This window comes from Stenotrophomonas sp. SORGH_AS_0282, from assembly GCF_030818125.1.
In the GTDB taxonomy this organism is placed as follows: domain Bacteria; phylum Pseudomonadota; class Gammaproteobacteria; order Xanthomonadales; family Xanthomonadaceae; genus Stenotrophomonas; species Stenotrophomonas rhizophila_A.
On the sequence record NZ_JAUTAB010000001.1, the window covers coordinates 3,660,139 to 3,773,281 of the forward strand.

General features: G+C 66.1%; 100 protein-coding genes, 2 tRNA genes and 4 rRNA genes (1 of these 106 cut by a window edge). 54 read left to right on the forward strand and 52 right to left on the reverse strand.

What is annotated here, in order from left to right:
- Positions 1 to 273: the 3' portion of a bile acid:sodium symporter family protein gene (locus tag QE395_RS16555; protein WP_095364464.1), read on the forward strand. Its footprint begins 720 nt before the window's first position; only the last 273 of its 993 coding nucleotides appear in the window; the start codon falls outside the window, past its left edge; it ends in the stop codon at positions 271 to 273.
- Between the two features lie 227 nt (positions 274 to 500).
- Here QE395_RS16555 and QE395_RS16560 read toward each other — a convergent pair whose 3' ends face one another.
- The 5 genes from QE395_RS16560 to QE395_RS16580 form a co-directional block, all read right to left on the reverse strand.
- Entirely contained in the window at positions 501 to 1,325 is an 825-nt protein-coding gene (locus QE395_RS16560) for a calcium-binding protein (protein ID WP_306989967.1), read from the reverse strand.
- Positions 1,326 to 1,397: 72 nt separating this feature from the next.
- Positions 1,398 to 2,285 carry a heme o synthase gene (cyoE, locus tag QE395_RS16565; protein WP_068848761.1) on the reverse strand — a complete coding sequence of 296 codons (888 nt, stop codon included), beginning with the start codon at positions 2,283 to 2,285 and terminating at the stop codon, positions 1,398 to 1,400.
- On the reverse strand, positions 2,282 to 3,478 hold the full coding sequence (locus QE395_RS16570) for a COX15/CtaA family protein (RefSeq protein ID WP_068848759.1): 1,197 nt from the start codon (positions 3,476 to 3,478) through the stop codon (positions 2,282 to 2,284). Before QE395_RS16570 ends, cyoE begins: the two co-directional genes overlap by 4 nt.
- A 10-nt stretch (positions 3,479 to 3,488) precedes the next feature.
- A complete protein-coding gene (locus tag QE395_RS16575; protein ID WP_184124378.1) occupies positions 3,489 to 4,064 on the reverse strand; it encodes a hypothetical protein in 576 nt (191 codons plus the stop codon).
- A gap of 13 nt (positions 4,065 to 4,077) precedes the next feature.
- On the reverse strand, positions 4,078 to 4,809 hold the full coding sequence (locus tag QE395_RS16580; protein ID WP_306989968.1) for an SURF1 family protein: 732 nt from the start codon (positions 4,807 to 4,809) through the stop codon (positions 4,078 to 4,080).
- Between the two features lie 57 nt (positions 4,810 to 4,866).
- On the opposite strand from QE395_RS16580, the gene QE395_RS16585 reads away from it, so the two are divergent.
- Complete coding sequence (locus tag QE395_RS16585) at positions 4,867 to 5,085, forward strand: twin transmembrane helix small protein (RefSeq protein WP_068848753.1); 219 nt, start codon at positions 4,867 to 4,869, stop codon at positions 5,083 to 5,085.
- Positions 5,086 to 5,097: 12 nt separating this feature from the next.
- On the opposite strand, the gene QE395_RS16590 is transcribed toward QE395_RS16585, so the two are convergent.
- The 5 genes from QE395_RS16590 to coxB are packed head-to-tail and all read right to left on the reverse strand — an operon-like array spanning position 5,098 to position 9,323.
- The gene (locus QE395_RS16590; RefSeq protein ID WP_068848751.1) at positions 5,098 to 5,976 is read right to left on the reverse strand and encodes a cytochrome c oxidase subunit 3; all 879 of its coding nucleotides are present in this window, start codon (positions 5,974 to 5,976) and stop codon (positions 5,098 to 5,100) included.
- 20 nt (positions 5,977 to 5,996) lie between these two features.
- Positions 5,997 to 6,578 carry a cytochrome c oxidase assembly protein gene (locus QE395_RS16595; protein ID WP_068848749.1) on the reverse strand — a complete coding sequence of 194 codons (582 nt, stop codon included), beginning with the start codon at positions 6,576 to 6,578 and terminating at the stop codon, positions 5,997 to 5,999.
- Positions 6,575 to 6,703, reverse strand: coding sequence for a hypothetical protein (locus QE395_RS16600; RefSeq protein WP_256947664.1), 129 nt, complete (start codon positions 6,701 to 6,703; stop codon positions 6,575 to 6,577). The genes QE395_RS16595 and QE395_RS16600 overlap by 4 nt, the downstream gene beginning before the upstream one ends.
- 8 nt (positions 6,704 to 6,711) lie before the next feature.
- The gene (ctaD, locus tag QE395_RS16605; protein WP_068848748.1) at positions 6,712 to 8,322 is read right to left on the reverse strand and encodes a cytochrome c oxidase subunit I; all 1,611 of its coding nucleotides are present in this window, start codon (positions 8,320 to 8,322) and stop codon (positions 6,712 to 6,714) included.
- A 59-nt stretch (positions 8,323 to 8,381) separates the two neighbouring features.
- Positions 8,382 to 9,323, reverse strand: a complete 942-nt coding sequence (coxB, locus tag QE395_RS16610) for a cytochrome c oxidase subunit II (protein WP_217538214.1) — start codon at positions 9,321 to 9,323, stop codon at positions 8,382 to 8,384.
- A gap of 442 nt (positions 9,324 to 9,765) precedes the next feature.
- Between coxB and putA the strand changes: the two genes are divergently transcribed.
- Complete coding sequence (gene putA / locus QE395_RS16615) at positions 9,766 to 12,990, forward strand: bifunctional proline dehydrogenase/L-glutamate gamma-semialdehyde dehydrogenase PutA (protein ID WP_306989969.1); 3,225 nt, start codon at positions 9,766 to 9,768, stop codon at positions 12,988 to 12,990.
- 69 nt (positions 12,991 to 13,059) lie between these two features.
- On the opposite strand, the gene QE395_RS16620 is transcribed toward putA, so the two are convergent.
- Positions 13,060 to 13,707 (reverse strand): hypothetical protein, encoded by a 648-nt coding sequence (locus tag QE395_RS16620; RefSeq protein ID WP_306989970.1) that lies wholly within the window; start codon positions 13,705 to 13,707, stop codon positions 13,060 to 13,062.
- A gap of 104 nt (positions 13,708 to 13,811) precedes the next feature.
- On the opposite strand from QE395_RS16620, the gene QE395_RS16625 reads away from it, so the two are divergent.
- Positions 13,812 to 14,543 carry a ThuA domain-containing protein gene (locus QE395_RS16625; protein WP_306989971.1) on the forward strand — a complete coding sequence of 244 codons (732 nt, stop codon included), beginning with the start codon at positions 13,812 to 13,814 and terminating at the stop codon, positions 14,541 to 14,543.
- 218 nt (positions 14,544 to 14,761) lie between these two features.
- Here QE395_RS16625 and QE395_RS16630 read toward each other — a convergent pair whose 3' ends face one another.
- Positions 14,762 to 16,105 (reverse strand): outer membrane protein transport protein, encoded by a 1,344-nt coding sequence (locus QE395_RS16630; RefSeq protein WP_306989972.1) that lies wholly within the window; start codon positions 16,103 to 16,105, stop codon positions 14,762 to 14,764.
- Between the two features lie 230 nt (positions 16,106 to 16,335).
- Between QE395_RS16630 and QE395_RS16635 the strand changes: the two genes are divergently transcribed.
- Positions 16,336 to 17,028, forward strand: a complete 693-nt coding sequence (locus tag QE395_RS16635) for a rhomboid family intramembrane serine protease (protein WP_068848738.1) — start codon at positions 16,336 to 16,338, stop codon at positions 17,026 to 17,028.
- 179 nt (positions 17,029 to 17,207) lie between these two features.
- On the opposite strand, the gene QE395_RS16640 is transcribed toward QE395_RS16635, so the two are convergent.
- Positions 17,208 to 18,614 (reverse strand): S41 family peptidase, encoded by a 1,407-nt coding sequence (locus QE395_RS16640; protein ID WP_306989973.1) that lies wholly within the window; start codon positions 18,612 to 18,614, stop codon positions 17,208 to 17,210.
- 96 nt (positions 18,615 to 18,710) lie between these two features.
- Positions 18,711 to 19,928 (reverse strand): peptidoglycan DD-metalloendopeptidase family protein, encoded by a 1,218-nt coding sequence (locus QE395_RS16645; RefSeq protein ID WP_237334340.1) that lies wholly within the window; start codon positions 19,926 to 19,928, stop codon positions 18,711 to 18,713.
- A gap of 205 nt (positions 19,929 to 20,133) precedes the next feature.
- Here QE395_RS16645 and QE395_RS16650 point away from each other — a divergent pair, with 205 nt between their 5' ends.
- Together QE395_RS16650 and QE395_RS16655 are read left to right on the forward strand one after the other, a co-directional pair.
- Positions 20,134 to 20,796: a hypothetical protein gene (locus QE395_RS16650; protein ID WP_217538208.1), complete on the forward strand. Its 663-nt coding sequence runs from the start codon at positions 20,134 to 20,136 to the stop codon at positions 20,794 to 20,796.
- A 52-nt stretch (positions 20,797 to 20,848) separates the two neighbouring features.
- A complete protein-coding gene (locus QE395_RS16655; RefSeq protein ID WP_306989974.1) occupies positions 20,849 to 22,579 on the forward strand; it encodes a M28 family metallopeptidase in 1,731 nt (576 codons plus the stop codon).
- Between the two features lie 62 nt (positions 22,580 to 22,641).
- On the opposite strand, the gene QE395_RS16660 is transcribed toward QE395_RS16655, so the two are convergent.
- The 8 genes from QE395_RS16660 to tyrS all read right to left on the reverse strand — a co-directional run bounded on the left by QE395_RS16660 (position 22,642) and on the right by tyrS (position 30,734).
- On the reverse strand, positions 22,642 to 23,124 hold the full coding sequence (locus QE395_RS16660) for a transposase (protein WP_306989975.1): 483 nt from the start codon (positions 23,122 to 23,124) through the stop codon (positions 22,642 to 22,644).
- A gap of 336 nt (positions 23,125 to 23,460) precedes the next feature.
- Positions 23,461 to 23,575: ribosomal RNA gene (gene rrf, locus QE395_RS16665) — 5S ribosomal RNA — on the reverse strand.
- Positions 23,576 to 23,734: 159 nt separating this feature from the next.
- Positions 23,735 to 23,849: ribosomal RNA gene (gene rrf, locus QE395_RS16670) — 5S ribosomal RNA — on the reverse strand.
- Positions 23,850 to 23,995: 146 nt separating this feature from the next.
- Positions 23,996 to 26,874: ribosomal RNA gene (locus tag QE395_RS16675) — 23S ribosomal RNA — on the reverse strand.
- A 229-nt stretch (positions 26,875 to 27,103) separates the two neighbouring features.
- Positions 27,104 to 27,180 (reverse strand) — tRNA-Ile (locus QE395_RS16680).
- 48 nt (positions 27,181 to 27,228) lie between these two features.
- Positions 27,229 to 27,304 (reverse strand) — tRNA-Ala (locus QE395_RS16685).
- Between the two features lie 95 nt (positions 27,305 to 27,399).
- Positions 27,400 to 28,946 (reverse strand): 16S ribosomal RNA (locus QE395_RS16690).
- Together the 16S, 23S and 5S rRNA genes with 2 tRNA genes alongside form the textbook arrangement of a ribosomal RNA operon.
- Before the next feature lie 576 nt (positions 28,947 to 29,522).
- The gene (gene tyrS, locus QE395_RS16695) at positions 29,523 to 30,734 is read right to left on the reverse strand and encodes a tyrosine--tRNA ligase (RefSeq protein WP_095362653.1); all 1,212 of its coding nucleotides are present in this window, start codon (positions 30,732 to 30,734) and stop codon (positions 29,523 to 29,525) included.
- Between the two features lie 167 nt (positions 30,735 to 30,901).
- Here tyrS and QE395_RS16700 point away from each other — a divergent pair, with 167 nt between their 5' ends.
- The gene (locus QE395_RS16700; RefSeq protein ID WP_095362624.1) at positions 30,902 to 32,365 is read left to right on the forward strand and encodes a peptidoglycan DD-metalloendopeptidase family protein; all 1,464 of its coding nucleotides are present in this window, start codon (positions 30,902 to 30,904) and stop codon (positions 32,363 to 32,365) included.
- Between the two features lie 66 nt (positions 32,366 to 32,431).
- On the forward strand, positions 32,432 to 33,556 hold the full coding sequence (locus QE395_RS16705) for an anhydro-N-acetylmuramic acid kinase (RefSeq protein ID WP_068848726.1): 1,125 nt from the start codon (positions 32,432 to 32,434) through the stop codon (positions 33,554 to 33,556).
- 10 nt (positions 33,557 to 33,566) lie between these two features.
- Here QE395_RS16705 and QE395_RS16710 read toward each other — a convergent pair whose 3' ends face one another.
- From QE395_RS16710 to QE395_RS16720, 3 genes are all read right to left on the reverse strand, one after another.
- A complete protein-coding gene (locus tag QE395_RS16710) occupies positions 33,567 to 33,794 on the reverse strand; it encodes a hypothetical protein (RefSeq protein ID WP_095362623.1) in 228 nt (75 codons plus the stop codon).
- 85 nt (positions 33,795 to 33,879) lie between these two features.
- The gene (locus QE395_RS16715; RefSeq protein ID WP_068848722.1) at positions 33,880 to 35,253 is read right to left on the reverse strand and encodes an MFS transporter; all 1,374 of its coding nucleotides are present in this window, start codon (positions 35,251 to 35,253) and stop codon (positions 33,880 to 33,882) included.
- Positions 35,250 to 36,050, reverse strand: coding sequence for an exodeoxyribonuclease III (locus QE395_RS16720; RefSeq protein WP_306989976.1), 801 nt, complete (start codon positions 36,048 to 36,050; stop codon positions 35,250 to 35,252). Before QE395_RS16720 ends, QE395_RS16715 begins: the two co-directional genes overlap by 4 nt.
- A 163-nt stretch (positions 36,051 to 36,213) precedes the next feature.
- On the opposite strand from QE395_RS16720, the gene pyrE reads away from it, so the two are divergent.
- From pyrE to QE395_RS16760, 8 genes are all read left to right on the forward strand, one after another.
- Positions 36,214 to 36,873 (forward strand): orotate phosphoribosyltransferase, encoded by a 660-nt coding sequence (gene pyrE / locus QE395_RS16725; RefSeq protein ID WP_068848718.1) that lies wholly within the window; start codon positions 36,214 to 36,216, stop codon positions 36,871 to 36,873.
- Between the two features lie 15 nt (positions 36,874 to 36,888).
- Positions 36,889 to 37,557, forward strand: coding sequence for a hypothetical protein (locus QE395_RS16730; RefSeq protein ID WP_306989977.1), 669 nt, complete (start codon positions 36,889 to 36,891; stop codon positions 37,555 to 37,557).
- Between the two features lie 144 nt (positions 37,558 to 37,701).
- Positions 37,702 to 37,794 carry a potassium-transporting ATPase subunit F gene (locus QE395_RS16735; RefSeq protein ID WP_068848713.1) on the forward strand — a complete coding sequence of 31 codons (93 nt, stop codon included), beginning with the start codon at positions 37,702 to 37,704 and terminating at the stop codon, positions 37,792 to 37,794.
- A 12-nt stretch (positions 37,795 to 37,806) separates the two neighbouring features.
- A complete protein-coding gene (gene kdpA / locus QE395_RS16740; RefSeq protein ID WP_210133099.1) occupies positions 37,807 to 39,519 on the forward strand; it encodes a potassium-transporting ATPase subunit KdpA in 1,713 nt (570 codons plus the stop codon).
- Positions 39,520 to 39,530: 11 nt separating this feature from the next.
- Positions 39,531 to 41,582 carry a potassium-transporting ATPase subunit KdpB gene (kdpB, locus tag QE395_RS16745; RefSeq protein ID WP_068848709.1) on the forward strand — a complete coding sequence of 684 codons (2,052 nt, stop codon included), beginning with the start codon at positions 39,531 to 39,533 and terminating at the stop codon, positions 41,580 to 41,582.
- Positions 41,579 to 42,256: a potassium-transporting ATPase subunit KdpC gene (gene kdpC, locus QE395_RS16750; RefSeq protein WP_249833616.1), complete on the forward strand. Its 678-nt coding sequence runs from the start codon at positions 41,579 to 41,581 to the stop codon at positions 42,254 to 42,256. The genes kdpB and kdpC overlap by 4 nt, the downstream gene beginning before the upstream one ends.
- A gap of 37 nt (positions 42,257 to 42,293) precedes the next feature.
- Complete coding sequence (locus QE395_RS16755) at positions 42,294 to 44,954, forward strand: sensor histidine kinase KdpD (protein ID WP_306989978.1); 2,661 nt, start codon at positions 42,294 to 42,296, stop codon at positions 44,952 to 44,954.
- A complete protein-coding gene (locus QE395_RS16760; protein WP_249833615.1) occupies positions 44,935 to 45,654 on the forward strand; it encodes a response regulator transcription factor in 720 nt (239 codons plus the stop codon). Before QE395_RS16755 ends, QE395_RS16760 begins: the two co-directional genes overlap by 20 nt.
- 58 nt (positions 45,655 to 45,712) lie before the next feature.
- Here QE395_RS16760 and QE395_RS16765 read toward each other — a convergent pair whose 3' ends face one another.
- Genes QE395_RS16765 through coaBC form a run of 3 tightly spaced genes read right to left on the reverse strand, consistent with a single transcriptional unit; the run spans position 45,713 to position 49,796 of the window.
- The gene (locus tag QE395_RS16765) at positions 45,713 to 48,055 is read right to left on the reverse strand and encodes a phosphomannomutase/phosphoglucomutase (RefSeq protein ID WP_306989979.1); all 2,343 of its coding nucleotides are present in this window, start codon (positions 48,053 to 48,055) and stop codon (positions 45,713 to 45,715) included.
- Positions 48,056 to 48,069: 14 nt separating this feature from the next.
- Complete coding sequence (gene dut / locus QE395_RS16770; RefSeq protein WP_093532951.1) at positions 48,070 to 48,543, reverse strand: dUTP diphosphatase; 474 nt, start codon at positions 48,541 to 48,543, stop codon at positions 48,070 to 48,072.
- Entirely contained in the window at positions 48,540 to 49,796 is a 1,257-nt protein-coding gene (coaBC, locus tag QE395_RS16775) for a bifunctional phosphopantothenoylcysteine decarboxylase/phosphopantothenate--cysteine ligase CoaBC (RefSeq protein ID WP_068848698.1), read from the reverse strand. Before coaBC ends, dut begins: the two co-directional genes overlap by 4 nt.
- Positions 49,797 to 50,022: 226 nt before the next feature.
- On the opposite strand from coaBC, the gene QE395_RS16780 reads away from it, so the two are divergent.
- The 9 genes from QE395_RS16780 (at position 50,023) to QE395_RS16820 (ending at position 58,192) form a co-directional block, all read left to right on the forward strand.
- Positions 50,023 to 50,256 (forward strand): hypothetical protein, encoded by a 234-nt coding sequence (locus QE395_RS16780; protein WP_217538841.1) that lies wholly within the window; start codon positions 50,023 to 50,025, stop codon positions 50,254 to 50,256.
- Between the two features lie 89 nt (positions 50,257 to 50,345).
- Positions 50,346 to 51,770, forward strand: coding sequence for a hypothetical protein (locus tag QE395_RS16785; RefSeq protein ID WP_306989980.1), 1,425 nt, complete (start codon positions 50,346 to 50,348; stop codon positions 51,768 to 51,770).
- Positions 51,771 to 51,999: 229 nt separating this feature from the next.
- A complete protein-coding gene (locus QE395_RS16790) occupies positions 52,000 to 52,410 on the forward strand; it encodes a hypothetical protein (protein ID WP_095362610.1) in 411 nt (136 codons plus the stop codon).
- 221 nt (positions 52,411 to 52,631) lie between these two features.
- Entirely contained in the window at positions 52,632 to 53,330 is a 699-nt protein-coding gene (radC, locus tag QE395_RS16795) for a DNA repair protein RadC (protein WP_095362609.1), read from the forward strand.
- A 154-nt stretch (positions 53,331 to 53,484) separates the two neighbouring features.
- Positions 53,485 to 55,173: an arginine--tRNA ligase gene (argS, locus tag QE395_RS16800; protein ID WP_068848682.1), complete on the forward strand. Its 1,689-nt coding sequence runs from the start codon at positions 53,485 to 53,487 to the stop codon at positions 55,171 to 55,173.
- 18 nt (positions 55,174 to 55,191) lie between these two features.
- Positions 55,192 to 56,040: an SPOR domain-containing protein gene (locus QE395_RS16805; protein WP_306989981.1), complete on the forward strand. Its 849-nt coding sequence runs from the start codon at positions 55,192 to 55,194 to the stop codon at positions 56,038 to 56,040.
- Between the two features lie 171 nt (positions 56,041 to 56,211).
- Positions 56,212 to 57,105, forward strand: a complete 894-nt coding sequence (locus tag QE395_RS16810; RefSeq protein ID WP_306989982.1) for a hypothetical protein — start codon at positions 56,212 to 56,214, stop codon at positions 57,103 to 57,105.
- A 20-nt stretch (positions 57,106 to 57,125) separates the two neighbouring features.
- Positions 57,126 to 57,800 (forward strand): RES domain-containing protein, encoded by a 675-nt coding sequence (locus QE395_RS16815; protein ID WP_306989983.1) that lies wholly within the window; start codon positions 57,126 to 57,128, stop codon positions 57,798 to 57,800.
- 35 nt (positions 57,801 to 57,835) lie between these two features.
- On the forward strand, positions 57,836 to 58,192 hold the full coding sequence (locus tag QE395_RS16820) for a VOC family protein (RefSeq protein ID WP_210133085.1): 357 nt from the start codon (positions 57,836 to 57,838) through the stop codon (positions 58,190 to 58,192).
- Here the strand turns inward: QE395_RS16820 and QE395_RS16825 are convergent, their stop codons facing one another.
- Both QE395_RS16825 and QE395_RS16830 read right to left on the reverse strand, forming a co-directional pair.
- Complete coding sequence (locus QE395_RS16825; RefSeq protein WP_093534970.1) at positions 58,193 to 58,942, reverse strand: SDR family NAD(P)-dependent oxidoreductase; 750 nt, start codon at positions 58,940 to 58,942, stop codon at positions 58,193 to 58,195.
- A 71-nt stretch (positions 58,943 to 59,013) separates the two neighbouring features.
- On the reverse strand, positions 59,014 to 59,508 hold the full coding sequence (locus QE395_RS16830) for a hypothetical protein (protein ID WP_095362606.1): 495 nt from the start codon (positions 59,506 to 59,508) through the stop codon (positions 59,014 to 59,016).
- Between the two features lie 157 nt (positions 59,509 to 59,665).
- On the opposite strand from QE395_RS16830, the gene QE395_RS16835 reads away from it, so the two are divergent.
- Positions 59,666 to 60,136, forward strand: a complete 471-nt coding sequence (locus QE395_RS16835) for a DUF1456 family protein (protein WP_210133083.1) — start codon at positions 59,666 to 59,668, stop codon at positions 60,134 to 60,136.
- Positions 60,137 to 60,388: 252 nt separating this feature from the next.
- Here the strand turns inward: QE395_RS16835 and QE395_RS16840 are convergent, their stop codons facing one another.
- Positions 60,389 to 61,054 (reverse strand): TorF family putative porin, encoded by a 666-nt coding sequence (locus QE395_RS16840; RefSeq protein WP_095362651.1) that lies wholly within the window; start codon positions 61,052 to 61,054, stop codon positions 60,389 to 60,391.
- Positions 61,055 to 61,270: 216 nt separating this feature from the next.
- Here QE395_RS16840 and QE395_RS16845 point away from each other — a divergent pair, with 216 nt between their 5' ends.
- Positions 61,271 to 61,660, forward strand: coding sequence for a DUF6165 family protein (locus QE395_RS16845; RefSeq protein ID WP_306989984.1), 390 nt, complete (start codon positions 61,271 to 61,273; stop codon positions 61,658 to 61,660).
- Positions 61,661 to 61,667: 7 nt separating this feature from the next.
- Here the strand turns inward: QE395_RS16845 and QE395_RS16850 are convergent, their stop codons facing one another.
- Positions 61,668 to 62,411: a FadR/GntR family transcriptional regulator gene (locus QE395_RS16850; protein ID WP_068854509.1), complete on the reverse strand. Its 744-nt coding sequence runs from the start codon at positions 62,409 to 62,411 to the stop codon at positions 61,668 to 61,670.
- 43 nt (positions 62,412 to 62,454) lie between these two features.
- Positions 62,455 to 65,343: a TonB-dependent receptor gene (locus tag QE395_RS16855; protein ID WP_306989985.1), complete on the reverse strand. Its 2,889-nt coding sequence runs from the start codon at positions 65,341 to 65,343 to the stop codon at positions 62,455 to 62,457.
- A 349-nt stretch (positions 65,344 to 65,692) separates the two neighbouring features.
- Between QE395_RS16855 and QE395_RS16860 the strand changes: the two genes are divergently transcribed.
- From QE395_RS16860 to QE395_RS16885, 6 genes are read left to right on the forward strand one after another with little or no spacing between them, the layout of a single operon-like run.
- Positions 65,693 to 67,903: a polysaccharide lyase 6 family protein gene (locus QE395_RS16860; RefSeq protein ID WP_306989986.1), complete on the forward strand. Its 2,211-nt coding sequence runs from the start codon at positions 65,693 to 65,695 to the stop codon at positions 67,901 to 67,903.
- Entirely contained in the window at positions 67,900 to 70,137 is a 2,238-nt protein-coding gene (locus QE395_RS16865) for an oligoalginate lyase (protein WP_306989987.1), read from the forward strand. Before QE395_RS16860 ends, QE395_RS16865 begins: the two co-directional genes overlap by 4 nt.
- Positions 70,134 to 71,423 carry an MFS transporter gene (locus QE395_RS16870; protein ID WP_306989988.1) on the forward strand — a complete coding sequence of 430 codons (1,290 nt, stop codon included), beginning with the start codon at positions 70,134 to 70,136 and terminating at the stop codon, positions 71,421 to 71,423. Before QE395_RS16865 ends, QE395_RS16870 begins: the two co-directional genes overlap by 4 nt.
- Before the next feature lie 37 nt (positions 71,424 to 71,460).
- Complete coding sequence (locus tag QE395_RS16875) at positions 71,461 to 72,216, forward strand: glucose 1-dehydrogenase (protein WP_093534980.1); 756 nt, start codon at positions 71,461 to 71,463, stop codon at positions 72,214 to 72,216.
- A 29-nt stretch (positions 72,217 to 72,245) separates the two neighbouring features.
- A complete protein-coding gene (locus QE395_RS16880) occupies positions 72,246 to 73,427 on the forward strand; it encodes a GDSL-type esterase/lipase family protein (protein WP_306989989.1) in 1,182 nt (393 codons plus the stop codon).
- Positions 73,424 to 74,527, forward strand: a complete 1,104-nt coding sequence (locus QE395_RS16885) for a sugar kinase (RefSeq protein WP_306989990.1) — start codon at positions 73,424 to 73,426, stop codon at positions 74,525 to 74,527. Before QE395_RS16880 ends, QE395_RS16885 begins: the two co-directional genes overlap by 4 nt.
- Positions 74,528 to 74,535: 8 nt before the next feature.
- Here QE395_RS16885 and QE395_RS16890 read toward each other — a convergent pair whose 3' ends face one another.
- Together QE395_RS16890 and QE395_RS16895 are read right to left on the reverse strand one after the other, a co-directional pair.
- Positions 74,536 to 74,961, reverse strand: coding sequence for an NUDIX domain-containing protein (locus QE395_RS16890; protein ID WP_217537625.1), 426 nt, complete (start codon positions 74,959 to 74,961; stop codon positions 74,536 to 74,538).
- Positions 74,962 to 75,235: 274 nt separating this feature from the next.
- Complete coding sequence (locus QE395_RS16895; RefSeq protein WP_093534988.1) at positions 75,236 to 75,808, reverse strand: Ax21 family protein; 573 nt, start codon at positions 75,806 to 75,808, stop codon at positions 75,236 to 75,238.
- Between the two features lie 709 nt (positions 75,809 to 76,517).
- Between QE395_RS16895 and QE395_RS16900 the strand changes: the two genes are divergently transcribed.
- Positions 76,518 to 76,877, forward strand: a complete 360-nt coding sequence (locus QE395_RS16900; protein WP_210133076.1) for a DUF1428 domain-containing protein — start codon at positions 76,518 to 76,520, stop codon at positions 76,875 to 76,877.
- Positions 76,878 to 76,925: 48 nt separating this feature from the next.
- Here QE395_RS16900 and QE395_RS16905 read toward each other — a convergent pair whose 3' ends face one another.
- The 4 genes from QE395_RS16905 to QE395_RS16920 form a co-directional block, all read right to left on the reverse strand.
- Positions 76,926 to 77,606, reverse strand: coding sequence for a hypothetical protein (locus QE395_RS16905; protein WP_306989991.1), 681 nt, complete (start codon positions 77,604 to 77,606; stop codon positions 76,926 to 76,928).
- 10 nt (positions 77,607 to 77,616) lie between these two features.
- Positions 77,617 to 78,324 (reverse strand): NrdJb, encoded by a 708-nt coding sequence (locus tag QE395_RS16910; protein ID WP_306989992.1) that lies wholly within the window; start codon positions 78,322 to 78,324, stop codon positions 77,617 to 77,619.
- Between the two features lie 59 nt (positions 78,325 to 78,383).
- Entirely contained in the window at positions 78,384 to 79,316 is a 933-nt protein-coding gene (locus QE395_RS16915; RefSeq protein ID WP_306989993.1) for a histone, read from the reverse strand.
- 181 nt (positions 79,317 to 79,497) lie between these two features.
- A complete protein-coding gene (locus tag QE395_RS16920) occupies positions 79,498 to 82,779 on the reverse strand; it encodes an LAGLIDADG family homing endonuclease (RefSeq protein ID WP_306989994.1) in 3,282 nt (1,093 codons plus the stop codon).
- A gap of 256 nt (positions 82,780 to 83,035) precedes the next feature.
- On the opposite strand from QE395_RS16920, the gene QE395_RS16925 reads away from it, so the two are divergent.
- The 9 genes from QE395_RS16925 to QE395_RS16965 all read left to right on the forward strand — a co-directional run bounded on the left by QE395_RS16925 (position 83,036) and on the right by QE395_RS16965 (position 91,020).
- The gene (locus tag QE395_RS16925) at positions 83,036 to 84,463 is read left to right on the forward strand and encodes a Do family serine endopeptidase (protein ID WP_306989995.1); all 1,428 of its coding nucleotides are present in this window, start codon (positions 83,036 to 83,038) and stop codon (positions 84,461 to 84,463) included.
- Positions 84,464 to 84,598: 135 nt separating this feature from the next.
- Positions 84,599 to 84,961, forward strand: coding sequence for a hypothetical protein (locus QE395_RS16930; RefSeq protein WP_068848632.1), 363 nt, complete (start codon positions 84,599 to 84,601; stop codon positions 84,959 to 84,961).
- A gap of 6 nt (positions 84,962 to 84,967) precedes the next feature.
- Positions 84,968 to 85,474 carry a hypothetical protein gene (locus QE395_RS16935; protein ID WP_093535002.1) on the forward strand — a complete coding sequence of 169 codons (507 nt, stop codon included), beginning with the start codon at positions 84,968 to 84,970 and terminating at the stop codon, positions 85,472 to 85,474.
- Entirely contained in the window at positions 85,471 to 85,941 is a 471-nt protein-coding gene (locus QE395_RS16940) for a protein sip-5 (RefSeq protein WP_306989996.1), read from the forward strand. Before QE395_RS16935 ends, QE395_RS16940 begins: the two co-directional genes overlap by 4 nt.
- Positions 85,942 to 86,037: 96 nt before the next feature.
- Positions 86,038 to 87,138 (forward strand): AI-2E family transporter, encoded by a 1,101-nt coding sequence (locus QE395_RS16945; RefSeq protein WP_068848627.1) that lies wholly within the window; start codon positions 86,038 to 86,040, stop codon positions 87,136 to 87,138.
- 9 nt (positions 87,139 to 87,147) lie between these two features.
- Complete coding sequence (locus QE395_RS16950; RefSeq protein ID WP_095362592.1) at positions 87,148 to 87,858, forward strand: HAD family hydrolase; 711 nt, start codon at positions 87,148 to 87,150, stop codon at positions 87,856 to 87,858.
- Positions 87,859 to 87,881: 23 nt separating this feature from the next.
- Positions 87,882 to 89,249 carry a leucyl aminopeptidase family protein gene (locus tag QE395_RS16955; protein ID WP_249833595.1) on the forward strand — a complete coding sequence of 456 codons (1,368 nt, stop codon included), beginning with the start codon at positions 87,882 to 87,884 and terminating at the stop codon, positions 89,247 to 89,249.
- Positions 89,250 to 89,386: 137 nt separating this feature from the next.
- Complete coding sequence (locus QE395_RS16960) at positions 89,387 to 90,481, forward strand: catalase family peroxidase (RefSeq protein ID WP_095362590.1); 1,095 nt, start codon at positions 89,387 to 89,389, stop codon at positions 90,479 to 90,481.
- Positions 90,478 to 91,020, forward strand: coding sequence for a cytochrome b/b6 domain-containing protein (locus QE395_RS16965; RefSeq protein WP_093535012.1), 543 nt, complete (start codon positions 90,478 to 90,480; stop codon positions 91,018 to 91,020). Before QE395_RS16960 ends, QE395_RS16965 begins: the two co-directional genes overlap by 4 nt.
- Positions 91,021 to 91,077: 57 nt before the next feature.
- Here the strand turns inward: QE395_RS16965 and QE395_RS16970 are convergent, their stop codons facing one another.
- The gene (locus QE395_RS16970) at positions 91,078 to 91,680 is read right to left on the reverse strand and encodes a response regulator transcription factor (protein WP_068848617.1); all 603 of its coding nucleotides are present in this window, start codon (positions 91,678 to 91,680) and stop codon (positions 91,078 to 91,080) included.
- A complete protein-coding gene (locus QE395_RS16975) occupies positions 91,677 to 92,867 on the reverse strand; it encodes a sensor histidine kinase (RefSeq protein ID WP_068848615.1) in 1,191 nt (396 codons plus the stop codon). The genes QE395_RS16970 and QE395_RS16975 overlap by 4 nt, the downstream gene beginning before the upstream one ends.
- A gap of 243 nt (positions 92,868 to 93,110) precedes the next feature.
- On the opposite strand from QE395_RS16975, the gene QE395_RS16980 reads away from it, so the two are divergent.
- The 4 genes from QE395_RS16980 (at position 93,111) to QE395_RS16995 (ending at position 97,659) form a co-directional block, all read left to right on the forward strand.
- Positions 93,111 to 94,355: an efflux RND transporter periplasmic adaptor subunit gene (locus tag QE395_RS16980; protein WP_306989997.1), complete on the forward strand. Its 1,245-nt coding sequence runs from the start codon at positions 93,111 to 93,113 to the stop codon at positions 94,353 to 94,355.
- A 120-nt stretch (positions 94,356 to 94,475) separates the two neighbouring features.
- Positions 94,476 to 95,165 carry an ABC transporter ATP-binding protein gene (locus QE395_RS16985; protein ID WP_068848611.1) on the forward strand — a complete coding sequence of 230 codons (690 nt, stop codon included), beginning with the start codon at positions 94,476 to 94,478 and terminating at the stop codon, positions 95,163 to 95,165.
- Between the two features lie 14 nt (positions 95,166 to 95,179).
- The gene (locus tag QE395_RS16990; RefSeq protein ID WP_068848609.1) at positions 95,180 to 96,337 is read left to right on the forward strand and encodes an FtsX-like permease family protein; all 1,158 of its coding nucleotides are present in this window, start codon (positions 95,180 to 95,182) and stop codon (positions 96,335 to 96,337) included.
- Between the two features lie 11 nt (positions 96,338 to 96,348).
- The gene (locus QE395_RS16995) at positions 96,349 to 97,659 is read left to right on the forward strand and encodes an ABC transporter permease (RefSeq protein WP_068848607.1); all 1,311 of its coding nucleotides are present in this window, start codon (positions 96,349 to 96,351) and stop codon (positions 97,657 to 97,659) included.
- A 57-nt stretch (positions 97,660 to 97,716) separates the two neighbouring features.
- On the opposite strand, the gene QE395_RS17000 is transcribed toward QE395_RS16995, so the two are convergent.
- From QE395_RS17000 to yedA, 3 genes are all read right to left on the reverse strand, one after another.
- Complete coding sequence (locus QE395_RS17000; RefSeq protein ID WP_143584489.1) at positions 97,717 to 98,583, reverse strand: hypothetical protein; 867 nt, start codon at positions 98,581 to 98,583, stop codon at positions 97,717 to 97,719.
- A gap of 210 nt (positions 98,584 to 98,793) precedes the next feature.
- The gene (rarD, locus tag QE395_RS17005) at positions 98,794 to 99,708 is read right to left on the reverse strand and encodes an EamA family transporter RarD (RefSeq protein ID WP_093535022.1); all 915 of its coding nucleotides are present in this window, start codon (positions 99,706 to 99,708) and stop codon (positions 98,794 to 98,796) included.
- Positions 99,705 to 100,607, reverse strand: a complete 903-nt coding sequence (gene yedA / locus QE395_RS17010) for a drug/metabolite exporter YedA (RefSeq protein WP_095362585.1) — start codon at positions 100,605 to 100,607, stop codon at positions 99,705 to 99,707. Before yedA ends, rarD begins: the two co-directional genes overlap by 4 nt.
- Before the next feature lie 178 nt (positions 100,608 to 100,785).
- Here yedA and QE395_RS17015 point away from each other — a divergent pair, with 178 nt between their 5' ends.
- Positions 100,786 to 102,120: an MFS transporter gene (locus QE395_RS17015; protein ID WP_068848597.1), complete on the forward strand. Its 1,335-nt coding sequence runs from the start codon at positions 100,786 to 100,788 to the stop codon at positions 102,118 to 102,120.
- Positions 102,121 to 102,279: 159 nt separating this feature from the next.
- On the opposite strand, the gene QE395_RS17020 is transcribed toward QE395_RS17015, so the two are convergent.
- From QE395_RS17020 to QE395_RS17035, 4 genes are all read right to left on the reverse strand, one after another.
- Positions 102,280 to 103,932 (reverse strand): M28 family metallopeptidase, encoded by a 1,653-nt coding sequence (locus tag QE395_RS17020; RefSeq protein ID WP_306990553.1) that lies wholly within the window; start codon positions 103,930 to 103,932, stop codon positions 102,280 to 102,282.
- Between the two features lie 85 nt (positions 103,933 to 104,017).
- A complete protein-coding gene (locus tag QE395_RS17025; protein WP_306989998.1) occupies positions 104,018 to 104,950 on the reverse strand; it encodes an MBL fold metallo-hydrolase in 933 nt (310 codons plus the stop codon).
- Between the two features lie 37 nt (positions 104,951 to 104,987).
- Positions 104,988 to 105,326 carry a hypothetical protein gene (locus QE395_RS17030; protein ID WP_306989999.1) on the reverse strand — a complete coding sequence of 113 codons (339 nt, stop codon included), beginning with the start codon at positions 105,324 to 105,326 and terminating at the stop codon, positions 104,988 to 104,990.
- Positions 105,327 to 105,370: 44 nt separating this feature from the next.
- Positions 105,371 to 106,660 (reverse strand): tryptophan--tRNA ligase, encoded by a 1,290-nt coding sequence (locus QE395_RS17035; RefSeq protein ID WP_217537607.1) that lies wholly within the window; start codon positions 106,658 to 106,660, stop codon positions 105,371 to 105,373.
- Between the two features lie 108 nt (positions 106,661 to 106,768).
- Here QE395_RS17035 and QE395_RS17040 point away from each other — a divergent pair, with 108 nt between their 5' ends.
- A complete protein-coding gene (locus QE395_RS17040; protein WP_306990000.1) occupies positions 106,769 to 107,584 on the forward strand; it encodes a hypothetical protein in 816 nt (271 codons plus the stop codon).
- Positions 107,585 to 107,664: 80 nt separating this feature from the next.
- Here the strand turns inward: QE395_RS17040 and QE395_RS17045 are convergent, their stop codons facing one another.
- The 3 genes from QE395_RS17045 to rocF all read right to left on the reverse strand — a co-directional run bounded on the left by QE395_RS17045 (position 107,665) and on the right by rocF (position 109,345).
- Entirely contained in the window at positions 107,665 to 107,886 is a 222-nt protein-coding gene (locus QE395_RS17045) for a CsbD family protein (RefSeq protein ID WP_095362579.1), read from the reverse strand.
- Positions 107,887 to 108,094: 208 nt separating this feature from the next.
- Positions 108,095 to 108,232, reverse strand: coding sequence for an entericidin A/B family lipoprotein (locus QE395_RS17050; protein ID WP_095362578.1), 138 nt, complete (start codon positions 108,230 to 108,232; stop codon positions 108,095 to 108,097).
- 189 nt (positions 108,233 to 108,421) lie between these two features.
- A complete protein-coding gene (gene rocF, locus QE395_RS17055; protein WP_095362577.1) occupies positions 108,422 to 109,345 on the reverse strand; it encodes an arginase in 924 nt (307 codons plus the stop codon).
- Between the two features lie 310 nt (positions 109,346 to 109,655).
- Between rocF and QE395_RS17060 the strand changes: the two genes are divergently transcribed.
- The 4 genes from QE395_RS17060 (at position 109,656) to QE395_RS17075 (ending at position 112,108) form a co-directional block, all read left to right on the forward strand.
- The gene (locus QE395_RS17060; protein ID WP_068848579.1) at positions 109,656 to 110,108 is read left to right on the forward strand and encodes a hypothetical protein; all 453 of its coding nucleotides are present in this window, start codon (positions 109,656 to 109,658) and stop codon (positions 110,106 to 110,108) included.
- 77 nt (positions 110,109 to 110,185) lie between these two features.
- Positions 110,186 to 110,545, forward strand: coding sequence for a hypothetical protein (locus QE395_RS17065; RefSeq protein WP_068848577.1), 360 nt, complete (start codon positions 110,186 to 110,188; stop codon positions 110,543 to 110,545).
- A gap of 76 nt (positions 110,546 to 110,621) precedes the next feature.
- Positions 110,622 to 111,572 (forward strand): hypothetical protein, encoded by a 951-nt coding sequence (locus QE395_RS17070; RefSeq protein WP_249833590.1) that lies wholly within the window; start codon positions 110,622 to 110,624, stop codon positions 111,570 to 111,572.
- Entirely contained in the window at positions 111,569 to 112,108 is a 540-nt protein-coding gene (locus tag QE395_RS17075) for an ATP/GTP-binding protein (RefSeq protein WP_068848575.1), read from the forward strand. The genes QE395_RS17070 and QE395_RS17075 overlap by 4 nt, the downstream gene beginning before the upstream one ends.
- Before the next feature lie 150 nt (positions 112,109 to 112,258).
- Here QE395_RS17075 and QE395_RS17080 read toward each other — a convergent pair whose 3' ends face one another.
- A complete protein-coding gene (locus QE395_RS17080; RefSeq protein WP_095362576.1) occupies positions 112,259 to 113,017 on the reverse strand; it encodes a DUF3800 domain-containing protein in 759 nt (252 codons plus the stop codon).
- Positions 113,018 to 113,143 lie beyond the last annotated feature (126 nt).

Genomic DNA, 113,143 nt, shown 5'->3' on the forward strand with positions numbered 1-113,143 from the left:
GCGGTGCTGCTGGGTATCGCCATGCCGACGATTGCCTTCCTGTCACGGCGACTGGGCTTCAACCGCGAAGACCGCATTACCATCCTGTTCTGCGGCTCGAAGAAGAGCCTGGCCACCGGCGTGCCGATGGCCAAGATCCTGTTCGCCGGGGGCAGCCTGGGCGCGATCGTGCTGCCGATCATGATCTACCACCAGATCCAGCTGATCGTCTGCGCGATGATCGCGCAGCGCTACGCACGCGACCCGGTGGTGAACCCCGCGCCATTGGACTGACGGCGCAGCACGCGGTACGCGGCGATGTTGGTAGGGTCGCTTCCCAAACGACCGCCGATAACGGTGATCAGCCGATGGTGGGCATGACAATCATCGGAACTGCGCTTTGCGACGTGGCGTCGGCCAGGGTCATGCCGCCATCGCGCTGATCATTGCTACCGGCGGTCGTTTGGGAAGCGACCCTACCAAAGCCGTTCCCAGCCCGCCGGGTTCCGCGCCGCCTAGCGTCAGCGGTCGGTCAATGTGCCTACGCTCAGCTCTGGCAGGTACACCCATACGTCATACGAGCGATCCGGGTCCGTTTCGGCAACCGGATCGCGTGCCGGCCGCTCGAGCAGCGGCATCGCGCGGCAGGGGCTCATGCAATGCCAGGTGTGGCCACGCAGTGCCTCCACGCGCACGCTGTACAGCGGCAGGTCCAGAAGGAACGCCGCCATGGTGCGATGCTGCATTTCCGGGGGCGCATCTTCGAACGGGTGGCGCATCGCATGCACGTTGCCTGTCAGTACCAGCATCCGCGCCGCGCTGGGCAGCGCGTTGAACTGCTGCCGCACATGGGTGGCCATCTCCGCGTCGCGATCCACGTCGCTGTCGTACGCGCTGATCTCAATATCGTAGCCCGCTACAGCGATATCTCGACCCTGCGCCCGCAGCACGCGCAGGGCTTCGATCAGCGCCAGCATGTCGCGGCTGCGCCGTCCGTCGTGCTGGCCATCTTTCACCCGCCAGAACGGCGAGGTACGCAGTGCTTCGCGCGCATCCGCATCGCCGTTGGAACGCAGGTACCGTGCCAGTGCCGCGTTCTCGCTCATCGGCAGCTCCAACCCCAGCCGCACGGACGCGTTGTCGCGGCTGTAGCGTTCCATCAGGTCGGCCACCAGCAGCGGCGTTTCGGCGGTTCCGTGGTATTCGCCGAGCACCACCAGCCGGTGGTCACCCGCCAAGGTCACGATCTGTGTTGCGGTGTCACCGACACCGCCTGCCGGCACGGAGGCGGCTGTGCCGCACACCATCGAAGCCACCATCACAGCCATCCAGAGCCATCGCTTCATGCCGTCACGTCCTGTTGGGGTCATGAAAGCAATGGCGACGCGATGTCCGGTTTCAAGGCTGGCGCAGGAACCTCACAGGAACGGCAGCATCCAGTGGTCCACCATCAGGAACGCGAACAGCGCCATGAGGTAGACGATGGAGTAGCCGAACATCTTCATCGAGAACAGCTCGTCCGGCGGGTTGAGCATGCGCCAGGCGTACCAGAGGAACACGGCGTTGAGCACCACCGCGCCGCCCAGGTAGAACAGCCCGCTCATGCCCACCACCGTGGGCAGGATGCTGACGATGGCCAGCACGATGGAATACGCCATGATCGACTTGCGGGTGTACGCCACGCCATGGGTGACCGGCAGCATCGGGATCTTGGCCTTGGCGTAATCTTCGCGGCGGAAGATTGCCAGCGCCCAGAAATGCGGCGGGGTCCAGATGAAGATGATCAGCACCAGCAACGATGCATACGCCCAGTCCCACGGGCCCTGCATGCCGGTGATGGCCGCCCAGCCCAGCAGCGGCGGCGTGGCACCGGCGAGACCGCCGATGACGATGTTCTGCGAGGTGGCGCGCTTGAGGTACACGGTGTAGATCACCGCGTAGCCGATCAGCGAGGCGAAGGTCAGCACGGCGGTGATGACGTTCACCCACAGCACCAGGATGGTCATCGACAGCACGATCAGCGCGCCGGCAAATACCAGCACCTGCCACGGCTTGACCTTGCCCACTACCAGCGGCCGCCACGAGGTGCGCGCCATCTGCGCGTCGATCTGCGCGTCCAGCAGCTGGTTGATGGCCGCTGCGGCCGAGGCCGCCAGCCAGATGCCGAGGAAGCCCAGCGCGCCGCGCACGGCCTGCTCGGCCGTCGGCAACGCGGGGATGGCCAGGAACATGCCCACCAGCGCGGTGAACACGATCAACGCCACGACCTTCGGCTTGGTCAGATCCCAATACTGCCTGACGCTCATGGTGTCGCCCCAGCGGCTTCATCCACCACGTCGGAAGGCGCGCGCAGGCGCGCCATCAGCGTGACCAGCACGAACAGCAGGGCGACCGCGCCGCCGCTGTGCGCCACTGCCACTTCGAGCGGCACCGCCAGCTTCACGTTGAGAATGCCCAGGGTGATCTGCGCCACCACCAGCAGCCCCAACGCACTGGCCCAGCCACGCATGCTCGGCAGCCGGTACAGGCGCACCGCCAGCCACAGCAGGTACACCGCCACCACGACCGCGAACATGCGGTGCGCCATCTGGATTGCGATGCGCGAAGCGCCATCGAGCACGCCCCCTTCGTAATCCACGCCGATGCCACGCCACAGCGTGAAGCCTTCCTTGAAGTCGTGCTGCGGCCACCACTGGCTGACGCAGCGCGGGAAGTTATCCAGCGAGGCACTGCCGCCGCCGCAGGCCAGCGCGGCATAGTTGGCGCTCACCCAGCCACCCAATGCGATCTGCATGACCAGCACGGCCACGCCGATGCGCAGCAGCCACTTCAGCTTCGGCGCCTGCACCAGGGTGATCGGCATGTGCGTGGCGCGCCAGGCCATCCACACCAGCAGCCCGAACATCAGCATGCCGCCGAGCAGGTGGCCCATCACCACGATGGGCTTGAGCAGCAGGGTCACCGTCCACATGCCCAGCAGCGCCTGGAAGATCACCACCGCCAGCGTCAGCAAGGCCGCGCGTGAGAGGTCGATGTTGTTCCAGCGCAACGCGGCGATCAGCAGGATCACTTCGCCGGTGATGGCCAGGATGCTGGCCAGGACATGCATGCCCATCATGTACAGCGGTATGCCGGTGGCCACCAGCACGCACGCGGTAACCACGGCGGTGGTGCCCCAGCGTCGGCGGCGCGTGGCCAGCAGGGCCAGGGTGAGGATTTCGATGCCCAGCGCGCCGGCCAGGAAGCGGTGCACCTGCTCGCGCCACGCCTTGTGGGTTTCCAGCGGGCGGATCTTGGCCGCTTCATGGCCGATCACTTCCTGCGCATGCTGCGGCCAGGTCACGCGGCCATAGCAGGTCGGCCAGTCCGGGCAGCTCAGGCCGGCATCGGACAGGCGCACGAACGAACCAAACATGATCGTGCTGGCCGTCATGATCAGGGCGAACCACGCCAGACGGTGGAAATTGCGATGCAGCGCCGGGCGCGCGGTGGGGTTCATCAAACGGAACTCACTTCAGTTTCAACAGCGTGGCCATGTCCTTGCGCAGACCGGCCAATTCGAATCCCGGCGCATACCGCATGATCACGAACCCATTCGGGTCGATGACATACACAGGCGTGCCGGCGGCGTCATCCACGGCGGGCAACACGGCACGCAGGTTCGGCTGGGGGGCCAGCACGCGCAGGGCGGGAAAGCCCTGGACCTCGGCCGGCGGCGTACCCAGCCACAGGATCTCGACATTATCGGCCCTATGGCCGAACAGCTGCCACACCTTGTCCAATCCCTGCGACAAAGTGACGCACTCGGCCGCGCAGCCCGGGGCCGGCGCCACCAGGATGCGCCAGACATGGGCATCGGGGTTCCACGGGTACGGTTGGCCGTTGGCCAGGGTGGGCGGCAGCGCGCGCGCGTCCACCGCCGGGGTGAACACTTCGCCGGTGTTGCGATGGGCGGCCGGCTGCCAGCCCGCGAAGCGCAGCACGCCAGCCAGCGCCATGACCCCGAAGAACAGGCCGAACAGGGCTACCAGGGTCCAGCGGCCACGGTTGCGGGCCTTGAGCTGTTCCGGGGTGATGGCATTCATGCGTGGGATTTTCTCATGGAAGGAGGGGGCGTGCCGGGCGCCGACGGCGCCATTCCAGCACGAGGGCGACGATCAGCACGGTCAGGGCCAGGCCGAACCACTGCACGGCGTAGCCGAGGTGGCGGCTGGGCGGCAGGGTGTTGGGCAGCAGCTCCAGGTCGCGGGCGTAGCCGCCGGGCAGCGCGGGATCCAGGCGCAGTACCGGGCCCTTCAGGCTGCCCGCGGGCAGTGCCAGCGTGGAGGCGACGTCATCGGGCGGCATGCGGTTGGCCAGCCACACACCCGGTTGCGGGGTCGCGGTGAATGCCGGGCCCAGCACGAGCCCGCTGGCCGGCGGCGGCGCCAGCAGGCCGGCCACGTGGGCGGGGCCGTCGCGCGGCACGATGGCCGGCAGGGTGCGATCGCCCGGCATCGGCAGCCAGCCCAGGTCCACCAGCACCACCGCGCCGCCATCGCTGCGGAACGGCTGGTACACCTTGATGCCGGCGCGGCCTTCGCGGGTCTGGTTGTCCAGCAGCACGGTGCCGGGCAGGAAGTGGCCGTGGTCCTCCACCCAGCGCAGCTGCACCGGTGCAGCCTGCGCCTGGGCCAGGCTGAGGGTCTGCGCGCGGGCCGGCAGCTGCTGGTCCAGCAGCGCCTGTTTTTCATGCATCCGCTGCAGCTGCCAGCGGCCCAGCTGGCAGAACGCGAGGATCACCAGCACGGCGACGACCCAGCCGATCAGGCGCGTGTGCTGGCGCATCATGACAACGCCGGCAAAACGCGGTCAGATAGGCATACCCGCCCTGCCCTCGAGCTGCGCATGAATGATTCGTTGAAGACCCTGCTGGTAATCGCGTTTCTGATCGTCATCGTCTGGAATCTGGGCGCGGGGCTGTATTACCTGCTGGTCGACCGTGGCCAGACCAAACGCACGGTCAATGCGCTCACCCGCCGCATCGCGGTGTCGGTGGCGCTGATCGTGCTGGTGGCCATCGGCATCTACAGCGGCTGGATCAAACCCCACGGCGTGGGCGGTTGATACCGCCCGACGCTACAGCACGTAGACGAACAGGAACAGCATCAGCCACACCACGTCGACGAAGTGCCAGTACCACGCGGCGGCTTCGAAACCGAAATGGTTGTCGCGGGTGAAGTGGCCCTTGGCCGAGCGCAGCCACATCACGATCAGCATGATCGTGCCCAGCAGCACGTGCGCGCCGTGGAAGCCGGTGAGCATGAAGAACGTGGAGCCGTAGATGCCCGAGCCCAGGGTGAGGTTGAGCTCCTTGTAGGCGTGGATGTATTCCTCGGCCTGCAGGGTGAGGAAGAACGCGCCCAGCAGCACGGTGATGCCCAGCCACACCAGCAGCTGGCGGCGGTGGCCGGCCTTGAGCGCATGGTGGGCGATGGTGAGGGTGACGCCTGAGGTAAGCAGGATCAGCGTGTTGATCAGCGGCAGGCCCCAGGCCGGGATGGTCTGGAAGTGGCCGCCGATGGCACCCGGGCCGTTGGTCGGCCAGGCGGCCGAATAGCCATCCCAGAGCAGTTCGTTGGTCATCACCCCGTCGCCCTCGCCGCCCAGCCACGGCAGGCCCAGGTTGCGGGTGTAGAACAGCGCGCCAAAGAAGGCACCGAAGAACATCACTTCGGAGAAGATGAACCACACCATGCCCATCCGGAACGAGCCGTCGACCTGGTGGTTGTAGTTGCCGGCCTGCGATTCGCGCACGACGTCGCTGAACCACCAGAACAGGGTCAGCACCAGCATGGCGATGCCGGCGTAGAAGGTCCACTTGCCCCAGCCGGCATCATTGAGCCAGCTGGCCACGCCTACCATGGTGACCATCATCGCGATGGAGCCGATGAAGGGCCACTTGCTGTGGGTGGGCACGAAGTACACGTTGGCGTCTGGGCTGTGCTGGGTGGCCATGATCGGTATCCGGGTACGTATCAGGGTGCCGAGCGCGCGGTGGCCGGCGGGGTCGCCGTGGCCAGCTGCGCCGACAGCGCGTCGTTCTTGTAGAACGTGTAGGACAGGGTGATGGTCTTGATGTTGGCTGGCAGGTCCGGGTCGACAATGAAACGCACCGGCATGTCGCGTTTCTCGCCGGCCACCAGGGTCTGCGCGGTGAAGCAGAAGCATTCGGTCTTGCTGAAGTAGCCCGAGGCCTTGGCCGGGGCCACCGACGGCACCGCGCTGCCCACCAGCGCGTGGTCGCTGTCATTGCGCGCGTAGTACAGCGCTTCGTTGAGCTCGCCGGGCACCACGTCCATGGTCAGCTGTTCGGGGTGGAAGGCCCACGGCAGCTTGGAGTTCACGCCGCCATCGAACTGGACGCGCACGGTGCGCTTGGCTGCGCCGGGCGCACCCACCGCCGCCGCACCGGGGCCACGCTCCAGCCGCACCCCGAATACCTTTTCGCAGGCGATGCGATACAGCGGCACCAGCGAAAAGGTGAGCACGAACACCGCCACCGCCACCGCGATCAGGCGCGGCAGCCCGGCATGCGGTGCGGGGCGGGTCTCGCTCATCGGCCCAGCACCCCGCTCAGGATGAAGCCGACATAGACCAGGATCGCGACCGCACCGACCCACAGCGCGGTGCGCCGTGCGCGTTGGCGGCGGGCAGCCAGATCCTGTTGATGGACATCATGCATGGCGGACCTCAATGGGTGATGTCGTCGTGGGCCAGATCGCCCGGGCGGATGGTCGGCGGTACGGTGAAGGTATGCGCCGGTGCCGGTGACGGAACCGTCCATTCCAGCCCGCGTGCACCTTCCCAGGCGCGGTCAGCGGCCTTTTCGCCGTTGCGCAGCGAGGCGATCAGGATCGCAGCCATCATGAACGGGGTCACGAACATGCCGAACGCGCCGATGGAGCTGATCAGGTTCCAGTCGGCAAACGCCACGCTGTAATCGGGAATGCGGCGCGGCATGCCGGCCAGGCCCAGGAAGTGCTGCGGGAAGAACAGCAGGTTCACGAAAATGATGGACCACCAGAAGTGCACCTTGGCCCAGAACTCGCTGTACATGCGCCCGGTCCACTTCGGCCACCAGTAGTACACCGCGCCGATCAGCGCGAACACCGCGCCGGTGACCAGCACGTAGTGGAAGTGCGCCACCACGAAGTAGGTGTCGTGGTACTGGAAGTCGGCCACCACGATGGCCAGCATCAGGCCGGAGAAGCCGCCGATGGTGAACAGGATCACGAAGGCGACCGCCCACAGCATGGGCGCTTCGAAGGTGAGCGAACCGCGCCACATGGTGCTCACCCAGTTGAACACCTTCACCCCGGTCGGGATGGAGATCAGCATGGTGGCGAACATGAAGTAGATTTCGCCGCCCAGCGGCATGCCCACGGTGAACATGTGGTGGGCCCAGACGATGAACGACAGGAAGGCGATCGCGGCGATCGCGTAGACCATGGCCTGGTAACCGAACAGCGGCTTGCGGCTGAAGGTGGGGATGATTTCACTGACCACGCCGAACGCCGGCAGGATCATGATGTACACCTCCGGGTGGCCGAAGAACCAGAAGATGTGCTGGAACATCACCGGGTCGCCGCCGCCGGCCGCGTTGAAGAAGCTGGTACCGAAGAACTTGTCGGTGAGCAGCATGGTCACCGCACCGGCCAGCACCGGCATCACCGCGATCAGCAGGAAGGCGGTGATCAGCCAGGACCAGCAGAAGATCGGCATCTTCAGCAGGTCGATGCCCGGCGCGCGCATGTTGAGCACGGTGGCAATGATGTTGATCGCGCCCATGATCGAACTGATGCCGGCCACGTGGATGGCGAACACGGTGAACGCCACGTTGTAGCCGCCCTGCAGCGACAGCGGCGGGTACAGGGTCCAGCCGCCGGCCGGCGCGCCGCCGGGCAGCAGGAAGGTGAGCAGCAACAGGCTGAAGGCCACCGGCAGCAGCCAGAACGACCAGTTGTTCATGCGCGGCAGCGCCATGTCCGGCGCGCCCACCTGCAGCGGGATCATCCAGTTGGCCAGGCCGACGAAGGCGGGCATGACGCCGCCGAAGATCATCACCAGCGCATGCACGGTGGTGAGCTGGTTGAAGGTTTCCGGCTTCACGAACTGCAGGCCAGGCTGCATCAGCTCGGCGCGGATGATCACGCTCATCGCCGCGCCGATGATGAACATGATGAAGCTGAAAAGCAGGTAGAGCGTGCCGATGTCCTTGTGGTTGGTCGAGAAGAACCAACGTTCGAAGAACGACTGCTGATGCCCGTGATGCCCGTCGTGATCAACTGCGGAATGCGCCATCGCCACACCACCTCGTTGGTTCGGTATCAGCGCGCGCCATGCGGCGCGCGCGGTTCGTATCAGGCGTTTTCAGGCGCCGGTGCAGCTGCGGGTGCAGCCTCGGGTGCGGGCGCCGCCGGGTCTGCGGGCGCAGGGGCGGCTTCCGGTGCGGCCGGTGCCGGCGCCGGATCGGGCGCCTTGGGCCGCTTTCCGGCCAGCCACTTCTGGAAATCTTCCTTGGACACCGCTTCCACCACGATGGGCATGAAGCCATGGTCCTTGCCGCACAGTTCGGCACACTGGCCGCGGTACACGCCGACCTTCTCGATATTGGTCCAGGCTTCGTTGACGAAACCGGGAATGGCGTCCTGCTTCCAGCCCAGCGCGGGCACCCACCACGCGTGGATCACGTCATCGGAAGTGATGACGAAACGCACCTTGGTGTCGACCGGCAGCACCAGGCGGTTGTCCACGTCGAGCAGGTAATGCGGGTGGCTTTCGCGGTCGGGTACCTTGCCGCTCTGCCGGACCCGGTCGGATTCGCGGTCCAGGCGGCTGGTGAAGGTGACGTCTTCACCCAGGTATTCGTACTTCCACATCCACTGGTAGCCAGTGACCTTGACGGTCATTTCAGCATCGCGGGTGTCGTAGAACTTGATCAGGTTGGCCGTGGCCGGCCACGCCATCACCACCAGGATGATCACTGGAATGACCGTCCAGACGATCTCGGCCCTGGTGTTGTGGCTGAAGGTGGCGGCGACCGCCCCCTTGGATTTGCGGAACTTGAAGATGGCATAGAACATCGCGCCGAATACCAGCACGCCGATGACCGTACACACCCACAGGGAGAACATGTTGGATTCCCAGGCCAGCCGCGAGCTCTGGGTGACCCCCTTGCCCATGTTCAGCTGCCACGGAACCGGGTCGGCCGATTGGGCCCACGCCAGTGCCGGCGCCATCAGCGCTGCCCCACACCCCACTGCCTTTGCGAACTGCGTGCCCCACTTTCTGCGTTGCTTCATTGCCTAGACCCTTAGCGTCGTCGGTTGCAGCCATCGCTGGCCACTAGCAAGCCTTCTGGTTCTCTTCCCGCCGACGATCAGCCCCCACCCCATGGGGGTATGCACTGAACACCGGCGATCGACCGGGTGCGGATTCATCTCCGCAAACACCGTTCATTCGAGCGCCCGTGGGGGACGCGTGTTCCTGCCGCAGGAAACGTCTCGATGGTAGCCCTGATCTCGCGCGACCGGCAAGGGTCCATTCACAGTTTTGACAATGGTGCAATACAGCATAAGCATCGGCAGCTGTTTTGACGAAATCGGCACAGTTTTTAACGACACCGCTGGATCCGCCGAATCCCCCTGTATGAAAGGCTATGACCGTAATCGTCGGCGCATCTCCGATTGCTTTCACGGATGAAAAAGCGATTAAAATGGTCAAGTTTTCCACGAGCCAACCGGCATGACCGCACCTTCCGCGCTTCCCCCTGCCCCGGCCCCGTCCGGCGCCTCCCGCCCGCCGCTGCTGTCCCCCGAGCTGCCGGTTGTTCCCAATGCGTTCCGCCAGGCGATCACCGATGCCTGGATGAAGGACGAGGCCAGCCACGTGCGCGAGCTGCTGGCGCAGGCGCGGCTGCCCGCCGACGAGCAGGCGAAGGTGCAGGCCACCGCCGCCGACCTGGTCAAGCGCGTACGCGTGCGTGCCAAGGACCAGGGCGCGATCGAAGCCTTCATGCGCCAGTACGACCTGGGCAGCGAGGAAGGCGTGCTGCTGATGTGCGTGGCCGAAGCGCTGCTGCGCATTCCGGACCAGGACACCGCCGACAAGCTGATCCGCGACAAGCTCGGCGAAGCGGACTGGAAGAAGCACCTGGGCGGCAGCGATTCGGTGCTGGTCAACGCCTCCACCTGGGGCCTGATGCTCACCGGCCACATCGTCCAGATCAACGACTCCACCCGCGCCGACGTGCCGGGCGCATTCGCGCGCCTGATGGGCCGCGTGGGTGAGCCGGTGATCCGCCTGGCCGTGCGCCAGGCGATGAAGATCATGGGCCACCAGTTCGTCATGGGCCGCACCATCGACGAAGCGCTGTCGCGCTCGCACAAGGGCGACAACGCCAGCTACCGCTATTCGTTCGACATGCTTGGCGAAGGCGCGCTGACCATGAAGGACGCCAAGCGTTACCTGGAAGACTACCGCCGCGCGATCCACTCCATCGGTGGCGACCACAAGGCCCGTGGCGGCCGCCCGGATGGCGACGTCAATTCGGCCCCGGGCATTTCCATCAAGCTGTCGGCGCTGTACCCGCGCTACGAGCACGCCAAGCGCGCGCGCGTGATGGCCGACCTGGTCCCGGGCGTGCTGGAACTGGCACGACTGGCCAAGTCGTACGGCATCGGCTGCACGGTGGATGCCGAGGAAACCGACCGCCTGGAACTGTCGCTGGACATCATCGAAGCGGTGGTGAGCGATGCCTCGCTGGCCGGGTGGGAAGGCTTCGGCGTGGTGGTGCAGGCGTATCAGAAGCGCACCCCGTACACGATCGATTACCTGGCCGACCTGGCCCGCCGCATCGGCCGTCGCCTGCAGGTGCGCCTGGTCAAGGGCGCGTACTGGGACGCGGAGATCAAGCGCGCCCAGATCGACGGCCTGCCGGCCTACCCGGTGTTCACCCGCAAGCAGAACACCGACGTGTCCTACCTGGCCTGTGCCAAGCGTCTGTTCACCCATGCCGATGCGATCTACCCGATGTTCGCCACGCACAACGCGCACACCATCGCGGCGGTGCAGGCGATCGCACAGGGTGGCCAGTACGAACACCAGAAGCTGCACGGCATGGGTGATGACCTGTACGCCGAAGTGGTGCCGGCCAACCGCCTGAACGTGCCGTGCCGCGTGTACGCCCCGGTGGGTTCGCACGAAGACCTGCTGCCGTACCTGGTGCGCCGCCTGCTCGAGAACGGCGCCAACTCCAGCTTCGTCAACCGCATCACCGACGACGCGGTGGCCATCGACGACCTGATCCGCGATCCGGTCGAAGCCGTGGCCTCGTTCGATTCCATTCCGCACCCGAAAATCCCGCTGCCGGTTGACCTGCTGCGCAGCCAGAACCACGACAGGAAGAACTCCATGGGCGTCAATCTCGCCAACGACAACGATCTGCGCGCCCTGGCCGAGCAGCTCAACGCTGCGGTGAAGCCGTGGCAGGCCGCTCCGCTGGTCCCGGGTGCACAGCCCACCGGCGCGCTGTTGAACGTGGTCAACCCGGCCGATACGCGCCAGGTGGTGGGCCAGTGGCAGCCGGCCGACAGCGCCACCGTGGAAAAGGCCCTGGCCAACGCCGTGGCCGCCCAGCCGCAGTGGAACCGCACCCCGGCCGCCAGCCGCGCCGCGATCCTCGAGCACGCTGCCGACCAGCTGGAAGCCCGCCTGCCGGAATTCATGGCGCTGTGCGTCAAGGAAGCCGGCAAGAGCCTGCCCGACGGCATCGCCGAAGTGCGCGAAGCGGTGGACTTCCTGCGTTACTACGCCAAGCAGGCGCGCGAGCAGTTCGGCCATGCCGAGAAGCTGCCCAGCCCGACCGGTGAATCCAACGAACTGCAGCTGCATGGCCGCGGCGTGTTCGTGTGCATCAGCCCGTGGAACTTCCCGCTGGCGATCTTCCTGGGCCAGGTCAGCGCCGCGCTGGCCGCCGGCAACAGCGTGATCGCCAAGCCGGCCGAACAGACCAACCTGATCGGCTACTACGCGGTGAAGCTGCTGCTGGACGCCGGCGTGCCCGAAGGCGTGGTGCAGTTCCTGCCGGGCGACGGCGCCACCGTGGGTGCCGCGCTCACCGCCGACCCGCGCGTGGCCGGCGTGGCCTTCACCGGTTCGACCGATACCGCGCGTGCGATCAACCGTGCGATGGCTGCACGCGATGCCGCCATTGGCGTGCTGATCGCCGAAACCGGCGGCCAGAACGCCTTCATCGCCGACTCCTCCGCGCTGCCGGAACAGCTGGTCAAGGATGCGATCGGTTCGGCGTTCACCTCGGCCGGCCAGCGCTGCTCGGCCGCGCGCGTGCTGTTCGTGCAGGACGACATCGCCGACAAGGTGATGACCATGCTGGCCGGTGCGATGGCCGAGCTGAAGATCGGCGACCCGGGCCTGCTGTCGACCGACGTCGGCCCGGTGATCGATGCCGATGCGCTGCAGATCCTGCAGGAACATGCGGTGCGCATGGAGAAGGAAGCGCGCCTGATCGCCGCTGCCGAACTCAGCGAAGCGGCCGCGCACGGGACCTTCTTCGCGCCGCGTGCGTATGAGCTGAAGAACCTGGACCAGCTGCACAAGGAAATCTTCGGGCCGGTGCTGCACGTGATCCGCTGGAAGGGCGACCAGCTCGATGCGGTGATCGACCAGATCAACGCCACCGGCTACGGCCTCACCCTGGGCGTGCATTCGCGCATCGACGAAACCGTGGACCGCATTTCCTCGCGGGTGAACGTGGGCAACGTGTACGTCAACCGCAACCAGATCGGTGCGGTGGTGGGCGTGCAGCCGTTCGGCGGCCAGGGCCTGTCGGGCACCGGTCCGAAGGCTGGCGGCCCCCACTACCTGCTGCGTTTTGCGACCGAGAAGACCGTCACCGTGAACACCACCGCGGCCGGTGGCAATGCGTCGCTGCTGACGTTGGGCGATTGATCGACGTGGTGATGGTTTGAACGAAAAACCCCGCGAAAGCGGGGTTTTTTGTGGGTGATGCCGACGCCGTCACTCGGCGTGGATGGCCTCGATTTCATCGCGCATGAGCAGTTCTTCGCCCATGTAGCGCTCGAATTTGATGCGGCCGAACCCCGGTGCGTACCAGGCTTCCATGCGGTTGTCTTCAAAGGTCGCGCTGACGTGGCAGGTGTCCTTGAAGGTGCGCGGCTGGTCGTCGACCGTGGCCTCCACGTCTTCGAAGCCGACGAAGGTGTAGTCGTTGAAGCCGTCGTAATCCACCGGCTCCACCGTTTCTTCCACGTGGTGGGTGCGTTCGCCGCTGCCGTTGACCACGAAGCGCTCGCCCGGCCTGGCGGTCTGCGGGAAGGTCGGCGCGGGCTTGAAGGTATCGGTCATCACCGGCCGGGAGGCGTCGCCGCCCCAGGCGGAGATGCCGTAGCGGTCCTGGCCCAGCAGCTGGCGGCCGCTGGCATCGTAGTAGGCGGCCGTACCGACGCCACCACCGGCGCTCTGCACGCGGATGGCCTGCTGGCCGGCGAACTCCGCCTTTTCGATGGTCAGGGTTTCATCGCCGGTGGAGTAGCGCAGGCCCGGGGTGAGGGTGAAGCAGGTGGCGAAATCGGCGGCGGCGACGGCCGGCGCGGCCAGCGCGGAGAGGGCGAAGGCCAGGGTGGAACGAAGCAGAACGGGCGACATGTGGTTTCCTTGTCATGGATCGTGAAGCGGTTCCTGCGCCGCAGGTGGCATCCGGCCGGCTGCACGCGGACCGGGATTGTACGGGGCTGTGGCATGATCCGGCCATGCGCCCAAATGTCCTGCCGTTGCTGTTGGCGATGTTCCTGTCCACCGTTCCCGCGGCCATGGCGGCGGCCAACGAGCGCGTGCTGGTGTTCACCAGTACCGCCAAGTTCCGCCACGACTCCATTCCCACTGCCGTGAGCACGCTGCGCCTGCTGGCCGAGCGCGAGCGGATGGCAGTGGACCAGAGCGAAAACGCGGCCGATTTCAACGACGCCAACCTGGCCCGCTATCGGGTGGTGGTGTTCGCCAACACCACCGGCGATGTGCTCGATGCCACCCAGCAGCAGGCGATGGAGACCTTCATCCGCGCGGGTGGCGGGTTCATGGGCGTGCATTCGGCCGCCGACACCGAGTACGACTGGCCCTGGTATGGGCAGCTGGTGGGCGCGTATTTCAAGAACCACCCCGAAGGCCTGCAGTTCAGCCGCGTGCAGCCTGAGCGCGAGGGCAAGCCGCAGGGCACCTCGTGGCCGGTACGCGACGAGCTGTACAACTTCCGCAGCAACCCGCGTGGGGCCGTGCAGGTGACCGCCACGGTGGACGAGCGCATGTACCAGGGCGGCACGATGGGTGCCGACCACCCCATTGCGTGGTGCCACCGGTTCGATGGCGGGCGCAGCTGGTACACCGGCCTGGGCCATGACACGGGCCTGTACCGCAACCGCGATTTCCTGACGCACCTGCGGCAGGGCCTGTTGTACGCCGCAGGGCGTTCGCCCGCGTGCGGGTAGAGCCGACTGTCAGTCGGCTGCCGTTCGCATGACGCCGTAGACCGCGCGTAGAGCAGCCGACTAACAGTCGGCTCTACCGGTGCGGTTTCGCATCCGCGTCCGCATCCCGTTTCGCATCCCGTTTCGCATCCCGTTTCGCATCCGGTTGCCGACCCACAACGCAGAAGGCCCCGCTTGCGCGGGGCCTTCCGTCTGTTACGCGGCGCGAACGCCGTGGATCAGAACTTGTAGTTGAACGATGCAGCCAGCACGTCGCCGCGGACCTTGTACTTGCCGGTCAGCGAGTTGCCCTGGTTGTTGGTGGTGGCGCCAATGTTCACGTTCGGGTCGCTGGTGAACAGGTGGGTATAACCGAAGTTGTATTCCATGTTCGCCGCCGGGGTCCAGCCCAGGCCGAAGGACAGCCACTTGCGGCTGGTGTCCGGCACGCGCACGTCGCGGTGGGCGTCGGTGGTCGGGGTCTGGTCGTACGCGACGCCGCCACGCAGGGTCAGGGTGTCGCTCAGCTTGTAGTCCGCACCCAGCGAGACGAAGGTGGTGTCGCGGTAGGAGAAGTCCAGGACCGAGTCCGGCTGGGCCGAACCGTAGTCGATGGTGACCGAGTCGAACGCGGTCGACCAGGCGGTACGGGTCACGTCACCCATCACGGTCCAACGGTCGTTGACATTGTGGGTGATGCTCATGGTGGCCGACGCCGGCAGGGTCACGGTGGCCTTGCCCGACGTGGTCACGAAGCGGCCCGGCTGGGCCACGGCCAGCACGGCAGCAGCGTTGGCCGGCACGTCGAAGGTGGCATCACCGCCGGTGATCTTGTGCTCGACCTTGGAGCGATAGCTGAAGCCGATGTGGGTGTTCTCATCCGGGCTGAACAGACCGCCGACGGTCCAGCCCACCGCATTGTTGTCACCTTCCATGGTCAGCTTGCCATCGGCGCTGCCCGGGGCGAAGCCCGGCACGCGGGACTGGGCCAGTGCGGTGCCGAAGTCGATGTTGTTGCTCAGTTCGATGGTCAGGTGCTCAACGAACACCGACGCGCCGAAGGAGACGTACGGGTTGACGTCGTACGAGGCGGCAAAGCCCAGGTCGATCGCCTTCAGGTCGGTCTTCAGGCCGCTGTAGCGACCCACCCAGCCGTTGTCGTAGTCGGTCTTGAAGCCGAACGGAGCGGTCAGCGACACGCCGAAGTGGGCCTGTTCGCCGATCGGCATGTGGAAGTACGCGGCCGGAACCGGGGCAATCATGCCGGCGTCGCCGCCGTCACCGCCGGTCTGCGGCTGGCCGGTCGGCTTGCGGCCGGTGCCTTCGTATTCGGCCTTGAAGCTGATGGCGCTCAGATCGCCCTGGATCTGCATGCCTTCCAGCTGGCGCATGCCGGCCGGGTTGACGGCGATGATCGAGGCGTCGCCCTGGGCGCTGCCCGAACCAGCGAAGGCGCGGCCGAGGCCCTTGGCGCTGTTTTCCTTCAGCTGGAAGGCGGCGGCGTTGACGTGGCCAACGGCCAGGACACCGGCGATGCCGACAGCGAGGGCGGTGACGCGAGCGAGGGTGGAAGCGGTATGCATCGTTTGTTCTCTCCGGAAATGCGTGTGGTTTGGCAACGCGCGCCTGCGCTGTCCCAGGCCCCGAAGGACTTGACACAACGCGCCGGATTCCCCTCCCGACATACGACGCCGTATGCGAGTATACCCAGACCAGTTAATGAAACAATAACGCGATCACCCTTTCCGGCTATTCAGGCTGAACGCGTCTTCGCTCCTTCAGGTGCGTCGCCGCGCTAGGCTAGCGCCCACGCATGTTCGTCTCGCTCCCCTCCCGCAAGAAGTCCGCCGTCCGCTGGGCGACGCCCCTGCTGTTCGCGACGCTGTGGGCCGCATTCCTGTGGTCGATCTCGCGGCCGGGCGATGCCCGGCGCAGCCTGTGGATGGACTGGGGTGCGCTGTCCACCGGGCTGACCCGGCCATTGGACTGGTGGGCGACCTTCGAGGACGGCAGCGTGCTGCGGCTGTTCACCGCGCTGTTCCTGCACGCGGACTGGTCGCACCTGCTGGGCAACCTGGTGTTCCTGCTGATCTTCGGGCTGCCCGCCGAGCGGGTGCTGGGGCCGTGGCGGCTGATCCTGCTGTTCCTGGTGGGCGGGGCCATCTCCAACCTCACCGCGATCTACACGATGGGCAGCCCGGACCAGATCATCATCGGCGCCAGTGGCGCGGTGTCGGCGCTGATCGGGGCGTACCTGGCCCTGTTCCCGGGCGCGCGGCTGGGGGTGGTGATCCCGCTGGGGCTGTTCCTGGAATTCGTGCGGGCGCCGGCCTACCTGCTGATCGGGGTGTGGGCGGGGCTGCAGGTGGTGTTCGCGTACATCGGCCCGACCTTCGGCATGGTGGCCTGGTGGGCACACATTGCCGGGTTCGTGTTCGGGCTGGTGTATGGGGTGTACGTGCGCGCGGCGATCGCGCGGCGGTTGCGGAAGCGGCACGGGTTTTAAGCGTGCGCCGCAGGCTGGTAGGGTCGCATCCCAATCGACCGCCGTGGTACCCGCCGCGTTCGATGTCGGCATGAACATCGGCGGATCCGGCTGTTACGCCGTTCAACGCAATGCGTTACCGGGCGTTGCACCGTTATCGGCAGTCGTTTGGGAACCGACTCTACCAGCGGGTGCACCCGTCACGGCGTGGGTGCAGGTTCCGGCTTCGGCTTTGCTTCCGGCTTCGGCTTGGCTTCCACCTTGGGCGCCGGCTTCTTCGCCGCGTCGGCCTTCTGCTTTGCGGCTACCGAACCGGGCTGCTTCAGCTCGGCCAGCGCGTCGTTGATCGGGCCGTCGCCGGGCAGTACATCGCCGGCCTGGTAGCCTTCGCCGCCTTCTTCGTCACCGCGCAGGTGGCCCGGCAACGTCGCTTCGCTGTAATCGGACAGGCTGGCCGGCAGGTCGTCGTCTTCGCCCGGCTTCTTCTCCGGCACCAGCACCACGTCGGGCACGATGCCGGTGGCCTGGATCGATTTGCCGCTGGGGGTGTAATAGCGCGCGGTGGTCAGCTTGACCGAATCGCCGTTGTCCAGCGGCAGCACGGTCTGCACCGAGCCCTTGCCGAAGGTGCGGCTGCCGATCACGCGGGCACGGCCGTTGTCGCGCAGTGCGCCGGCCAGCACTTCCGAGGCGCTGGCCGAACCGGCATCGGCCAACACCACCACCGGCGCACCCTTGAGCAGGTCGCCGGGCGTGGCATCGAAGCGCGCGTCGCTGATCGCGATGCGGCCCCGGGTGCTGACGATGTTGCCCTTGTCCAGCAGGTCGTCGGCGACCTGCACTGCTGCGGTGAGCAGGCCACCGGGGTTGCTGCGCAGGTCCAGCACCAGGCCCTTGAGCTTTCCGCCGGCCTGCTGCTGCAGCTGGCCCACGTGCTTCTGGAAATCGGCACCGGTATCGGCCTGGAAGGTGCTCAGGCGCACGTAGCCATAGCCGGGTTCCAGCATGCGGCTGCGCACGCTGGTGACGCGGATGGTTTCGCGGGTGATCGGCACGTCGAACGGCTTGGCTTTGCCCTCGCGCACGATGGTGAGGATCACCTTGCTGCCGGCCTTGCCACGCAGCGGCTCGGTGGCTTCGATCGCGCTGATCGGCTTGCCGTCGATGGCGATGATCAGGTCGCCGGCCAGGATGCCGGCCTTGGCCGCCGGGGTGTCGTCGATCGGCGAGATGACTTTGAGGCTGCTGTTGTCGGGCTGCTGCTGCAGCTCCACGCCGATGCCTTCATAGGCACCTTCGGCCTGTTCGTCGAAGGCTTCGGCATCTTCCTTGTCGAAGTAGGTGCTGTGCGGGTCCAGGTCCAGCAGCAGGCCGCGGATGGCGGACTGCATCAGCTTCTTGTCGTCCACCGGCTCGACATACGCGGCACGTACCGCGTTGTAGACGGCGACGTAACGGCGGATTTCATCCAGCGGCACGCGCGAGGTTACCGCCTCTTCGGTGGAGGCTGCATCGCCGCCGCGTTCCGGAACCTGGGCGGTCTGCTGCGCCCATGACAGCGCCGGCACCAGGGCCAGCAGCAGGGTGGCGGAACGGGCTACGCGCATGAAGCACTCCAGGTTGAGCGGGGGACGGGACCACACGCACCGATGATGCGTGGCCCGATTATGCGCGAAGGCACGGTAAATTCCCGTTGAACGGGGCTACCGGCGCTGCAGCCACGACGACGGATCCACCGGCTGCCCGTTACGCCGCAATTCAAAATACAGCGCAGTAACGCCCTGCCCGCCCGAGTTGCCGACCTTGGCCACGGCATCGCCCTTCTTCACCGTGCCGCCGGCATCGCGCAGCAGCGTGTCGTTGTGCGCATAGAGGCTCATGTAGCCATTGCCGTGATCCACGATCAGGATCATGCCGTAGCCGGTCATCCAGTCGGAGAACACCACGGTGCCATCGGCGACGGCGGTAACGGTGCTGCCGGCAGGCGCGCTGATCAGCACACCACTGCTGGTGCGCCCGTCCGGCAGCTTGCCGCCGTAACGCGCCAGCAGGTTGCCCGACAGCGGCCAGCCCAGCCCGCCCACCTTGGGCGCCGGTGCTGAGGCGACGGCCGGCGGGGTCTTGCCCGGGCGCGGCGGCGGCTTGGTGCCACTGGCGGCGGCAGCGCGCTCGGCTTTTTCAGCGGCTGCCTTCTCGGCGGCAGCGCGGCGGGCGGCGGCACGCCGCTCGGCTTCGGCGCGCGCGGCGGCGGCGCGCAGGTTGGCCAGCAGCGTTTCCAGTGCCTTGGCATCCTGGCCCAGCGCCTTCTCGCGCTCACTGCGGTCCTTGTAGCGTTCGTCCAGGCTGGCCACCGTCTCGGCGCGCGTGCGGCGGTCCGCAGCCAGGCTGGCGGCCTGTTGTTTCTGCTGCTGGCGGGTGCCTTCCAGCGCCTGGCGGCGTTCGGCGATCTGCGCCTCCAGCGATTCCAGTTCGGTCAGGTCGGCGGTCAGCGCGCCGATGCGCCGCGCGCGTTCGCGCTGCAGGTAACGGTGGTAGGCCAGCGTGCGGTTGGCATCGGCCACCCGGTCCTGCGACAACAGCAGCTTCAACGGCGCGTTGTTGCCAATGCGGTAGGCCGCACGCAGCAGCGAGGCCAGCTCCTGGCGCTGCTGCTGCAGGCCCGCCTGCAGTTCGCTGCGGCGCTGCTGGGCCTCCTGCAGGGCGCGGGTTTCGCGCTGCAGCGCGGTTTCGGTCTCGGCCAGCACGCGGCCGGTGCGGGCGACCTTTTCGTCGGCCTCGCGCAGCTGGCGCGAGGCCTGCCCGCGCTGGCCTTCCAGCGTGCGTCGTTCCTGGGCGACACCCTTCAGCTCGGTGCGCAGCTTCTGCAGCTTGCGCTCGGCGTCCTTCGGGTTCTGCGCGGCCAGCGGTGCAGCGCCGATCATCGCCAGGATCAGTGCCAGCGCCGACAGCGCCACCGGCCAGCGCGAGCTACGGCCGTGCCCAGCGGTCGGATTGTTATTCCCGCGTGAGGAAAAGACGTTGGGGCGCAAGGGCTTTCCAGTGACTTCAGGCAGATGCGGATTGCAGCGCTGCATGGTGACATTCCTGAAGGCGGCCTGCCAGCCGCATACCCGGACGAGGCACCCCATGAAACGTTTCCCGCTACCGCTGCTGATTGCCCTGGTGCTGCCCTGCGCGCCCGCCTTCGCCAGCGATGGCATCAGCAAGGTCAATGGCAGCATCACCGCCAGCGCCGGCCAGACCTACGGCGACCTGGACACCGTCAATGGTGGAATCACCGTCGAGGGCGGAGCCGAGGCCGGCGACATCCAGACCGTCAACGGCGGCATCCAGGTGGATGATCGCGCCCGCACCCGTGGCATCTCGACAGTCAACGGCGGCATCAAGATCGGGCAGCGCGTCGTGGTCGATGGCGATGTCGAAACCGTCAACGGCAGCATCTTTGTCGACCGCGGCACCCGCATCGACGGTGGCGTGGAAACCGTCAACGGCGGCATCGGTCTGGTGGAGACGCGGCTGTCCCAGGGTATCGAGACGGTCAACGGCGACATCACCGTCGGCATCGGTTCGGTGGTCGAGGGCGGCATCCACGTGAACAAACCCAGCTTCAGCCTGTCGCTGCGCGCCGGGCGCAAGCCGCGCGTGATCATCGGCCCGAATGCGGCGGTCAACGGCCCGCTGCACTTCGAGCGCGAGGTCACCCTGTATGTGCACCGCAGCGCACACATTGGTCCGGTCGAGGGCGCTCAACCCGTGCCGTTCGACACCGACGCCGCGCCGAACGATTGATACTCTTTTACCCGGTGCCCGCGCACCGGCCCTTTGTCTCCAGGAATCGATGATGTCCCGCAAACTTCTGTTGTGCCTGGCCGCCACCGCCGCGCTGACCGCGTGCAAGGGCGAGACCACTGCACCGGCGGCCGCGCCGGCTGCTGATACCGCCCCGGCCGCCGCCGGCCACGCCTTCTCGGCCGAAATCAACGCCGGCGACTTCGGCGAGCTGGTCAAGACCCTGTCGTCGGATGAGTTCGAAGGCCGCGCGCCGGGCAGCACCGGCGAAGACCGCACGGTGGAGTACATCCGCGACCAGATGCAGCGCATCGGCCTGCAGCCGGGCAACGGCGACAGCTGGTTCCAGGAGGTGGCGATGACCGAAACCACCGCCGATGAGAGCACCGTGCTGAAGCTGGACCAGGCCGGCAAGCAGCGCGACCTGAAGTTCGGCACCGACATGGTGATCGGCACCCGCAGTGGCCAGAAGGAAGTGAAGATCGACGGCAGCGACCTGGTCTTCGTCGGCTACGGCGTGGATGCGCCGGAGCAGAAGTGGAACGACTACGCCGGCCAGGACTGGAAGGGCAAGACGGTGGTCATGTTCGTCAACGACCCGGGTTTCCACGTCAACGACGAGAAGCTGTTCGACGGCAAGCGCATGACCTATTACGGCCGCTGGACCTACAAGTTCGAAGAGGCCGCCCGCAAGGGCGCTGCCGCGGCGCTGATCGTGCATGACACCGCCGGTGCTTCGTACGGTTGGGACGTGGTGAAGAACTCGTGGGCCGGCCCACAGTACGACCTGCCGGCCAAGGACGATCCGGAACCCCGCCTGCCGGCGCAGGGCTGGCTGAGCGCCGATGCGGCGCGCCAGCTGTTCGCCGATGCCGGGCTGGACCTGGACCAGGCCTACAAGGATGCCAACAAGCGCGGCTTCAAGCCGGTGCCGCTGAAGGCGAAGATCTCGCTGGACCTGAAGAGCACCATCGCTGAAAAGAAGTCGCGCAATGTGGTCGGCGTGCTGCCGGGCACCAAGCATGCCGACGAGGCCGTGCTGTACATGGCGCACTGGGACCACCTGGGCAAGCATGAAGGCGAGCAGGGCGACAACATCTACAACGGTGCCATCGACAACGCCACGGGCGTGGCGGGCATCCTGGAGATCGCCGATGCGATGGCGCATGAGCAGCCCGCGCCGGAGCGTTCGGTGGTGTTCCTGGCGGTGACGCTGGAAGAATCGGGTCTGTTGGGGTCGAAGTACTACGTGAACCACCCGACCTTCCCGCTGGACAAGATTGCCGGCGTGATCAACATCGACGCAATGTCGGTGGCCGGCAAGGCCAAGGACCTGACCGTGACCGGCTTCGGCAGCTCGCAGCTGGAGGACATCCTCAAGCCGCTGGCGGCGGAGAAGGGTCGCACGCTGCACGGCGAAACCTCGGTGCAGAGCGGCTTCTACTTCCGTTCGGACCACTTCAACTTCGCCAAGGCCGGCGTGCCGGCGCTGTATGCCGACGGCGGCGAAGACCTGCTTGACGGCGGCGTGGACGCAGGCCGCAAGGCGGCTGAGGCGTATGGCCGCGACCGGTACCACGGCCCGAAGGACGAGTACGACGCCAGCACCTGGAAGCTGGACGGCACCGTGGAAGACCTGGAGCTGCTGCACGGCGTGGGCAAGGCCATCGCCGTGGGCGGCCAGTGGCCGAACTGGTACGAGGGCAACCCGTTCAAGGCTGCCCGCGACGAGATGATGAAGGGCAAGACCGAGGCGGCTGCGCCGGCTCCGGCTGCGAAGTAAGCCTGGCCTACATCGCTGGTTGAAAGGAAGCGGCGCCTTTGGCGCCGCTTCTTTTTTGGGAGTCACTCGGTAGCGGAGGGCCACCGCGTCCAGCAATACGGGTACTCGCCTGCCTTTGTAGCGAGTCCCGAACGAATCGGGTTCTCGATCAGGTAGTTGGCCTGTGTGAGTAAAGATTCGTCGGAGCGGATGCAGTGGTCGTAGAAGCCGCGTTGCCACAACGAGCCCGCGCTGCCGCGATGCAGATTGAGTGCACGCGAGGAGCGGGATTTGAAGGCCTGCACGCATCGGCTGATGTTCCCGTTGCCGAGCTGCATCAACCAATGAACATGGTCGGGCATGACCACCCAGGCAAGCGTACGTGAGCGATGCTCGCGATCGGAGCAGCGAAGTGCCTCGACCACGCATTCAACGGTGGTGTCATCGACAAAGATCGATTCGCGGCCGGCCACTACGGTGGTGAGCATGTAGTACGCGCCCTGAAGGGAGCGGCGGCCGATGAGGAGGCGTGGACTGGGCATGACCACAGAGTGGCGTTCGCCCATGGCCGGTTGTATCCGGCAAGTATCAATCAGCCTGTCAGACGAAGCCGGTGGGGTCGCATCCCAATCGACCGCCGTGGTGGTGATTACCCCGTTGGGGCATGACCACGAACGCAGGGAACGCGTTTCGATCGGGGTCCATGCGTCACCGTGCCGATCACCGTTATCGGCAGTCGTTTGGGAATCGACCCTACCGCCGCCCGGCCCGTCACGGCAGGTGCCGACCGTTGGTCGGCACGCATCAGTCATACCCACGCGGTAGGTGCCGACCGTTGGTCGGCACGCTTTGACCCAAAGAAAAAACCCCGCTGCGTGAGCAGCGGGGTTTTGGGGTGTAAACCCTGGCGATGACCTACTCTCGCATGGCTTGAGCCACACTACCATCGGCGCAGCTGCGTTTCACTTCCGAGTTCGGGATGGGATCGGGTGGTTCCACAGCGCTAATTTCACCAGGGAGACGGTTGGAGCAGCGCGGTGCGCCAGCTCGGCATTCTTGTCTCCCGTTTCACACGACCAACGGTCGTGTGCTACCGGGTGCAGGCTCCCGAAAACGGGGGGCTTGCAAAAAAAGGAAAACCCCACTGCATCTGCAGCGGGGTTTTCGGGGTGTAAACCCTGGCGATGACCTACTCTCGCATGGCTTGAGCCACACTACCATCGGCGCAGCTGCGTTTCACTTCCGAGTTCGGGATGGGATCGGGTGGTTCCACAGCGCTAATTTCACCAGGGAGACGGTTGGAGCGTCGCGATGTTCGTGATTTTTCCTAGGGGAAAAAGCACGGCCATACTGCGCCTGCCTCTCATAGTTCTTGTGACGTAGCGTGCACTTGGGCTCTATCGACATGTCATGTCGGCCAAGGCAACTTGAGGTTATATGGTCAAGCCACACGGATCATTAGTATCAGTTAGCTCAATACATTGCTGTACTTACACACCTGACCTATCAACCACATAGTCTATATGGTTCCTTCAGGGGGCTTGTGCCCCGGGAGATCTCATCTTGAGGCGCGCTTCCCGCTTAGATGCTTTCAGCGGTTATCGCTTCCGAACATAGCTACCCGGCAATGCCACTGGCGTGACAACCGGAACACCAGAGGTTCGTCCACTCCGGTCCTCTCGTACTAGGAGCAGCCCCTCTCAAATCTCCAACGCCCATGGCAGATAGGGACCGAACTGTCTCACGACGTTCTGAACCCAGCTCGCGTACCACTTTAAATGGCGAACAGCCATACCCTTGGGACCGACTACAGCCCCAGGATGTGATGAGCCGACATCGAGGTGCCAAACACCGCCGTCGATATGAACTCTTGGGCGGTATCAGCCTGTTATCCCCGGAGTACCTTTTATCCGTTGAGCGATGGCCCTTCCATACAGAACCACCGGATCACTAAGTCCTAGTTTCCTACCTGCTTGATCCGTCGATCTTGCAGTCAAGCACGCTTATGCCTTTGCACACAGTGCGCGATGTCCGACCGCGCTGAGCGTACCTTCGAGCTCCTCCGTTACTCTTTAGGAGGAGACCGCCCCAGTCAAACTACCCACCATACACGGTCCCCGACCCAGATAATGGGCCCAGGTTAGAACGTCAAGCACGACAGGGTGGTATTTCAAGGATGGCTCCACTGCAGCTAGCGCCACAGTTTCATAGCCTCCCACCTATCCTACACAGACGAACTCAACGTTCAGTGTAAAGCTATAGTAAAGGTTCACGGGGTCTTTCCGTCTTGCCACGGGAACGCTGCATCTTCACAGCGATTTCAATTTCACTGAGTCTCGGGTGGAGACAGCGCCGCTGTCGTTACGCCATTCGTGCAGGTCGGAACTTACCCGACAAGGAATTTCGCTACCTTAGGACCGTTATAGTTACGGCCGCCGTTTACTGGGGCTTCGATCAAGAGCTTCGCCTTGCGGCTGACCCCATCAATTAACCTTCCAGCACCGGGCAGGCGTCACACCCTATACGTCCACTTTCGTGTTTGCAGAGTGCTGTGTTTTTGATAAACAGTCGCAGCGGCCTGGTTTCTGCGGCCCTCTTCAGCTATAGCTCGCATGAGCCACCAAAAAGGGCGCACCTTCTCCCGAAGTTACGGTGCCATGTTGCCTAGTTCCTTCACCCGAGTTCTCTCAAGCGCCTGAGAATTCTCATCCTACCCACCTGTGTCGGTTTACGGTACGGTCTGCGTAAGCTGAAGCTTAGGAGCTTTTCCTGGAAGCGTGGTATCAGTGACTTTGTCTTAAAGACTCGTCTCGGTGCTCGGTCTTGAAGGATCCCGGATTTGCCAAAGATCCAAACCTACCGCCTTTCCCCCGGACAACCAACGCCGGGTACACCTAACCTTCTCCGTCCCTCCATCGCACTTACGCGAGGTGCAGGAATATTAACCTGCTTCCCATCGACTACGACTTTCGTCCTCGCCTTAGGGGCCGACTCACCCTGCGCCGATTAACGTTGCGCAAGGAAACCTTGGGCTTTCGGCGTGCGGGTTTTTCACCCGCATTATCGTTACTCATGTCAGCATTCGCACTTCCGATACCTCCAGCAGACTTCTCAATCCACCTTCAACGGCTTACGGAACGCTCCTCTACCGCGTACATATAAATATGCACACCCCAAGCTTCGGTTCACTGCTTAGCCCCGTTAAATCTTCCCCGCAGACCGACTCGACCAGTGAGCTATTACGCTTTCTTTAAAGGGTGGCTGCTTCTAAGCCAACCTCCTGGCTGTCTGTGCCTTTCCACATGGTTTTCCACTTAGCAGTGAATTTGGGACCTTAGCTGTGGGTCTGGGTTGTTTCCCTTTTCACGACGGACGTTAGCACCCGCCGTGTGTCTCCCATACAGTCCGTCTCGGTATTCGGAGTTTGCAATGGTTTGGTAAGTCGCGATGACCCCCTAGCCATAACAGTGCTCTACCCCCGAGAGGATACATATGAGGCGCTACCTAAATAGCTTTCGAGGAGAACCAGCTATCTCCGGGTTCGATTAGCTTTTCACTCCTAATCACAGCTCATCCCCGTCTTTTGCAACAGACGTGGGTTCGGGCCTCCAGTACCTGTTACGGCACCTTCACCCTGGCCATGACTAGATCACCCGGTTTCGGGTCTACTGCCCGCGACTATGCGCCCTTATCAGACTCGGTTTCCCTTCGCCTCCCCTATACGGTTAAGCTTGCCACGAACAGTAAGTCGCTGACCCATTATACAAAAGGTACGCAGTCACTCTTTCGAGCTCCTACTGCTTGTACGCACACGGTTTCAGGATCTATTTCACTCCCCTCTCCGGGGTTCTTTTCGCCTTTCCCTCACGGTACTGGTTCACTATCGGTCGGTCAGTAGTATTTAGCCTTGGAGGATGGTCCCCCCATGTTCAGACAGGGTTTCACGTGCCCCGCCCTACTCGTCTTCACTGGAGTGGCCCTTTTAAATACAGGGCTATCACCTTCTATGGCCAGCCGTTCCAGGCTGTTTTTCTAGAACCATTCCAGCTTAAGGGCTAGTCCCCGTTCGCTCGTCGCTACTCAGGGAATCTCGGTTGATTTCTTTTCCTCTGGTTACTTAGATATTTCAGTTCACCAGGTTCGCTTCCAGCAGCTATGTATTCACTGCAGGATACCCGCAAGCGGGTGGGTTTCCCCATTCGGACATTACCGGATCAAAGCTTGTTGCCAGCTCCCCGATACTTTTCGCAGGCTGCCACGTCCTTCATCGCCTCTGACCGCCAAGGCATCCACCGTGTGCGCTTATTCGCTTGACCATATAACCGCAAGTTGCCTTGGGTTATATATATGACCCGGGGGTACAAAGCCCGGATACGAAATATAACGACTCAATTAATAAGAAGACATTTAAGTCTTCCGCCTTAGCCTCACGACACGTCAAGATAGAATCTCAAACGCTCGCTACGTCACAAGTTTTAAAAGAACACGTACCGGCCACAATGCCGATCCGTAATAAATTCTTTGTATGCGCTGGTCATTCAGAGTTGGTGGGTCTGGGTAGACTCGAACTACCGACCTCACCCTTATCAGGGGTGCGCTCTAACCACCTGAGCTACAGACCCAATGTCCGTTTAGCTCATTGCCGTTGGCGCTGATAAAGGCGCTACGTGTGGTGGAGCCTGTCGGGATCGAACCGACGACCCCCTGCTTGCAAAGCAGGTGCTCTCCCAGCTGAGCTAAGGCCCCATATACGGGACTTTTCAAACCGGCCTGGCCGATTTGAAACTCTGAATGCAGGTACTTTGTGAAGACGCCCGACAGGACGATGTTGTCTTTGCTCAAAAGGAGGTGATCCAGCCGCACCTTCCGATACGGCTACCTTGTTACGACTTCACCCCAGTCATCGGCCACACCGTGGCAAGCGCCCTCCCGAAGGTTAAGCTACCTGCTTCTGGTGCAACAAACTCCCATGGTGTGACGGGCGGTGTGTACAAGGCCCGGGAACGTATTCACCGCAGCAATGCTGATCTGCGATTACTAGCGATTCCGACTTCATGGAGTCGAGTTGCAGACTCCAATCCGGACTGAGATAGGGTTTCTGGGATTGGCTTGCCCTCGCGGGTTTGCAGCCCTCTGTCCCTACCATTGTAGTACGTGTGTAGCCCTGGTCGTAAGGGCCATGATGACTTGACGTCATCCCCACCTTCCTCCGGTTTGTCACCGGCGGTCTCCTTAGAGTTCCCACCATTACGTGCTGGCAACTAAGGACAAGGGTTGCGCTCGTTGCGGGACTTAACCCAACATCTCACGACACGAGCTGACGACAGCCATGCAGCACCTGTGTTCGAGTTCCCGAAGGCACCAATCCATCTCTGGAAAGTTCTCGACATGTCAAGACCAGGTAAGGTTCTTCGCGTTGCATCGAATTAAACCACATACTCCACCGCTTGTGCGGGCCCCCGTCAATTCCTTTGAGTTTCAGTCTTGCGACCGTACTCCCCAGGCGGCGAACTTAACGCGTTAGCTTCGATACTGCGTGCCAAATTGCACCCAACATCCAGTTCGCATCGTTTAGGGCGTGGACTACCAGGGTATCTAATCCTGTTTGCTCCCCACGCTTTCGTGCCTCAGTGTCAGTGTTGGTCCAGGTAGCTGCCTTCGCCATGGATGTTCCTCCCGATCTCTACGCATTTCACTGCTACACCGGGAATTCCACTACCCTCTACCACACTCTAGTCGCCCAGTATCCACTGCAATTCCCAGGTTGAGCCCAGGGCTTTCACAACAGACTTAAACAACCACCTACGCACGCTTTACGCCCAGTAATTCCGAGTAACGCTTGCACCCTTCGTATTACCGCGGCTGCTGGCACGAAGTTAGCCGGTGCTTATTCTTTGGGTACCGTCAGAACAACCGGGTATTAGCCGACTGCTTTTCTTTCCCAACAAAAGGGCTTTACAACCCGAAGGCCTTCTTCACCCACGCGGTATGGCTGGATCAGGCTTGCGCCCATTGTCCAATATTCCCCACTGCTGCCTCCCGTAGGAGTCTGGACCGTGTCTCAGTTCCAGTGTGGCTGATCATCCTCTCAGACCAGCTACGGATCGTCGCCTTGGTGGGCCTTTACCCCGCCAACTAGCTAATCCGACATCGGCTCATCTATCCGCGCAAGGCCCGAAGGTCCCCTGCTTTCACCCGAAGGTCGTATGCGGTATTAGCGTAAGTTTCCCTACGTTATCCCCCACGAAAAGGTAGATTCCGATGTATTCCTCACCCGTCCGCCACTCGCCACCCATAAGAGCAAGCTCTTACTGTGCTGCCGTTCGACTTGCATGTGTTAGGCCTACCGCCAGCGTTCACTCTGAGCCAGGATCAAACTCTTCACTTAAAAACGCATAGTCCGAGGACTAAAAATTTAAAGCTGCAGATGCTTGACCGCTGGCAACGTTTCGCTTGCTTTAAAACAATTGATATGTTGCTTGATCAAACGTCTGCAAGATGGACAAATCATCCTTCCTGCAGGCGCCTTCACAAGATACCTGCGCATACTGTCAAAGAACTTGGGAGTCGGCCTCAGCGCCTTTCTCCGTGTGCCCCGACGTTTCCGTCGTTGCGAGCCGCCCATTATAGCTGGCTTTTCCGCTTCGTCAACACCCTTTTTCGAGGGCCGCCTCACCGAAGTGGACGTTGTTGCCGATGCTGCTTCGTCGTGCGACCCGGAGGTCTTTTCGTCGAAGCGAGCCGCCTATTATGTCAGGCTTTTCGTTTCCGTCAACACCTTCTTTCGAAGAAGTTGAAGTCCTGTTCCTTCGCGGTTGCCGCCTTGCGGTGGCCCCTGCGTCGGGGGAGGGAAAGTATGTCCCCAACCGCCTCGTTTGTGAAGGGGGTGCATGACTTTTTTTCACGGTTTTGTGCATTCATTCATGCTGGTTCCGCGCCCGAAGGCGCGAAACCCTTGTGGCGCTTAGGCGGCGACCAACAACACGCGTGCGAAGTTGCGCTTGCCGACCTGCAGCAAGCCCTCGAAGCCGGGCACGAACAGCTGCTGGGCGTCGTCCACCACCTCGCCGTCCACCTTCACCGCACGCTCCTTGAGCTTGCGCGAGGCCTCCGAGTTGCTCGGGGTCAGGCCGGCTGCGGTGAGCAATGCACCAATCCGCAGGCCTTCAACGGGAATGGCCACTTCCTGCAGGGGCAACAGGGTCACATCGCCCTGCCCGGTCACGGCAGCGTTCCAGCCGGCAATGGCCAGCTCGGCCGCGTCGGCATCGTGGAAGCGGGTGGTGAGCTCGCGCGCCAGGCGCAGCTTCACCTCACGCGGGTTCAGAGTGCCGGCGGCGACCTGCTCGCGCAGGCTGACCGCCTCGGCCTGGCTGATCTCGAAGGAAAGCAGCTCGATCCAGCGCCACATCAGGTCGTCGCCGATCTTCATGGTCTTGGTCACCATGTCGATCGCCGGTTCGCTGATGCCGATGTAGTTGTTGAGCGACTTGGACATCTTGGCCACGCCGTCCAGGCCTTCCAGCAGCGGCATGGTCAGCACGATCTGCGGCTTCTGCCCGTAGTGCTCCTGCAGGCCACGGCCCATGAGCAGGTTGAACTTCTGGTCGGTACCGCCCAGTTCGACGTCCGCTTCCAGCGCCACCGAGTCGTAACCCTGCACCAGCGGGTACAGGAACTCGTGCAGGGCGATGGACTGCTGGGCCGCATAGCGCTTGGCGAAGTCGTCGCGCTCGAGCATGCGCGCCACGGTGTGCTGGCCGGCCAGGCGGATCATGTCGGCCGCGCCCATCTTGCCGAACCACTCCGAATTGAAGCGCACTTCGGTCTTTTCGCGGTCCAGTACCTTGAACACCTGCTCTTCATAGGTGCGCGCATTGGCCAGCACGTCGTCCTTGCTGAGCGGCTTGCGGGTGACGTTCTTGCCCGAGGGGTCGCCGATCATCCCGGTGAAGTCGCCGATCAGGAAGATGACCTGGTGGCCGAGGTCCTGGAACTGACGCAGCTTGTTCAGAAGGACTGTATGGCCCAGATGCAGGTCCGGGGCAGTGGGGTCGAAACCAGCCTTGACCCGCAGCGGGCGGCCGCTTTCCAGCCGCTGGCGCAGCTCCTCGATCTTGAGGATTTCATCGGCGCCACGGCCGATCTGGGCAAGGGCTTGTTCAATCGAGGACACGTGCAACTCCCGGCGATGCCTTATTTACATGAATGACGTTAAGTACAAGTTAACCGCAAGCGCTTCACAAAAGCCAATAGGCACAAGGGTTTGACGCGATATTTATACCTGTCTATGTTACCGACGTTTGGGCCCGCGCTCCCGGGCCAGCCAGGAACACACCGACGATGCTGAATACCGATCAAGGCCGCGCGCGCAAGCAGCGCTTCAAGGAACGCCTTCACGTTCTCCACGACACCGCCCTGCATCGGAAGCTTCGACAGCATCTTCCCGCTGCTTTCAATGAGCGCTGGACCCGCCGCCACTGGATGCACGCCAGCCTGTTCGCCACCATCGGCGCCCTGGTGGCCACTATTGTCCCCGGCTTCTCGCACACCATCGAGTCGCCCTACTCGGTCAGCCATTCCACGCTGGCCCTGCCCTTGCCGCCGCTGTCCCAGGAGCGCCTGCAGCAGGTGCCGGGCGACAGCTGGCAGGTACTGCGCGTGCAGCGCGGCCAGACCCTGAGCAACCTGTTCGACGAGGCCGGCATTTCGCCCACGGTGATGCACCAGGTGCTGGAGCACCCCGGTGCGCGCGACGCGCTGACCAAGCTGCGCCCCGGCGCGGAAATTGCCTTCGACCTGCCGCTGAGCGGGGAGCTGCGCACGATCCGCTTCGACCGCGATGCCGACAACCGGGTGGAGCTGTCGCTGAAGGGCGAACAGATCACCGAGAAGGTCAGCAAGCGTGAGAGCTCCACCCGCCGGGTGGTGACCAGCGGCGAGATCACCAGTTCGCTGTACGCGGCGGCGCGCAAGGCCGGGCTGTCGCCGTCGGCCATCGCGACGATGACCGACGAGATCTTCAAGTACGACATCGACTTCTCCAAGGACCTGCAGCCGGGCGACCGCTTCAGCGTGGTGATGGATGAGACCTGGCGCGAAGGCGAGAAGGTGGACACCAGCAAGATCCTGGCGGCGACCTTCACCTCCGGCGGCAAGACCTACAGCGGCTTCCGCTTCGACCGCAACGGCAAGTCCGAGTACTTCGACGTGAGCGGGCGCCCGCTGAAGAAGAGCTTCATCCGCATGCCGATTCCCTTCGCCCGCCTGAGCTCGACGTTCGGGGCGCGCAAGCACCCGGTGCTGGGCAAGATGCGCATGCACAAGGGCGTGGACTACGCCGCGCGCACCGGCACCCCGATCATGGCCGCCGGCGATGCCCGCGTGCAGTTCGCCGGCGTGCAGCGCGGCTACGGCAACGTGGTGATCCTGGACCACGGCCGTGGCCACACCACCCTGTACGGGCACATGTCGCGCTTTGGCAAGATCAAGACCGGCCAGCGCGTGGCGCAGGGCACGGTGATCGGCTACGTGGGCTCAACCGGCCTGGCCACCGGCCCGCACCTGCACTACGAATTCCGCGTCAACGGCGTGCACCGCAACCCGCTGTCGGTGACGATGCCGCCGCCGGAGCCGCTGCAGGGCAGCGAGCTGGTCGCCTTCCGCGCGCAGACCGCGCCGGCGCTGGCCCGCATCCAGGGCATGGAGAAGCTGATCTACGCCGACGCCAGCCCGGCGCCGAAGGCCGACCAGGCCGCTACCACCACGGCCAGCGCGGCCAAGCCGGCCAAGGGCAGCCGCGGCTGATCGCATGCATTGACGGCGGCAACAGGTTGCGCGGAATCTGCACGCACCCTGTTGAACCGCCTGGCCATGACTTCAGCTGATCCGCATACCCCGCTCTACCTGGGCCTGATGTCCGGCACCAGCGCCGATGGCATCGATGCCGCGCTGGTGCAGTTTCCCGCCGAGGGCGGCTGCCGCTTCGTCGATGGGCTCACCCACCCCTGGGACCCCGCCATCCGCGCCGAGCTGGTGGCGCTGGGCGAAGGCGGCGAGCTGGGCTCACTGGATACGCTGGGCCGGATCGATGCGCAGATCGGCATCACCTTCGCGGCCGCCGCCAACCGCCTGCTGGAACAGGCCGGGGTGAGCCCGGCGCAGGTGCGGGCGATCGGTTCGCACGGGCAGACGGTGCGGCACCGGCCGCTGGCCGATCCGGCATTCACCTGCCAACTGGGCGATGCCAACCGGATTGCCGAGCTGACCGGCATCACCACGGTGGCCGACTTCCGCCGCCGCGACGTGGCCGCCGGTGGGCACGGGGCGCCGCTGATGCCGGCCTTCCACCTGGCGATGCTGGGCACGGCCGATGAGGACCGGGCGGTGTTGAATTTGGGTGGGATCGCGAACCTGACCCTGATTCCGCGCGTGGGCACCCCGCGTGGCTTCGATACCGGGCCGGCCAATGCGCTGATGGACGCGTGGTGCGAGCGGCATACCGGCACGCCGTTCGATGCCGATGGTGCGTTTGCGGCCAGCGGGCAGGTGGATGAGGCGCTGCTGGAGCACTGGCGGGCCGAACCGTGGTTCGCGCTGCCACCGCCGAAGAGCACCGGGCGCGAGCAGTTTCATCTGGCGTGGGCCGAGGCGGCGATGGCCGGCCGCACCCTGGCGCCGGCGGATGTGCAGGCGACGCTGCTGGAACTGACGGCGGCCACGGTGGCCGACGCGCTGCTGGCCCACCTGCCGGAAGCAACGCGGGTGCTGGTGTGCGGCGGCGGTGTTCGCAACCCGCAGCTGCTGCGCAGACTCAGCGCGCGGTTGCCGGGGGTGGTGGTCGAGTCCAGCGCAGTGCACGGGCTGGACCCGGACTACCTGGAAGCGATGGGGTTTGCGTGGTTGGCGCACCGGACGCTGCAGGGGTTGCCGGGCAACCTGCCCAGCGTGACCGGGGCGCGCGGGCCGCGGATATTGGGCGCCATTCACCCAGCGTGATGGGTGCTGCCTAGAACGCCTTTACGTCCGGCAGCGCCTGCAGGGCTGCTATTGCGTCGGCCAGGGCATTCACTTCGGGGTCGTGGAAGCCGCTGCGGACTTCCAGTTCGCTGGCGAACAGGCCCTGCTCGAGCAGGACCACGCAGGTGTGTTCGCGGGTCCAGCCGCGTGCGACGGCGACCCGGCGGATGCGCTCGTTCAGCAGCGGATCGAGATCGCGCAGCACCAGATCAGCCATGTGTATTCCCCCGTTGGCAACGCACCGCCCCCACGGCACAACGGGTTCGATGATGGCCCAGCCGGGGGGTACGGGCAAGCACCCCTCAGCTGGCCGCGCGCAGGTGCCGGCGCTGCTGCACGATCAGCAGGGCGCACAGGATCACCACCGGGATGGCGATCAGCGCGGTGCCGACGAAGAACAGCGCGTAGCCTTCCAGCAGGGTGCGGCCCTGGGCCAACGACTGCACCGCCCAGCCTGATAGACCCTTCAGCGCCTTGCCGGGCATGGCATAGAACGAGCTGAGCAGGGCGTACTGGGTGGCGGTGTAGCCGATGCTGGTGAGGCTGGACATGTAGGCGATCAGCGCGGTGCCGGCAAACCCGCCCGAGAGGTTGTCGATGGCCATGGCGATGGCGAAGCTGGTCGGGTCCGGCCCGACGTAGGCCAGCCAGGCAAACGCCAGGTTCGAGGCCGGGCCCAGCACGGCGCCCACCAGAAGGGTGGCCAGCACGCCCCAGCGCACCGAGACCAGTCCGGCGGCGGCAATACCGACAAAGGTGGCGATCAGGCCGACCGAGCTGCGCACTGCGCCCACCGTCTCTTCGGTCAGGCCAAGGTCGACGTAGAACGGGTTGGCCATCGGGCCCATGATGAAATCGGCCATGCGGTACACGCTGATGGCCAGCAGGATCAGGATGGCGCCGCTGCGGTGTTCGCGGACGAAGGCAATGAAAGGCCCGACCAGTGCATCGAACAACCCGCGCGGGGTCCACAGCGGGGCCGCCTGGGTCTGCACGGCGATCTGCGCGCGCACCGGTTCGCGCGCCATCACCACCGCCACCACGCCCAAGGCCATCAGGCCAGCCATGATTTCGTAGGACATCTGCCAGCCCACGCGGGCGGCGATCAGCAGGATCAGCGCATCGGTCACCAGCAGCGCGGTGCGGTAGCCGAGCGCGGCGGTGGAGGTGAGCAGGCCCAGCTGTTCGCTGTTGTCGGCACTTTCAATGCGCCAGGCATCGATGACGATATCCTGGGTGGCCGAGGCGAAAGCGACCACGGTGGCCATGATCCCGAACACCAGCATGTGTTCCCAGGCGATGCCCAGAATCAGGATCTGGCCACCCTTGGGATGGACCACGGCCATGCCGATCAGGGCGGCGGCCACCACCGCCTGGGACAGCAGCATCCAGCCGCGGCGGCGGCCGAAGCGGCCCAGCAGCGGGGCGTCGACCTTGTCCACGATCGGCGCCCACAGGAACTTCATCGAATAGGCCAGGCCCACCCACGACAGGAAGCCGATGGTGTCCAGCTCGATGCCTTCCTTGCGCATCCAGAAGCCGAGCGTGTTGCCCACCAGGTAGATCGGCAGGCCGGAGCTGAAACCCAGCAGCAGCATGGCCAGCACCTTGCGCTCGCGCAGGTTGGCCAGCACCCGCTGCCACGGGCGACGGGGCTTGGCGGCCGCTTCACTCATGGGGCGTAGTCCACCGTGAACGGGGCATGGTCGGAGAAGCGTTCATCGCGGTAGATCGAGCAGCCACGCAGGCGATCGCGCAGGCCGGGGCTGACGAACTGGTAATCGATGCGCCAGCCGACGTTGTTGGCGCGGGCCGCGCCGCGGTTGCTCCACCAGGTGTAATCCTCGCCGGTGGGGTGCAGCAGGCGGTAGGCGTCGGTCCAGCCCTGGCCGCCGGCCACGTCCAGCGCCTGGCCGGCATCCACGCACTGGCCATTGAGCCAGTCGCGCTCGGGCGGCAGGCAGCCGGAGTTCTTCTGGTTGGATTTCCAGTTCTTGATGTCCAGCGCGGAGCGGACGATATTCCAGTCCCCGCACAGCACGTAGTCGCGGCCGCTGGCCAGCCACTGGGCCAGGATCGGGCGCAGCCACTCCATCACTTCGTACTTGAAGCCCTGGCGCAGGTCGCCGGAACTGCCGGAGGGGATATAGAAGGACACCACGCTGAGGTTGCCGTAGCGGGCTTCGATGTAACGGCCTTCGTCGTCGAACGAGGCCCAGCCCAGCGAGGTGATGACCTGGTCGGGCTCACGCTTGCTGTAGATGGCCACGCCGCTGTAGCCCTTCTTGGTGATCGCGTCACGGTAGAAGCAGTGGTGGCCGTCCGGGCGGAACATGGGATCGGTCAGCTGGTCTTCCTGGGCCTTGGTCTCCTGGATGCAGAGCACGTCGGCATCCTGGGCACGGAACCACTCGAGAAAACCCTTGGTGGCGGCGGAACGGATGCCATTGGCGTTGAAACTGATGATGCGCATGCTGACCCGGGTCTGGTACGTAACGGGCAAAGCATACCGGGTTGCCCGGCCCATCGGCTGGCCGGATCCGGCCATTGCAGGGGCCTGCGGCGGCCGGTCGCGAGCCTGAATTGCCGGTCATGCTTTACGATCTGCGCTCCAAGAGAATTGAATAGAGCGTTAGATGAGCGACCACCGTCACCGTTTTCTGCAGCTTGCCCTGACCGCCGATGCACTGCGTTTTGGCCAGTTCACCCTCAAGTCGGGCCGCCTGAGTCCCTATTTCTTCAATGCCGGCCGCTTCGATTCGGGCGCCAGCATGGTCCAGCTGGCCGCCTGCTACGCCGACGCGGTGGAAGCCACCGGGTTGAAGTTCGACGTGGTGTTCGGCCCGGCCTACAAGGGCATTCCGCTGGCCACCGCCACCGCCTGTGAATTCGCCCAGCGCGGCCGCGACCTGCCGTTGAGCTTCAACCGCAAGGAAGCCAAGACCCACGGTGAAGGCGGCAACCTGATCGGCGCGGACATGAACGGCAAGCGCGTGCTGATCGTGGACGACGTGATCACCGCCGGCACCGCCATCCGCGAGGCCTTGGGCATCATCAAGCAGGCCGGCGGCACCCCGGCCGGCATCGTGGTGGCGCTGGACCGCCAGGAAATCGCCTCGGAAGACGACCGCCGTTCGGCCGCCCAGGCCGTGGCCGAAGAGGCCGGCATTCCGGTGGTGGCCGTGGCCACGCTGGCCGACCTGCTTGATTTTGCCTCCGGAAATCCGGAACTTGTGGGGTACCGGCAGCCGCTGGAGGACTATCGGTCCCGTTACGGCAGCCGTCCTACGCGTTGAGAGCAGGGGGCTCCCATGTCCAGGATTGCCACGTTCACCATCATTGGCCTGTTGCTGGCCGCGCCTGTGCTCACGGCCCAGGCCCAGAGCAAACACAGCAACACGCCGGCCAAACCGAAGAAGCTGTTCTGCTGGAACGAGGGCAAGGAGCGGATCTGCAGCGATGCCCTGCCCCAGGACGCGGTGAACAGCGCCCGTGAGGAGTTCAGCGTCAACAGCGGCCTGCGCAAGGGCGGGGTGGACCGCACCCTGACCGAGCAGGAGCGCGCCGATGCCGCCGTGGCCGCCGCGCAGCGCCAGCTCGACCAGGCCGCTGAAGATACCCGCCAGCGCACCGAGCAGGCCATGCTGTCCACCTACCAGGACGAGGCCGACCTGCGCCGGGTGTTCGTGGAGCGCACCGGGATCCTGGACAACAACGTGCAGACGGCCAATTACAACGTGGCCAGCCTGCGCAGCGCGCTGGTGACCCTGCTCGGCAGCGCGGGCGACCGCGAACTGGCCGGCCAGCCGGTGGCCCCCAAGCAGGCCGAGGACATCCGCCTGCGCCACGCCGAACTGGTGGCGCAGAAGCGCATGCAGGACTCCTACGTGGAGCAGCGCAGGGCGCTGGATGTGGAGATCGAGGAAACCCTGCAGCGGTACCGGTTGTTGAAGGGTGTTTCTACCGACCCGCGCGGGTGAGTTGATAGCAGCGAAAGGGCGGATGCGCGGGCATCCGCCTTTTTTTATGCACTTTTTACGGGTTGGGCACGGGGCAGGCGTGGAGCGTTTACGCCGTTGGGGAACACGATGGCGGCCTCCCTTCCCTACTACTGAGAACGCCCCGTGCCTGCCTGGCTTTCCTTCGTGAGCGGCGTGCTGGTGCTCGTTGCCGCCGCCTACCTGCTGTACGTCGTGCTTGCGCCCGAAAAGTTCTGACCGGAGCCGACCATGACCGAGATTCTGTTGATTGTGCTGGCCAGCATCGTGCTGGCCTTTCCGCTTGGGCTGTACCTGGCCCGGGTGATGCGCGGTGGGCCGATGCGCGGCGACGCGCTGTTCGGCTGGATTGAAAAGCCGCTGTACCGCGTGCTGGGGGTGAACCCGGCGCGCGGGATGTCCTGGCGTGGCTACGTGGGCGCGTTCCTGCTCAGCAACCTGGTCATTGCCGTGCTGGTGCAGGCGGTCTTCATGACCCAGGCCTGGCTGCCGTTCAACCCCGACCAGATTCCCAACATGCGCTGGGACACGGCGCTGCACACGATGGTGTCGTTCCTTACCAACACCAACCAGCAGCATTACTCCGGCCAGGCGCAACTGTCGTACTTCTCGCAGATGACCGCGATCACCGGCCTGCAGGTGGTCACCCCGATGATGGGGCTGGCACTGGTGGTGGCCACGCTGCGTGCGCTGTTCGGCACGGCGCCGGAAGGCGATGCCGCCGAACCCGCGCTGCCGGCCGACCGCCGGATCGACGTGGGCAACTACTATGCCGACGTGGTGCGTTCGTGCGTGCGCTTCATGCTGCCGCTGTGCCTGCTGTGGGCGGTGCTGCTCACCAGCCAGGGCGTGCCCTCGACGTTGGCCGGTGGCCCGACCGCCACGCCGATCGATGCGGCCGCGGGCATGGAAACCCAGAAACTGCCGCTGGGCCCGGTCGCGGCGATGGTGGCGGCCAAGCAGCTGGGCACCAATGGCGGTGGCTGGTACGGCCCCAACAGCAGCATGCCGCTGGAGAACCCGACCCCGCTGTCGAACGCGCTGGAGCTGATCGGCATCCTGCTGATCCCGATCGCGGTGGTGTTCATGCTGGGTGCGTTCACCGGTCGCAAGCGGCTGGCCGCGCTGGTGTTCGGCTGCATGCTGGCGATGTCGAGCGTGTCGATCGCCGCCACGGTGTGGCTGGAGGGCCATTCGGCCACGGCCGCCAGCCCGCTGCTGATGGAAGGCAAGGAAGTACGCTTGGGTGCGGACGGCACCGGGTTGTGGGCGGCGATCACCACCCAGGTGTCCAATGGCTCGGTCAACGGCATGCATGACTCGCTGAGCCCGCTGGCCGGCGCGGTGCCGATGGTCAACATGTTGATCAACGCGATCTGGGGCGGCATCGGCTGCGGCCTGCAGCAGTTCATCGTGTACCTGCTGCTGGGCGTGTTCCTGGCCGGGCTGATGACCGGCCGTACCCCCGAGCTGCTGGGCCGCAAACTGGAAACCCCGCAGGTGAAGCTGCTGGCGCTGCTGGTGCTGCTGCAGCCGATCACCATCCTGGCGTTCACCGCGATCACCCTGGCCATTCCGTCGATCACCGGCACCTCCAACCCCGCGTTCCATGGGGTGAGCCAGGTGTTCTACGAGTATGTATCGGCATTCGCCAACAACGGCTCGGGTTTCGAAGGGCTGGGCGATGCCACCCCGTGGTGGAACCTGAGCTGCACCCTGGTGCTGCTGCTGGGCCGCTACCCGGTGCTGGTGATTCCGCTGATCGTCTGCGCCCAGCTGGCCGCCAAGCGGCGTGCACCGGAATCGGCCGGCACGCTGCAGATTGAAACCCCGACCTTCGCGCTGACCCTGATCGCGCTGATCGTCATCCTGACCGTATTGCAGTTCATGCCGGCGCTGGTGCTGGGCCCGGTTGCCGACCACCTGTCGCTGACGCTGCGCTGAGACGTGAAACCATGAGTACCTATCCCTTGAATGCAGCTCCTTCCCGCCGCCCGCGCCTGCTCGATGCAGCGGGCCTGCGCCGGGCATTACGCGATGCGGTGATCAAACTGTCGCCGCGCCACCTGGTGCACAGCCCGGTGATGGCGGTGGTGATGGTGGGCACGCTGGTGAGCCTGCTGGTCACGCTGACCGGCAACGCGCCGCTCGGCTTCGGCCTGGTGGTGACCGCGATCCTGCTGTTGACCGTGCTGTTCGGCAACTTCGCCGAAGCGGTGGCCGAAGCGCGCGGCCGCGGCCAGGCCGCCTCGCTGCGGCGTGCCCGCCAGGACCTGAGCGCGCGCCGGCTGGCCGCCGCCCATGCCGGGGCCAGCGAAACCCAGGTGCCGGCCGCCGAGCTGCGCCCGGGCGACCACGTGATCGTCAGTGCCGGCGAGCTGGTGCCGGCCGATGGCGAGATCGTGCAGGGCCTTGCGACCATCAACGAAGCGGCGGTGACCGGTGAATCGGCACCGGTGCTGCGCGAGGCGGGTACCGACCGCAGCGGCGTGATCGGCGGCACAAAGGTGCTGTCGGACCAGATCATCGTGAAGATCACCGCCGAGCCGGGCCACAGCTTCCTGGACCGGATGATCGCGCTGGTGGAAGGCGCCAACCGGCAGAAGACGCCGAACGAAGTGGCGTTGACCCTGCTGCTGGCCGCGATGACGCTGACCTTCCTGGTGGTGGTGGCAACCCTGCCCGCCATCGGCGCCTTCGTCGGGGTCAAGGTCGACCCGCTGCTGCTGATCGCGCTGCTGGTGTGCCTGATTCCGACCACCATCGGCGGGTTGCTGCCGGCCATCGGCATCGCCGGCATGAACCGTGCGCTGGCGGCCAACATCCTGGCCAAATCGGGCAAGGCAGTGGAAGTGGCCGGCGACGTGGACGTGCTGCTGCTGGACAAGACCGGCACCATCACCCACGGCGACCGCCAGGCGACCCACTTCCATGCGCTGGCCGGCATTGAAGCGACGCAGCTGCGCGAAGCGGCGCTGCTGTCGTCGCTGGCCGACCCGACCCCGGAAGGCAAGTCGGTGGTGCGGCTGGCACGCGAGCAGGGCTGCACCACCGCTGAGCCCGACCGCGCCGACTATCTCGCTTTCAGCGCGCAGACCCGCATGTCCGGCGTGGACCTGGACGGTGGCCGGCGCATCCGCAAGGGCGCGGCCGATGCGATCACTGCATATGTCCGCGAGCTGGGCGGCACCGTGCCGGCCGAGCTGGCCGGGCGGGTGGAACAGGTGGCACGCAACGGCGCCACCCCGCTGGTGGTGTGCGAAGGCCGCCACGTGCTGGGCGTGATCGAGCTGAGTGACGTGGTCAAGCACGGCATGCGCGAGAAGTTCGCGCAGCTGCGCGCGATGGGTATCCGCACGGTGATGATCACCGGCGACAACCCGCTTACCGCCGCGGCGATTGCGGCCGAAGCCGGCGTGGACGATTACATCGCCGAAGCGCGCCCGGAAGACAAGCTGGCCCGCATCCGCGCCGAACAGGCCGGTGGGCGGCTGGTGGCGATGGTGGGCGATGGCACCAACGACGCCCCCGCACTGGCCCAGGCCGACATCGGCCTGGCGATGAACTCGGGCACGCAGGCGGCCAAGGAAGCCGGCAACATGGTGGACCTGGATTCGGACCCGACCAAGCTGCTGGCGGTGGTGGAAGTGGGCAAGCAGCAGCTGATCACGCGCGGTGCGCTGACCACGTTCTCGCTGGCCAACGACGTCTCCAAGTACTTCGCGATCCTGCCGGCGCTGTTCGCCGCCACCCTGCCGGCCATGGCCACGTTGAACGTGATGCACCTGTCCAGCCCGCGCAATGCGGTGCTGGCGGCGCTAATCTTCAACGCCCTGGTGATTCCGGCCCTGATTCCGCTCGCCCTGCGCGGCGTGCGCTTCCGCCCGGCCACGGCCACCGCGCTGCTGCGCCGGAACATGCTGGTGTACGGGCTGGGCGGCGTGCTGCTGCCGTTCGCGGCCATCAAGCTGATCGACCTCCTCCTCTTCTCGGTATTTGGCGCATGAACCGCTCCGCTGCTGCTTCGCTTTCCCGCCCGGCGCGTGCGCGCGCCGCCACTCCGGTGTCATTGCAGCACACCGGTGCGCTGCGCCCGGCCATCGGCCTGGGCGTGGCCAGCCTGCTGCTGCTCGGCCTGGCGTATGCCGTGGCCACCACCGGCCTCAGTGCCGCGTTGTTCCCCGTGCAGGCCGAAGGCAGCCTGCTGCTGGACAACCACCAGGTGCGCGGCTCGCGCCTGGTGGCCCAGCCGTTCGTGGGCGACGGCTACTTCCAGACGCGCCCGTCGGCGGCCAACTACGACCCGATGGCCGCCGCCGGCAGCAACCTGGCGCGCAGCAACCCTGCCCTGCAGGAACGCGTCGCCGAGGCGACCCGGACCGTGGCAGCGCGCGAAGGCATCGCCGTGGACGACGTGCCGAGCGACCTGGTCACCCAGTCGGGCGCGGGCATGGACCCGGAGCTGTCGCCGGCCGCCGCTGCGGTGCAGGTCAAGCGCGTGGCGGGCAACCGCGGCCTCAGCGTGGAACAGGTGCAGGCGCTGGTGCAGGCGCATACGCAGGGCCCGCAGTGGGGCGTGTTCGGGCAGCCCCGGGTGAACGTGATGACGTTGAACCTTGCCTTGGACGGGTTGAAGAACACCCAGGCGGCACCCGGTGCGACGGAGACGACTACGCGATGATGTCGCCTTGCCACCGAACGGCGCACACTCTGCCCCCATGACCGACTCCCGCACCCGACAGGCCGACGCACTGGTGGAGAGCCTGCAGCGCGAGGCCGGCGGCAAGCTCACCGTATTCCTGGGCGCCGCCCCCGGCGTGGGCAAGACCTACAGCATGCTCGGCCGCGCGCACGAGCAGCTGCGCCGCGGCGTGGACGTGGTGGTGGGGCTGGTGGAAACCCACGGCCGCGCCGAGACCTCGGCGCTGCTGGAGGGCCTGCCGCAGGTGCCGCTGCTGCAGCGTGAGTACCAGCAGCATGCGCTGCAGGAAATGGACCTGGATGCAGTGCTGGCCCGCCGCCCGGCCCTGGTGCTGGTGGATGAGCTGGCCCACCGCAACGTGCCGGGCAGCCGCCACGAGCGGCGCTGGCAGGATGTGATGGAGCTGCTGGACGCCGGCATCGACGTCTGGACCACGCTCAACATCCAGCACCTGGAAAGCCTCAACGATGTGGTGATGCGCATCACCGGGGTGCGGGTCAGCGAGACCGTGCCCGATGCGGTGCTGGACCGCCTGCACGATATCGTGCTGGTGGACCTGCCGCCGCGCGAACTGATCGAGCGCCTGCAGCAGGGCAAGGTGTACGTGCCCGAACAAGCCGCGCAGGCGCTGCAGGCGTTCTTCTCGCCCGCCAACCTGACCGCGCTGCGCGAGCTGGCGATGCAGGAGGCGGCCGACCGGGTCGACAACAGCCTGCGTGAAACCCGCGCCGCGCGCGGGGAAGGCAACCTGCCGCTGCGCCGGCGGGTGCTGGTGGCGATCGATGGCGGCGGCCAGAGCGAGTACCTGGTGCGCGTGGGCCGGCGCATTGCCGAGCGCCGCGATGCGCCCTGGACCGTAGTGACCGTGCAGCGCCGCCGCGAAGACGACAGCACCCGCCGCGAGATCGACGCGGCCTTCGCACTGGCGCGGCGGCTGGGCGGCGAGGCCGAGCTGCTGCATGGGCCCAGCATTGCCGATGCGCTGCTCGACCACGCCGCGCACAACAGCGTGTCCACCCTGGTGCTGGGCCGCACCCGCGAACGGCCGTTCGCACGCATGCTCAACCGCACGCTGACCCAGCAGTTGATCCAGCGCGGCGCGCACTTTGAAATCACCATCATCGGCACCCCGCAGGCGCGCGCGCGTGCGCGCCGCCATGGGTTGTCGATGCCCACGCTGAGCACCGGCCGCGACACCGTGCTGGCGCTGGTGGCCACCGCGCTGGCCTGCCTGGTGGCGCTGGTAGCCGAACGCTGGGTGGGGCTGTACGACCTGTCGATGGTGTTCATCGTGGCGGTGGTGGTGGTGGCCGCGCGCAGCCGCACCAGTGCGGCGGTGATGGCCGCGGCACTGTGTTTCCTGGCCTACAACTTCTTCTTCATCGCCCCGCGCTTCACCTTCGCGATCAGCGCGCGCCAGGGCGTGATCACCGTGTTCCTGTTCCTGGTGGCGGCGCTGGTGGCCGGGCGGTTGGCCTCGCGCCTGCGCATGCAGGTGGTGGCGCTGCGGGCGGCCAACCGGCATGCGAACGCGCGCCAGGTGCTGGGGGGCCAGCTGACCCGTGCCCCCAACAACGAAGCGGTGGCGCAGGCCGGGCGCGAGGCGCTGGAGCAGGCACTGGATGCGCCCGCCTGGTTGCGCATTGGTGCCGACACCAGCACCAGCGGCAGTGCTGCGCCCGGCGACACCGATCTAGCCGCGGCCGACTGGGCGCACCGCCACGGCCAGCCCAGCGGCCGCTTCACCGACACGCTGGCCGGCGCGGAGTGGTGGTTCCTGCCCCTGCTGGATGGCGACGAGCGCGCCATCGGCGTGGCCGGCATGCGCTTCCCGCGCAGTGCGCCGCGCTTGACCCCGGAACAGCGCCAGCTGGCCGAAGCGATGGTGGATGACATCGCGCAGGCCGCGCTGCGCACGCGGCTGGTGGCCGACCTGGAAAAGGCGCACGTGAGCAACGAAACCGAGCGGCTGCGGTCGGCACTGCTGTCGTCGGTCTCGCACGACCTGCGTTCGCCGCTGGCGGCGATGATCGGCTCGGCCGACAGCCTGTCCAATTATGCCGAGGCGATGGATGCCAGCGACCGCCGCGCACTGCTGGATACCATCCTGGTGGAAGGTGAGCGGCTGGACCGCTACATCCAGAACCTGCTGGACATGACCCGGCTGGGCCACGAAGGACTGAAGATCAACCGCGACTGGATCGGCGTGGACGAGCTGGTCGGCTCGGCCGCGCGCCGCCTGCAGCGCTACCAGCCCGACGTACGCCTGCAGCTGGATATTCCCAGCACGCTGGGGCCGATCTGGGTGCACCCGGCGCTGGTGGAACAGGCGGTGTTCAACGTGATGGAGAATGCAGCGAAATTCTCCCCGCCCGGCGCGGCGGTGGAAGTACAGGCGCGGCTGGTGGACGGCGAGCTGCGCATCGATGTGCTCGACGCCGGCCCCGGCATTCCCGATGACGAACGCGCGCGCATCTTCGACATGTTCTACAGCGTGGAGCGCGGCGACCGCGGCCGGCATGGCACCGGGCTGGGCCTGACCATCACCCAGGGCATGGTCGGCGCGCACGGCGGCAGCGTGCAGGCGCTGCCGGGCCGCGACGGACGCGGTACCCTGATCCGCATCACGCTCCCCCTGCTGCAACCCCACCCTGCCGATGACCCCGACGATTCCTGACCCCTCCCATGGCGTGCCACCGGCGCGCGTGCTGGTGATAGACGATGAAGCGCAGATCCGCCGCTTCCTCGACATCAGCCTGCGCGCGCAGGGTTACCGGGTGCTGCAGGCCGCGACCGGGCAGGCGGGACTGGAACTGCTGGTGGGCGAAGGCGCCGACCTGGTCATCCTGGACATCGGCCTGCCGGACATGGAAGGCCACCAGGTGCTGGCCGAGATGCGCCAGTGGAGCCAGGTACCGGTGATCATGCTCACCGTGCGCGCCAGCGAAACCGAGAAGGTGCTGGCGCTGGACAACGGCGCCAACGACTACGTGACCAAGCCGTTCGGCACCCAGGAGTTGATGGCGCGGGTGCGTGCGCTGCTGCGCACGCGCACGGTATCGGCCGATGGGGTGTTGCCGCATTTCGATGATGGCCACCTGCATATCGACCTGGTGCGCCGCGAAGTGCACCTGGACGACGCACCCGTGGCGTTGACCCGCAAGGAGTACGCGTTGCTTTCGCTGCTGCTGCGCAACGCCGGCCGGGTAGTGACCCAGCCGCAGATCCTGGCCGAGATCTGGGGGCCGACCCACCAGCACGACACGCACTATCTGCGCATCCTGGTGGGCAAGCTGCGCCACAAGCTGGGTGATTCGGCGCTGGACTCGCGCTACCTGTTCACCGAGCCCGGCGTGGGTTTGCGGTTCAAAGGGTGATGGCCGACCACAGGTCGGGCATCACCCGGTAGGTACCGACCGTTGGTCGGTACTCCTTTCAGAACCCCAGTTCGACGCCCGGCAGCAGCGGCTGCAGCTGCTCGCGGAACAGGGTCTTGATGCGCTCCAGCGCGGCCTCGTCGTTGCCTTCGAAACGCAGCACCAGCACCGGGGTGGTGTTGGAGGCGCGCAGCAGGCCCCAGCCGTCCGGGAAGTCCGCCCGCAGGCCATCGATGGTGGACAGGCGCGCGCCGGCGAACGGCGAATCCTCCACCTGCGCGGCCGACACGAACATCGACACCAGCGCGTGCGGAGTACCCGATTCCACCGGCACCTTCAGCTCCGGGGTGGACACGCTGTCGGGCAGCTCGTCGAGCACTTCGGACGGGGTTTCTTCGCGCTGGGCCAGGATTTCCAGCAGGCGCGAGGCGGCATACAACCCATCATCGAAGCCGAACCAGCGCTCCTTGAAGAAGAAGTGGCCGCTCATTTCACCGGCCAGCTCGGCATCGGTTTCGCGCATCTTGGCCTTGATCAGCGAATGCCCGGTCTTCCACATCATCGGGCTGCCGCCGTTGCGCAGCACGTAATCGGACAGCTTGCCGCTGCACTTCACGTCGTAGATCACCAGCGCGCCGGGATTGCGCTGCAGTACATCGGCCGCGAACAGCATCAGCAGGCGATCGGCGTAGATGATCTTGCCTTCGCGGGTGACCACGCCCAAACGGTCGCCATCGCCATCGAAGGCCAGGCCGATATCCGCATCGAAGCGCTTCACGGTCTGGATGAGGTCTTCCAGGTTGTCCGGGTCGCTCGGGTCGGGGTGGTGGTTGGGGAAGGTGCCATCCACATCGCAGTACAGCGGAATGACTTCGGCGCCAATGGCTTCCAGCAGCGGCTGGGCCAGTTCGCCGGCAACGCCGTTGCCGGCATCGGCCACCACCTTGATCGGGCGGTCCAGCTGCACGTCATCGGCAATGCGCTGGATGTAATCGGCGTTGACGTCGCGCTGCTGCAGGCTGCCCGGTTCGGCTGCCACGTGCAGCTGGCCATCGCGGATGCGCTGGTACAGCTCGGTGATGGCATCGCCGGAGAGGGTCTCGCCGCCGACCACGATCTTGAAGCCGTTGTAGTCCGGCGGGTTGTGGCTGCCGGTGACGGCAACGCAGCTGCCGGCACGCAGGTGGTAGCTGGCGAAGTACACCACCGGGGTGGGCGCCAGGCCGATGTCGGTGACATCGCAGCCGGCGCGGCGCAGGCCTTCGATCAGGCTGGCGCTCAGTTCCGGGCCGGACAGGCGGCCATCGCGGCCCACCACGATGTCGCGCAGCCCCTGCACCTGCAGCACCGAGCCGATGGCCTGGCCGATCAGCACCGCCACCTGCGGGGTGAGCTCGCGACCGATCACGCCGCGGATGTCATAGGCGCGGAAGATGCCTTCCGGCACCTCATGGCCCGGGCCGGTGGGCAGCGGCGGCGGTGCCACGCCCGAACCGGCGCCCGGGGCCGGCTCCAGCAGCGGCTCCTGTACCAGGCTTTCGCGCAGGGTCGGGCCATGGTCGGCCTCGCTGGCGGCGGCGCGGCGGCGCGGCAGGGGCACGCGGCCCTTGCCGAACTGCAGCATGCCGGCGATGGCCAGCAGCAACAGCGCGACGATGATGGACGGAATCGCGCCCAGGCCCAGCGGACCCGGTTCGATGTCAGGCACGGCGGCCGCCAGGCGCAGGCCGGTCTTGCCGATCGGACGGGCCAGGCCTTCGGCGCCCTGCGACAGGGCGGTGTCGCCCTGCTCAATGATGTTGTGGGTGCCCTGGCGCAGCGCCAGGTAGCCAGCGGACGGCACGCGCACCTGGTCAAAGGTGCCGGTCAGGCGCAGCAACGGCTGGCGTACGTAGATCACGGCCGGCCCCGTGGTGCCCAGCTGCACCGGCACGGCAAGGCCCAGGCGCTGGCCACCGGCGTCGCGCACCACGCGCGCCACCACGGTATCGCCGGCGATGGCCGATTCCAGCAGGCCCAGGCGGGCATACCCGAAGGCCTTGGGGTCGGCATAGGCCTGGTCCAGGTCGGCGGTGAGCACCTGCACGTCTTCGGTGCCCGGCCAGCCTTCACGCACGGCCAGTGCGGTGGCATCGGCATCGCCGGCGGCCAGCGCGGTACTGACCCGTTCGCTTTTCACCAGGGTGCCCAGCTGGCTGCTCTGCCCTTTGAGTGCGGCGTCCACGCCCTGCACGATCTGGTCGCGGGACTGTTCCAGCGCCTGCCCTACCGAGGCCTGCCGCCATTGCCGCACCCCGCTCCAGGCAAACCACAGCGCCAGCAGGGTCAGCAACCCCACCAGCAACAGCCCGTTACGTTTGCTTGTCAATCGCGGCTGTCCTTCCGCCGTTGCCTTGCTCATTGATGTTCCCCCTGTCAGCGCACCCCGGTATGGCCGAATCCACCCGTTCCCCTGGCGCTGTCGGTGAAAGTATCCACTACCTGCAGGCCGACGCGTGCAATCGGCAGCACAACCAACTGTGCAATACGGTCACCGGGTTGCAGCGTGAAGGCTTCGCGGCCGCGGTTCCAGGCGCTGATCAGCAGCGGGCCCTGGTAATCGGCGTCGATCAGGCCGGTGCCGTTGCCCAGCACGATGCCGTGGCGATGGCCCAGCCCGGAGCGCGGCAGCACTACCGCGCACAGGTTCGGATCTTCAATGTGGATGGCGATGCCGCTGGGAATCAGCGCCGTATCCCCCGGCTGCAGGGTGAGCTCGGTTTCCAGCGCGGCGCGCAGGTCCATGCCGGCGCTGGCTTCGGTGGCGTAGGCCGGCAGCGGCCAGGTATCACCGAAGCGGGGATCGAGCAGCTTCACCTGCAGCGCGTGCAGGGACGGGGCTTGGGTCATGCGTGCAACCTCTGGGCAATCAGGGACAACAGTTGTTCGGCCAGCAGCGCCTTGGTGGTACCGGGGAACACCTGCTCCCCGCCCTGCCAATAGGCGGTGGCTGCATTCTCATCGCTTTCGAAGCCGCCGTTTGTGATGCCCACCTGATTGGCGATCACCAGATCCAGCCGCTTGTCGACCAGCTTGCCGCGCGCGTACTTCTCCACATCGTGGGTTTCGGCGGCAAAGCCGACCACCAGCTTGAGCGCGTTGGTCTGCTGGGCCACCTCGGCCAGGATGTCCTGGGTGCGCACCAGCTCCAGCGTGAGGGTCTGGGTGCCGGCGGTTTTCTTCAGCTTCTGCGGGGCCACCTGGCGGGGGGTGTAATCGGAGACGGCGGCGGCGCCTATATAGATGTCGGCCGGCAGCGCATCCAGCACGGCGCTGCGCATCTGCGCGGCCGAGCGCACGTCCACCCGCTGCACCCCGGCCGGGGTGGCCAGGTGCACCGGGCCGCTGACCAGCACCACCTGCGCGCCCTGGCGCACGGCAGCGGCGGCCAGCGCGTAGCCCATCTTGCCGCTGCTGCGGTTGCCCACGTAGCGCACCGGGTCCAGGTCTTCATAGGTGGGGCCGGCACTGATCACTACGCGCAGGCCTTTCAGCTCCTGGGGGGATTCGGGCGCATCGGCGGGGCCCTGCAGGGCGGCCAGCGCGGCCACGATGGCATGTGGTTCGGTCAACCGGCCGGGACCGGATTCGCCCTCGGCCAGCGGGCCGTCTTCCGGGCCGACCACCTGCGCACCGCGTTCGCGCAGCAGGCTGATGTTGGCCTGGGTGGCCGGGTGGAGCCACATGCGGTGGTTCATCGCCGGGCACACGGTGAGCGGCGCGGTGGTGGCCAGGCACAGGGTGGTGACCAGGTCATCGGCATGGCCGTTGGCCAGCCGGGCCAGCAGATCGGCCGTGGCCGGGGCGACGATGATTCGGTCGGCCCAGCGGGCCAGCTCGATATGGCCCATGGCCTGTTCGGCCGCGCTGTCCCACAGGGTGGTGCGGGTCGGCTGGCCGGACAGGGCCTGGAAGCTCAGCGGGGTAACGAACTGCTGGGCCCCGGCGGTCATGGCGACCTGCACCTGGGCCCCGGCGTCGCGCAGGCGGCGCACCAGTTCCAGCGACTTGTAGGCCGCAATGCCGCCACCCACGCACAACAACAGCTTCTGGCCTGCCAGCGGGCGCGCCTGCGCCGGGGAAGCCTGGGGGGAGTCAGCCACCTGCGAATTTCCTGTCGAACCGAGGCGATTAGCTTACCCGATGGGGTGTGCGGGGCTGATGCCCCAGGGGCATAAGGAGTGGGTTTTTGGTCATGAAGGCCTGGCGGGTGCCTCTCGTGGGGCGGCCTGCCCTTGCGGTATGCGAACATCCTGCGCTTGCGACCTACCGGCGGACGGGGAATTACTCCGGCAGGTCAGCTCTGAAGCGTGACAAGGGAAAATCACGATGCCTGTTGAAGAAATTGCAGGAAGCCTGCTCGGCGGCATTGGCAGGTTCATTGCCTGGATGTTCGTTGACCTGCTGTTCCATACCGTCATATTGGGCACCGGCTATATGGTCCTGAGCGTGCTGGCGCCGAATAAGGAGCGTTCGGAGAATGCCTGTGCTGCTGCCGGCCTGATCACCTGGGCTCTGATTGCGCTGACCGTGTTCGGAATCTATCGCGCCACACTGGCATAGCCGTCCAGGCAAGTTGACAACTTGTCCAGTGCATCGCGCGTTGCGGTTGTTAGCATTGAATGCAGTAGATCAAGGATCGTGAACTGCCTGTGGCCACCTCGTCTTCCCCTGTTGTATTGGACACCCCCCTTACCTGCGAGGACGCGTTCGCAGAGATCGAACGACGCGTTCGCGCCGGCGTGCATCCCGACCGCATCCGGTTGGGCCATAACGAGCGCGCCCTGTATTGGGTGTGCAACAGCAGCCTGCTTCACCATGACGGTCCGGACGAGGCCACGATTGTCGGGCGCATCGAGGCGCACCTGGCGCTGATCTCCCTGCTGCTGGCCAAGGGTGCGGATCCCAACAAGGCAGCCGGACGTGGCGCCACACCCCTCTCGACCACCTGCCGGGACTTCATCTTCAGCCCGGCCGCGTGGGCGGTGGAGAAACTGCGCCGGCTCCTCGCCGCCGGAGCGAACCCTCGCCTGACCAAGGATTCGCCGATCTGCACTGTGCTTGGCCTGCGCGACATGCGCGGCGAAGTGTGGAACTCGGCGTTTGATGCGGATGCAGATCCGGCGGAGATGGGTTACATCTTCGAGGCCATCGACGCGCTGCTGCAGGCCGGCGCCAGCATGGAAGCCATGGACCACCGGCAGATGTATACACCGCTGTTGATCGGCGCGTACCTTGGCAGTGTGCCGCTGCTGCGGTTCCTCGCGGAGCGCGGTGCCAACGTGCACGTGGTCAATCCCTCCGGTTCCAACGCGCTGATGTATGCGGCGGGCGATGTGGACGGACTGAAAGCCAGCCGCGGTGGCATCTCCACCACATGGCACCGGATGGGCGACCCGGTGGCCGTTGCCCGCCTGTTGATCGAATGGGGCCTGGATCCGGCCGCTGCCAACGATCGCGGCCGCACGCCGCTCACGCTGGCGTTGAACGCCGGCAATGTTGACGTGGCGGCGGTGGTGGCAGAAGCCCTCGCGGGACACGGCAAACTTCTGAAAGCGGATGTGCGCCGGTTCAAAGGTACGGAGGTGGAGGCGCAGGTGGCAGCACTGGCCACCAGCGGCCGCACGAGCAAGCCGCCCAGGACGCAGGCGAAGCCGGTGGGTGCCGCGCAGGCCGCTTCATGGGACCGCGCGCGCCAGGAGATGAACCACCCTGATGCATGGCAGCGCCCTGCCTGGTTCTGCGCCTACAACAAAGCATTGTTCGAACACCTGGCCAGCGGCGGCCACCCGGCCATTCCGGTAAACCTGCTGTACGCCGATTACACCGACGCGCTACGCACGCTGCGCCTGTCGAAGACCAAGGACTGGATCAGCCGCAGCGGGGTGGTGACGGTGAAGCCGGACATCGTGACCTGGGACAGCCTGCGTATCAGCTATTCGCATCTAGATGGAGATGACCTGATCTGCCGAGAGGAGATCGTCATGCCGATGTCGCCGGAGCAGCAGCCTGGCATCGAGGTCGTAGCGCAAGCGGTGGGGGGAATGACTTCCCGCTATTTCAAGATGCCAGCCTGATCCTTCCAGCGTGCGGGAAGGTTTGGTCGCAGCCGAAGCTCTGCTCAAACAGCAGGCTGCTTCGTGCCTTGTCGTTGACTACCCGCGAAACGATGCCGGTCCCGACAGCCTGCAACTTTGATCCATAGATTCTTCCGAAACTGGGACGAGCTCTTCAACTTGAGGTGTCACCCGACCATAGAATTCGCGCCATACGGATTCAGCAAAGAATTGATGCAAGGGGCTGCAGATGCAATCAGCGAAGACCAAATGGCTTGCATATACAGTGCTCGTCGGCCTGATACCGATCTGCTCCAGGCTACTCGTGTGGCTCGTGACCAAAGAAGGCAGCCTCGAACCCTTCGCGCCCCAGGATTTCATTGCATTCGGGCTGGTTCTTCATATCTCCAACATCAACGAGATTGAGCATCTTGTCAGTGCTGACAGGGCATGGAAGACAACCCAGAACACCGTATCCGCCTTCTTTATTGCAATTCATGGCGTTCTTTTCTGCTCAACCCTGATCGGGGGCGACGCCATTAATCAGCAGGCAATCATGTACTGCGTCGCTGTCATCGCACTGGTTTCGCTCGCGATCAGCTATTCCTTGTTCACTCGCATCTCGAAAATCCAAATGGACCATCCGGAGCGTGTCCCATGACAACAGCACTCATCGCCGCCACGGTAGTAATCTCTATCGCAGGTTTCGGCTTCGCAGCATGGACGTTGATTCAATCGCACAAAGACGTGCAACGCCAAAGGGAACGCGATCACGCTGAATGATCTGCGACGAAAATGGAAGGCATGGCAATGGTGCTTCCCCACCAAGTCACGCGGCAGTTTCCTATGCCCTCCGCTTGCCCGAACGCCGACACTGGCCGAATGGCAATCAAACATTGGCCCGAGCACGATCGTCCGCGGGAGAAGCTGGTCAAGCTGGGCCCCGAAGCCCTCTCTGACTCTGAACTGCTGGCCCTGTTCATCGGCAGCGGCTGCAATGGGCTGGATGCGGTGCAGAGTGCCCGTCGCCTGCTCGAAAACCATGGCCCGCTGCGCAGGCTCATGGACATGGATGCCATCAGGCTGAGGAAGCTGCCTGCTCTCGGCCCCGCGCGTGCCTGCAAGCTGGTCGCCGCCTTGGAGTTGGCCAGCCGCCATCTGCTGGCCGACCTGGAGCGCGGCGACAGCATCTGCGATCCCGGCTCGGCCGGGCGCTACTTCAAGCTGCGGTTGCGAGCGCGACCCCAGGAGGTGTTCGCCGTGCTGTTCATGGACACGCGCAACCGCACCTTGGCGTATGAAGAGCTGTTCACCGGCACCATCGACACGGCGACCGTGTACCCGCGGGAGGTGGTGAGGCGGGCGTTGCTGCACAACGCGGCAGCGGTCATTGTCAGCCACAACCACCCGTCCGGCCGGGCCGAGCCGTCGGCCTCCGACCGGGAGATCACCTACCAACTCTTTGAAGCCCTGGGGCTGGTCGGGGTCCGGCTGGTAGACCATGTGGTGGTGGGCGACGGCCCGCCGGTGTCCATGGCCGAACGGGGCTGGCTCAAGCGCGACCCGTTCGCCCGCACCTGAACGGCCCGGTCAGCTCATTGCCCCCCTCCCCCCAAGGCCTCCCGCCCCACCCCACGCCCGCCTTCCCGCCCCCGCTGTGCCCCGGTTCAATGGATCGGGGCGGCTTCTGGGCTAAAATTACCGATTCCGCCGCTCCAGTCTCAAAGCAGGCCCTGTGAAAAATCTCCTCCGCGCCCTGATCAGCCAAGGCATCGAAGCCTTGCGCGCCAACGGCACTCTGCCGGCCGATACCCTGACCCCGGAATTCGTGGTGGAACGCCCGAAGACCCGTGAACACGGTGATTTCGCCACCAATGCCGCCATGCTGCTGGCCAAGCCGGCGCGCAGCAACCCGCGCGCCCTGGCCCAGGCCCTGCTGGATGCGCTGCCCAAGAGCGACGATGTGCTGCGCGTTGAGATCGCCGGCCCGGGCTTCATCAATTTCCACCTCGCCCCCAGCGCCTACCAGCGCGAAGCGGTCAGCGTGCTCAAGGAAGGGGCTGATTACGGCCACAACCTGAGCGGCAACGGCCGCACGGTGGGTGTGGAATACGTGTCGGCCAACCCGACCGGTCCGTTGCACGTGGGCCACGGCCGCGCAGCGGCCATCGGCGACTGCCTGGCCCGCCTGCTGGATGTGAACGGCTGGAACGCCAAGCGCGAGTTCTACTACAACGACGCCGGCGTGCAGATCGAGAACCTGGCACTGTCCACCCAGGCACGCGCCAAGGGCATCAAGCCCGACGACGCCGGCTGGCCGGAGGGCGGCTACCGCGGCGATTACATCGAAGACGTGGCCAAGGCCTACCTGGCCGGCGCCACCGTGGAGCTGGAAGGCCATGCGGTGGTGGGCGAGCGCGACCCGGACAACCTGGACGCGATCCGCCGCTTTGCCGTGGCTTACCTGCGCAACGAGCAGAACCAGGACCTGGCCGCGTTCGGGGTGGATTTCGACATCTACTTCCTGGAGAGCTCGCTGTACAAGGACGGCAAGGTCGAAGAGACCGTGGCCCAGCTCAAGGCCGCTGGCCATACCTACGAGGAAGGCGGCGCGCTGTGGCTGCGCTCCACCGATTTCGGTGACGACAAGGACCGCGTGATGCGCAAGTCCGACGGCACCTACACCTACTTCCTGCCGGACGTGGCCTATCACCTGAGCAAGTGGCAGCGCGGGTATGAGCGCGCCATCACCGAGCTGGGCGCGGACCACCACGGTTCGCTGGCGCGCGTGCGCGCCGGCCTGCAGGCGCTGGACGTGGGCATTCCCAAGGGCTGGCCGGAGTACGTGCTGCACCAGATGGTGACGGTGATGCGCGGCGGCGAGGAAGTGAAGCTGTCCAAGCGGGCCGGCAGCTACCTGACTCTTCGCGACCTGATCGAGGAAGCCGGCCGCGATGCCACCCGCTGGTTCCTGATTGCGCGCAAGCCCGATTCGCAGCTGACCTTCGATATCGACCTGGCCCGCCAGCAAAGCAATGACAACCCGGTGTTCTACGTGCAGTATGCGCACGCCCGCGTGTGCAGCCTGCTGCGCCAGGCACAGGAGAAGGGGCTGTCGTACACCCCGGCCGAGGGTCTTGCCGGCCTGTCGACGCTGAACGACGAACCTTCGCTGTGGCTGATGGTGGAAATGTCGCGCTTCCCGGAAGTGGTGGAAGCGGCCGGCATCGCGCTGGAACCGCACCTGATCGCGCAGTACCTGCGTGAATTGGCGCACGCCTTCCACACGTGGTATCACGGCACGCAGGTGCTGGTGGCTGACGAGGCCGAGCGCAATGCCAAGCTGACGCTGGCGTGTGCCGCCCGCCAGGTGCTGGCCAATGGTCTGAACATCCTGGGCGTTTCCGCCCCGGAAAAAATGTAAGCAGTGGAGAAGCAGTAAATGGCAGCACGACGCGGCAAGACCCAGGCCCGACGCAACACCAGCCAAGGCACGCCCGGATGGGTGTGGTTGGTGGCTGGCGTGGCGATTGCCGCGGTGGTGTTCCTGGCGGCACCGAACCTGTTCAAGAACGATGGCGACGGCTTCCTGCGGGTAGGCCCGCAGCCGGACCCGAACGCGCAGCCGGCCCCGGTCAGCGACGCGGACACCGACGTGGGCGCCGAACTGCCCAAGCCGGGTGCGGCCGCCAAACCTGCCGAGCCGGCCAAGCCCGCCGCCACGCAGTACGACTTCTACACCCTGCTTCCGGGCAAGGAAGTGGAAATGTCCGATGCGGAGCTGGCCGCCAGCGCGCGTGCCGAAGACCAGCGCCGGGCCAAGGCCGAAGCGCAGCGCGCGCAGGCCGCGCTGGAAGGCCGCCCGGTTCCCGCGGCCACGCCGGCACCGACTACCGCAGCCACCGCCACCACTGCACCGGCCCCGTTGCCGGCGCCGGTGGCCGAGCGCCCGGCAGCCGCCGCTGCACAGCCGAAGCCGGTTGCGGCTGCGGCCACGCCCAAGCCGGAAACCCCTGCTGCTGCCGCGCCGGCTACGGCGGCAGCAGAGCCGGCCAACAACGTGCGTTACATCCTGCAGGCCGGCGCCTTCGGGGCATCGGGCGATGCCGAAGCCACCAAGGCCAAGCTGGCCATGATCGGCCTGGCGGCGCGGGTGGAATCGGCGCAGATCAACGGCAAGACCGTATACCGCGTGCGCATGGGCCCGTACGGCACCGCCGGCGAGCTGGCAGAAGCCAAGCAAAAGCTGGACGGTACCGGGTTGCAGGCGATGGCCATCAAGGCGCAGTAGCGCCGACAGGTAGAGCCGACTGTCAGTCGGCTGCGAGTTACCCCGAAAGCCCCGCATTGCGGGGCTTTTTTCATGGTGCAGCGCCTCGCTCATTGTCGGTTTAACCGGTTTAACCTATGCTCCTGCATCCCCTTCCGGGGATCGGCACTGCACTGGTTATCGGAGAGCCCCATGCGTATCGCCCATGACGTTTCCTATCTGGAAGTGAGCGAATCCAATGGCGAGTTGACCTCCAGGATCGGCATCAAGCCGATGAAGGAGCTCACCCTCAAATTGGGTGCCGCGCAGCGCGCACGCGAGGAAGTCATTCGCGTCATCGATCTCCGTGGCGAGACAGCGCACGACCATCTCCAAAGTGCCCTTCTTACAGCCTTCATGTCTTTGCACTACACCAGACATGCCAATATCCCTCTTCCTCGCGAGGGCGAGCCGACGTATCACTACGTTCTGCTGGGCACGGACAGTACCGCCAGACATATGCACGGGACGTCGATCAAGGATTCGCTGAAAGCACTTCGGGGCAGCGCCGCGGATGATCACTTGCTGATCGACTTCTCATGCGTTGCAGAGGCCAGGCTGTTCGCGATTGAAGAGCTCTATCGGCGTGTGTACGGCCAGCCTTCCGAGCACGCGGAGCCGCAGCAGCTCGAACAGGACGCGGCTGCGCGCCGGATGAAACTCGCCAGTCAATGGCCAACCGCAGCGGAGGTAAGCCGCAACCTGGGCTCGTCCGCCGGGAACGCCAGCCATCTGGCAACCAAGTACCGTCGCTCAGGAAAACTGCTCGGTGTCTATCTTCCCTTGCCGGGTGGCAGCTGGCGCTTTCCGCAGTGGCAGTTCCAACGCGATGGGCAGCCCGTCATGCACCTCGAAGAGATCCTGAAGGTGCTGCACGAGCCGGGTCCATTTCTTGATACTGATCGCCGCAGTACCGGCTGGGGCGAAGTGGAATGGTTTCAGTCCGGCCACGTGTTGCTGGATGGCCACACGCCCGCCGAGGTGCTGGCAACCCATCCGCATCGTGTGTTGGCCGCGGCCAAAGCCGAGTTCAGCGAGGAGCCTTGATGCCGGGTGGCACACCTTGGTTGACCGACGAACCGGTTTGGTTCGAGCCCCCTACCGGGGAGCTTTATCGGGTTCACCCAGGCGTGTTTGATGCAGCCCTGCCCAATCCTGCGAGCAGGGCTCGCTTCGCGCTGCCGGGCACCCATGCCATGTTCTATGCGGCTGATTCGCTTGAAGGGGCGCTGTGGGAAGCGTTACTGCGTTACACGGTGATCGGACGCAAAGGCCTGTGCGAGTTCCCTACCGCCAAGCTCAAGGGTCAGGTTGTATCGCGGGTTCGCTTCAAGGCGGCCCGATCCAGGCTGTTGCCGCTCAGTCGCCCCGGCCTGCAGCACTTGTTTCCTGATGGAGACAGCGCGGCTGTGCAGGCAGTCAAGTTCCTGACCACCACACCTGATCACACCGCCACCCATGCGGAGGCGGCCGAACTGCATGCCTGCTTGCTGGGCCTGACACCTCCGATCGAGGACATGCCGATGTTGAGCTGGAAGTCACGCCAGTTTGAAGATTCGACGGTGTATCTGTCCTATCACCGGCACGGCGCTCCGTCTGGGTGGGAACACGTTGGCGCTTCCCAGTCCTTGGATACTCCGGCGGGAATGGCACTCATCCAGGCAGCGCTGGGCAGGCACAAGTTCGAGTGGACACCGCTCAACACCCTACCGACCCACGTCATCAATGACAGCGCGGTTTGATACGGTATCCACCTATCCCTCAGTACGGAACACGCATGGGCAGCTCAGACGGCAACAACCACCGCATCGACAACATCGAATTCAACGTGGCTGACATCGCGCGCAGCAAGGCGTTCTACGGCGAGGTGTTCGGTTGGACCTTCACCGATTACGGCCCGGGCTACACCGAATTCAACGACGGCCGCCTGCGCGGTGGCTTCACCACCGATGGGCCGGTACGCGCTGGCGGGCCGCTGGTGATCCTGTATGCCGATGACCTCGACGCCACGCAGGCGCGGGTGGAAAAGGCCGGTGCGGCCATTTCCACGCCGGCCTTCGACTTCCCGGGCGGGCGCCGGTTCCATTTCCGCGACCCCGATGGGTATGAGCTCGCGGTATGGACGGCAGCCTGATCAGTCGCGCGCAACCTGGAAGCCGGCAAACGACTGGCTGACCGGCATCAGTTCGAGGCGGTTGATGTTCAGGTGCGCCGGCAGGTTGGCCACCCAGAAGATCTGCTCGGCGATGTCCTCGGCGGTCATCGGGTTGGCGCCGGTGTAGAGCGTGTCCGAGGCGGCCTGGTTGCCGTGGGTGCGGACCAGGGTGAATTCGGTCTCGGCCATGCCCGGTTCGATGGTGGTCACGCGCACGCCGGTGCCGTGCAGGTCCGAGCGCAGGCCCAGCGAGAACTGGCTGACGAAGGCCTTGGTGCCGCCGTAGGCGTTGCCGCCCGGGTAGGGGTACACGCCGGCCACCGAGCTGATGTTGATGATGGCGCCCTTGCGCGCCACCAGCTGCGGCAGCAGGCGGTGGGTGAGCGTGACCAGCGCGGTGACGTTGGTGTCGATCATGGTGCGCCAGTCTTCCAGCGAGGCGCTCTGGGCCGGGGCGGTGCCTTGGGCCAGGCCGGCGTTGTTGACCAGAAGGTCGATGTCGGCGAAGCCGGCCGGCAACGCGGCCAGGGCCGCTTCCATCGCGGCGTTGTCGCGCACGTCGAAGACCGCCGCATGTACGCGCTCGGGTCCGTAAGCATCGACCAGCGGCTGCAGCCGTTCGGCACGGCGCCCGGTGGCGATGACGCGCCAGCCGGCCTGGGCGAAACGATGGACGGCGGCGGCGCCAAAGCCGGAAGTGGCGCCGGTAATCAGAGCGGTACGGGTCATCGGGGGTCTCCGTGGGATTCCCGACCATTTTCGCACCCTGCGCCGCGCTGTGTTGGCGGGCGCTGGCGGAATCAGCGGATGCGGAACACCCGGGCCTTGGGCAGGTCTTCATCCACCTGCAGGAACCAGCGCCCGGCAATGCCCGGCACCACCACGATGGGCGGGTTGCTGCGGCTGGCCTTGAGCTTCATCTCGCCCTTGAGCACCTGCCACTGCTGGCCGTTGTCGAGGGTGAACACGGTGCCCGGCTGCCAGCCATCGACCTGGCCGGTGACGCTGGCATGGATGGGGCCATCGTCCAGGCCGGGGAACATCGGGGCCGGGGTGGGCGCGCCGGGCAGCGGTGCCGGGGCTGCCGCGGCAACCACCGGAGCCGGCGCCGGGGCGCGGGCGTCGGCCTCGCGCAGCAGGCGGTTCAAGGTCTGCAGCTGGGCGGGGGTGAGCCCCACTCGGGCCAGCTGCTGCGGGTCCACGCGCTGTTCAATCGCCACATACGGGGCCTGGGCCGAGGCCGTTGCGGCCAGCCAGACCATGCCCACACCCGCCAGAACCTGCCACCTGCGCATTGCCTGCTCCACTGCCTGTTGATGCCTGAGGAGCGCACTGTGCTTCACTTTCATGGCAGCCAGATGACAGCCGGAACGAGCCTTTTCGGGGCCCGGTGGCTGGTGGGGGTAAAATGGCCGCCAGCCACGCAGCCGCGTCGGCGGTATTGGACGTCTCATGATCAACAACGATGTACTGCGCAGCATCCGTTACATGCTCGACCTTAGCGACGGAAAGATTGCGGAAATCTGTGCCCTGGCCGACCCGGCATTCGTGGTGGACAAGGCCGATGTGCCCGGTTGGCTGCGCAAGGAAGACGAGGAAGGGTTCGTGGCCTGCGATGACCGCACGCTGGCGCACTTCCTGGACGGGCTGATCGTGCAGTTCCGCGGCCGCGATGAAAGCCAGCCGCTGCGCCCGGTGGAAAAGCGCATCACCAACAACCTGGTGCTGAAGAAGCTGCGGGTGGCCTTCGAGCTGAAGGATGTGGATATGCATTCGATCTTCGAGAGCGCCGGGTTCCCGGTCTCGAAGCCGGAGCTGTCGGCGTTGTTCCGGCAGCCGGATCATAAGAATTTCCGCGCGTGCGGCGATCAGCTGCTGCGTAATTTCCTGAAGGGTTTGACGCTGCGCGTTCGTCCAGCGTAAGGCGCTGCTTCGATTGGGGTCCATGCGTCAATGCGCTGATGGACCCTATCGGCGGTCGTTTGGGAACCGACCCTACCCTCCCGGCGCGCCGACGGGCAGGTTTTTGCGCACCGGCCCTGGTCGGTGCGCATTGGCGATGCGGCATGGGCGACGCCGGTAGGGTCGCATCCCTATCGACCGCACGCGCGGGTGGGTACCCCGGTAAGGCATGACCGCTGGCGAAACGGTGCGGTTTCAATCACCGCCCGCACCTCAGAACGTTGTCTGGATCGCGAATTCCACGCGGGAGCCGGCGTTGCTGCCGAACAGGCGCTTGGCGGCGCGGTCGGTGTCGTGTGCGGTCAGGCGCAGCTCCCACGGGCCATGCACTTTCCAGATGGCGCTGAGCTGGCCGTGCAGGTAGTCGTCGGCGTACGCGCTGTCGAGCCAGTACTGGCCCACCGCGCCTTCGATGCGCCACTGCTCGCTCAGCGGCAGCCGTGCACCCAGCTGGGCGTACGTGCCGGTGCGGCCGCTGGCCAGGGCGTCGTCGGAAACGCCGACGCTCACCCAGTAGCGCTCCTGCCAGGTCAGCGTGCTGTTGAGCTCGGTCCAGTCCAGGTCCACGTCGGTGGACGGGTACAGGTAATGGGTAAGGTTGACGTCCAGCGCCCAATCCGGCGCCAGCGCACCGCTCCAGCCGGCGACGATGTCGAATTCGCTGCGTGCACCGGCATCCGGTTCGAACGACACCCCCGAGCCCCAGACCGAGGCATACCAGCCCGATTCGCTGCTGAGCTTGACCCCGGCCTGCACCGTGGGATCTTCCATCGTCTGCGAGCTGCCGCGCCAGACGTAATCGGAGGTCAGCGTGGCGTTACCGTCCACGCCCGCCAGCGCCGAGCCACTGAGCGCCAGGCCAAGTACCACGCCGCTCATCCGGCGCAGTGCGCGCCCTTTTTCCTGCTTTGCCACCACGTCCACCACTCCTGAAAACGGCCGCGCCGTTGAAGCGCACAGTGTGGTGAGCGTGGCCGTAAAGGCGCCATGCGCCGCAGCGGCGGGGCGCGCAAATTCGGCGTAAAAGCTGCCCACCAGGCCTTCAGGCGGCCCGCGCTATCATGGCGGCCCTGACTGACCTGCAGCGAGAAACGCGTGGACGCGATCCTGACCCCGATATCGATTGGCGAGCTGATCGACAAGATCACCATCCTGGAAATCAAGGCCGAACGCATCACCGATGCCGGCAAGGTGGCCAACGTGCGCACCGAACTGGATGGGCTGCTGCCGCTGTTGCAGGAACAGCTGGCCGCGCAGCCGGGGCTGGAGGCGCTGAAGACCCAGCTCAAGGCAATCAACGTGCGGATGTGGGACATCCAGGACCAGCTGCGCGACAAGGAAGCGGCGCAGGTGTTCGATGATCAGTTCATCCAGCTGGCGCGCGGTGTTTATGGCACCAACGGCGAGCGGGTGAAGGTAAAGAACGAGATCAACCGGATTGCCGGCTCACAGCTGGTGGAAGAAAAGCAGTACCAGGGGGAATAAGCCCCCCTTATCGCGCGGTGGCGGCCAGGAACCGTTCGCGGTCCTGCTGGGTGCGCCGGCGGATTTCCGCCAGCGCTTCGTTTTCCGTGGCTTCCAGCATCGATTCGAACAGCCGCTGGAAGTGATTGCGCATTGCCGTGCGCGCCGCGCCGGGGTCGCGCAGGCGCAGGCCATCAAGGATGGCGGTGTGTTCGTCGTTGCGGGTATCGCCGTCGTTGTGGCACACGTTGGCATACACCTGGCGCACCCGCGGCAACTCGTTGCGCATGCGCCAGATCAGCTGCACGCAGTGCTCCACCACCGGGTTGCCGGCAATGCGTGCAATGGCCAGGTGGAACTGGCGGTCGGCCTCGCTGGCCGCCGCCTCGCTCGAGGCCGGGTCGGTCATGGCAGCAATCAGCCCTTCCAGCATTTCCACTTCCGCATCGGTGATGCGGCTGGCGGCCATGGCCGCCGCCTCGGCTTCGATCACCGCACGGGCGGCGGTGAGGTCGAATGCCGATACATCCGGCAGCGCGCCAGGGGCGGCCGCCGGACGTGCCTTCACGTACACGCCCGAACCGGTCTTGATGGTGATCAGGCCCTGCGCCTCCAGGGCAATTTCCGCTTCGCGCACCGTGACCCGGCTCACCCCCAGCCGTTCGGCCAGGTCGCGTTCGCCGGGCAGGCGCGAGCCGGGCGGGAATTCGCCCTTCTCGATCAGCGCGACGATTTCAGCGGCAATGGACTGGTAAAGGCGGGGTTCGGACATCTTCAAGGCCTGGCTGTACGGTGGCTGGGAACCGGAGTTGCGCTTAGAAACGGTAGCGTACCCCCAGATAATACCGCCGGCCGTAGGTGGTGTACTCGCGGAAGCTGCCCAGGATGGGCATATCCGACACCCGCGGCTCGTCCGTGAGGTTGCTGGCCGACAGCGATACCGACAGGTGCTTGTTCACCTTGTAGGTGGCGCGGAAGTCCAGCGAGCCATTGTCGCGCACGTAGCGGTTCTGCGCCGGGTCGCCCACGAACTGCTGGTAGTAATCGGAGCGGTACTTGTAGATGGCCTGCAGGTCCAGCTTGCCCAGGCCCCAGTACACCTGCGCCGAGGCGACGTGCTTGGACAGGCCGAAGATGTTGGCCGGCTCCACGATGCCCGGGGTGACGATGCCGGTGACCGGATCGGTGGACTCGCCCAGGCGCAGGTCTTCGGTCTTGAAGTTGGAATGGGCGTAGTTGTAGCTGGCCTTCACGCCCAGCCCGGCGAAGATGCCCGGCAGGTAGGAGAAACTGTGCGAGCCGGTGAGCTCGAAGCCAATCAGGTCGCTCTTCTGGTCGCTGGTGGCCAGTTGCTCCACCGGCACGGTGACGCTCACCCCGTCTATGTCGAAGTTCTCGCCCACCACCACCGGCACCGAGCCACCATTGAACTGCTTGTAGTACACGGCGGTGGACAGCATGGAATCGGCGTTGGCGTACCACTCCAGCGAGACATCGGCATTCCACGACATCAGCGGGGTGGCGCGCGGGTTGCCGGTGGCGGTGATGTTGCCCAGTGCATCGGCCACGCTGCCGAACTCGGTATCCACCTCGTCCAGGTTGAAGCTGCGGCCGTAGCCGAGCGCGGCGAGGTCCGGGCGCGACATCGCGCGGTAGGCACCCACGCGCAGCAGCAGGTCCGGGCGCAGTTCGAAGGCGGCGTTGAAGCTGGGCAGCCATTCGTTGTTGCTGGCCTTGAGCACCTGCCGGGTGAAATCGCCGGTGGGTCGCAGGGTCACGGTGCCGTCGGGATTGTTGACCACGTCCAGCCCGCTGCGCAGGCCCATCGAACGTACGTCGGTGTGCACCCAGCGCACGCCGATGTTGCCGGTGACCGGCACGCCGAACCACTCGCTGCTGTAGTCGCCCATCAGGTAGATGGCGCTGGTTTTCTCGGTCACATCGTTGTTGGCCGGGTCGCGCAGGTCCGCGCTGAGGCCGGTGTCATCCACGCCGGTGAAGGCCTTGAACAGGCAGCGGCTGTCGAAGGTGGCCCACTGGTCGATGGTGTTGCCGCTGGCGTTGGCCAGGAAATCATCCTGCGGGAAGGCCTGGCGGCAGGCCTGGTTGGCGGCGCGGATCGCGGCGACATTGGTGGTGGTGACATCCACGGTGTCGGTGAAGTCGGTGTAGGTCGCTTCGGAACGGCGCAGGCCACCCTTGAGCGCGGTGAAGAAGCCGCTTTCCGGGGTGAATGCCGCATCGAAGCGGCCGGCGCGGATGGTGTGTTCGCGGTCCTGCTGGCGGCGGCGGATCAGGGCTGAATCGGTGAAGTTGTCCGGGTTGTTCACGTCGAACGCCGGATCGAGGTAGATGCTGGGCACATCGCCGCTGTAGTCGTAGGTGTAGTCGACATAGCGGGTGTTCTTGATGCCGGCCACCGGCCTGCCGTTGACGTCGGTACGACCGGCACGCAGGCGGGTGGAGCGCTCGATCTGCGAACGCTGGGTGTTGGAGTAGGACAGATCCGTGGAGAACATCCACGCCGCGCCGGGCCGCACGATCACGTTGAACCCGCCGCCGGTGTATTCCTCGTTGCGTTCCAGGAAGTTGCCGGTGGAATCGATGGTGGTGCTGCCGGTGTGGCTGATCAGCGCACCGTCATCGCTGACCACGCGGTTGTTGAGGTTGCGCATCATCGACGACAGCGTGAGGTCCGAACGGTCTTCGGTGTAATCGCGCTTGGAGTGCTGGTAATCCAGGTTCACTTCCACCGCGTCGTTGGGCCGCCACTGCAGCGCGCCGAACTGCGAATCGCGCTTGTCGTGTTCGATGAACTGGCGATACAGGCGGCTGCCGGGCACCAGGTAGTACGGCACGCCGTTGGCCACGTCGTTGCCGTTGACCTGGGTGCAGTTGCGGGTGGCGCCGACCACTTCGCGGCCATCGCAGGCCGCCCAGGTGGTGCTGCTGGAGAACATTTCTTCGGGATTGCTGCCTTCAAGCGCCTGCAGGCCGAGCGAAACGCCAAGTTTGCCGCCGCCGCTGAAATCGAACTGGTCGATGTAGCTGGCGGTACCGCGCCAGCCCACGCCGTCGCCGTCCTTGAGTCGGTCGTCGTATTCCTGCCAGGTGCCGCGCCCGTCCAGCTGGAAGGTGCGCTTGCCGTACTCGAGCGGCTTGACGGTTTCCATGTTGACCGTACCGGCGGTGCCGCCTTCGACGAAGTCGGCGCGCTGGGTCTTGTAGATGGCCACGGTGTTGATCAGCTCCGAGGGGAACTGGTTGAAGTTCACCGAGCGGTCGCCGCTGCCGTTGGTGGCCTCGCGGCCGTTGAAGGTGGACGAGCCCAGGAACGGCCCCAGGCCACGGATCGAGATTTCCGAGGCGCCGCCCTTCTCGCGGTGGGTGGAGGCGCCGGTGATGGTTTCGATGGCTTCGCCGATGGACAGCGCCGGCAGGTCGCCGATGTCTTCGGCCGAGAGCACGTCGGACACCACGGTCTCGTCGCGCTTCTTGTCGATCGAGGTCTGGATGGTGCCGCGGGTACCGGTCACCTGGACCTGGTCCAGGGTGGTGGCCTGCGCCGGCGCTGTGGCCGGGGCGGCGTCCTGTGCGTGGGCCAGCGGCAGGGCCGCGGTGGCGCACAGGGCATAGAACAGCGCGCTGTGCAGCGCGGTGTGGCGGAAGCCTCGTGGCGAGGCCGTACGGCGGTCATGCAACATCGTGATCTCCCTCCCAGGATGGATCGTCCGATTACACGGATTCGATCCGGAAGATTCACGGTTGAAGGACCAATGTCAATGAATTGGTACTAAAGTCTACCCCGGTGATGCACCTAGGCCAGTTACAACCAATTTTATGTGCGGATGCAGCAGATATTTGCGCAAATGGCCAACCACATATGCCTAAAGTGGTATGCGATTGTGGTTGACGTTGTTGCGGTCGAGGCTGTTACCATCCGGACTCGTGTTGGCGTCCATGGTGATCTGGGAGGGTTAGCCTGTGGCACAGCAACAAGCTGAGGTTGTGAGTAGGGCGGTACAGCGTTGGTTTCGGTGGGGTCCATGCGTTATGGGGCCGATCAGCCGGACTGGCCGGCGTTTGGGAACCGCCGCTACCGTGCTGGCGCTGCTGCCTGGCGTTGCCTGGTCGGCCGAGTACCTTGTGCACGACGCGGCTGGGTACGTTTCCGCTGCGAAGGGCCTGAAGCCCGGCGATACTGTCGTTCTGGCCGATGGAACGTGGCGGGATGTGGATCTTCTGCTGATGGGTACCGGCACAATTGGTCAACCAATTCGTCTGACCGCGCAGACGCCCGGGAAGGTGATCCTGAGCGGGCAATCGCAGCTGCGGCTGGCCGGGGCCTACCTGGAAGTCTCCAACCTGGTGTTCCGCGATGGCTGGGCGCCGGGTGGTGAGGTGGTGAGCTTCCGCAGCTCCTCCAAGGCCTGGGCCGAGCACAGCCGGGTCACCGGCATCGTGATTGATGGCTACAACAAGCCCGACCGCGCCCAGTCCGACAACTGGGTGGCGATGTACGGCCGCTTCAATCGCTTCGACCACAACCAGCTGGTGGGCAAGACCAACGCCGGCACCACCCTGGTGGTGGTGCGCAATGCCACCAGCGGGCTGGATAACCGCCACCGCATCGACCACAACTGGTTCGGGCCGCGCCCCAACCTGGGCAGCAACGGCGGCGAGACCATCCGGGTGGGCACCAGCCACGATTCGCAGTCGGCCTCGAACACGGTGGTGGAGAACAACTGGTTCGAGCACTGCGATGGCGAGGTGGAGATCGTCTCCAACAAATCCGGTGGCAACCTCTACCGCGGCAACGTGTTCAAGGAATCGCGCGGCTCGATGGTGCTGCGCCACGGCCACGGCAACGTGGTGGAGCGCAACATCTTCCTGGGCAACGGCAAGCCCCATACCGGTGGGGTGCGGGTGATCAACCGCGACCAGATCGTGCGCGACAACTATTTCGAAGGCGTGGCCGGCGATGGCTTTGCCTCGGCGCTGGCGGTGATGGCCGGCACCCGCGATGCGCCACTCAACCGCTATGAGCAGGTGGACAACGCGCTGATCAGCCACAACAGCTTCGTGCAGGCGCGCTACCTGTTCCTCGGCGCCGGGCTGGACGAGGAGCGCAACGCGATGCCGGTGCGCAGCAAGATCGCCGACAACCTGTTCGTCGGCGATGGCAGCGGCGAGCTGCTGCGCACGCAGGGCGACCTTGCCGGCTTTGCCTTCAGTGGCAACGTGCAGAGCCCGGCGGCGTCGCCCGGTTTCCCCAACGGCGTTCAGGGCCGTAGCCTCACCCTGCAGCGCGCGGCCAACGGCCTGCAGTATCCGCCGGCCGGTATTGAGGTTGGCGCACCGCGCGACCTGGCGCCGGTGCCGCGCGAACAGGTCGGCGTGGCGTGGTATCCCAAACAGGTCACCCAGACCGCGTTGGACAGCGGCCGCGCGCATCGCGTCGCGCCGGGCGAAGACACCCTGGTGACCGCCGTGGCGGCCAGCGCCGCGGGAGACCGCCTGCAGCTTCAGCCCGGTGACTACCGCATCAGCCAGGTACTGGCGGTAAACCACCCGCTGAGCGTGATCGGCCCGGCCAAGGGCAAGGCCACGCTGCGTTTCTCACGGCCCTCGCTGTTCGAGATCCGCCCCGGCGGCTCGCTGCGCCTGGCCGGGCTGGAGATCGACGGCAGCCTGGCGCCGGATGCCGCCGGCAACGCGGTGATCCGCGTACCGCCGGGCAGCCAGGCCTTCGACTACACGCTGGAGATCGCCAACAGCCGCATCCACGACCTGAGCAGCAACAAGGCCTTTGATGTGATCAACACCGGCAAGGGCACGTTCGCCGCGTTGATCCGGCTGCACGGCGTGACGGTGAACGACATCAGCGGCAGCGTGATCGCCTCCGCCGCCGAGACCGACGACCTGGGCACCTACAACGCCGAAACGGTGGAGATTGTCGATTCGATCTTCCAGCGCATCGGTGGCCCGCTGGTGAACCTGTACCGCGGCGGCATCGATGAGAGCACCTTCGGGCCGGCCTTCGCGCTGCGCGGCAGCCGCCTGGAACAGGTCGGCAACGTGGGCGACACCAGCCTGCGCCTGCACGGCGTGCAGCAGGCCCACCTGAGCGACACCACCTGGCTGCGCAGCGGCCGGGTGCGTTTCACCCACCAGACAGGCGAGCCGCACCTGCGCCTGCGCAACACCACGTTCACCGCTACGGCGGCGCTGCAGTCCGATATCCCAGCCGAGACTTTGCCATGACGCGTTCCACGCCCCTGATGCTGCTGCTGGCGGCCACCTTCAGCGCCGCCGCGCTGCCCGCCGCGCACGCCCAGGCGCCCAACGCCGCCACGCGCGGTGCCGAAGCCGGCAGCGCACCGGTGCTGGTCACCGCCGCCCAGTGGGAGCAGATGCGCCGCGATGGCGCCGGCTACCCGATGTTCGCCAGGGAACAGGCCCGTGCCGAGAAGCTCGTGCGCGCGATGATGAAGGCCGGCATTGATGTGCCGGTGCCCAAGGACAAGGGCGGCGGCTACACCCACGAACAGCACAAGCGCAATTACCAGGCCATCCAGGCCGCCGGCGCGCTGTACCGGCTCACCGGCGACAAGGCGTATGCGAACTTCGCGCGCGATGTACTCCTCGGCTACGCCACGCTGTACCCCGGCCTGGGCGCGCATCCGGAAGGACGCGGGCAGATTCCCGGGCGGCTGTTCTGGCAGACGCTCAATGATTCGGTGTGGCTGGTCAACGCAGTGCAGGGCTACGACGCGATCCGTGACAGCCTCAGCGCCGACGAACGCCGCACCATAGACGACAACGTATTCCGGGCGATGGCGCAGTTCCTGAGCGGCAACCCGGAGAATTTCGACAAGATCCACAACCACGCCACCTGGGCGGTGGCCGCCACCGGCATGACCGGCTACGTGCTGCGCGATCCGGTGCTGGTGGACCAGGCGCTGAAAGGCAGCAGGCGCGATGGCAGCGCCGGCTTCCTCAAGCAGGTGGACCAGCTGTTCTCGCCGGATGGCTATTACGAAGAAGGCCCGTACTACCAGCGTTATGCGCTGGCGCCTTTCATCCTGTTCGCCAACGCCGTGCAGCGCAACGAGCCACAGCGCGACATCTTCAAGCGCCGCGACGGGGTGCTGCTCAAGGCGGTGGATGCGCTGGTGCAGAGCAGCTACGGCGGCTACTTCATCCCGATCAACGACGCGATCCTGGACAAGGGCCTGGACACCGAAGAGCTGGTGGCCGGCATCGACATCGCGTACGCCAACACCGGCGATGCACGGTTGCTGTCGGTCGCCAAGGGCCAGAAGCGCGTGCTGCTCTCGCCCGAAGGGCTGCAGGTGGCCAGGGCGCTGGCTGAAGACAAGGCCAAGCCCTATGCCTTCGTGCCCACCCTGCTGCGCGATGGCCCGGACGGCACCGAAGGCGCGCTGGCGATCCTGCGCATGGGTGGCGAAGACGGCCAGGCACTGGTGATGAAGAACACCAAGCAGGGCATGGGGCACGGCCACTTCGACAAGCTCAACTGGCTGTTCTACGACAACGGCCAGCGCGTGGTCACCGACTACGGCGCCGCCCGCTTCCTCAACATCGAAGCCAAGTCCGGCGGCATCTACCTGCCCGAGAACACCAGCTGGGCGCGGCAGACGCTGGCGCACAACACGCTGGTGGTGAACGAGCAGAGCCACTTCGGCGGCGACTGGAAGAAGGGCCAGCCGCTGGCCCCCGCCCCGCTGCTGTTCGCGGTGACCGACGACACCCAGATCGTGTCGGCACGCATGGACGGTGCGTATGACGGGGTGAGCTTCACCCGCACCCAGGCGCTGCTCGCGCACCCATCGCTGGGCCAGCCGGTGGTGCTGGACCTGCTGCGCGTGGACGGCAGCACGCCGGCCCGCTACGACCTGCCGCTGCACCTCAACGGCCACATCATGGACGTGGGCTTCAAGGCGCAGTCGGCGGTGACCACGCGCCCGGTGCTGGGCAAGGCCAACGGCTACCAGCACGTGTGGGTGGATGCCTCCAGCGAACCGGGCACTGAGGCGCGGAGCCTGACCTGGCTGCTGGACGGGCGCTTCTACACCTACCGCTTCGCCAGCACCGCGCCGGCGCGGGCGTTGATCGGCGAGAGCGGTGCGAACGATCCTTCGTTCAACCTGCGCCGCGAACCGCTGCTGCTGCAGCGCGTGGATGGCCAGGCGTCCACTACCTTCTACGGCGTGCTGGAACCGCATGGCCAGTACGACGGCACCGCCGAAACCGTGCGCGGCGCCAACAGCCGCATCGACCGCCTGGCTCACTACCGTGGCAAGGACGCCAGCGTGCTGGTGCTGGACCTGGCCGGTGGCCAGCGCGTGGCGCTGGGCATTGCCGATGACCCGTCCAGGGGCGGCAGCCATGAGGTGAGCGCCGACGGCCAACGCTGGAACTGGAGCGGTGGCTGGAAGCGCTTCGATACGGCCACCGGCAAGGGCGGCAAATGAACGTGAGCACCCGAACCCGTTCCTACGTGCGCTGGCTGATCGTGGCGCTGATCGCGGTGGCCACGGTGATCAACTACATCGACCGCAACGCCCTGGCGGTGATGTGGCCACAGATTTCCAAGGACGTAGGCGCCACCAAGGAAGACTACGCGCTGCTGGTCACGGTGTTCATGCTGTTCTACGCCGCCGGCCAGTTCGTGTTCGGCCGCCTGTTCGACATCATCGGCACCCGCATGGGCTTTGCGCTGTCGATTGCGGTGTGGTCGATCTCGATCGCGCTGCATTCGGTAACCCACTCGATCCTGTCCTTCAGCATCGTGCGCGCCATGCTCGGCATCAGCGAAGCAGGCGCGTGGCCCGGCGCGGTCAAGGCCAACGCCGAATGGTTCCCGGCACGCGAGCGGGCCCTGGCGCAAGGCGTGTTCAACGCCGGCGCGTCGATCGGCGCCATCATTTCCGCCCCCCTCATCGCAGTGCTGTTCCTGTGGCTGGGCTGGCGCGGCACCTTCATCCTCATCGGCGCCATCGGGTTCGTCTGGCTGCTGCCGTGGCTGATCATCTACCGCGCCGGCCCGGACAAGCACCCGTGGGTGAGCGCGGCCGAACGCGCGTTGATCCTGGATGCGCCGGCCGAACAGCCGGCCATGCCCAAGGTCGAATACGTGCCGAACGTGCGCCAGCTGCTGGGCCACCGGCAGACCTGGGGCATCCTCACCACGCGCTTCTTCATCGACCCGATCTGGTGGCTGTTCGTGTCCTGGCTGCCGATCTACCTGGCCGATACCTTCGGTTTCGACATCAAGCAGATCGGCATCTTTGCCTGGGTGCCCTACGTGGGCGCGATGATCGGCAGCCTCGGCGGCGGCTGGCTGTCCGGGCGGCTGATCGGGGCCGGCTGGAGCGTGGACCGCGCACGCAAATGGGTCATCACCCTGGGCGGGGCGATCATGGCCCCGGCGCTGCTGGGCGCGGTGCTGGCCACCGACCCGGTGTGGGCGGTGGTGACCATTGCCTTCGTGCTGTTCGGCTTCCAGATCGCCATCGGCAACATCCAGACCCTGCCCGGCGACATCTTCAACGGCAAATCGGTCGGCTCGCTGGCCGGGCTGGGCGGCATGGCCGCCGTGGCCGGCACGCTGATCACCACCTGGCTCGTGCCGGTGATGACCCGCGACTCCTATGCACCCATTTTCATCCTGGTGGCGGCGCTGGTGCCCGCTTCCCTGCTTGCCCTGTGGCTGGTGACCGGACGCGTCGAGAAGCTCGACGCGCCGCCTTCCCGCTGAGGTTTTCCTTTTCCCCCTCGCATCACTGGAGTACCAAATGAATCAGTTCAAGGACAAGGTGGCGATCGTCACCGGTGGCGGCCGCGATATCGGCCGTGAGATCTCGCTGAAGCTGGCCGCGGCCGGCGCCAAGGTGTGCATCAACTACGCCAACGACGAAGCCAGCGCGCAGGACACCCTGCAGCAGGTGCAGGCCGCCGGCGGCACCGCCATCGTGCACCGCGCCGACGTGACCGACGCGCAGGCCGTGGCCGGCATGGTTGCCGCCACCCAGGCCGCGTTCGGGCCACGGATCGACGTGCTGGTGAACGTGGCCGGTGGCATGGTGCAGCGCCGCCCGCTGGCCGAGATCGACCCGGCGTTCTTCCACAAGGTGATGGACCTCAACATGAGCTCGGTCTACCTGACCACCCATGCGGTGGTGCCGCACATGCCCGAAGGCGGCGCGATCGTGAACTTCGCCTCGCAGGCCGGCCGCGATGGCGGTGGACCGGGCGCCTCGATCTACGCCACCGCCAAGGCCGCGGTGATGACCTTCACCCGCGCCATGGCCAAGGAACTGGGCCCGCGCGGTATCCGCGTCAACGCGCTGTGCTGCGGCATGATTGCCACCCGCTTCCACGATGAGTTCACCAAGCCGGAAGTGCGCACCGCCGTGGCCGGCAACACCCCGCTGCGCCGCCAGGGCCGCCCGCAGGAAGCAGCCGACACCGCCGTGTACCTGGCCTCGGACGCGGCCGGCTTCATCACCGGTGCCAACGTGGACGTCAACGGCGGCACCTACTTCTCCTGATAGACCGCTGACCGCCTGGGAGGGCCGCCATGCTGCGCTGGATCACTGCACTTTCATTTGCACTTGCCACCAGCGCCGCGGCGCTGCCCACCCAAGCCCAGGTCTGGGTACCGGCCTGGACCGCCTCGCCGGCGCCCGACCGCCAGGACGGCACGCCGGAAGCACCGGTGCAGTTCGCCAACCAGACCGTTCGCCAGGACATGCGCCTGGCCAGCTCGGCCACCGCGCTGCGGTTCCGCATCACCAACGAGCTGGGCGTGGCGCCGCTGCATATCGGCGGCGCCACCGCACAGCGCACCGGCACGGCCACGCCGGCCAAGCTGGTGACCTTCAACGGGCGCAGCGAGGTCACCGTGCCGGTGGGCGCGGTGCTGCTCAGCGACCCGGTGCCGATGGCGGTGCCGGCGCTGGCAGATGTCTCACTCACCGTGTATTTCCCCGAACCCACCCAGCCAGCGGTGCGGCGCACCGCGCTGCGCATTGCCGACGGCCGCCAGGCCGAGGTTGCCGACAAGGTGAAGCTGGCCTACCGGCAGAACGTGGTATCGGCAGTGCTGGCCGAGCGCAGCACCACGCCGATCGTGGTGGTTGCACTGGGCGATTCGATCACCGAAGGTGCCACTGCCACGCGCGGCAGCAATGGTGATTGGCCTGCGCTGCTGGCCACGCGCCTGCAGCAGGCCTGCCCGGACCAGGTGGTGCTGGTCAACGCCGGCATCAGCGGCAACAAGGTGATGGACCATGGCCGCAGCCATAGTGCGCTGGCCCGCCTGGACCGCGATGTGATCGCGCTGCCGCACGTGGACCGGGTGATCCTGTTCGAAGGCATCAACGATATCCGCCATGACGGCGGCACCCCGCCGGTGGCCGGCCGCAACGCCGATGACATGGTGCTGGGCTACCGGCAGGTGGCCGAGCGCCTGCACAGCAACGGCATCCGCGTCATTGCCGCAACGATGACGCCGTTCGGCGGATCGGACCGCTACGAACCCGTATCGGCCGGCACCCGCACCACGCTCAACACCTGGATGCGCGGTGGGCGCAGTGGCTTCGATGCGCTGATCGACTTCGACCAGATCCTGCGCGATCCGGCCAAGCCGGAGTTCCTGCCGGAAGCCATCACCCGCGATTTCCTGCACCCCAACGATGAAGGCTACCGGCGCATGGCCGATGGCGTGGACCTGGCCGTGCTCGGGTGCAAGGCACGATGAGCACGCAGCAGTTCCAGCTGGCCCGGCACGCCAGCCCACGCTGGGCCGCGATGGCGCTGGGTGAAGTGATGTTGCGGTTCGACCCGGGCGAAGGCCGCGTGCGCAACGCCCGCCAGTTCCAGGTATGGGAAGGCGGCGGCGAGTACAACGTGGCACGCGGGTTGAGCAGTACCTTCGGCCATGCCACGGCGGTGCTGACCGCACTGCCGCGCAACGAGCTGGGCCTGCTGGCCCAGCAGCTGATCCAGGCCGGCGGCGTGGACAGCAGCCAGATCCTCTGGCGCGAGTACGACGGCATTGGCCGCAACACGCGGATGGGGCTGAACTTCACCGAGCGCGGCTTCGGCGTGCGCGCGCCGCTGGGGGTGTCTGATCGGGCGTACTCGGCCGCCTCACAACTTCAGCCTGACGAGATCGACTGGGACACGCTGTTCGGCGTGCACGGGGTGCGTTGGCTGCACACCGGTGGCATCTTCGCCGCGTTGTCCGAGCGCAGCGCGCAGACGGCCATCGCTGCCGTGCGCGCCGCGCGCCGGCATGGCGTGGCGGTGTCCTACGACCTCAACTACCGTGCCAGCCTGTGGAACAGCCATCCGGACCCGGACGCGGCGCGGCATGCCAACTGCGCCATCGCCGCCGAGTGCGACCTGCTCATTGGCGATGAGTACTCGTTCGCGGCCTGCCTGGGCATGGACCTGGCCGACCTGGGCCGGCGCGAGACGCCGAAGGATGTGGGACCGGCCGATGCGGCCGCGCTCCGCGCAATGGAACGGTTCCCCAACCTGCAGGCGGTTGCGTTCACCCTGCGCGATGCCAGCAACGCGGCCCGCAACGGTTGGGCCGGCGCGCTGCGCAACCGCGAGGCGCTGTTCGTCTCCGCCGCGCGCGAAGTGGACCTGCTGGACCGCGTGGGCGGCGGTGATGCGTTCGTGGCCGGCGTGGTGCATGCCCTGCTGGAAGGCCTGGGCGAGCAGGCGGCGGTGGAGCTCGGCGCGGCACACGGCGCATTGGCGATGACCACGCCGGGGGATGCCGCGTGTACCAGCCGCGAGGAAGTGGAAGCGGTGGCGCGCGGCGACGGCGCCGCGGCGCGGCGATAGCGCGCGGTTCAGCGCGGCTCGGCGAGCCGCGCCAGGCCTTCGGTGGCGGAGCGGGTCAAGGGGGCGGGCAACGCGTCGGCCGCAAACCAGTCCACGGCAAGGATTGCTTCGGGTTCGAGCGACGCGGCCGGCGTGTCGTCCAGCGTGCGCGCCAGGTAGACCGGTGCCACCCAGTGCTGGCCCAGCGCCGGCTCGAAGTGGTCCACCACGCAGAGCAGCCGCTCCAACGCGATGCGAAGTCCGGTCTCTTCCAGCACTTCGCGCACCACCGTATCTTCCACCTTCTCCATCCAATCGACCTTGCCGCCGGGCAGGCCCCAGTGGCCCTGCTCGGGCGGACGCCCGCGCTTGACCAGCAGGACGGCACCATCGGCACGCTGGATGACGGCACCACAGCCGACACGGGGGTGTTGCAGTGGGGTCGGCTGGGACATGGGGTTCTCCGGGAGGCGGCGGCATTATCGCCTGCGGGCCCGCGACCACCAACGGTGGCCGCCTACCGTCTGCTGTGCACCCGGGACCATCCGTGGTGGCCGCCAACCGTTGCTTCGGACCCGCGACCATCCGTGGTGGCCGCCAACCGATGGATGCGGCGGTAGGTACCGACCGTTGGTCGGTACGCTTTTCGCGCCCACAAAAAAGGCCCGGCATGTGCCGGGCCCTAGTCGCTGCGCCAGTCAGGCACGTAGCGAAGCGATCAAGCGCCGCTTACCAGCTGAAGCGCGGGCCGACCGACCATTCCTTGTCACCGTGGCGATCCATCTTGATATCGCCGTTGATGCCCCAGTTCTGGTTCAACTTCACCTGGCCACCCAGGCGGCCGTAGAAGGCGCCATCCGGATTGATGCCGTGCTTCTTGCTGTAATCCTCGTAGCCGGCCATTGCGTAGACTTCAGCGTGCTGGCCGAACGCGGTGCGGATACCGGCCTCAGCGCTGTAGCCGTTGAAGTCCAGGCCTTCCTTCGGGTCGAACTTGTTGTAGGCAACGCGGCCCACGAAGTCGGTGCTGGTGGCGATTTCGTGGTTGTAGCCCACGCCGACGCGCCACTGGTCAACCTTGAAGTTGCCGATGTCGGTCTTCTGCTGGTTGTATTCACCAAACGCATGGAAGTTCGGCAGGAAACCGTACGAACCCTTCACACCCCAACCGTCGGCCTTGCCACCATCGGCATCGGTCTTGACGTAATCGCCTTCGGCGTAATTGTAGGACAGGCCTTCAGCGGCCGAAGCGCCGAACGGCAGAGCGGCGGCGAGCGCCAGGGCAATCAAGGAGGTCTTCATGGGGGTACACCTTTTCTGTTGTTTCGTTCGTGCAGTGGCACAAGCGGCTTCTGCATCGGGAATGTAAATTCTCCGTTATTCGACACAACGCGCCCTGAAGTAAGCCGGTTTCGGCTACGCGAATTTTTGGCATCCATTCAGACGCGTCGTGTCATATACGCGCGCGCTGCATTTTTCAGGTGTGCTGTGTGTGTTCGCCGCGCACAATGAACCTCGCGTTTACAACGCGTGGCTCAAGGGAATGGGAGTGATCTAGAGGTCGCCGCTGGACTCATGCCGAAATGATTCGGCAGGGCGAAGGGAATCCGGTCACGACGATACCCTTGCAGGGCGTCACGCGCTGGGGAAGCCGCTCTTGGGGAGTAGTCGGCTAACGCGTCCATCTTCCGTGTTGCACCGGCTGACGCAGCTCTGGCATCAAACCGCAGGGCCCTTGGGGTGGCCTGCCCGGCGCTTGCATAGTGAGGCCGATAGCGGCGCGCGAATATCAGGATGTTCCTCACCGTCGTTAAGGGTTTTCTTACCCTTGCTTCGCTGCAATGCAGCGCGCCAGTGACTTAACCCGTTGATTTTCCGGCCGCATATGCCGGATTAACGAAATCATCACCGCCTCCAGCCTGCCCTGGAGGCACTGTCGATTTCCCGCGCCCCCACGCGTCGTATTCCTTGAAGGTGCCCGCCGTGGTGCACCGGTTACCGGAGGCTGCAGATGTCCTATATCGACGGTTTCGTATTGGCCGTACCCACCGCCAACAAAGACAAATTCATCAAACACGCCAACGAAGGCGATTCGGTGTTCATGGAATTCGGCGCACTGCGCGTGGTGGAGTGCTGGGGTGATGATGTGCCCAAAGGCGAGCAGACCGACTTCTTCCGCTCCGTAAAAGCGGAGCAGGATGAGACCGTGGTGTTTTCCTGGATCGAATGGCCGGACAAGGCCACACGCGACGCCGGCATGAAGAAGATGATGGAAGACCCGCGCATGAGTCCCGAAAACAATCCCATGCCGTTCGACGGCAAGCGGATGATCTATGGCGGCTTCGTACCGATCGTGGAGCTCAAGAAGTAGCAGGCGCTGTATCGGTCCAAACGACGGCCCAAGCAGCCACCGCCCCGCTCAGCGCGCGTGGCTGCTGTCGTCGTCCTGGCCGTGGCCCATGCCCATCCCGGCGCCCCCACCGCCCATGCCGCCCATGCCACCACCGCCGCCGCCCTTGCCCCCGGCGCGGTCGCCGGCCTCGGCCTTGCCCCGCGCACCACCGGCCGCAGGCCGCGCCGGGCCTTGGCGCGGAATCGCCACGCTGGCGGGAATGGGCGCCAGGTCCAGCGCCTCGCGGATGAAGTCGCGCAGCGATACCACCAGCTCGGCGGTCGGCACCGCGCGGCCTGCGGCCAGTTCGTTGGCCGCGTGTGCGGCCAGCCGCACCTGGTCGTCGGTGCCCAGCAGCACGATGTCCGAGAGCGCCGCTTCCACCGCATCGCGGATCCGGCGTGCACGGTCGCTGCCGGTGCTCAGTGGCAGGTTCAACGTTTCGTCGCCTTCGCCAGGCGCCTGGCGCAGGTCACGCAGGTGGCGCGGATCGACATGCAGCGCGCCGGTGAACGACCCGCCGAGCGTCTTGTAGGCGGCAATCAGGGTGCGTAGCCGCTCGTTGATCTGGCGGTTCTCGCGCTCGCGGCGCTGCTGCAGCGTCTGCATGAACACCAGGCGGATGGCCACGCCGATCAGGGTGATGACCGCCAGCCCGACCAAGGTGGAGAGCATGGCCTGCCAGGAGCTGAAGTCCAGGTTGCGCATCGGCGTCAGCTCACCCGCACTTGGAATACCCACAATTCAGGCAGGTGGCGCAGCCGTCCAGGAACACCAGTGCCTTGGTGAAGCATTTCTCGCACATGCTGGCGCTGGGCGGAAAGCTGGCGCCGTCGCCGGTGATGGCCAGCTCTTCGCTCTCCCGCGCTTCGTACTCGCGGCGCTTTTCGGCGATCAGCGCGCGTTGCGCGGCGCTCATCTCCGGGTCTTGCAGCAGCCCGATCGACTTGAGGTGGTGTTCGACGATGCTGCCCAGTTCGGCCACCAGCGAGGGCATGTAGGCGCCGCCGATCTTGTAGTAGCCGCCGCGCGGGTCGAACACGGCCTTCATTTCCTCGACCAGGAAGGTCACGTCCCCGCCCTTGCGGAACACGGCGGACATGATCCGGGTAAGCGCCACGATCCACTGGAAGTGCTCCATCGACTTGGAGTTGATGAACACTTCGAAGGGCCGGCGCAGCTCGTGTTCGGTGCCCGGGTTGAGCACGATGTCGTTGATGGTCACGTAAAAGGCGTGCTCCACCATCGGCGATTTGATCTTGTAGGTGTTGCCGACCAGGACGTCGGGGTGCTCGATGCGCTCGTGCATCTGCACGATGTCGTTGGCGGCGTCCGGGAGCGGGGCGGCGGTGGGCGCTGCCTGGCGCGTCTCCTCGGGGGTGACGACGGCATACCCGGTGATCTTCTGATCGATCCTGACAGCCATGGTGCGTTTCCTCGATGTTCACGGCGCCCGCCCAGGGGCAGGCGCCGTGCATTACCTGCTTACTTGCGGGCGCGCTTGGCCGGGGCCTTGCGGGCCACGGTCTTGGCGGCGCGCTTGGCCGGTGCAGCCTTGCGGGCAACCGACTTGCGGGCAACGGCGGTCTTCTTGGCGACAGCCTTCTTGGTGGCGGCCGACTTGCGGGCCACGGTCTTCTTGGCGACAGCGACCTTCTTGCCGACCGTCTTACGGGCGGTGGCGGTCTTCTTGGTCACGGCCTTCTTGGTGGCGGCCGACTTGCGGGCGACGGTCTTCTTGGCGACAGCGACCTTCTTGCCAACGGTCTTGCGGGCGGTGGCGGTCTTTTTGCCCACGGCCTTCTTGGTGGCCGCCGACTTCTTGGCCACAGCCTTCTTGGCGGTAGCGACCTTCTTGCCAACAACCTTCTTGGCGGTGGCGGTCTTCTTGGTCACGGCCTTCTTGGCAGCAACCGACTTCCTGGCGACAGCCTTCTTGGTGGTGGCAGCCTTCTTGCCCACGACCTTCTTGGCGGCGGCGGTCTTCTTGGTCACGGCCTTCTTGGCGGTGGCGACCTTCTTGCCGGCAACCTTCTTGGCAGCCTTGGTGGTCTTGGTCACGGCCTTTTCAGCAGCGGCCTTCTTCTTGGCGACCTTCTTGGTCAGCGCGGCGGCCTCGGCCTTGGCGTTGCTCTTGGCGGTTTCCAGCTTCTTCTTGGCCGTGGCCAGGCTCTTGCCGACCGACTTGGCGGCCTTGTCAGCCTTCTTGGCGACGGTCTTCTCGGCCTTCTTGACAGCCTTCTTGACCTTGGCAACCTGGGTGGTGGCAGCCTTGCGCGCGCGCTTGGCGGTCTTCTTCACCGAGGCGACCACTTCTTCAGCGGTGTGGGCGATGGTCTCGCCAACGTTGCCGGCGGTTTCTTTCACAGTTTCCACACCCTGCGACAGGGTCGCGGTGACGCCATTTCCGTTGCTCATGTTTTGCCTCCTGAGGGGCCAGTCAGTGATTTCGCTGGCGATGCTATACCGGCGCGGACGATCGTGGAACGGTCTTGTCGCAGCCCGTGAGCCGCCTTTGTGCTTGCCCGGCCGGCGCCATGAATCCGGCGCGGACGGGAATCACGCATGAAACCACTTGAAAACAGCTTCGGCTGCACAATCAGAACTTGCCGTAATAGCCCTCCTTGAGCGCGTCGAACAGGTTCGCGGCGGTGTGCAATTCGCCGTCATACTCGATCTGTTCGTTGCCCTTTACCTCCACAACTGCGCCGTCCTGGAGTTCGAAACGGTAGGTGGTGTTCTCCAGATCGGCCTCCTTGACCAGCACGCCCTGGAACGCGGCGGGGTTGAAACGGAAGGTGGTGCAGCCCTTCAATCCCTGCGCGTGGGCATAGCGGTAGATGTCCTTGAACTGCTCGTAGGGGTAGTCGGTGGGGACGTTGGCGGTCTTGGAAATGGAGCTGTCCACCCACTTCTGCGCGGCGGCCTGGACATCCACGTGCGCCTTGGGCGAGATATCGTCGGCGGCAATGAAGTAGTCCGGCAGGCGGGCGCCATCCTCGTCGGCGAACGGCATGGCCTGCGGGTTGACCAGGTGCCGGTAGGCCAGCAGTTCGTAGGAGAACACGTCCACCTTCTCCTTGCTCTTGCGCCCCTCGCGGATCACGTTGCGGCTGTAGTGGTGGGCGAACGAGGGCTCGATGCCGTTGGAGGCGTTGTTGGCCAGCGACAGGCTGATGGTGCCGGTGGGCGCGATGGAGCTGTGGTGGGTGAAGCGGGCGCCGATCTCGGCCAGCTTCTCCACCAGCTCCGGGGCCACGCTGGCGATGCGCTGCATGTAACGGCTGTAGCGGGCATGCAGCACCTTGCCCTCGATCTGCTGGCCGGCGCGCCAGCCATCGGCGGCCATTTCCGGGCGCTGGCGCAGCATGGCGGCGGTGACCTCGAAGGTTTCCTGCATGATCGGCGCCGGCCCTTTTTCGCGGGCCAGGCTGAGCCCGGTTTCCCACCCCGCCACGGCCATCTCGCGGGCGATGGCCTCGGTGAAGTCGCAGGCGTCGGGCGCGCCATAGGTCATGCGCAGCATGGCCAGGGTGGAGCCCAGGCCCAGGAAGCCCATGCCGTGCCGGCGCTTGCGCAGGATCTCCTGGCGCTGCTGTTCCAGCGGCAGGCCGTTGACCTCCACCACGTTGTCGAGCATGCGGGTGAACACCCGCACCACTTCTTTGTATTCGTCCCAGTCGAACCGGGCCTGGGCGGTGAACGGCTCGCGCACGAAGCGGGTGAGGTTGACCGAGCCCAGCAGGCACGCGCCATACGGGGGCAAGGGCTGTTCGCCGCAGTTATGGGCATGCAGTCCGTTGCCGTCGAAGCAGTGGATGCCAGGTACCTGGACGTCGTAGACGTCTTCCACCCCGTCCGGGTCCACGCTTTCGACGGTGGCGAAGAAGCGGCTGTGGTTGAGGGTGCGGCGGTAGGCGGCCAGCGTCCGGGTAAGGCGCGCGGCCTTGTCGGTGTCGGCGAACCCGATCAGCGCGTCGTAGCGGGCCACGCCTTCGCCGCTGACCACGAGTTCGAACTGGGCCAGGGTGGGGTAAGAGCTCTGGCCACCGCGGCCATCCGGCAGCACGGCGTGTCCGGCCTCGCGGCGGGCGTAGAGGGTGGCGGGAATTCCCAGCCGCAGCAGCATGCGCTGCACCGCCTCCAGGCGCGGGCGATCAGACTGCGCCAATCGGACGGATACGCCCTTGCCTTGGTTGCCCTGCACGCTGCCGTCGGCGTCGAAGAGGCCGCGCAGGAAGCCACGGCAGGCATCGCTGGAAAGTTTTTCCAGCGCCGGGGTAATCGGCTTATCACCGGGGGACATGCCCAGCTGCTGAGCAAGATCACGCAATGCCGCGGACTTCAGGCGCCATTCGCTCCGGCCGCCCACCTCGGACCACCCGGTGAAATCGGCCCGGTGCGGCAGCGTCTTCGCGCAGCGCAGCGCTTCACCCATCAGCGCGAGCGCTCCGGGTGCCGGCGTCGCCGGCGCGCCATTGGCCACTGCCGCTGGGCTGCACACCGAGAGCACAGCGCCTTCCTCTTTCAACGTGCCGTCGCCCATCAGCAGCCCCAGCAGGTAACCCTGCTCATGCGCCAGTGCACCCGGCCAGTGCGGCGCGGCGCGATGGTCCTGCAGCAGTACCTCATCCCCCGCCTGCAACTGGCCCGCCTCGCACCACTCGCTCTGCACCTGCCAGCGGGTGCGGTGGGTGACCCGGCGAACCCGATGGTCGGCAGTCAGCCGCAGCCGATGGCCTTCGCGGGTCTGCAGGGCGAGCACCGGCTTGCGCGCCGTGCGGAAGAACCCCGCATCGGTGGTGGCATGGTCCTGCCCCTCCACGCGCACGTGGAACCCCTGCCCGATCAGCTCGGCCACCTGGCGCGGCCCGGCGGCGGTGTGCACCCAGGTATCGGCGGTGACGCAGGGATTGGTGGCGCGGATGTCCTCGCACCACCAGTTGTTGTTCATTTCATTGACCCGGTCGATCAGGATGAAACCCGGTTCGGCGTAGTCATAGGTGGACACCATGATCATGTCCCACAGGTGCCGGGCGCGGATCTGGCCGTAGACGCGGCAGGCCACCAGGCCATCTTCGCGGACCACGTAGTCGCGGTGGGTGGGCCATTCGCGCCACTGCACGGCGGCCGGATCGGCCAGGTCGAACTCGCCCGCCTCGTGCAGGCTCAGCGGGAACACCAGCGGCCAGTCGGCGTCGTTGTCCACGGCCTGCATGAAGCCATCGGTGATCAGCAGCGACAGGTTGAACTGGCGCAGCCGGCCGTCTTCGCGCTTGGCCCGGATGAAATCGCGCACATCCGGGTGCGAGACGTCGAAGGTGCCCATCTGCGCACCACGGCGGCCGCCGGCCGAGGAGATGGTGAAACACATCTTGTCGAAGATATCCATGAAGGACATCGGGCCGGAGGTGTGTGCACCAGCCCCTGCCACGAACGCGCCGCGTGGGCGCAGCGTGCTGAACTCATAGCCGATGCCGCAGCCGGCCTTGAGGGTAAGCCCGGCTTCGTGGACCTTGCGCAGGATGCCGTCCATCGAATCTTCGAGCGTGCCCGAGACCGTGCAGTTGATGGTGCTGGTGGCCGGCTTGTGCGCCTGCGCGCCGGCATTGGAAATGATGCGGCCGGCGGGAATGGCGCCACGGCGCAGCGCCCAGGTGAAGCGCTCGCGCCAGTGCCGGCGCTTGTCCTCGGTGAGTTCGGCGTCGGCCAGGGCGTGCGCCACGCGCAGGTAAGTGGCGTCGATGTCCGCATCCAGCGCCTGGCCCTGCTTGGTCTTGAGCCGGTACTTCTTGTCCCAGATATCCAGCGACGCCGGCTGCAGCGGCACGTCGCCCGTGGCCAGCTCCGGGGGAATCACGTCCGTTTGCACCGTACGCATTCGAGGCAGGCTCCATCGCGTGGTCACCGGGTGTACCCGCTGGCGAACCCAACGCCTTGGGGCACTCTGGGTCGGCAACGCAACATCTAGTGGCCGGCCTGGATCCAGCTTACGCCGGCACGGGGGCGTGTCAACGGCACGGAAGGTCGCAGGGGCGGCGGTGGCCGGGGTCGATTTCATCGCCGGTTTAGCCGGCAGCGCACAGACTCATTCAGCTTGATTTACCGTATACGTGTTTTCCGCTCACCGGACTCCCATGCGACCGCTCCCGACCCTGCTCACGCTCGCGCTTGCCGCCGCCTTCGGAGGCTTTGTCGCTTCCGCCATCAACGCCCATCTGGACAACCGCGCTGAAGCGGCGCCGGCCACGCTGGCCATTCCGGCGACCGCTGCGCTGCCTGCATCGGTGGCCGGGCAGCCGGTGCCGTCGCTGGCGCCGATGCTGGAGCGGGTGATGCCGGCGGTGGTGAGCGTCAATACCAAGCAGGTGGTGCGGGTACGCAACCCGTACTTCAACGACCCGTTCTTCCGCCGCCTGTTCCCGGAAGTGCCGCAGGAGCGCATCAACGAATCGCTCGGTTCGGGCGTCATCATCGATGCGGCCGAAGGCCTGGTGCTGACCAACCACCACGTGATCGAGAACGCCGACGATGTGCAGGTGACGCTGTCGGACGGGCGCACGGTCAAGGCCGAGTTCCTCGGTTCGGACCGCGACACCGACATTGCGCTGATCCGCATTCCGGCCGACAAGCTCACCGCGCTGCCGCTGGGCGACAGCACGCAGCTGCGCGTGGGCGATTTCGTGGTGGCCATCGGCAACCCGTTCGGCTTCAGCCAGACGGTCACGTCGGGCATCGTCTCGGCGGTGGGCCGCACCGGCATCCGCGGGCTGGGCTACCAGAACTTCATCCAGACCGATGCCTCGATCAACCCGGGCAACTCCGGCGGCGCGCTGGTCAACCTGCAGGGCCAGCTGGTGGGCATCAATACCGCCAGCTTCAACCCGCAGGGCAGCATGGCCGGCAACATCGGCCTGGGCCTGGCCATTCCGACCAACCTCGCGCGCGATGTGGTGGACCAGCTGATCAAGCATGGCGTGGTGGTGCGCGGCACGCTGGGCATCGAAGCACAGAACCTCACCCAGGCGCTGGCGCAGAACCTGGGCCTTAGCGAAGCGCGTGGCGCGCTTGTCACCCGCGTGCTGGCCGGTTCGGGCGCCGCTGCGGCCGGGCTGAAGCCGGGCGATGTGGTGGTGTCGGCCAATGGCCAGCGGGTGGATGGCGCGGTGGCGCTGCACAACGTGGAGGGTCTGCAGCCGGTGGGCAGCGCGCTGACACTGGAGGTGCGCCGTGATGGCAAGCCGCTGCAGTTCAAGGCCACGCTGAAGGAACAGCCGCGCGCGGTAGCCGGTGAATCGCTGGACCCGCGGTTGAGCGGGGCCACCTTCGTCGACCTGCCCGAGACATTGCGCCAGGCCGGCAGCAGCGGAGTCATGGTCAGCGACGTCAAGCGCGGCAGCCGCGCGGCGAATTCGGGCCTGGTCGCCGGCGATCTGATCATCCAGGCCAGCGTGGGTGAATTCGCCGACCTGGCCAGCTGGCGCGCCAATTTCCAGCAGCGCCCGCAGCAGCTGGTGCTGCGCGTGGTGCGCGGCAATGCGCGCGGCGAACTGGAGATGCGCTGAACCGGTCAGGCAACCTTCGCGCGCGGATCACACCAGCTGACGCCCTCTACACCCTGCCAGTGCTATTACCTTCAGTTCGCTTCGACCGGCATGGCCTGCGGTCACCTTCCCCATCGCTTACTACGGAGATACACGATGAGCCCCACCAATACCGAAAACCTGAAGGAACACCTGGGTGAAGCCGGTTCGCACCTGAAGTCGGCTGCCACCGCTGCCGGCGGCGCGATCAAGGGCGCCACCGGCGCGGCGACCGACGAACTGCGTATCGGCAAGGCCAACGTCAAGGCCGAACTCTCCGACACCGCACTGTCCGGGCTGGCTGCTGCTGAATTCGGCGGTGCCGCTGCGAAGGAACAGGTCGATGCGCTGATGGACAAGGGCAAGGACCTGGTCGACAGCGCCGCCGAGCTGATCCGCGAGCGCCCGCTGGCCTCGTTCGGCGTGGCGTTTGCCGCCGGCTGGATCATCGCCAAGCTTGCCCGCAGCGGCGACAAGTAAGTCGGCGTGAGCGATCAAGCACAGTCGACGCCTGACGGTGGGGCGGCAACGCCCCCACCGGAGGGCGATGCCGGGCAGCGCGCGCCGCGCCTGGATGAAAGCATCCGCGAGGTCGGCCAGGCCGGCCGCGCAACCGTTGATTCGGCCAAGCACACGCTGCGTTCGCTGCGCCGCCTGGCCTCCTTTGAATTTGCCTTGGCACGCAGTGCGTTCGGTCGGGCATTGGCGTGGAGCGGGGTGGCGATCGTGTTCGGCGCCTCGGCATGGCTGCTGCTGGCCGGCACGCTGATTGCGCTGATGCAACGCTGGGGCCTGTCCTGGTTCCATTCGCTGCTGATCACCTCGCTGGTGAGCCTGGTGATGACCGGCTATGCGATCTGGCGGGTGTCGTTCTTCTTCCGCCACACCGGCATGCATGCCACCCGCCGCCAGTTGTCGCGGCTGGGCCTGTTCGATGAGCCCACCGAAGACGATCCCGATGCGGATGTGCGGGCACCGGAGCGTACGCCATGAAGTTCGAAGCCCTTCGCCACCGCGTCAAGCGGGCTGAACAGGTGGTCTCGATCCGGGTCGACCAGACCCAGTGCAGCTGGTTCACCCTGAGCCAGGCCTGGCGCGAAGGCTGGACCCCGCTGCGCATCATCAGCGTGGGCCTGGCCGGTGGTTTCCTGGCCGGTAAGCTGGAGCCCGGCAGCACCCGTTTCCACGGCGCCCGCTGGCTGCAGATGATTGGTTCGGTGTCCAACCTGCTGGCCAGCGCACAGGCGGCGTTCGCCTCGATGCAGGCCAATGAGGCGGCCGAAACCGCCGAACAGGCCGCGGACAAGGTGGATGAAGCCGTCGACCCGACGCCACCTGCGGCACCGGTTCGGGCTGCCGCCCCTGCCGCCGCGCCACGGGCCCGGGTTACCGCCACGCAGGAGGCGGCGCAGCCGCAGCCCCAGCCGGCGGAAGCAGCGACCGACGTTTCCGAGCGTTGATGCATTGCCCCACCGCCGGTGGGGCGCTACCCATTCCACACGCCGCACGCACCCGGGTTGCCCAATAATGCGTCTCCTCTCCAGCGTGCGACCTGCATGAGCGTTCCTGCGCCCTCCCCTGCCGACGCCCCCCTGCCGGTACCGGTACCGCCGCCGCCGCGCCCGCGCGCGCCGATGTCGCTGGTGGTGCTGGCCATGCTGGCGGTGGCGTTCACCCTGTGGGCCGCGCAGGAAATCATTCTGCCGATACTGCTGGCCATGTTCTTCGCGCTGGTCGGCAACCCGATCCTGCGCCTGCTGGGCCGGCTGTGGGTTCCTCGCTTCCTGGCGGCGGTGCTGGTGATCGGGGTGGGGCTTAGCGGAACGGCCGCACTGGGCGTGCAGCTGGTGGGCCCTGCGATGGAATGGGCACAGGAAGCCCCGCAGCAGCTGCGCAAGGTGGCCCGGCAGGTGCAGAACCTGACCAAGCCGGTGCAGCAGGCCAACCAGGCGGCGGAGAATTTCGCGCGCGTGGCGGGTGGCGAAGGCAGCCGCCGGGTGCAGGTGGTGCGCACCCAGCTGGATGACCCGTACAAGGTGCTGACCCGGGCGCCGCGACTGGCCGCGTCCGTGCTGGCGGTGGTGCTGCTGACGCTGTTCTTCATGATCTACGGGCAGAACCTGCAGAAGCATGCCATCGCGCTGTTCCCCAGCCGGCAGCAGCAGCGGTTCACTACCGACATCCTGCGTTCGATCGAACGTGAGGTCTCGCGCTATGTTTTGACCATCACCGTGATCAACACGCTGGTGGGGCTGATTTTCTCCGGGGTGCTGTTGCTGCTGGGCATCAGCCTGCAGGAAGCGCTGCTGTGGGGCACGGTGGCGGCGCTGCTGAATTTCGCACCCTACGTGGGCCCGCTGATCGGGGTGACGCTGATGCTGCTGATGGGCTTCGTGGAGTTCAGCGACCCGTTCCATGCCCTGCTGCCGGCGGCGTGTTACCTGGCCCTGCACACCATTGAAGGCCAGGTGGTGACCCCGATCGTGCTGGGCCGGCAGATGGCCATTTCGCCGCTGATCCTGATCCTGGCGCTGATGGTGTTCGGCTGGCTGTGGGGCATGGTGGGCCTGCTGCTGTCGGTCCCCCTGCTGGTCTGCATCAAGCTGGTACTGGCGCGCCTGGACGGCACCCAGGGGTGGGCGAAACTGTTGGAGTAGAATGGGCGGGTGAATTTTCCCGTCCTAGCCATCACTCTCGACCTCGACGACACCCTGTGGCCGTTCGCCCCCATCGGCGCCCGCATCGACCAGGTGTTGTACGAGTGGATGCTCCAGCACAGCCCCGCCACCGCCGCGATGTACCCGGTGGCGGCGATGCGCGAACTGCGTGAGCGCTCCTTCCGCGATAACCCGCACCTGCACTACGACCTGAGCGCCCTGCGCCGGCTCACCCTGCGCGAGGCGCTGGAAAACAGCGGGGCGGACCTGGCCCTGCTGGAACCGGCCTACGAGGCGTTCTACGCCGCACGCAACCAGGTGGAGTTCTACCCCGATGCGGTGGACGCACTGGCCCGCATCGCCGCCCGGGTGCCGGTGGCCGCGCTCAGCAACGGCAACGCCGACCTGGCCCGGATTGGGCTGGACCACCACTTCGCCTTCCAGCTGGGTTCGCGTGAACACGGCGCGGCCAAGCCGGCCGCCAGCATCTTCCACGCCGCCTGCGAGCGCCTGGGCGTGGCCCCGGCGCAGGTGCTGCACGTGGGCGACCACATCGAAATGGACGTGGTGGGCGCGATGCAGGCCGGCCTGCGCGGCTGCTGGATCAACCGCGTCGAACACACCTGGCACCATCCTTCGCTGCAGCCTGACCTGCAGTTCGACACCCTGACCGGGCTGGCCGACTGGCTCGATGCGAACGCATCGGCACAGACCGCCTGACCACGAACGGAGCACGACCCCGCATGACCCAGATCACCGGCTTCACCACCGATTCGGCCAACGCCCTGCCGCTGCATGTCATGGAGCGCGAACAGTTCGCGGCGTGGCGCGCGCAGCAGAGCCCGGCCCTGGTTGCCTGGCTGGATGCGCAGCACTTCAACGGCAGCGGTGGCAGCGTGGTGCTGCTGCCGGGCGAACACGGCCTGGCCGGCGCCATCGTCGGCGTGGGCGACCCGGGCGATGCCTATGCTTACGCGCACGCCCCGTTCGCCCTGCCCGAAGGCACCGTCTGGAAGCTGGCCGATGCGCTGCCGGCCAACATCGAAACCCTGCTGCACCTGGGCTGGGGCCTGGGCAGCTACCGCTTCGCGCGCTATCGCAAGCCCAACCGCGCCCCGGCGCAGCTGGTGGCCAGCCCGGCCGCCGAAGTGCGCGATGTGATCACCGCCAGCCTGCGCGTGCGCGACTGGGTGAACACCCCCACCGAAGACATGGGCCCGCAGCAGCTGGAAGACGCCGCGCGTGAACTGGCCGCCGCCCATGGTGGCCAGTGCGAAGTGATCACCGGTGACGCGCTGCTGGAGCAGAATTTCCCGGCCATCCACGCGGTGGGTCGCGCCTCGCACCGCGCGCCGCGCCTGATCGCGCTGCGCTGGGGCCAGGCCGGCCGGCCGCACGTGGCGCTGGTGGGCAAGGGCGTGTGCTTCGATACCGGCGGGCTGGACATCAAGCCGGCCGACGGCATGCGCAACATGAAGAAGGACATGGGCGGCGCCGCGCACGCGCTGGCGCTGGCCGGGCTGATCATGGCCCAGGAGCTGCCGGTGCAGCTGACCCTGCTGATCGCTGCGGTGGAAAACGCGATCGGCCCGGATGCGTTCCGCCCGGGCGAAGTGATCGCGACCCGCAAGGGCCTGAGCATCGAAATCGACAACACCGATGCCGAAGGCCGGCTGGTGCTGTGCGATGCGCTGACCTACGCCAGCGAACAGCAGCCGGAGATCGTGCTGGATTTCGCCACGCTCACCGGCGCGGCGCGCATCGCGCTCGGCCCGGACCTGCCGGCGCTGTTCAGCAACAACGACAGCCTGGCCCAGCAGTGGCTGCAGGCCGGCGAAACCACCCGCGACCCAGTCTGGCGCATGCCGCTGTGGCGCCCGTACCTGCGCTACCTGCACAGCGGCATTGCCGACCTGGCCAACGCCGGTTCGCGCATGGCCGGCTCGGTGACCGCGGCGCTGTACCTGGAGCGGTTCATTGCCGAAGGCCAGGCCTGGGCGCACCTGGATGTGTATGCCTGGAATGATGGCGAACGCCCGGGCCGCCCGGCCGGTGGCGAGGCCCTGGCGCTGCGCTCGGCGTGGTCGATGTTGAAAACGCGATACGCGTAAAGCAGAACCGCACCGATCCCCGCCCCGGCGGGGATCGTTCGTTGAATCTTGTCGAAAATGTGAATATCCGGGCGACCGGGGTTCTGACACCATGGCCGCACCCACCCCCTCACGTTCGAGAAGGCAGGTAACGGCCCATGTCGCTCTTCCGCTATACCCGCGCCGGCCGTGAGCCGGATGCCCCGCGCCCCCCGCATTCCCCGCTGCTGTGGATCGCGCTGATCGCGTTGATCGCCGGCGTGCTGGTGCTCGCCTTCGCCTGGCTGGCCGGCTGGCTGGGCCGCGACCGCGCCACCGTGCAGACCTTCACCGACACCATTGAAGCCACCGGCGCCAACCATCCCGGTTTCCGCCGCGCGCACAGCAAGGGCGCGTGCGTAAGCGGCAGCTTCCAGGGCACCCCGCAAGGGGCCGCACTCAGCGCGGCGCGGGTGTTCCGCCAGCAGCAGGTACCGGTGCTGGGCCGCCTGTCGATCGGCGGCGGCGATCCGCACGGTGCAGACGCCAATGCGCGCGTGCGCAGCATGGCGCTGCAGCTGGTCAGCGATGACGGCCAGGAATGGCGCACGGCAATGAACAGCTTCCCGTTCTTCGCCGTTCCCACCACCGAGGCGTTCCTGGAACAGACCCGCGCCGGCATTCCCGACCCGGCCACCGGCAAACCGGACCCGGCGAAGATGGCAGCCATCGCGGCCAAGTACCCATCGGCGAAGGCCTTCGGCGAATGGGCAAAGACCGCGCCGTGGTCCACCAGCTGGGCCAACACCACCTACAACGGGGTGAACAGCTTCCGCTTCACCAACGCCGACGGCCACACCGAAGTGGTGCGCTGGAGCATGCGCCCGCTGGCACCGTTCGAAGCCATGGATGCCGAGCAGCGTAAACAGGCCAGCCTGGATTACCTCAGCGATGAGTTCCAGCAGCGCCTGGCCAACGGGCCGGTGCAGTGGGAAATGTGGGCAACCATTGCAGCGGCGGGCGATGCGGTGAACGACCCCTCGATTCCGTGGCCTGAAGACCGCCGCCAGGTGAAGCTGGGCACGCTGACCCTGACGGCGCTGCAGCCGCAGGCCGGCGGCGCCTGCAACAACCTCAACTTCGACCCGCTGATCCTGCCCAGCGGCATTGCCGGCAGCGATGACCCGATCCTGGCTGCGCGTTCGGCGGTGTATTCCGAATCGTTCAATCGCCGCGAGCGCGAACTGGCCAGTGGCAAGGAGAAGGCGCAATGAGCCGTGATGCCGGGCATTTCAACCTCACCGCGCGCGTGCTGCACTGGCTGATGGCGGTGCTGATCCTGACCATGCTGTTCGTCGGCGTGACCATGGTGGCCTCGCTGCACTGGCGACCGATGCTGGTGGACCTGCACCGGCCGCTGGGCATCGCGATCCTGCTGCTGGCGCTGGTGCGGCTGTTCAACCGGTTGCGCCATCGGCCACCGCCGCTGCCGGCGGATCTGCCGGCGTGGCAGGCGGCCGCCGCGCATGCCTCGCATTGGGTTCTGTACGGGTTGATGCTGGCCATGCCGCTGGTGGGCTGGGCGATGCTGTCGGCCGGTGGCTACCCGATCCAGATGTGGAAGGGCGTGCTGCTGCCGCCGATCCTGCCGCACGACGTGGCGTTGTACGCCGCGCTGCGCAGCGCGCACAGCCTGCTGGCCTATGTGTTGTTCGCCACGGTGGTGCTGCATTTGAGTGCAGCGCTGTTCCACCTGTGGGTGCGGCGCGATGGGGTGTTCCAGGCGATGGCGAAGGGCCCGGGAGACCGTTGACAAGGTCACACGACCAACGGTCGTGTGCTACCGGCTGGTTGTAGCCACCGTGGGTGGTTACAACCATCCTTTCTGCCGGGCCAGGCGATAGGCCTCGATGCGGTTGGCCACGCCCAGCTTGCCGATGCATTCGGACAGGTAGTTGCGCACCGTGCCATGCGACAGGCCCAGCTGGGTGGCGATCTCGCTGGCCGAGCGGCCGTCGCCGGACAGGCGCAGCACCTGGCGTTCGCGGTCGTTGAGCGGGTCGGCCTGCGACCACGCGTCCAGCGCCAACTGCGGGTCGATGGCACGGCCGCCGTGCTGTACCTGGCGCAATGCATCGGCCAGCTTCTCCGCCGGTGCGTCCTTGAGCAGATAACCGCACACGCCGGCATCCAGTGCGCGGCGCAGGAATCCGGAACGCGCGAAGGTGGTCACGATCACCACCTTGATCGGCAGCGCATGTCGGGCGATGCGCTGCGCCAGCTCCAGCCCGGACAGCCCCGGCATTTCGATATCGGTGACCAGGATGTCCGGCTGCAGCTGCTGCAGCATCCGCCAGGCCGCCTCGCCGTCAGCGGCGGCACCCAGCACGTCGATATCCGGCTCCAGCCCGAGCAGGGCCGACAGCGCGCCGCGCACCATCGCCTGGTCTTCGGCCAATACGATGCGGATCATGGCAGTGCCTCACTGGTCATTGGGGGCGCACTTGGCGCCGTGGCGACCGCGGCGGTCCTGGCCGGTAGCGGCACCTGCACCACAACCGTGGTGCCCTGCCCGCGCGGGGAGTGCACCTGCAGCGTGCCACGCAACGCAGCCACGCGTTCGCGCATGCCGGTGAGCCCGTTGCCATCGGCCTGCACATCGCCTCGGCCGTCATCGCGGATCTGCAGGCCCAGGGTGCGCCCGTCCTGGCTGAACTCGACCCAGGCCTGGTGCGCGTCGGCATGCCGCACGATGTTGGTGGCCGCTTCGCGCAGCACCAGCGCCAGGCCGCGTTCGATCTCCGCCGGCATCGGCGGCGGCGGGCTGTAGTGCAGGTGCACGTGCTGGCATTCCAGCAACAGCCGCGCGGCCGCCAGTTCCGCAGCGAGATCGCTGGCACGGATGCCGGTCACGGCGCTGCGCACTTCAGACAATGCCTGCCGCGCGATGGCTTCGGCTTCGGTCACCTCCAGCCGCGCGCGTTCGGGATCGCGGTCGAACAGCTTGCGCGACAGCTCCAGCTTCAGGGTGATCAGCGACAACGTGTGACCGAGCAGGTCGTGCAGGTCGCGGCCGATGCGCTCGCGCTCGGCGGTGGCGGCCAGCCGTCGCACTTCATCCTGGGACAGCTGCAGGGCTGCATCGCGATCCTTGTTGGTGCTTTCCACGTTGATGATGACGCCGATGATGAACGCCATCGACGGAATCCACACCACCAGCTGCCAGTGGTAGCCCACCCACAGCGCGATCGCCACGAAGGCGGCGTTGAGCACCACCAGCTGGCCGAGGTAGCGCCACGCGCTGCCGGTGCGGCACACCCGCAGGGTGACGCAGCCGAAGATGAAATAGCTGATGCCTGACGGATACCACGGCAGCAGCGCCAGACCCATGGCCACCATGGCCAGCGCGTAACGCGGCGCGTGCCGGCGCGGCGACAGCAGCTGGCGGGCGTACAGCGCCAGGAACACGGGGTAGGTCAGCAGGGTGAGCCACAGCCACAGCAGGCTATAGCCGCCGCCGAACATCGGGGTGAGGAACACCCAGCCGGTCCACAACAGGTGCACCGCGTCGGACCAGGCCGGCTTGCCGGCGCGCAGGTTGTCGGCCACGGCCGAATCCGGGGCGGGTCGCAGAAGGGAGGAAAGCCAGCGGGGCGGCATGGTGGATTCCCGGTCGTGGGGGCGAGGCGCGATCATGGCAGTTTCCCGGTGGGGTGCGGCATACCCATACGATCCCGGGTCGGCGATGGCATTTCCAGTACGCCCCATCACCCCAGGCAGGTGACAGCTGTCACTGCACGGAACCGCGCCGGCCGGGCATCCTGTGCCCCAGCCAGCCCCTTCCGGTTTGCCCGTGACTCCCGTTGCGGTCACACTCGGCCCGATTCCACGTCCAGACTCACGATGAACGCATCCGCTGAACTGCTCAAGGAACTCCGCATCGACCGCAAGAAGGCCGCCGCCCCGCCGCCTTCGTCGCCACGCCGTGGCCTGTGGATCGTGCTCGCCATTGTCGCGCTGCTGGTCCTGGGCGGTATCGCCTGGGTCGTATTCGGCCGCGAACGCCCGATCGAGGTGACCACCGCGCCGGTGGTGGCCATCCAGCAGGGCACCGCCAGCAGCTCGGTGCTCGATGCCAGCGGCTACGTGGTGGCCCGGCGCATGGCCACGGTGTCGGCCAAGATCACCGGCAAGGTCCGCGAGGTGATGATCGAGGAAGGCATGCGGGTCGAAGAAGGCCAGGTCATGGCCACCTTGGACCCGATCGATGCCAACGCCCAGCGCAGCTTGTCGTCCTCGCAGCTGGAAGCGGCCCGCAGCCAGCTGGCCGGCCTGCAGGCGCAGGTGGCCCAGGCCGATGCCGAAGCCGGGCGCCTGCAGAAACTGGTGGGGCAGCAGCTGGTTTCGCGCTCGCAGTTCGACCTGGCCATGGCCCAGCGCGACAGCCTGCGCGCGCAGCTGCGCACCGCGCAGCGCAACACCAAGGTGGCCGGGGACGCGCTGGCCATTGCCGACCTGGGCGTGGACAACAACATCGTGCGCGCGCCATTCTCCGGCGTGGTCACCGCCAAGGCGGCGCAGCCGGGTGAGATCGTGTCGCCGCTGTCGGCCGGTGGCGGCTTCACCCGCACCGGTATCGGCACCATCGTGGACATGGATTCGCTGGAGATCGAGGTGGACGTGGGCGAGGCCTTCATCGGCCGCGTGCAGCCGAAGATGCCGGTGGAAGCCACGCTCAACGCCTACCCGGAATGGAAGATTCCGGCCGAAGTCATCGCCATCATCCCCACCGCCGACCGCGGCAAGGCCACGGTCAAGGTGCGCGTGGCGTTGAAGAGCAAAGACCCGCGCATCGTGCCGGAGATGGGCGTGCGGGTGAGCTTCCTGGAAGCGGCCGCACCGGCCCAGGCCGCAGCGCCCAAGGGCGTGCGCGTGCCGGCGGCGGCGCTGGTCGAGCGCGACCAGAAGACGGTGGCGTTCGTGGTGGGCGATGACCGGCGCGTGCAGCAGGTCCCGGTGACGGTGGGCGTGGCGCTCAACAACGACCGCCAGGTCACGGCCGGCCTCAGCGCCGGCCAGCAGGTGGTCAGCAACCCGCCGCCGGAACTGCGCGATGGCAGCGCGGTCGTGGAAAAGCAGGCGCAGTAAGCAAGGCGGCACCGCGACCGGGTCGCGAGCCGACGATGTGCGATTCCCGTGCCGGCCCGGCGCGCATGCGCGCGGCTGCCTGCAGGGCTTCTTCTTCCACCGCATCACGGAGAACCACCCATGTCCACCCTGGTTTCGCTCCGCAACATCACCAAGACCTACCAGCGCGGTCCCGAAAAGGTGCAGGTGCTGCACGGCATCGACCTGGACATCCAGCGCGGCGACTTCGTCGCCCTGATGGGGCCGTCCGGCTCGGGCAAGACCACCCTGCTCAACCTCATCGGCGGGCTGGATACGCCCAGCGGCGGCGAGATCGAGATCGAAGGCGAGCGCATCGACCGCATGTCCGGCGGCCAGCTCTCCACCTGGCGCAGCCACCATGTCGGCTTCGTGTTCCAGTTCTACAACCTGATGCCGATGCTCACCGCGCAGAAGAACGTGGAACTGCCACTGCTGCTCACCCACCTGGGTGCGGCGCAGCGCAAGCGCAATGCCGAAATCGCGCTCACCCTGGTCGGCCTGGCCGACCGCCGCAGCCACCGCCCCAATGAGCTGTCCGGCGGCCAGCAGCAGCGCGTGGCGATTGCCCGGGCGATCGTGTCCGACCCCACGTTCCTGATCTGCGATGAGCCCACCGGCGACCTGGACCGCGCCTCCGCCGAGGAGATCCTGTTGCTGCTGCAGCAGCTCAACCGCGAGCACGGCAAGACCATCATCATGGTCACCCACGACCCCAAGGCCGCCGAGTACGCCACCCATACGGTGCACCTGGACAAGGGTGAGCTTGCACAGGCACCTGCGGCCCACTGACGGAGGTCACTGCGATGAAATATTTCTCGCTCATATGGGCGCAGCTGTTCCGCAGCAAAACGCGGACCCTGCTGACCCTGCTTTCGGTGGTGGCCGCGTTCCTGCTGTTTGGCATGCTCGATTCGGTGCGCGTGGCCTTCAGTTCGGGCGGCAGCGTGGAAGGCGCCAACCGCCTGATCGTAGCCTCGCGCCTGTCCATCACCCAATCGCTGCCGACCCGGCTGGAGCCGCAGGTACGGCAGGTACCCGGGGTGAAGGACGTCACCTACGGCATGTGGTTCGGTGGCATCTACCAGGACCCGAAGAACTTCTTCGCCAACTTCTCGGTGGCACCCAACTACTTCGACGTGTACCGCGAACTCCAGCTGCCACCCGAACAGCTCAAGGCCTTCCAGGACACCCAGACCGGTGCGGTGGTGGGCGAAACGCTGGCCAAGGAGTTCGGCTGGAAGATCGGCGACACCATTCCGCTGCAGGCCACCATCTTCCCGCGTGGCGGCAGCAACGACTGGCCGCTGCAGCTGGTGGGCATCTTCCGTTCCAAGGACCGCACCCTGGCAGCGAATGAAGAACGCCAGCTGATGATGAACTGGAAGTACTTCGACGAGAGCAACGACTACATCAAGAACCAGGTCAGCTGGTTCACGGTCACCCTGGACAACCCGGACCACTCCTCGCGCGTGGCCCAGGCCATCGATGCGATCTCGGCCAATTCGGACCATGAAACCAAGACCCAGACCGAATCGGCGTTCCAGCAGGCCTTCGTCAAGCAGTTCGCTGACATCGGCCTGATCGTCACCTCGATCATGGGCGCGGTGTTCTTCACCCTGCTGCTGCTCACCGGCAACACCATGGCCCAGGCGGTGCGCGAACGCGTGCCCGAACTGGCCACGCTGAAGACGCTGGGCTTCAAGGACAGCACGGTGCTGACCCTGGTGATGATCGAATCGGTGCTGCTGATCGGGCTGGGCGGCGCCATCGGCATGGGCCTGGCCGCGACCATCCTGCCGCTGTTGGCGCCGAAGACACAGGGTCTGCTGCCACCGCACGTACCCACCCAGACCTGGTTGATGGGCATTGGGCTGATCCTGCTGATCGGGGTGGTAGTGGGCCTGCTGCCGGCGCTGCGCGCCAAGCGGCTGAAGATCGTCGATGCCCTGGCGGGCCGCTGAGGAGAACCGACATGAAGAAGCAATGGTTGAGCAATCTGTTGTCGGTGCTGCTGCTGGCGGTGATGCTGGCGGTGTGGATCATGCTGCCCTGGCCGGGGGTGCTGGCCGTGGCCGTAGCAGTGGTGTTGTGGCTGCTGTTCACCCGCAGCGGTCGGCTGGCGCTGGCCGCCACGCGCATTGGCGTGGCCAGCCTGCCGCAGCGGTGGGGCGCGTCCTCGGTGGTGGTGGTGGGCATTGCCGGCGTGGTCGGCGTGCTGGTGGCAATGCTGGCGATGGGCCAGGGCTTCCAGGCCACGCTCAACAGCACCGGCGATGACACCACGGCCATCGTGCTGCGCGGCGGTTCACAGGCCGAAACCAATTCGGTGATCACCCGCGACCAGGTACCGCTGCTGTCCACCCTGCCCGGCGTGGCAAAGGATGCGCAGGGCCGGCCGATGATTTCGCCGGAGCTGTCGCAGGTGGTCAACCTGGTCTCCAAGGGCGACGGCACCGACGTCAACGCGCAGTTCCGTGGCGTGGGCGAAATGGCGTGGGCGGTGCACGACAAGGTCAAGGTCACCGAGGGCCGCCCGTTCAAACCCGGCCTGCGCGAGATCGTGGTCGGCAAGGGCGCGCAGGGCCAGTTCCGCGGGCTGGAGGTGGGTAAGTCGCTCACGCTGGGCAACCAGCAGTGGACCGTGGTGGGTGTGTTCAACTCCGGCGATGCCCATGATTCGGAACTGTGGACCGACGCTGAGACGCTGGCCAACACCTACCAGCGCAGCGCGTGGCAGTCGATCAGCGTGCGCACCGCTGGCAAGGCCGGGTTCGATCAGTTCAAGGCCGGCGTCGCTGCCGACCCGCGTCTGAAGTTGGATGTGGAAACCACGCGGGCGTACTACGCCAAGCAGGGCGGCGGCCTGAACACCCTGATCAAGGTGCTGGGCACGGTGATCGGCGCGATCATGGCGGTGGGTGCGGTGTTTGGCGCGCTCAACACCATGTATGCGGCGGTGGCCACCCGCGCACGTGAGATCGCCACGATGCGTGCGATTGGCTTCCGTGGGTTGCCGGTGGTCACCGCGATCATGCTCGAAACCATGTTGCTGGCACTGATCGGCGGTTTGCTGGGCGGGCTGGTGGCGTGGGCGATCTTCAACGGCTACAGCGTCTCCACCATCGGCAGCAACTTCAGCCAGGTGGTGTTCCAGTTCAAGGTCTCGCCCGAGCTGCTGTGGAGCGGGCTGAAGTGGGCGCTGGGCATCGGCCTGGTGGGCGGGCTGTTCCCCGCGCTGCGTGCGGCGCGGTTGCCGATTACCACCGCGCTTCGGGAAACCTGATCCCTGAAACGACCGTGCCCCCAAAGGGCACGGTCGGTTGCTTCGCAGCCGTCGAGACTAGCGTTGCACGATCCGGCACTGGGTCTTTCCTTGGACGCGGCTGCAGGAAAAGACCATATCCACGTAACCGGGCAGCTCACCGATGATCTCCACGCCCGCCCATTTGGCGCGGTCCATGAAATAAGGCCGCAGTTCGCGGTACTCCTTCCGATACAGGAAGTCGCGCGGAGCACCCCCTGCATGCAGAAAGTCCTCCGGCGTTTCCTGCATTCGCGCATAACGATCACCCGACTCAAGGTATTCCCAGCGACGGGTTTCATGGTCGAAGTAGAACTCGATGAATCCCAAGTAGGTATGGAGGATGTTGAGGCGGGAGATGAGGGGTGTTACCCCGCCCCACGGCGATTCGATGCGCAGCACCCGTCCGTGCTCCTTGTCTGCGTGGAGGTAGTCGAAGCGAATTGCACGCGTGATCATGCGACGCGCTATTTCACGGGCCTCCAGGTTCCGGGGATTCACTCCGGCCACATGATGTCCCCACAGGACCGTGTTGCTCTGCGGACCTTCAAGCAGGACGTGGGGCACCCCGGGCGGCTGCAGCGACACCGTTCCCCAAGGATCAACGAATTCGTCCCTGGTCTGGTCGTAGACCCTCATCATCTGGTTGTATTGCGTACGTATCCATGGCTCCGGCACGAAATGTGTCGCCACACGCTGTCCATTGACCTCTGTCACATCGAAGCCCTGGATGTTGGTCCAACTTGCGCCGTTGTAAATGTAGTGCTTTCCGACGCCAAATGACTCTGCCCGTTCGTACATCTCACTGGCAGTACACATGTAACAGGGCCGGGCGAGAGGGTCCTCCACCGACGCCACTGCCGGGTACGGCAACGCGGCCAAAAGCAACCACAACACCTTCTTCATTATCTGCTCCCTGATTGCCCACACACGCGGGTCATGGCAGTTCATCAGCCAAGGGAGCCCGTGGATATCGGAACGGTTGGAATTGATGCGTTGCGAACGCGTCATTCCGAATGGTGTGGTGGGCGGCGCAGGTTCCAAGGGTGCGGGCTGCCACGCATGGCGTGGCACTACGATCTGCCGGTCGCCGATGCCCTGCGTGGCTGCGGGATGTCAGGTGCGTGCAGGTGCCCGCGAGCGCCACAAGCTGTCGCCAATGAACAGCAGCAGCCCGGTCCAGATCGCGGCAAAGCCGATCGCCTTGGCGGTGTCGAATGGTTCCCGGAAGAAGAACACGCCCAGCAGCAGGCCCAGGCTCGGGGCGATGTACTGCAGGATGCCCACCAGCGAGAGCGGAATGCGCTTCACGCCATAGGCAAAGCCGATCAACGGTAGTGCGGTCACCGCGCCCCCCAGGATCAGCAGCAGGTCATTGCGCCAGCCCCAGCCGCTGAAGAACGCGCCGCCGTGGCCGTTTTCGCTCCACAACGCGAAGCCGATGGCCGGCAGGAACAGGTACAGGCTTTCGATGCCCAGCCCGGCTACCGGGTCCACCGAGATCATCTTGCGCAGCAGGCCGTACAGCCCGAACGAACAGGCCAGCCCCAGCGCGATCCACGGCGGGGTGCCGGCGTCGAGGGTCAGCCAGGCCACACCGAGTGCGGCGCACCCCACCGCCAGCCACTGCAGGCCGCGCAGGCGCTCCTTGAGCACCACCACGCCCAGCACCACGCTCACCAACGGGTTGATGAAGTAGCCCAAGCTGGTTTCGATCACGTGCCCGGCGTTGATGGCCCAGATGTACAGCCCCCAGTTGAAGGCGATGGCCATGCTGCTCAGGGCCAGGGTCGGCAGCGCGCGTGGCTGGGCGGCAATCTGCTTCCACCAGCCGGTGCCGTTGCTCAGCAGCAGCCAGGCCACCACCAGCACCGTGCTCCAGATGATGCGGTGGGCGATGATCTGCTGCGAGGGCACCGCCTTGAGCAGGTGCCAGTACACCGGCACCAGCCCCCACAGGGTGAAGGTGAAGGCGGTGATGGCCAGGCCACGGCGCTGTTCCTGCAGGGGCGTCCGTTCCACCGCGCTCATTTGCGGCGGGTCCGTGCCAGGGTCAGCACCAGCACGCCGCCCAGGATGACGCCCATGGCCAGCAGGTCATGCGGGCCGAAATGCTCGTGGCCGATCAGCGCGCCCAGCAGTACGGCGATCACCGGGTTCACGTAGGCGTAGCTGGCGGCCAGCGCCGGACGCACGTTCTGCAGCAGCCACACATAGGCGGTGAAGGCCACGATGGAGCCGAACATGCACAGGTAGGCCACCGCCAGCAGCCCATTCATGGTCGGCCAGGTGGTCGGCCGTTCGCCGATGGCCAGGCCCAGCGCGACCAGCATCACCCCGCCGCACAGCATCTGCCCGGCAGCGGTCATGAACGGGCTGGGCAGGTCCAGGCTGCGCGCCCAGACCGAGCCGAAGGCCCAGCCGATCGGGGCGATCAGCAGCAGCACCAGGCCCTGCGGCGAGGCCGTGAGGCTGCTGCCGGCGTTGAGCCAGACCACGCCGAGGAAGCCGATGGCGATGCCCAGCCATTCGCCGCGGGTGGCGTGCTGACCGCGCATGGCGCCGAACAGGGCCATCCACAGCGGCACCGATGCCACCGCCGTGGCGGCCAGCCCGGAGGACACCGTGCGCTCGGCCAGCACCACCATGCCGTTGCCCAGCACCAGCATGGTCAGGCCCATGATCACCAGGTTGCGCCACTGCCGGCCGGTGGGCGCGGGCATGCCGCGCCAGCGCAGCACCGCGTACATCAGGCTGCCGGCGACGATGAAGCGGGCGCCGGAGACGGTGGTCAGCGGCAGCGCCCCGCCTTCCAGGGCAAAACGGATGCCCAGGTAGGTAGACCCCCACACCACGTACACCAGCAGCAGGGCCAGGACGACCAGGCCGCTGCGGGGAGCGACCTGCGGAGTTGCGGGGGTGGCGGCCATACGGGACCAGCGGTCGGGGGAGAGGCGATTCTAGGCCTTTGCCGGCGGCCCGGCATGCCCTCTGGTGGCACGCTGTCGTGCTGGACCTAGTTACATGGTGCAATGCCCACCGATCATCACGTGGGGTAAGGTAAAAACCAGTATTGCCATTGCTCCACCGTGAGGACCGTTTTCCAACATGAGCACTTCCCCCACCCTGGCCGCGCCCGCCAATGACAAGGCCGCGCTGAAACGCTCGATCTCCAATACCCTCAAGGGTTCGGCGGGCAATCTTGTCGAGTGGTACGACGTCTACGTCTACTCGGTATTCGCGGTCTACTTCGAATCGCAGTTCTTCTCGGCCGCCGACAAGAATTCCACCATCTACGTGTGGGCGATCTTCGCCGCCACCTTCCTGATGCGCCCGATCGGCGCCTGGTACTTCGGCCGCTTCGCCGACCGTTACGGCCGGCGCCTGGCGCTGACCGTATCGGTGTCGATGATGGCGGCCTGTTCGTTCCTGATCGCACTGACCCCCACCGCCAACACCATCGGTGGCTGGGCCGCGCTGATCCTGCTGTTCGCACGCCTGCTGCAGGGCTTCGCCACCGGTGGCGAGTACGGGACCAGTGCCACGTACATGTCCGAAGCGGCCATCCCGGGCCGCCGTGGCTTCCTGTCCTCGTTCCACTACGTCACCCTGGTGGGTGGCCATGTGCTGGCGCAGCTGACCCTGTTCACCATGCTGCTGTTCTGGGACAAGCCGGAAATTTCGGCCTGGGGCTGGCGCATCGCGTTCGGCATCGGCGGCCTGGCCGCGATCGTGGTGTTCTGGCTGCGTCGCTCGATGGATGAATCGCTGGGCGAAGACTCCATCGAAGCCGCGCGCGAAGGCCGCGCCAAGGCGTCCGGCTCGATGTACGAGCTGTTCGTGAACCAGTGGCGCCCGTTGCTGCTGTGCTTCCTGATCACCGCCGGTGGCACCGTGGCCTTCTACACCTACTCGGTGAACGGGCCGAAGATGATCCAGAGCGCGTTCGCCGGCACCGACGTGATGACCGGTACGCTGATCAACCTGGGCGTGCTGACCTTCCTGATGGTGCTGCAGCCGATTGGCGGCTGGCTGTCGGACATCGTGGGCCGCAAGAGCCTGCTGGTGTTCTTCGGCGTGGGCGGCGTGCTGTACAGCTGGTACCTGATCACCGAACTGCCGAACCAGCACGACCCGTTGATCGCGTTCCTGACCCTGGCCCTGGGCTTTGTGATCCTCACCGGCTACACCTCGATCAATGCGGTGGTGAAGGCCGAGCTGTTCCCCACCCACGTGCGTGCACTGGGCGTGGGCTTTGGCTACGCGCTGGCCAACTCGCTGTTCGGCGGTACCGCCCCGCTGCTGTACCAGGGCGCGCTGAAGACCGACCGGGTGGGCGATTTCGCCATCTATGTCACGGCGATCATCGCGGTGTCGCTGGTGGTGTACATGTTCTTCCTGAAGAACCACGGCCCGAACTACCTGGATGGCACACGGAAATAACGGGCAGCGGCCAACAGGCCGCGGACCGGGAAAAGAAAACGCCGGGCATTGCCCGGCGTTTTTCGTTTCGGATCGCGGGGATCACGACCAACGGTCGTGATCTACCCTCCGCCAGACGCCCTGGTAGGTCACGACCGTTGGTCGTGACCCGCCCGGCAATCAGCGGCGAGCCGCTTCGCTTTGTTCGCGGGTCTTGCGGAATTCCGAGCCCTCTTCCCAATGCGGCCAGCGGCGGCTGTTGGCCAGCTCGGCGCCCAGGTCGTACACCAGCAGGGTGTCGGCGGCGTGGCCGGCAGGGTCCCAGGTGGGTGTCCAGGCATCGCAGGCCTGGTGGTAACAGTCGGCGAAGTACTTCTCGCGCAGCGCCTTGCCGGCGGCAACGCCGCCTTCCAGCTTGTCCAGCCCCGGGCCGATGGTGATGGCCGGCACGCCCAGACGGGCGAAGGCGAAGTGGTCGGCGCGGTAGAAGAAGCCCGCTTCCAGGTTCGGGTCCGGGCTGTAGCTGCGCCCACGCGCCTTGGCCACGCGCTCCAGGTCGCCTTCCAGCGAGACCCGGCCCTTGCCCCACGAGGCGATGTCGCGGGTGGCGCCATCCGGGCTGAACATCTCGATGTTGATCACCGCGGCGGTCTTGTCCAGCGGCGCCAGCGGGTGCGCGGCGTAGTAGCTGGCACCCAGCAGGCCCTTCTCTTCGGCGGTGAGCGCCACGAAGTACAGGGTGCGCTGCGGCTGCGGTCCGGCGGCGAACACCCGGCCCAGCTCCAGCACGGTGGCCACGCCGGTGGCATTGTCGATCGCGCCACGGCGGATGCGGTCGCCCTTCGCGTCGGGCTGGCCGATACCGAAGGCATCCCAGTGCGCGGAGAAGATCACCGCCTCATCTGCGTGCGCGCCGCCGGGCAGCTTGGCCACCACGTTGCGGGTGACCACCTGTTCGCGCTTGAGCTTGAACTGCGCCGACAGCGTGGCGTCCCCCAGCGCCACCGGCTGGAAGCCCGGGGTCATCGCCTTGCGCTTTTCGGCGTCGAAATCCAGGCCGGCATCGCGGAACAACTGCTCGGCAAGGGCGCGCTGCATCCAGCCGCGAACCGGCACGTGCTGGGCCAGCGCCTGGTCCTGCGGGCGCTCGATATCGAACAGCGGCGAGGTGCCCGAGCTCTTCACCGTGGCCCAGCCATACGCGGCCGGCGCGGTTTCATGCACGATCAGCACGCCCTGGGCGCCGCGCCGCGCGGCTTCCTCGAACTTGTAGGTCCAGCGGCCGTAATAGGTGACGGCCTTGCCGTCGAAGGCCCCGGCACGGTCCGCTTCGAAGTCGGCGTCGTTGATCAGCACCACAGCGATCTTGCCGTGCAGGTCCACGTCCTTGTAGTCGTTCCACTGGCGTTCGGGTGCATCGATGCCATACCCGATGAACACCAGCGGCGCGTCCTTGATGTCCACCGCGGCCTGCGGGCGCAGGCTCTGCAGGGTCACGTCCTCGCCGTTGACCAGCGTGCGCGCCTTGCCGCCCTGGCGCAGCTGCGCCTTCACCGGGCCATCGACCTGCGCACGCACCATCGGCACCGGCTGCACCCAGCTGCCATCCACGCCACCGGGCTGCAGGCCGGATCTGCGGAATTCTTCGATCAGGTACTGCACGGTGCGCTCTTCACCGGGCGATGCCGGCGCGCGGCCTTCGAACTCGTCCGAGGCCAGGATGCGCACATGCCGCGACAGCGCTTCGGGGTCGATGCCACCGCCGGGCAGGTCATTGGCCGCGTGGGCCAGGCCGCCCACGAACAGACAGGACGACAACAGCAGCATGCGCATCGGATTCACGGCAGGTACCAGAAAAAAACGGAATGCCAGAGTGTAACGTGACACTCCGGTTACCGGGCAGGCCCCGCGTGCGCGCTCAGCGGCGGTCGCGGTCCAGCCAGCAGGCCAGTCCCTGCGCGTTGAGCTCGATATCCATCGCCAGCACCTGCGCCACCGCCGCATCGTCGAGCGGGCAGCCATGCGCCTGCGCGCGTTCCTGGTACAGCACCGTCAGTGCCGCCACCAGGCATCGGTGGCGGTCGGGGCGTCCGTCGCACTGGCGGCCGATGTCCACCATTGCATCGATCTGCTCGACCAGGTCGGCGGCCAATGCGGGAATGTTCTCCACCCGCCCGTAATGGGTCAGGTATACCGCCTGCGGCTGCAGCGCGACCAGCCGCGCGATGGAGTGCTTGAGCGGTTCCGGGTCGAACTGCACCGGTGAGGAGGTGGGAATGATGAAGGCGCCGCGTGCACTGTCCAGCTCGCGGTAGGACAGGCCAAAGGTATCGCCGGTGAACGCGCTGCGGCTGCGCTCGTCCCACACGCACAGGTGGTGGCGCGCGTGCCCGGGCGTGTCCAGGCACAGCAGGCTGCGCCCGGCCAGGTCCACGCGGCGACCGTCTTCGGCTATGACTACGCGCGCGGCCGGTACCGGCAGGACGGGGCCGTAGCTGCGCGCGATTTCGGCCGCGCCATAGACTTCGGTCGCACCGGCAATGAGCCGGGCGGGGTCGATCATGTGCGGCGCGCCGCGCGGGTGCACCACCAGCGTGGCGTTGGGCAGCTGCTGCATCAGCAGGCCGGCCCCGCCGGCATGGTCCAGGTGTACGTGGGTGAGCACCAGCCAGTCCACCTGCTCTGGCGTGCAGCCGGCGCGCGTGAGCGCGGCCAGCATCGCCGGCACGGCCAGGCCGGTGCCGCAGTCGATGAAGGCGGCACGGCCGTTTTCGACGATCAGGTAGGCGGCGTCGAAGTCACTGCGCTGGAACGCGGTATCGATGGTGAAAATGCTGGGGTCGGAGGACATCTGCTCATCCCTGGCAACAGGCGGTGTCCACCTGATTCTAGGCGGTGTCGCCGGCCGACTTCGATGCGGCTTTGGTCGCACGCGCGGCCAGCCAGCCCCCGCGCAGCAGTACCGCGGCCACCATCACCGCCAGGAACGCGCCGTAGGCATACAGCACCGCCAGGACCTGTCGCCAGATCGGGCCGGCGTCGCTTTGCACTACGCCGATGTGGTGGCCCCACAACATGGCCAGGATGCTCAGCACGAAGGCGAGCAGCAGCGCGGCGCCGTCGAACAGGCGCCGCGCGGTGTCGCGCGGCTGGCGCGGGAACAGCCAGTACACGGTCCCCAACAACACGAACCAGGGCAGGAACAACAACAACGACAACCAGGCCATCGTGGTTTCCTTTGTCTACGTGTCCACCGACCAACGGTCGGTGGCTACCCGCGCAGTTCCTGCAATGCCGCCAACACCGTGTCCACTTCCGCTTCCAGCTTGAACAATTCGCTCTGCAGGCCATCGCCATGCTCGGTCTGCTTGAGCACGCCGATCAGCTGGCCGGCATCGCGCGGCGAATCGAAGCCTTCGCTCTGGATCAGCAGCGTGCCGTCGCCGGCCTGCAGCTTGAAGTAGAAACGGCCATCCTTTTCGCGGTACTGCTTGAACAGCGGCGGCGCAGCGCGCGCCACGCCACCGTCCTCGGCGGCGATGTCTCCGGCCGTGGACAGGTCGCGCAGGCCCACTGCATGGCGCAGCTCCTTCAGCAGCGGAATGGCGTACTGCTCGCGCAGCTGCTGGCCGCGACGGCGCAGCAGCGCTTCGATCTTCTCCGGCTCGGCCATCAGCGCGTCATAGCGCTCGCGCAGCGGGGTCAGTTCGGCATCGATGCGCTCGAACAGCTGCTGCTTGGCATCGCCCCAGCTGATGCCGTCGGCAAATGCCTGCGCGAACGCGGCGGTCTGTTCCGGGCTGGCGAAGGCCTGGTACATCTGGAACAGCGCCGAACCTTCGGTGCTCTTGGGCTCGCCCGGCGCACGCGAATCGGTAAGGATGGAAAACACCAGCTTCTTCAGCTCCGCGCGCGGGGCGAACAGCGGAATGGTGTTGTGGTAGCTCTTGCTCATCTTGCGGCCGTCCAGGCCGGCCAGGGTAGCCACCTGCTCGTCGATCACCACGTCGGGCAACGGGAAGTACTCCTTGCCGTACACGTGGTTGAAGCGCTGGGCGAAATCGCGCGCCATTTCGATGTGCTGGATCTGGTCGCGGCCCACCGGCACGCGGTTGGCCTTGAAGATCAGGATATCGGCGGCCATCAGCACCGGGTACATGAACAACCCGGCGCTGATGCCGGCGTCCTCATCCAGCTGTTCTTCGCGGTTCTTGTCCACCGCCGCCTTGTAGGCATGGGCGCGGTTGAGGATGCCCTTGCTGGCGATGACGGTCAGGAACCACATCAGTTCGGTGGTTTCGGGAATGTCGCTCTGCCGGTAGAACCAGACCTTGTCCGGGTCCAGCCCACAGGCCAGCCAGCTGGCGGCGATCTCCAGGGTCGAGCGCTGTGTCCTCTCCGGTTCCTGCGCCTTGATCAGGCTATGCAGGTCGGCCAGGAAGAAGAAGCTCTCGATGCCGGGCGCTGCGCTGGCCGTGATGGCCGGGCGGATGGCGCCGACATAGTTGCCCAGGTGGGGCGTGCCGGAGGGGGTGATGCCGGTAAGAACGCGGGTGGTCATGTGGGAATCATTACGGACAGTTGAACGCCCCCAGTTTACCTGCCCGCGCGCAACCCCGTTGCCCGGCCTGGCGCGTTCAACGGATTACCCAACCGCGAAGGCCCCGCCATGAAACGCCTGACCCTGCCCCTGCTTGCCGTGCTGGCCCTGTGTGGCTTCAAGCCGGCGGTCCCGCCCCGTGCCGATACCGGCCCGGTCACACTGAGCCTGATCGAGCGCGACCAGCGCCTGGAACTGCCCGCCTACCTGCACCGGGGCCAGTATTGGGTGGCCGGCCGCCAAGGCCAGCCCTATGCGGTGCGCCTGCGCAACAACAGCCCCGAGCGGGTGCTGGTGGTGCTGTCGGTGGATGGCCTCAACGTGATAACCGGCGAGGTGGCTGCCCCGGACCAGACCGGTTACGTGCTGGACCCGTGGCAGAGCGCGGACATTACCGGCTGGCGCAAATCGCGCCGGGACGTGGCGCAGTTCGTGTTTACCGACCCGGGCAACAGCTATGCCGACCGCACCGACCGGCCGGACAACATCGGGGTGATCGGCATTGCGGTGTTCAACGAAGCGCCGCGTTACGTGCCCCTGCCCCCGCGCGCACCCCCGGTGGCGCGCGCGCAGAACAAGGCACAGCCGCAGGCAGCAGCCGAAGCGGCCGACCGCGCGCTGTCGTCGGTGGAGACCACCGGTTCGAGGATCCGTGCGCCCTCCCCGGCACCCGCGCTGGGCACCGGCCATGGCGAGCGCGAAGCGTCGTACTCGGGCAGCACCACCTTCGAACGCGCCAGCCGGTGGCCGGCCCAGCGCCTGGACCTGCGTTACGACAGCGAGCGCAACCTGGTGGCGCGCGGCATCATTCCGGCGCGTTACCCGCGCGGCGAGCGTGCACCGCAGGCGTTTCCGGCGGGCTTCGCGCCTGATCCACCCAAGTAAGAAAAACGGGCCGCAGTGCGGCCCGTTCCGGTTTCATACCCTCGTTGCGACCCTATGGCCGCCCTGCCACCGCTGGGGTGTCAGTGAAAGTCCGGATAATCCTTGCGCATGGCGGCTTCGAAGTCCTTGACCTCGGTTTCAGCGCGGTCGCGCGCCCAGCCATAGCGTTCCTGCAGCCGGCCTGCCAGATATTCGGCGTTGCCTTCGGCCACCTTGAAGTCGTCATCGGTCAGGTCGCCCCACTTTGCCTGCGCCTTGCCCTTGAGCTGCGTCCACTTGCCGGAAATGATGTCTTTGTTCATGGGTTCGCGTCCTCGTCTTCAACGGCAACATCGCCGTGGAAACAGATTGCAATACCATCTGTTCGCCGACGGTCAAGCGTGGATGAAGTGCGTGCTCACGTCATTGAATGGAGGGCAGGCAGCAATCGCGCACATAAAAAAACGCCGGGAAACTCCCGGCGCTTCTTCGTCCAATGCGGGCCGCAAGTCGCCGGCCCGCAACGTTGGATCAGTTGCCCTTGGCGGCGTCTTCCACCGACTCGCCTGCCTTCTGCACATCCTTGCCGGCACCGGCAACGGTGTTGCAGCCGGAGAGCATGGCCAGCGAGACCATCGACAACAGCATCAGTGCAATTACACGCTTCATAGGGTTCTCCTGATTAATTCAACGTCACTACCGAAATACGGCCCCACCTGCCTCTTGCAGATCGCGGAGGTGTCGGCGCCGTTCCCGGCACTGCCCCCGCGTGAGATGCAATCTGGGGTCTGGCGCGTGCAATCGATGTGAACGCGGCGCGTGGCCGTTCAGCCACGCGCCGGGAAACCCCGCTACCGCTCAGTCGCGCATCAGCGTGGACTTGCCGAACAGGCTCTCCACCAGGTCCACGGCCAGCACTGCGGTGGCGTTGCGGTTGTCCAGCAACGGGTTGAGTTCGACGATGTCCAGCGAACCCATGCGCCCGGTGTCGGCGATCATTTCCATCACCAGCTGGGCTTCGCGGTAGTTCACCCCGCCCGGCACGGTGGTGCCCACGCCCGGGGCAATGCTGGGGTCGAGGAAGTCCACGTCGAAGCTCACGTGCAGATGGGTGTTGCCGTCGATGCCTTCCAGCGCCGCTTCCACCGCGCGCTTCATGCCGGCCTCGTCGATGTAGCGCATGTCGTACACATCGACCTTGTGCTGCTTGATCAGGCGCTTCTCTTCCTGGTCAACCGAACGGATGCCGATCTGGCGCACCTGCTGCGGGCAGATCGCCGGGGAATCACCGCCCAGCCGGGTCAGCGCGTCCGGACCCAGCCCGCACAGGCAGGCCACCGGCATGCCGTGCACGTTGCCCGACGGGGTGACCTCGCTGGTGTTGAAGTCCGAATGCGCATCCAGCCACAGCACGCGCAGGTCACGGCCCTGTTCGCGGCACCAGCGCGCCACGGCGGTGATCGAGCCGATGCCCAGGCAGTGGTCGCCACCCAGCATGATCGGCAGGCGGCCGTCCTGCAGTTCGGCATAGGTGGCGTCCATCAGCACGCGGTTCCATTCCACCACTTCATCCAGGTGGCGGTAGCCCTGCTCCGGCGGCGTCCACGGGTTGCGCGGGCCATCCAGGTTGCCGCAGTCGCGCACGTCCACGCCACGTGCGGCCAGGGCCTCGCCCAGGCCGGCGATGCGCAGCGCCTCCGGCCCCAGTCCGGCACCCCGGGCACCGGCTCCGATATCCGTGGGTACGCCGATCAGGGACACCGCAGGTTGACGATTACTCATGCTGACTCCACACACACGGAAAATCCCACCAGTCTAGTGATCCGGTGGCCAAACCACTCGCGGCGTCGCAGCAGCAGGCGCCAAAGCGCTGACCGCTGGCGGCGCGGACTGACCCGCCACGTCGCATCCGGACCCAGCGCGAAAGCCTTATGTGTCAATGCTTTGACACACACGAAAGGAACACTGCGGTTCATCTTACGTTGGCCGTGAAGGCAAAAATTACGTGCTACATTTCACACTTCTTCGCAGTACTGATTGACTAATCCGCGCAGGGTTGGTCTGTGTTTTGTCGTGTTTCAGGGGGCAGTACGTGCAGCGCAGCAGCATCCACCAGATCGTCCGCAATGCCAGTGGCGAGAGCCAGCCGGCCCGGCAGTTGTATGACACCGCCGCCATTGAACAGGCCTTCCAGCATGCGCGCGAACGCGAGCGCGGGCTGAGCCTGCTGATGCTGTCCACCGCCGACGGCCGCGCCGTGGCCGAAGATTCCACGCTGGGCGTGGATGGCCGCCGCCTGGCCGCCATGGCCAATTCGTTCCTGACCCTTGGCGAGACCGTCTCGCGCGAGCTGGCGCTGAGCGAAGCGGATTACGCCACCATCTGCACCAAGCTCGGCAACGTGGTGCTGATCCGCATCCAGGCCGACAAGCCGCTGACCCTCACCGCCGTGGCCGGCCACGAGGTCAACATGGCCGTGCTGCTGTTCCACGCGCGCGAATGCGCCTCCCGCCTCGATTCCGTGCTGCGCCCGCGCGCGGCCTGAGCACCCTTCGGTTTTGTTGTGCCCTTCCGGCAGGCATTCGCCTGCCTCTCCCACTGCCTGAAGTAAAAAGGATTTACGTGCCCAATCTCAATCTGGAAAAGCTCAATTCGCTCGCCGGTTTCGTCGGCGCCGCGCTGGTCGACGGTGACAGCGGCATGGCCCTGGCCATGGTCGGCGGCGGCAACATCAACCTGGAACTGGCGGCTGCCGGCAACACCGAAGTGGTGCGTGCCAAGCGCCGCGTGGCCGAGCAGCTGGGTCTGTCGGACACCCTCGAAGACCTGCTGATCACGCTGACCACGCAGTACCACCTGATCCGCCCGCTGGAAAGCAACCCGCTTCTGTTCCTGTACGTGGTGATGGACCGCAGCAAGGCCAACCTGGCCATGTCGCGCCATGAACTGAAGGCCTTCGAGAAGACCCTGGACTTCAGCTGATCGCAGGCACTGCCGCCGCGCCGCGCCCCTGACCGGGTACGGCGCGGTGGCCGCTTCGGTTGCGCGGTACACCCCCATGAATACCCCCACCCGTTCCTTCCGCATTGCCGCCATCGGGCTGGACGTGCTGCATCACACGCGCCTGAAACTGGCCAGTTCGATGCTGCTCGCCGAGCGCATGGAGGTGGTGCTGCAGCCGTGGTCCGGTGATGCCTGCGACCTGCTGGTCATCGGCCTGGATCACGCCGATGCCGCGCGCGCGCTCAGCGAGGCGCATGCGGCCAATGTGCCGACGCTGTCGATCGCACGCCGTTATGGAGATCCTGCCCCAGGCCGGCTGCCACATGGCGCCACCGTGCGCGACATCAACGAACAGCTGTCCAGCCTGCTGCAGGCCGCGCCCAGCGTGGACCGGCCCGCCGACGGTGTGCCACTGCTGCTGCAGCTGGCTTCGTCCAACGGTTCGGACCTGCACCTGCTGCAGCGGGGCGCGATCACCGTACTGGTGGACACCGCCACGCGCAGCATCGCGCTGCCGCCAACCACGACGCTGTCGGAGCTGGTGGCACAACTGGATGATGTGGCCTGGTCGGGCAGCGTCATCGATGCGCCGACGTTCGAGCACCAGTATGCGTACCGGCTGCCGCATCGCTACTCGTTCGAAGCGCTGTATTTCTGCATCGCCCGCCATCGCCCCCTGCTGCTGCCGGCACCTGCCGAGCATGCACCGATGAAGCTGCGCCATTGGCCGGACCTCAACCCGGATGATGTGCCCAGCACGTGGCTGCTGGCCATTGCCTGCCTTCATGCCCGCCCGTGGCAACCCACTGCATTGGCGGCGGCTTGCCAGATGCCGCGCAACACGGTGCAATCCCTCTTCTGTGCTGCTGTAGCCAGTGGCCTCGCCCTGACCCAGGAGCCTGCCGTGCCCCCAACTTCCCGCCGCCGTCAGCCCGGTGATTCGCGCTTCTTCTCGTGGGTGGCGCGCCGCTTCGGCCTGAATCTGTTCCAGGGGAGCACGTCATGAGCCTGCCCGCCAACAAGCTGGTGTTCGTGGGCAGCATGGGCGCCGGCAAGACCACCGCAGTGCGTGCGATCTCCGACGTGGAGCCGGTGAGCACCGAGATGCCGATGAGCGAAGACGCGATGGGCGACAAGGTGGAAACCACCGTCGCGCTCGATTACAGCTCCATTGAACTGGACGACGGCGAGTTGCTGCACGTGTACGGCGTACCGGGCCAGCGCTACCTGGACTTCATGTGGCCGATGGTGTGCGAAGGCGCACTGGGCGTGATCGTGCTGGTGAGCGCCGGGCATCCGGAGCCGGTTGCTTCTACGGTGGAGCTGCTGCAGGAGTTCTCGCGCATCGCACCGGAAGCGAGCCTGGCGGTGGGCGTGACGCGTACCGATGAGTACCCGGCGCTGTTGATTCCGGAATTCCGCAATGCGCTGTTCGACGCAGGCCACCGTCTGCCGGTGATGCGCGTAGACGCGCGTTCGGCCACGCAGGTGACGTTCCTGGTGAAATCGCTGCTGTCGTATCGGTACGCCGAGACGAACTGACCAATGCTCCTGCCTATCGAAATCGCTTAAGCCATTGATTTCTTTGCAGCACCAGTTTGCGAGAACTGTGTTACTTTGGGATCAGATCTGACCGGTGGCTCGTCCACCCAGTAGGATCTACCCGGGCACCGAAAGGTGCCCTTTTTCTTTCTACAGCCGGACAATCCCTTCAGGGTCCTGTGTACTGGCCGCTCTACATAGCATCGGCGACAGGCGATCGAAGTAGTGGCTGCCACCTTTTCTTCGCATGTACCCATTTGGTACGAGCCGTTGGTAAAGCAGAAATGCACAGAGGTCCGCAGACTGGATCAGCAACGAGTGCCGGGAATCCCGATAGACCGGATCTTCCAGGATGCGCCTCAGCTGTAATGACCGGTACCCCCCGAGCTGACTTGGCACTGGGTTGTGGTGGCGCATCCTGCGGAGCAACTGCGTGAGCTTCTTCTGTGGCTCGCCATCGGCAAAGATCATGCCGCGCTCTTCCTGGCCGGCGGTCCCGCGAAAGTTCCGGAAGGCGATTGTGTTTTCGAATCGCTGGATCAAGGCCTGCCAAGCCTTTTCGAAGGGGTCGTAACCAGCGCTTTTTCCCTGCTTATCTACAACCACGTTGATCAGGTTCGCATCCGGCAATCGCGCCAACTCATCCGCAAAGTGACGGAGTATGGCCAAGCGGTCATGCTTGGCAATGCGAGACAGCTCCTCTGATCCGCGCACAAACTGGGCGGCATGGACTTCTTCCCTCAGCTTAAGTTCGAAGTGATCCCTGATACGAAGCCGGAAAGCGACCAGCGCGTCCAGCGACAGACGCCAATCCCGCTCGTGAACCACCAACCCGGAAAGAACGAAATATCGGCTGGGTGAGTTCACCATGCCTGCATCACCGCTCTCGTCCACATACATGAAGTACATGCTGCTCCCTTGGCTCGCCCTTGGCGAACTGAAAGATGAGCAGAAGAGTCTCGGTGACGGCGCCGCAACACGCCAATTGAACGTTGGCGGACAGATGACCCGTTTCCACAGGGAGCATCTATGGCG

Bases quoted from the DNA above. Each gene is read 5' to 3' on its own strand.
- QE395_RS17080 (WP_095362576.1), bottom strand. From the start codon at position 113,017: ATGTACTTCATGTATGTGGACGAGAGCGGTGATGCAGGCATGGTGAAC.
- QE395_RS16850 (WP_068854509.1), bottom strand. From the start codon at position 62,411: ATGTCCGAACCCCGCCTTTACCAGTCCATTGCCGCTGAAATCGTCGCG.
- QE395_RS16575 (WP_184124378.1), bottom strand. From the start codon at position 4,064: ATGAATGCCATCACCCCGGAACAGCTCAAGGCCCGCAACCGTGGCCGC.
- QE395_RS16855 (WP_306989985.1), bottom strand. From the start codon at position 65,343: ATGTTGCATGACCGCCGTACGGCCTCGCCACGAGGCTTCCGCCACACC.
- QE395_RS16805 (WP_306989981.1), top strand. From the start codon at position 55,192: ATGGCAGCACGACGCGGCAAGACCCAGGCCCGACGCAACACCAGCCAA.
- QE395_RS17050 (WP_095362578.1), bottom strand. From the start codon at position 108,232: ATGAAGCGTGTAATTGCACTGATGCTGTTGTCGATGGTCTCGCTGGCC.
- QE395_RS16705 (WP_068848726.1), top strand. From the start codon at position 32,432: ATGACTTCAGCTGATCCGCATACCCCGCTCTACCTGGGCCTGATGTCC.
- QE395_RS16655 (WP_306989974.1), top strand. From the start codon at position 20,849: ATGTCCCGCAAACTTCTGTTGTGCCTGGCCGCCACCGCCGCGCTGACC.
- QE395_RS16900 (WP_210133076.1), top strand. From the start codon at position 76,518: ATGTCCTATATCGACGGTTTCGTATTGGCCGTACCCACCGCCAACAAA.
- rocF (WP_095362577.1), bottom strand. From the start codon at position 109,345: ATGAGTAATCGTCAACCTGCGGTGTCCCTGATCGGCGTACCCACGGAT.
- QE395_RS16580 (WP_306989968.1), bottom strand. From the start codon at position 4,809: ATGATGCGCCAGCACACGCGCCTGATCGGCTGGGTCGTCGCCGTGCTG.
- QE395_RS16905 (WP_306989991.1), bottom strand. From the start codon at position 77,606: ATGCGCAACCTGGACTTCAGCTCCTGGCAGGCCATGCTCTCCACCTTG.
- QE395_RS16925 (WP_306989995.1), top strand. From the start codon at position 83,036: ATGCGACCGCTCCCGACCCTGCTCACGCTCGCGCTTGCCGCCGCCTTC.
- QE395_RS16975 (WP_068848615.1), bottom strand. From the start codon at position 92,867: ATGCCGCCCCGCTGGCTTTCCTCCCTTCTGCGACCCGCCCCGGATTCG.
- QE395_RS16640 (WP_306989973.1), bottom strand. From the start codon at position 18,614: ATGCGCGTAGCCCGTTCCGCCACCCTGCTGCTGGCCCTGGTGCCGGCG.
- QE395_RS16600 (WP_256947664.1), bottom strand. From the start codon at position 6,703: ATGCATGATGTCCATCAACAGGATCTGGCTGCCCGCCGCCAACGCGCA.
- QE395_RS16570 (WP_068848759.1), bottom strand. From the start codon at position 3,478: ATGAACCCCACCGCGCGCCCGGCGCTGCATCGCAATTTCCACCGTCTG.
- QE395_RS17075 (WP_068848575.1), top strand. From the start codon at position 111,569: ATGAGCCTGCCCGCCAACAAGCTGGTGTTCGTGGGCAGCATGGGCGCC.
- QE395_RS16875 (WP_093534980.1), top strand. From the start codon at position 71,461: ATGAATCAGTTCAAGGACAAGGTGGCGATCGTCACCGGTGGCGGCCGC.
- radC (WP_095362609.1), top strand. From the start codon at position 52,632: ATGGCAATCAAACATTGGCCCGAGCACGATCGTCCGCGGGAGAAGCTG.
- putA (WP_306989969.1), top strand. From the start codon at position 9,766: ATGACCGCACCTTCCGCGCTTCCCCCTGCCCCGGCCCCGTCCGGCGCC.
- QE395_RS16755 (WP_306989978.1), top strand. From the start codon at position 42,294: ATGACCGACTCCCGCACCCGACAGGCCGACGCACTGGTGGAGAGCCTG.
- pyrE (WP_068848718.1), top strand. From the start codon at position 36,214: ATGAGCGACCACCGTCACCGTTTTCTGCAGCTTGCCCTGACCGCCGAT.
- QE395_RS17035 (WP_217537607.1), bottom strand. From the start codon at position 106,660: ATGACCACCCGCGTTCTTACCGGCATCACCCCCTCCGGCACGCCCCAC.
- QE395_RS16760 (WP_249833615.1), top strand. From the start codon at position 44,935: ATGACCCCGACGATTCCTGACCCCTCCCATGGCGTGCCACCGGCGCGC.
- QE395_RS16920 (WP_306989994.1), bottom strand. From the start codon at position 82,779: ATGCGTACGGTGCAAACGGACGTGATTCCCCCGGAGCTGGCCACGGGC.
- QE395_RS16720 (WP_306989976.1), bottom strand. From the start codon at position 36,050: ATGCGCATCATCAGTTTCAACGCCAATGGCATCCGTTCCGCCGCCACC.
- QE395_RS16890 (WP_217537625.1), bottom strand. From the start codon at position 74,961: ATGTCCCAGCCGACCCCACTGCAACACCCCCGTGTCGGCTGTGGTGCC.
- QE395_RS17045 (WP_095362579.1), bottom strand. From the start codon at position 107,886: ATGAACAAAGACATCATTTCCGGCAAGTGGACGCAGCTCAAGGGCAAG.
- QE395_RS16810 (WP_306989982.1), top strand. From the start codon at position 56,212: ATGCGTATCGCCCATGACGTTTCCTATCTGGAAGTGAGCGAATCCAAT.
- ctaD (WP_068848748.1), bottom strand. From the start codon at position 8,322: ATGGCGCATTCCGCAGTTGATCACGACGGGCATCACGGGCATCAGCAG.
- QE395_RS16560 (WP_306989967.1), bottom strand. From the start codon at position 1,325: ATGAAGCGATGGCTCTGGATGGCTGTGATGGTGGCTTCGATGGTGTGC.
- QE395_RS16990 (WP_068848609.1), top strand. From the start codon at position 95,180: ATGAAATATTTCTCGCTCATATGGGCGCAGCTGTTCCGCAGCAAAACG.
- QE395_RS16840 (WP_095362651.1), bottom strand. From the start codon at position 61,054: ATGAGCGGCGTGGTACTTGGCCTGGCGCTCAGTGGCTCGGCGCTGGCG.
- QE395_RS16980 (WP_306989997.1), top strand. From the start codon at position 93,111: ATGAACGCATCCGCTGAACTGCTCAAGGAACTCCGCATCGACCGCAAG.
- QE395_RS16630 (WP_306989972.1), bottom strand. From the start codon at position 16,105: ATGCATACCGCTTCCACCCTCGCTCGCGTCACCGCCCTCGCTGTCGGC.
- coxB (WP_217538214.1), bottom strand. From the start codon at position 9,323: ATGAAGCAACGCAGAAAGTGGGGCACGCAGTTCGCAAAGGCAGTGGGG.
- QE395_RS16940 (WP_306989996.1), top strand. From the start codon at position 85,471: ATGAAGTTCGAAGCCCTTCGCCACCGCGTCAAGCGGGCTGAACAGGTG.
- QE395_RS16885 (WP_306989990.1), top strand. From the start codon at position 73,424: ATGAGCACGCAGCAGTTCCAGCTGGCCCGGCACGCCAGCCCACGCTGG.
- kdpB (WP_068848709.1), top strand. From the start codon at position 39,531: ATGAGTACCTATCCCTTGAATGCAGCTCCTTCCCGCCGCCCGCGCCTG.
- QE395_RS17040 (WP_306990000.1), top strand. From the start codon at position 106,769: ATGAAACGCCTGACCCTGCCCCTGCTTGCCGTGCTGGCCCTGTGTGGC.
- QE395_RS17015 (WP_068848597.1), top strand. From the start codon at position 100,786: ATGAGCACTTCCCCCACCCTGGCCGCGCCCGCCAATGACAAGGCCGCG.
- QE395_RS16830 (WP_095362606.1), bottom strand. From the start codon at position 59,508: ATGCGCAGGTGGCAGGTTCTGGCGGGTGTGGGCATGGTCTGGCTGGCC.
- QE395_RS17020 (WP_306990553.1), bottom strand. From the start codon at position 103,932: ATGCGCATGCTGCTGTTGTCGTCCTGTCTGTTCGTGGGCGGCCTGGCC.
- QE395_RS16650 (WP_217538208.1), top strand. From the start codon at position 20,134: ATGAAACGTTTCCCGCTACCGCTGCTGATTGCCCTGGTGCTGCCCTGC.
- QE395_RS16945 (WP_068848627.1), top strand. From the start codon at position 86,038: ATGAGCGTTCCTGCGCCCTCCCCTGCCGACGCCCCCCTGCCGGTACCG.
- QE395_RS16700 (WP_095362624.1), top strand. From the start codon at position 30,902: ATGCTGAATACCGATCAAGGCCGCGCGCGCAAGCAGCGCTTCAAGGAA.
- QE395_RS16765 (WP_306989979.1), bottom strand. From the start codon at position 48,055: ATGAGCAAGGCAACGGCGGAAGGACAGCCGCGATTGACAAGCAAACGT.
- QE395_RS16625 (WP_306989971.1), top strand. From the start codon at position 13,812: ATGCGCCCAAATGTCCTGCCGTTGCTGTTGGCGATGTTCCTGTCCACC.
- QE395_RS16790 (WP_095362610.1), top strand. From the start codon at position 52,000: ATGCAATCAGCGAAGACCAAATGGCTTGCATATACAGTGCTCGTCGGC.
- QE395_RS16965 (WP_093535012.1), top strand. From the start codon at position 90,478: ATGAGCCGTGATGCCGGGCATTTCAACCTCACCGCGCGCGTGCTGCAC.
- QE395_RS17025 (WP_306989998.1), bottom strand. From the start codon at position 104,950: ATGTCCTCCGACCCCAGCATTTTCACCATCGATACCGCGTTCCAGCGC.
- QE395_RS17070 (WP_249833590.1), top strand. From the start codon at position 110,622: ATGAATACCCCCACCCGTTCCTTCCGCATTGCCGCCATCGGGCTGGAC.
- cyoE (WP_068848761.1), bottom strand. From the start codon at position 2,285: ATGAGCGTCAGGCAGTATTGGGATCTGACCAAGCCGAAGGTCGTGGCG.
- QE395_RS16910 (WP_306989992.1), bottom strand. From the start codon at position 78,324: ATGGCTGTCAGGATCGATCAGAAGATCACCGGGTATGCCGTCGTCACC.
- QE395_RS16985 (WP_068848611.1), top strand. From the start codon at position 94,476: ATGTCCACCCTGGTTTCGCTCCGCAACATCACCAAGACCTACCAGCGC.
- QE395_RS16595 (WP_068848749.1), bottom strand. From the start codon at position 6,578: ATGAGCGAGACCCGCCCCGCACCGCATGCCGGGCTGCCGCGCCTGATC.
- QE395_RS16915 (WP_306989993.1), bottom strand. From the start codon at position 79,316: ATGAGCAACGGAAATGGCGTCACCGCGACCCTGTCGCAGGGTGTGGAA.
- QE395_RS17030 (WP_306989999.1), bottom strand. From the start codon at position 105,326: ATGGCCTGGTTGTCGTTGTTGTTGTTCCTGCCCTGGTTCGTGTTGTTG.
- rarD (WP_093535022.1), bottom strand. From the start codon at position 99,708: ATGAGCGCGGTGGAACGGACGCCCCTGCAGGAACAGCGCCGTGGCCTG.
- QE395_RS16820 (WP_210133085.1), top strand. From the start codon at position 57,836: ATGGGCAGCTCAGACGGCAACAACCACCGCATCGACAACATCGAATTC.
- QE395_RS16865 (WP_306989987.1), top strand. From the start codon at position 67,900: ATGACGCGTTCCACGCCCCTGATGCTGCTGCTGGCGGCCACCTTCAGC.
- QE395_RS16870 (WP_306989988.1), top strand. From the start codon at position 70,134: ATGAACGTGAGCACCCGAACCCGTTCCTACGTGCGCTGGCTGATCGTG.
- kdpA (WP_210133099.1), top strand. From the start codon at position 37,807: ATGACCGAGATTCTGTTGATTGTGCTGGCCAGCATCGTGCTGGCCTTT.
- QE395_RS16590 (WP_068848751.1), bottom strand. From the start codon at position 5,976: ATGGCCACCCAGCACAGCCCAGACGCCAACGTGTACTTCGTGCCCACC.
- QE395_RS16635 (WP_068848738.1), top strand. From the start codon at position 16,336: ATGTTCGTCTCGCTCCCCTCCCGCAAGAAGTCCGCCGTCCGCTGGGCG.
- dut (WP_093532951.1), bottom strand. From the start codon at position 48,543: ATGACCCAAGCCCCGTCCCTGCACGCGCTGCAGGTGAAGCTGCTCGAT.
- QE395_RS16930 (WP_068848632.1), top strand. From the start codon at position 84,599: ATGAGCCCCACCAATACCGAAAACCTGAAGGAACACCTGGGTGAAGCC.
- QE395_RS16585 (WP_068848753.1), top strand. From the start codon at position 4,867: ATGAATGATTCGTTGAAGACCCTGCTGGTAATCGCGTTTCTGATCGTC.
- QE395_RS16825 (WP_093534970.1), bottom strand. From the start codon at position 58,942: ATGACCCGTACCGCTCTGATTACCGGCGCCACTTCCGGCTTTGGCGCC.
- QE395_RS16960 (WP_095362590.1), top strand. From the start codon at position 89,387: ATGTCGCTCTTCCGCTATACCCGCGCCGGCCGTGAGCCGGATGCCCCG.
- QE395_RS17000 (WP_143584489.1), bottom strand. From the start codon at position 98,583: ATGAAGAAGGTGTTGTGGTTGCTTTTGGCCGCGTTGCCGTACCCGGCA.
- QE395_RS16835 (WP_210133083.1), top strand. From the start codon at position 59,666: ATGATCAACAACGATGTACTGCGCAGCATCCGTTACATGCTCGACCTT.
- QE395_RS16970 (WP_068848617.1), bottom strand. From the start codon at position 91,680: ATGATCCGCATCGTATTGGCCGAAGACCAGGCGATGGTGCGCGGCGCG.
- QE395_RS16710 (WP_095362623.1), bottom strand. From the start codon at position 33,794: ATGGCTGATCTGGTGCTGCGCGATCTCGATCCGCTGCTGAACGAGCGC.
- QE395_RS16715 (WP_068848722.1), bottom strand. From the start codon at position 35,253: ATGAGTGAAGCGGCCGCCAAGCCCCGTCGCCCGTGGCAGCGGGTGCTG.
- QE395_RS16620 (WP_306989970.1), bottom strand. From the start codon at position 13,707: ATGTCGCCCGTTCTGCTTCGTTCCACCCTGGCCTTCGCCCTCTCCGCG.
- QE395_RS16880 (WP_306989989.1), top strand. From the start codon at position 72,246: ATGCTGCGCTGGATCACTGCACTTTCATTTGCACTTGCCACCAGCGCC.
- QE395_RS16660 (WP_306989975.1), bottom strand. From the start codon at position 23,124: ATGGGCGAACGCCACTCTGTGGTCATGCCCAGTCCACGCCTCCTCATC.
- QE395_RS16780 (WP_217538841.1), top strand. From the start codon at position 50,023: ATGCCTGTTGAAGAAATTGCAGGAAGCCTGCTCGGCGGCATTGGCAGG.
- QE395_RS16645 (WP_237334340.1), bottom strand. From the start codon at position 19,928: ATGATCGGCGCTGCACCGCTGGCCGCGCAGAACCCGAAGGACGCCGAG.
- QE395_RS16860 (WP_306989986.1), top strand. From the start codon at position 65,693: ATGGGGCCGATCAGCCGGACTGGCCGGCGTTTGGGAACCGCCGCTACC.
- yedA (WP_095362585.1), bottom strand. From the start codon at position 100,607: ATGGCCGCCACCCCCGCAACTCCGCAGGTCGCTCCCCGCAGCGGCCTG.
- QE395_RS16895 (WP_093534988.1), bottom strand. From the start codon at position 75,808: ATGAAGACCTCCTTGATTGCCCTGGCGCTCGCCGCCGCTCTGCCGTTC.
- QE395_RS16995 (WP_068848607.1), top strand. From the start codon at position 96,349: ATGAAGAAGCAATGGTTGAGCAATCTGTTGTCGGTGCTGCTGCTGGCG.
- QE395_RS16730 (WP_306989977.1), top strand. From the start codon at position 36,889: ATGTCCAGGATTGCCACGTTCACCATCATTGGCCTGTTGCTGGCCGCG.
- kdpC (WP_249833616.1), top strand. From the start codon at position 41,579: ATGAACCGCTCCGCTGCTGCTTCGCTTTCCCGCCCGGCGCGTGCGCGC.
- QE395_RS16955 (WP_249833595.1), top strand. From the start codon at position 87,882: ATGACCCAGATCACCGGCTTCACCACCGATTCGGCCAACGCCCTGCCG.